The sequence below is a fragment of the Frateuria edaphi genome (assembly GCF_021117405.1).
Lineage (GTDB): Bacteria > Pseudomonadota > Gammaproteobacteria > Xanthomonadales > Rhodanobacteraceae > Frateuria_A > Frateuria_A edaphi.
In genome coordinates, this window is sequence record NZ_CP088251.1 from 2,260,491 (window position 1) to 2,373,661 (window position 113,171).

Genomic DNA, 113,171 nt, shown 5'->3' on the forward strand with positions numbered 1-113,171 from the left:
CAGTGCCTGCGATTGCTCCAGGCCCAGCGGCGACAGCGGCACGTCGGCGTCGCGGTGTTTCAGCTCGATCAGCGTCGCGCCGGAAGATTCCGCATGGTCGCGCGCGATATTCCCCGCGCTCTCGCCGTGGCGAATGACCCACAACCGCTGAGGCCAGCCCACATTGCCCTGCATGACCGCTGCTCCCACGCCGCTCTCCCGCTTTGCAACAGCGCGAGCTTTGGCACGCAGCGCGTGAATGGCCGGTCGACCGGCGGCGGGCAGGCGTCACGCCCGCCCTGGGCGCCCCGCGCCTGAGCTTTTTCCTAGCGTCAGTTAGACGATGGCCTCACGGTCCCTCGGCCAACATCACCCCACGAGTGGCGGTCTTTTGGCCGACCGCTCGCAACGCATGCCAGCCCACCCGCGCCTGACCGTCGAACGAGACCCAAGCCATGCGAAATCCCCTGCAACTGCGCTGCAACCAGTTGGAGCGCTCGATGCGCGCCCTGCACGACGAATGCGACCGCCTGATGCGCGAGAACGCGATGTTGCGCGAACGGATGCAGGGAGCTGGCCAGTCGGTGCAGCGTCTCGACGATGAACTGGCACGCATCGCCTCCGGCCCGGATGCGGAGCAGGCGCCGTTCGTGATCCGCGCTTCGTCGATGCGGATGTATTGACCGGACGTATTAACCGGGGAGCGCAGTTCCTTCCCGGCGGCCTGTTACGCCCGTCGATCGGATCGGCAGCCAATGCCCGGGTGACCTCTCAGACGCCGTTGGCCCACGCCTTCGAACAGGCATCCGCCGACGGCTGCCAACGACGCCTCAGACGAAAAAGCCCGCCGAGGCGGGCTTCTTCCGTCGAGCCGTGCGGGGCAATCGCTCAAGCGAACGGATCATCCAGCACGATGGTGTCGTCGCGGTCGGCGCCGGTGGCGACGATGGCCAGGCGGCAGCCGGACAGCTCCTCGACCGCACGCAGGTAGGCGCGGGCCGCGGCAGGCAGCTTGTTCCAGTCGCGGATGCCGGCGGTGGATTCCTCCCAACCGGGGAATTCCAGATACACCGGCTTGCACTCGGCCCAGCCGTCGGCGTCCAGCGGTGCCAGCTCGCGACGCTTGCCGCGGTATTCGTAGGCCACGCAGACCTTGATCGACGGCAGGCCGTCGAGCACGTCGAGCTTGGTGATGGCCAGGCCGCTGATGCCGTTGATCTGGACGGCGCGCTTCAACGCCACCAGGTCGATCCAGCCACAGCGGCGCGGCCGGCCGGTGCTGGCGCCGAACTCGTTGCCGACCTTGCGCAGGCGTTCGCCCATCTCGTCGTTGAGCTCGGTCGGGAACGGCCCGCCGCCCACGCGTGTCGCGTAGGCCTTGCAGATACCCAGCACGTAGTCGATGTCGCGGGCGCCCACGCCCGTGCCGGCCAGCGCGCCGCCAACGGTGGTGTTGGACGAGGTGACGTACGGATAGGTGCCGTGGTCGATGTCTAGCAGCGCGCCCTGCGCGCCTTCGTACAGGATGTTGCCGCCCTCGGCGCGCACGTCGTGCAGGATGGTGGCGACGTCGTCGACCATCGGGCGGATGTACTCGCCCCAGGCCAGCGCGTCGTCGAGCACCTTCTGGTAATCGACCGGCTCGGCCTTCAACCACTGGGTCAGGATGAAGTTGTGGTATTCGACCGCCGCCTTGATCTGCGCCGGGAGCTCGTGCGGGTACATCAGGTCGGCCACGCGGATCGAACGGCGGGCGACCTTGTCCTCGTAGGCCGGGCCGATGCCGCGGCCGGTGGTGCCGATCGCACCCTTGCCGGCGGCGGCCTCGCGCGCCTTATCCACGGCGATGTGGTACGGCATGATCAGCGGCGTCGCCGGGCTGATCTTGACGCGCGAACGCACGTCCACCCCATTGCCTTCGAGCTCGGCGATCTCTTCCATCAGCGCCGCCGGCGAAAGCACCACGCCGTTGCCGATCAGGCACAACGCGTCGTCGCGCAGGATGCCCGAGGGGATCAGGTGCAGTACGGTCTTCTTGCCCTTGATAACCAGCGTGTGGCCGGCATTGTGGCCGCCCTGGAAGCGCGCCACGGCACTGACCCGCTCGGTCAGCAGGTCGACGATCTTGCCCTTGCCTTCGTCGCCCCACTGGGCTCCAAGGATGACGACTGACTTGCCCATGAAAGTTCTCGCTCGTTGGGTGCTCCCGGGGGAGCCGTGAGTTTGGGAAACAGGAAAGCTTCAGCGCACCAGCTGCAGGACGGCCAGCCCCGCGATCACTGCCACCGCGCCGAACACGCGCAACGTGCGCGGCTTGAGTTCCAGCGCCTGGCGCACCATCGACTGCCAGTGGGCCGGGGCGGCGAACAGCATCAGGCCTTCGATCACCAGCACCAGGCACAGTGCGACGGACAATTCGTGCGGCATGGCTTCAGCGCTTGGCGCTGTCCTCGAAGTAACGCAGCAGTTCGGAGTCCGGCTTGAGCACCAGGGTGCCGTGACCATCGGCGAAACCGGTCTTGTACGCCGACAGGCTTCGATAGAACGCGAAGAACTCCGGATCCTGGCCGTAGGCGCCCGCATAGATGGCGGCAGCCTGGGCGTCGCCCTGGCCGCGCACGGTGGCGGCGTCGCGATCGGCGTCGGCGCGCAGCACCTGGCCCTGGCGGTCGGCATCGGCGCGGATCTTTTCGGCCTGTTCCTGGCCGGTGTAGCGCAGTTCGTTGGCCAGCTGCAGGCGCTCGGCGCGCATGCGCTTGTAGACCGATTCGCTGACCTCCTCGGGCAGGTCGATACGCTTGATGCGCACGTCGACCACGGCGATGCCGAGATTCTTTCGCGCGGCGGCGTCGGTCTGCTTGCGCACGCGCTCGGTGATGTCCTTGCGACCCCCGGCGATCAGGTCCTGCAGGCTGCGCGAATTGAATTCGAAGCGCAGCGCGTCCTTCACCACCGGGCTCAGCCGTTGCGCCGCCTGGTTGGCGTCACCGCTGGTGGCGCGGTAGTAGGCGGCGTTGTCGGCGATGCGCCACTTCACGTAGAAGTCGACGTTGACGCTCTTCTTCTCGGAGGTGAAGTAACGCTCCGGCGGCGCGTCCAGGCCCTGGATGCGGCTGTCGAAACGCATCACCTGCTGGATCACCGGCGCCTTGAAGTGCAGCCCGGGCGTGTAGTCGGTCTGCACGATGCGGCCGAACTGCAGCAGCAGCGCGCTCTGACCCTCGCGCACCACGAACGCGCTGTTGAGGCCCAGCAGCACCAGCAGCACCACGATCACGGTCCAGACGATCTTCATGGCTGGTTCCCCTTGTCGCTTGCGTCATCGGTGGTGACGGCGGCCGCGGTCGGCGGGCTCGCCGGCGCGGCCGGCGGCAGGTTGATGATGGTGCGTCCGCTGGAGCCGTCGATCACCTTGCGGTTGCCGGCCATCACCTGCTCCATCGTCTCCAGCCACAGGCGCTTGCGGGTCACTTCCGGTGCCGCCTTGTATTCCTTCAGCAGCAGGTCGAAGCGCGCGGCGTCGCCGTTTGCACGGGCGATGCGTTCGGCCTTGTAGCCCGCAGCCTCGGCGGCGATGCGCGAAGCATCGCCGCGCGCGACCGGCACCACCTTGTTGGCGTAGGCCAGCGCATTGTTCTCGATGCTCTGCTTGTCCTCGCGCGCCTTGTTGACGTCGTCGAAGGCGTCCTTCACCTCGGCCGGCGGCGAGACGTTCTGGAAGCTCACGGCGGTCACTTGCAGGCCGCAGTGGTAGCTGTCCAGCGTCTTCTGGAGGGCCTGGCCGGCCTCGCCGACCAGCGCGGCGCCTTCGCCGGAGAGGATCGTGTCCATGTCGCTGCGGCCGATCACCGAGCGCACGGCGGCCTCGGAGGCGGCGGCAATGGTGTCTTCCACGTCGTCCACCGCAAACAGGTAGGCACGCGCGTCGGACACCTGGTATTGCACGGTGAAATCGATGGTGATGATGTTTTCGTCGCGGGTCAGCATGCGCACGCTGTCCTGCAGCGAGCGCACGCGGGTGGTCTCGACCTTGGTGATGGTTTCGACCGGTTGCGGCAGCTTGAAATGGAAGCCTGGCGGCAGCGTGCGGCTGTACTGCCCGAAGCGCAGTACCACGCCGGCCTGGCGGGCATCGACGATGGTGTAGCTGCTCAGCAGCAGCCAGGCCAGCACCAATGCCAGCACGATGGTGATGATGCCGCCGGGGCCGCCGTGCTTGCCCAGACGCGCGCGCAGGCGCCGGAGGGCGTCGTCCAGACCGTTACCGTTGTTGCCGGGACGCTTGCTGTTCCAGGGATCGCGTTGGCCGTTGCCGGGTTCGTTCCAGGCCATGTCAGTCTCCTTGGGACAAGGGGCAGGCCGGCGGGACGAGCCGGTGGGTGCGTTGCGGAATGAGGGGCATGGGGCGCGGCGTCGAGGTCGGGGATGGGTGAACCGCGGCGCGCCGCGGTCGATCTCGGTGCGGGCGGGAAAACGCCGCACAAACGCCGCTTAGTCTAGCAGAGGTGAATTCGGGCGTGGCCTGGTTGGGGTGGCCCTGGGCGCTGTCGGTCCCCGGCGCGGAGACCTACAGGCCGTCCGTCGACCCGAGCACGCCCCGCAGCAGCGCCGCGTCCTGCGGATGGCCGCCGCCCAGCGGCGCGATCACGCTGCGCGGCGCATCGATCTGCAGCCGCCAGCCGTGTTCGTCGACCGATTCACCGGCAATGGCGCCGGCTGCACGCAGGCGCGCGTGCAGCCGGCCCGCAGAGAGCGGCAGTTGCAGTTCGGTCTGCACGCGTTCGCCGCCGAGCAGTTCGCCCAGCGCCTGGCGCAGCAGGTCCAGTCCCTCGCCGGTGTGGGCCGACAGCCAGACCTGGGTCGGCCGCCCCTCACCATCGCGCACGATGCGTGGTTCGGTACCGGCGCGCGGCTCGTCCTCGCCTTCGCGCAGCATGTCGATCTTGTTCATGACGTGCAGCTGCGGCACGTCACCGGCGCCGATCTCCTCCAGCACGCCGTCGACCACGCGGTGCAACCGCACGCGTTCGTCGTCGGCGGCGTCGCTGACGTGCAGCAGCAGGTCGGCGTCGCGCGCCTCGGCCAGGGTCGCGCGGAACGCGGCGACCAGGTCATGCGGCAGTTCGCGGATGAAGCCCACGGTATCGGCCAGCACGGCCGGACCGCAGGAAAGGTCCTCGATTTTGTGGACCGTCGGGTCGAGCGTGGCGAACAGCAGGTTCGCGGCAAACACCTCGCCTTCGGTCAGCGCATTGAACAGCGTCGACTTGCCGGCGTTGGTGTAGCCCACCAGCGCGACCCGCGGCACCGTGTTGCGCAGGCGCGCACGGCGCTGCTGCGTGCGCTGCACCTGCACCTTCTCCAGGCGCCGGGTGAGCATCTTGACCCGCTCGCCCAGCAGGCGGCGATCGGTTTCCAGCTGGGTTTCGCCGGGACCCCGCAATCCGATGGCACCGCCGCGCTGACGCTCAAGGTGGGTCCAGCCGCGCACCAGCCGCGTGGCCAGGTGCTTGAGCTGAGCCAGTTCCACTTCCAGCTTGCCCTCGTGCGACCGCGCGCGCTGGGCGAAAATGTCCAGGATCAGTCCGGCGCGGTCGACCACGCGCACGGCCAGCAGTTTTTCCAGGTTGCGTTCCTGCACCGGCGTGAGCAGGTGGTCGATCAGCACCACGTCGGCTTCGGTGGCGCGCACGGCCTCGGCCACCTCTTCAGCCTTGCCCGTACCGATGTAATAGCGAGGATTGGGATCTTCCACGCGCGCGGAAACGCTGGCGAGCACTTCGGCGCCGGCCGAGCGCACGAGCTCGGCGAACTCCTCCGCGCGGCGGGCGGTGTCGCCCTCGCCGCGGGCGTGCGGCAGCACCAGTACGGCGCGCTCGCCCTTCTTCTGTCTATCGAACACTGGGTTGGCGTGGCCTGAGGAAGCGGATTCGCGCCACCGGCAGCGCGCCGGTGGCATGGGGTGGGCATTGTATGCCCATCAGCAGGCGGTCGACGGCAAGGTCCATGGGCGACAACCGCCGGCGGACCGGGCGGCCCGCCAGCGGCACGTCAAACCATCCGTGAAATCAGTCTTCGCCTTCGGCGGGCGCGTGGGCGTCGACATGGCCTTCATGGCCATTGCCCATGCGCACGTTGCGGCTGGGCACGACGGTGGAGATGGCGTGCTTGTAGACCATCTGGCTCACCTGGTTGCGCAGCAGCACCACGAACTGGTCGAACGACTCGATCGTGCCCTGCAGTTTGATGCCGTTGACGAGATAGATGGCCACCGGAACGCGCTCACGGCGAAGTGCGTTGAGAAACGGATCCTGCAATGACTGCCCTTTGGACATGTTGTTGTACCCCCTCGCGAACCTGCGCGGGCCGGAGAAAAAACGCGCGCATGACGCGCCGGCCCAAGTCGAAGGGATATTAACCGCTTTTAAATGATGGGCGAAAGCACGGGAACCACGACATGCATCCCGGGATCGCCGCCTCGACGCAGGAGCCCAGTGGCGGGCAATGCGTTTGCTCCGAATGGGCAGCACCCACAAGTGGGTTCCGCAAGGGCGCGCTCGCATCAGCGGGCGCTACAGGAAGAGCTCCAGCGCGCCGCATGCACGATCGAACAGGCCGGCCCGGTCTGGATCAAGCGTCCTCGCGTCCAGCTCCGTGCGCAGCCAGGTCATCTGCCGCTTGGCCAACTGCCGGGTGGCGAAGATGCCTTTGTCGCGAAAGACGGCCGCATCGATGGCGCCGTCCAGGTGCTCCCACGCCTGCCGGTATCCGACGGCGCGCAACGCCGGCAGGTCCGGATCGAGGTCTTGGCGGTCACGCAAGGCGCGCACCTCGTCGAGGAAGCCGGCAGCCAGCATGGCGTCGAAACGCCGGGCGATGCGGGCGTGCAGCTCGGCGCGGTCGGCCGGAAGCAGCGCCAGCTTGAGCACGCGCCAGGGAAAGCGTTCGCCGCCGCCCCCGGTCTGTTGCTCGGAGAGCGGTCGTCCAGTCAGCTCGATGACCTCCAGCGCGCGCTGCAGGCGTTGGGCATCGTTGGCACCGATGCGACCGGCAGCGACCGGATCGCACGCGGCCAGCCGCGCGTGCAGCGCGGGCCAGCCAAGCGCCGCTGCCTCGTCGGCCAGCCGCGCGCGGATGGCGGGCGCCGCGTCGGGCAGCGCCGAAAGGCCGCGCTGCAGCGCACGGAAATACAGCCCGGTGCCCCCCACCAGCAGCGGCACCCGCCCCCGCGCATGGATGCGCGCCATGGCGGCCAGCGCATCGGCCCGGAAGTCGGCCGCGGAATACGGCTCGGACGGGTCGCGCAGGTCCAGTAGCGCGTGTGGATGCAGGGCCAGCGTGGCCGCATCGGGCTTGGCCGCGCCGATATCCAGTCCGCGGTAGACCAGCGCCGAATCCACGCTCACCAGGTCGAGGGCGAAGCGTTCGCTCAACGCACAGGCGAGCGCCGTCTTGCCCGAGGCAGTGGGGCCCATGAGGAACACGGCAAGCGGGCGCGCATCGGCGGGCATTCCGGCCATTGTAGGCGGCACAGGCGCCTGATCGGCACAGGGACAGACTGCGACCAGTTAGTGACGCCGGTCACATTCGCAGGCTCCTCGCGGCCCTTCGTGACTTGCCTATGAACCACCGCGGGCGCACCATGCTGGCAGGCGACCACATAGAATTCACGCCATGGTGCACTCGATCGACGCGGAACACGACCAGGACGGTGGGCACGGGGGCGTCGTGATGCTGCGACCCGCCTCCGCCACGTCTTTGCCGCGCGTTCGCCCGGCGGCCCAGCCTGCTCCTTCGCGTTCGCCGCAGGGAAAGCCTCCGGTAGCTCGCAAGCCGGTGTGGGACAAGGACAACTTCGGTTTCTGGCTGACAGTGTGCGTCCTCATCAGCCTCGTCTTCTCGATCGCCTGGCACGCCCTCGGCTGAGGCTCGGCCGCCCCTGCGGCGAGGCCCTATAATCGTCAGCTTCCCCGCCCGCCTATGCGGGCCAGACGATGGTGGTCCCATGCCGCAGACGATGAAAGCCCTGGTCAAGCGCAAGCCCGAACAGGGCATCTGGATGGAAGAGGTGCCGGTTCCCCAGATCGGCCCCAACGAGGTGCTGATCAAGGTCGAGAAGACCGCCATCTGCGGCACCGACCTGCACATCTACAAGTGGGACGAATGGTCCCAGCGCACGATTCCCCAGGGTCTGACCATCGGCCACGAGTTTGTCGGCCGTATCGCCGAGCTCGGTAGCGCGGTGACCGGTTACAAGGTGGGCGACCGCGTCTCGGCCGAAGGCCACATCGTCTGCGGGCATTGCCGCAACTGCCGCGCCGGGCGCCAGCACCTGTGTCCCAATACCGTGGGTATCGGCGTCAACCGCAACGGCGCCTTCGCCGAGTTCGTGGCGGTACCGGCGTCGAACCTGTGGCCTATCCCCGACCAGATTCCGTCCGAGCTGGCCGCTTTCTTCGACCCCTATGGCAACGCCGCACACTGCGCGCTTGAATTCGACCTGATCGGCGAGGACGTCCTGATCACCGGCGCCGGCCCGATCGGCATCATCGCCGCGGGCATCGCCAAGCACGTGGGCGCGCGAAACGTGGTGGTCACCGACGTCAACGACTACCGGTTGAAGCTCGCCGCCGACATGGGCGCGACCCGCGTGGTCAACGTGGCCAACCAGTCGCTGCGCGAGGTGGTCAAGGACCTGCACATGGAAGGCTTCGACGTCGGCCTGGAGATGAGCGGCAATCCGCGCGCCTTCAACGACATGCTCGACGTGATGTACCACGGCGGCAAGATCGCGTTGCTGGGCATCCAGCCGAAGGGTGCCGGCATCGACTGGGACAAGGTGATCTTCAAGGGCCTCACGCTGCAGGGCATCTACGGCCGGCGCATGTACGAGACCTGGTACAAGATGACCCAGATGGTGCTGACCGGCTTCCCGCTGCAGAAGGTGCTGACCCACCAGATCGCCATCGACGATTTCCAGCGGGGTTTCGACCTGATGGATGCGGGCACCTGCGGCAAGGTGGTTTGCAGCTGGACCTGAACCGGCGCGTCCGCTACCGGCGTTGTCAGCGTTGACGCTGGCGCCGGCACAGGACCCACACCGGCATCGGCCGCGCCCTCCCCTTCACACTTGTCACTCCCGCTTTCGCGGGAATGACGGCCAGGCGGCGTCGCAAGCCCAGGCCATTTACCTCAGATCGGAGACCACTCGTGACCTATACCGCCCGTGACCGCTACGCCGCCGAGCTGGACTCCATCCGTGACCAGGGCCTGTTCAAGGGCGAGCGCATCATCGTGTCACCGCAGTCCTCGGAGATCACGCTGGCCAACGGCCGCAAGGTCCTCAACTTCTGCGCCAACAACTACCTGGGGCTGGCCGACCATCCGGACGTGATCGCCGCCGCCAAGGAAGCGCTGGACACGCACGGTTTCGGCATGGCCTCGGTTCGCTTCATCTGCGGCACGCAGGACCTGCACAAGCAGTTGGAGGCGAAGATCGCCGAGTTCTTCGGCACCGAGGACACCATCCTCTACGCCGCCTGCTTCGACGCCAACGGCGGCCTGTACGAGCCGCTGCTGGGCGAGGAGGACGCGATCATCTCCGACGCGCTCAACCACGCCTCGATCATCGACGGCATCCGCCTGTGCAAGGCCAAGCGCTTCCGCTACGCCAACAGCGACATGGCTGACCTGGAGCAGCAGTTGCAGGCGGCCGACGCCGCCGGCGCGCGCACCAAGCTGATCACTTCCGACGGCTCGTTCTCGATGGACGGGTTCATCGCGCCGCTGGACAAGATCACGGCCCTGGCCGAGAAGTACGGTGCGATGGTGCACATCGACGAATGCCATGCCACCGGCTTCCTGGGCGCCACCGGCCGCGGCTCGGCCGAGGTGCACGGCGTGATGGACAGGATCGACATCTTCACCGGCACGCTGGGCAAGGCGTTGGGCGGCGCCTTGGGCGGTTTCACCACCGGACCGAAGGAAGTGATCGAGCTGCTGCGCCAGCGCTCGCGGCCCTACCTGTTCTCCAACTCGCTGCCACCGCATGTGGTCGCCGCCGCGGTCAAGGTGTTCGACATGCTGGTCTCGGCCGGCGAGCTGCGCACGCGCGTGCAGGAGAACACGGCCTACTTTCGCAAGGCGATGACCGACGCAGGCTTCGACATCAAGCCGGGCGTGCACCCGATCGTCCCGGTGATGATCTACGACGCGCCCAAGGCACAGGCGATGGCCGCGGCGTTGCTGGAGGAAGGCATTTACGTCACCGGCTTCTTCTACCCGGTGGTGCCGCAGGGCCAGGCCCGCATCCGCACGCAGATGAGCGCGGCGCACACCCGCGAGCACCTGGACCGGGCGATCGCGGCGTTCACCAAGATCGGCAAGCAGCTGGGCGTGATCTGAGCTTGCGAGTCCTCCCCTTCGGGGAGAGGGCTGGTGGGAGGGCGCTCTTGCGAAAGCGCCCGCGTACCATCTTCAGATCGGGCTACCCCGCGAGCCCGGCCCCGCAGCAAGCCCTCCCCTTGGGAGGGCTAGAGGGCTCAAGCGAGCCGCAGCGCCCGGACTTCCTCGGCTGAAAGGTGGCGCCACTGGCCCTTGGGCAGCTCGCCCAGGGCTAGGTTGCCGATCGCCACGCGCACCAACCGCAGCACGCCGATGCCGTGCGCCGCCAGCAGGCGCCGGATGTGCCGGTTGCGCCCCTCGTCCAGCACGACCTCCAGCCATGCGTTCTTCTCCCCGGTGCGCAGCAGGTCGACCCGTCGAGCGACAAGCCGCTCGCCCTGGTCGATCACGCCCTCGCCCAAGCGAGCCAGCAACGTCGCGTCGGGGACGCAGTCGACCTGCACGTGATAGGTCTTCTCGCGGTGCGTGGCCGGATCGGTGATGCCGGCCGCCCACACCGTGTCGTTGCTCAGCAACAGCAAGCCCTCGCTGGCCTTGTCCAGCCGCCCGACCGGCCCGAGCCAGGGCAATCCCGCCGCAGCCAGCGCGTCGTAGACAGTGGCGCGTCCACGCTCGTCCGCCGCACTGACGACCAACCCGCGCGGCTTGTTGAACATCACGTAGACCGGCGTCGTCTCGCCGATCGGCTGGCCATCGACGGTGATGCCGCCCTGCTCCGGCGCGGTCGGACATTCCGGATCGCGCACCACGCGGCCACCAATCGCCACCCTGCCCGCGCGCACCCACTGCTCGGCTTGGCTGCGCGAACACACGCCACGCTTGGACAGGACCCGCGCCAATCCGTAGCGGGGACCGGTGGAGACGGAGGCAGTCGAAGGGCGGCGCGGCGGGGGCATCGGCGAAGCGTATCGACCGCGCTGGAACCGCGGCAAGCCTGACGGTGCATCCGCCTGTGCGGCTCGTCCGTATTCACATGGGCAAGACGCATCGACAGGGCCACCCATGAACGAAACCGCTCAAGCTGCCGTACCCGGATTCGCCCGACGCCTGGCGACCGGCGTGCTCCGCTGGTTCGACACCCGTGCCGTCGAGGCGTCCGACGACGATCGCATCGACTGGGCGCGCGTATTGCCGTTCATCGGCATGCACGTGGCCTGCGTCGGCGTGCTCTGGGTGGGATTCTCGTGGTTCGCATTCTGGGTGGCGGTGGGGCTCTACGCGCTCAGGATGTTCGCGGTCACCGCCTTCTACCACCGCTATTTCTCGCACCATGCCTTCCGAACCTCGCGCCCGGTGCAGTTCGCTTTCGCGGTGATCGGCGCCAGTGCCGTCCAGCGCGGGCCGCTGTGGTGGGCCGCGCACCACCGCAACCACCATCGCCACGCCGATACCCCGGCGGACGTGCATTCCCCGGTGCAACACGGGTTCTTCCGCAGCCACGTCGGCTGGTTCCTGAGCCGCAGCGGCTTCCGCACCGACTGGAAAGCGATCCCGGACCTAGCGCGCTTCCCCGAACTGCGCCTGCTCGACCGCTTCGACCTGCTGGTACCGGTAGCGCTGGCCGTGTGGCTGTTCATGCTCGGGGACCGGCTGCGCACGACGCAACCTGAGCTCGGCACGGACGGCCCGCAATTGCTGGTGTGGGGCTTCTTCGTATCGACCATCGTGCTTTTCCACGTCACCGTGACGATCAACTCCCTGGCGCACCGCTTCGGCAGCCGGCGTTTCGTCACGCGCGACAACAGCCGCAACAACTGGCTGCTGGCATTGCTCACCTTTGGCGAAGGTTGGCACAACAACCATCATTTCTTCCCCGGCTCCGCGCGGCAGGGCTTCCGCTGGTGGGAGGTGGACCTGACCTTCTACCTGCTGCGGTTGCTCGCCCTCCTCGGCGTGGTGAGCCAACTGAAGGCGGTCCCGGCCGGCCTCAAGCGCCGCGGAGACTGATTCATGCGTATCGCGGTCATCGGGTCAGGCATCGCCGGAATGGCCAGTGCATGGCTGCTCTCGCGCCAGCACGAGGTCACCCTTTACGAGGCCAATGCCTATATCGGCGGCCATACGCACACCCATGACGTGGCGCTCGGCGGACGCCGCTACGCGGTGGATACCGGTTTCATCGTCTTCAACCGGCAGCACTACCCGCTGCTCGGCCGGCTGCTCGAGGAGCTGGACGTGCTGTCGCAGCCGACCACGATGAGCTTCGCCGTGCGCAACGAGCGCAGCGGACTTGAATACGGCGCCGCCTCGCTGCGTAGCCTGTTCTGTCAACGTCGCAACCTGGTCTCGCCCCGCTTCCTCGCCATGGTGCGCGACATCTACCGCTTTTACCGCGAGGCACCGGCCTTGCTCGATCAGGCAGGCGAAGGCCCGACGCTCGGCGACTACCTCGCCGGGCAAGGCTATGGCGCGGCGTTCCGCGACGATCACCTGGTGCCGATGGCCTCGGCGCTGTGGTCGTCGCCCTCCCGGCAGATCCTCGCCTTCCCTGCCAAATACCTGGTCGCCTTCATGGCCAACCATCACATGCTGCAGGTGGAAGGCCGGCCGCAATGGCGGGTGGTCAGTGGCGGCTCCCGCCGCTACGTCGACGCGCTGCGCATGCGCTGGCGGGTGCGCGAGCGGATCGCCTGCCCGGTGCTGGCCGTGCACCGGCCGGCGGTCGGCGGCGTGGAGGTGCAGAGCCTGGCCGGATCGGAACGCTTCGACCAAGCCGTGCTGGCCTGCCACAGCGACCAGGCCCTGGCTTTGCTGGCCCAGCCGAGCGCGGCCGAACGCGAGGTGCTCGGTGCAATCACCTACCAGTCCAATGACACGGTATTGCACACCGACACGCGCCTGCTGCCGCGCCGGCGCAGCGCGTGGTCGGCCTGGAATGCACTGGTGCCAGGCGACAGGGACGATGCCTGCACGGTCACCTACTGCATGAACCTCCTGCAGTCGATCCAGGCACCGGAAACCTTCTGCGTGTCGCTCAACTGCACTGACCGGATCGACCCGGCGAAGATCCTGCGCCGGCTCACGTATGCACACCCGGAATACACCCACGCCGCGGTCGCCGCCCAGCGGCGCAAGGCCGACATCCAGGGTATCGACCGGCTCTGGTACGCAGGCGCCTACTGGGGCTGGGGCTTCCACGAAGACGGCATGCGCAGCGCGGTCGCCGTGGCCGAAGCGCTTGGAGTGCGCTGGTGATGGATGCACCGCTCGCCAGCGCGGTCTACGAAGGGTGGGTGCGCCACCGCCGCTTCGCGCCGCGGCCGCATGCGTTCCGTTACCGCATTGCCATGCTTTACCTGGACCTGGCCGAATTGCCCCGGTTGTTCGAAGGTCGTTGGCTGTGGTCGTACGGTCGCGCCAACGTGGCCCAGTTCCGCCGCGGCGATTACCTCGGACCGACCGATCTCCCGCTGGACGAGGCGGTTCGCCGCCGCGTGGCAGAGCACACCGGACGCCGTCCCGAGGGACCGATCCGTCTGCTCACCCACCTGCGCTACGCCGGGCACTGCTTCAACCCGGTCAGCTTCTACTACTGCTACGGCGCCGATGGCCGCACGCTCGAAGCGATCCTCGCCGAGATCACCAACACGCCCTGGAAGGAGCGCCACGCCTACGTGCTGCCGCTGGGCGAGGGCGAGCGACACGGCAGCGTGCACGCCTGGCGCTTCGACAAGACCTTCCACGTGTCCCCGTTCATGCCGATGGAGCGCGCCTACGACTGGCGTTTCTCCGAGCCGGCGCAAGCGCTGCGCGTGCACATGAACGTGCTGCGCAGCGGCGCCCGCGACTTCGACGCCACGCTCGTCCTCCAGCGCCGCCCCTTCGACGGCACGCAGTTGGCCCGCGCGCTGTGGCGCTTCCCGCTGATGACCCTGAAGGTCGTCGCCGCCATCCACTGGGAGGCGCTCAGGCTCTGGCTCAAGCGCAATCCTGTTTACGACCATCCACGCCACCACGGGACCTGACATGGATCTGGAACTGAGCCCCTCCGACGAGCGCGCCGTCGCCGGCACCCTCGACCAGGCGCTCCACTATGCCGACCTGCCGACCGAGGCAACGGAAGCGGAGCGGATGCCGACCGCGACTTACGGCGCACTCGACCGCGCCTTGCGCTCCCGCCTGCTCGCGCAGATGGTGCAATTGCGCGGCTGCCGGCTCGTGCTGACCGATGCACTCGGCCGCGTCGAGCTGGGCCAGCCGGCCGAAGGCGAATCCCTGCTGCGCGTGCAACTGCAGGTCGACGATCCGCGTTTCTACCGCCTGGTCGCCGCCAACGGCAGCGTCGGCGCGGGCGAGGCCTATATCGAGGGCCTGTGGCGCTGCGACGATCCGGTGGCGCTGGTCCGCATCATGGTGCGCAACCGCGACCTGCTCGATGGCATGGAGAGCGGACTGGCGCGGCTTGGCGGGTTGGCGCTGAAGGCGTGGCACGCGCTCAACCGGAACACGAAAAACGGCAGCCGGCGCAACATCGCCGCGCATTACGACCTGGGCAACCGGCTGTTCGGCCTGTTCCTCTCCGAGGACCTGATGTACTCCTCGGCGATCTTCGCCCGGCCGGACGAATCGCTCGAATCGGCCTCGCGCCGCAAGCTCGAGCGCATCTGCCAGAAGCTCGCGCTTGGCCCCGATGATCACGTGCTGGAGATCGGCACCGGGTGGGGCGGCTTTGCGGTGCATGCAGCCACGCATCACGGCTGCCGCGTCACCACCACGACCATCTCGCAGGAACAGTACGACCTGGCACGCCAGCGCGTGCGGGACGCCGGGCTCGACGATCGCGTCACCGTGCTGCTCCAGGATTACCGCGATCTCTCGGGCAAGTACGACAAGCTCGTCTCGATCGAGATGATCGAGGCGATCGGCGCGGCGTACATGCCAGCGTACTTCGCCGCCATCACGCGCCTGCTGGAACACGACGGCCTGGCGCTGATCCAGGCGATCACCGTCGAGGACCACCGCTACGCGCAGGCGCTGAAGTCGGTCGATTACATCAAGCGCTACATCTTCCCGGGGAGCTTCATTCCGGCGGTGAGCGCGATGCTGGAGGCTGCGCGCCGCTCGAGCGACTTGCGCCTGTTCCACCTGGAGGACATCGGCCCGAGCTACGCCCTCACCCTGAAGGCGTGGCGCGAACGCTTCATGGCCCGCCGCGCCGACGTGCTGGCGGCCGGCTACGACGCGCGCTTCATCCGCATGTGGGAGTTCTACCTGGCCTATTGCGAAGGCGGTTTTCGCGAGCGTTCGATCGGCGATGTACAGATGCTGCTGACCCGGCCAGGTTGCCGGCGCGAGTCCTACCTGCCGGACCTGGGCCTGCGATGAACGTCTGGTTCAACATCGTCGGTTACCAACTTGTCTGGCTGGCCACCGTCTGGGGCGCCTCGCACGAACGGGCCTGGCTTGGTCCGCTGGCGCTCCTGCCGTTCGCGTCGATCCATCTGCGCCGTCGCGACGGGCGGCTGGACGCCTGGCTGCTGCTTGCCGCCGCGGGCTGCGGGACGGTGCTCGATTCGCTCTATGCGGCCACCGGGACGATTGAGTATGCCTCGCCCTTCCCGTCGGGGCACGCCGCCCCGGCGTGGATCATCACCCTGTGGGCCGCGTTCGCCCTGACGCTGCGGCACAGCCTGCGATTCCTGCAGGGACGCTGGCTACTGGCGATGGCGTTCGGCGCCGCAGGAGCGCCACTGGCCTACGTTGCAGCAGCCCGCAGCTGGCAGGCGGTCGGATTTCCGCAAGGCGTCGTGGTCGCGATAGGAGCGCTTGCCCTGGGCTGGGCCTTCGTACTTCCCTTGCTGCTGCGCCTGGCCATGACCATCGAACACCAAACACGCTCGCGGACGGCAAGGCATGTCCACGTCTGAACTCTGGCATCAGCCCGTCTGGGTCTGGGCGGCAAGCGCCCTCGCGATGACGCTGGGCTGGATGGTGCAGCGGCGAACGCGCAACGCGGGTGTCGTCGATGCGATCTGGACGGCGGGTCTGGGCGGCAGCGCGCTCTATTACGCCGCGTCGGGCGAGGGACTGCCCGACCGCCGTGTCGCCATGGCGCTACTCGGCAGTCTGTGGGCCGCCCGGCTGGGATGGCACCTTGGCCTGCGCATCCTTGGTGAAGCGGAGGACGGCCGCTATCGCCATCTGCGCAGACACTGGCACGACAACCAGGTGAAGTTCTTCCTGTTCTTCCAGGCGCAGGCCTGGCTGGTTGTGCTGTTCTCATTGCCATTGCTGGCGGCGGCCGCCAATCGCGCGCCCTGGTCGGGCTGGGACAGCGTGGGCACCGCCGTATGGCTCCTCGCCATCGGCGGCGAAAGCCTCGCCGATCGCCAATTGGCTCGCTTCCGCGCCGATCCTGCCCACCACGGCCTTACCTGCCGGGGGGGCCTGTGGCGCTATTCGCGCCATCCCAACTATTTCTTCGAGTGGCTGCAGTGGTTCGCCTACCTGTTGCTCGCGGTCGGCTCGATGCTCTGGTGGCTGGCGCTGCTGGGTCCGGTGCTGATGCTGGTGTCGCTGTACTGGGTCACCGGCATCCCGTTCACCGAAGCACAGGCTCTGCGCAGCCGCGGCGAGGACTACCGCGACTACCAGCGCCGCACCAGTCCGTTCTTCCCCTGGTTCCCCAAGGATCCCCGCCATGACCGATAGTCTCGTGCTCGACGCGCCCATCGCCGCCGTCCCGGAGCGCGGCCTGATCCAGCTCGCCGAGCGCGGGCTGGTTCCCGACGCCCTGCTGCGGCTGGGCATCCGCCGCCTGTGCGCCCACCGGTTGCGCGACGAGCGCCAGGGCAGCGTGGAGGCGAGCTGGGAGCGCTTCCGCGCCCTGCTGGATGAGCTGCGCCACAGCCCGCTGGCGGTGCATACCGACGCGGCCAACGCGCAGCACTACGAATTGCCCCCGGCGTTCTTCCAGCTCTGCCTGGGCAAGCGGCTGAAATACTCCAGTTGCTATTACCCGCTCGGCACCGAGAACCTGGACCAGGCCGAGGAAGCGATGCTCGCGCTCTACGGGCGTCGCGCGCAGCTGGCCGACGGCCAGGACATCCTGGAGCTGGGCTGCGGCTGGGGCTCGCTGACCTTGTGGATGGCCGAACGCTATCCTGGCGCGCGCATCACCGCCGTCTCCAACTCGCGCCTGCAGCGCGAGCACATCGAGGCGCGCTGTCGTGAGCGGGGACTGGCCAATGTCACGGTGATCACCTGCGACGTCAACCGCCTCGCGCTGCAAGGGGCGACGTTCGACCGCGTCGTGTCCGTGGAGATGTTCGAGCACGTGCGCAACTACCAGCGGCTGTTCGAGCAGATCGCGCAATGGCTGCGGCCGGATGGCAAGCTGTTCGTGCACATCTTCTGCCATCGCGAACTGATGTATCCGTTCGAAACGGCCGGTGGCGACAACTGGATGGGGCGACACTTCTTTACCGGCGGGCTCATGCCGGCGGCCGATACCTTCCTGCATTTCCAGCAGCACCTCGTCATCGAGGATCAATGGCGTCTTCCCGGCACCCACTACCAGCGCACCGCCAACGCCTGGCTGGAACGCCAGGATGCCAACCGCAGGCAGGTGCTGCGTGTGCTGGCCGATGCCTACGGCAAGTCCGCCGCCGCGTTGTGGCACCAGCGCTGGCGCATGTTCTGGATGGCCTGCGCGGAACTGTTCGGTTACGACAACGGCAACGAATGGCTGGTCGGCCATTACCGTTTCAGCCGGCGCGACTGACGCGTCCGCAAGGCGGACCGCGGCAAACCTTCCGGCTGAAGTCGCAGTGCGGGCCGCCACCACCCGGGGCCTATGCACTCATCCTCGGAGCGCCTTTGGGCGCGACCATGGGTTGCATGTGGCTTGGCGGTCGCGCCCTGGTGCGCTCCCGCAGAGAGAGGTCGCGACGCACGGATGCGTGGAGATGACTACGCTCCCTTATCCGGTAAGAACCAAAAAAAAGCCCGGCTTGCGCCGGGCTTTTCCTGTTGCATGGCAGTTCCGCTTACTGCTGGACCTGCAGCTCCGTGCGGCGGTTGCGCGCGCGGCCATCGTTGGTGTCGTTCGAATCGATCGGGTCGGCTTCGCCGTGGCCGATCGGGCCTTCCAGGCGGCTGGCATCGATGCCGTGCGAGGTCAGGTAGTCGTACACGATCTTCGCGCGACGCTCCGACAGCGACTGGTTGTAGGCGTCGGTACCGACCGAGTCGGTGTAGCCGGCGACAGTCACGTGCACCTGCGGGTAGCGCTGCAGGGTATCGACGGCCTGGTCGAGGATGGCCAGCGAGTCGGAGGTCGGCTCGGCGAGCGCCTTGCTGATGTCCGTTTCGCCCTTCGACGGACGGTCGAACTTGAAGTTGACGCCGCGCAGGTCGATCACGACCTTCTGCGGGCAACCGTCCGGACCGACGATCGTGCCGGCGGCGGTGGCCGGGCACTTGTCTTCGCAGTCGTTCACGCCGTCGTTGTCGCTGTCCTGGGTGGAGCAGTCATTGGCCGGCGGGGGCGGCGGCGGGGCAGCCTGTTCCGGAGCGGCAGCCGGCTCGCCGAAGCGCGACACGATGCTGAAGCCCAGGAACCAGTCGCCGTAACCGTCTTCCGTCGGCTGGCTCTTGTCGTCCCAGTCGTAGCGGTAACCGGTCTCGATGCGGATGTCCGAGCTGTCGGAGACAGTCTTGGACACGCCCACGCCCAGCTGGGCGGCAGGCGACCAGCCATCGTCGATCGCGTTCTGGTGGTAGCTGCCCATCACGCCGGCGAGAACATACGGACGCCAGGCATTCCAGTCGCCACCGTAGAAACGCGCAGTGACGCCGAAGTTGTTGTTGGACCAGTTGCCACCGCCCACGGCGGCATCGCGGTCACGCTGCGTGCGGTCGATGAACAGGTCGATCGAAGCGTTCGGAGCGATGAAACGGCCGATACCGAGCCCGTAGTAGAACTGGCGGCTGTTGGTGTTGCGATCGGTATCGTTGTAGTAGCCGCCAATGGTCGGGGCGATATACCAACGGCCGTCATAATCGCCCGTGGTGGTCATCGGGGCGGTATCGGCGGCGGCGTCAGCGGTATTGTCCTGCGCGTGAACGGCACCTACGCCGCCCAGGGCCAAGGCAATAAGGAAATACAAGCCCTTACGTTTCATCAGGTGTCTCCTTCAATTATTGGTGTTCGCAGCCGTTTCACCTCATACGGACCGCGCGTCAAACTCACTTTGACTTCCGGAAGCTTGAGCCGCCCCCTCGCTTTTAGTCCCTACGGGCAAGCGGCACGAGTGTAGCAAAACCGTTAAGCCGTTCTCACAACGGCGCAGGTCCCCCGGTGAGGCCTTGTTCAGCAAAGCCCCACGCCCATTGCCGCCCGAATGGCGTCGAAATGGCGTGAATACGAGAAAACCCGGCCGCTTGGACCGGGTTTTTCGTGGAAGGCATTCCAGGCGTTAGCCTGTTTTCATTGCCGCCCCAATGCCATTGGCGCGGCTAATTGTAGTTAAAGCGTGAAAAGCCCAAGGAAACGCTGGATCGGCATGGCGTCCAGCACCTTCGGATCGGCGGCAGCGTCCAGGATGGCCTTCACACGGTGCGCCGGCAGGTGGCCGCGCAGGGCCGCCTCGAACTTCTTCAGCAACACCGGGATGCCCTCGGCGCGACGCTTGCGGTGACCGATCGGATAGTCGATGGAGACTTTCTCGGTGGACGTGCCGTCCTTGAAGAACACCTGCACCGAGTTGCCGATGTAGCGCTTGTCCGGATCGAAATAATCCTTGGTGAACTGCGGGTTCTCGCGCACTTCCATCTTGTCGCGCAGCGCGTCGATGCGCGGGTCGGCGGCGACGTCGTCGTTGTAGTCCTCGGCGGTCAGGCGGCCGAAAATCAGCGGCACCGCCACCATGTACTGGATGCAGTGGTCGCGGTCGGCGTAATTGGCCAGCGGACCGGTCTTGTCGATGATGCGCACGCCCGCTTCCTGCGTCTCAAGCACGATCTTTTCGATCTGGTCGAGCTTGCCGGCCACCTGCGCGTGCAGCTGCATGGCGCATTCCACCGCGGTCTGCGCGTGGAATTCGGCCGGGAAGCTGATCTTGAACAGCACGTTTTCCATCACGTAGCTGCCGAAGGGACGCTCGAACTCGAATGCGTTGCCCTTGAAGGCCACGTCGTAATAGCCCCAGGTCTTGGCGCTGAGCGCCGACGGGTAACCGACTACACCGCGGTAGACCGCGTTGATCGCGTGGGTCACGGCGCGGCGGCAGGCGTCGCCCGCGGCCCAGCTCTTGCGCGGCCCGGTGTTGGGGGCGTGGCGATAGGTGCGCAGCGCGCCGTTGTCGATCCAGCTGTGCGACACGGCGGTGGTGATCTGCTCCTTGGAGCCGCCGAGCATTGCGGTGGAGACCGCGGTGGAGGCCAGGCGCACCAGGATCACGTGGTCTTGGCCGACGCGGTTGAAGCTGTTCTTGAGCGCGTAGCAGCCCTGGATCTCGTGTGCCTTGATGGCGTAGCCGAGGACGTCGCGCACGGTGAAGGGCTGGCCGCCCTCGCGCTCGGCCTTGCGGCTGAGATAATCGGCCACCGACAGGATCGCGCCCAGGTTGTCCGACGGATGGCCCCATTCGGCCGCCAGCCAGGTGTCGTTGAAGTCGAGCCAGCGGATCTGGGTGCCGATGGCGAAGGCGCCCTGCGCCGGATCGAGCTCATGGCTGGTGCCCGGCACGCGCGTGCCGCCCGGCAGGTTGGCGCCCGGCACCAGCGGCCCGAGGTGCTTGACGCACTCGGGGAACTTCATCGCCAGCATCGCGGTGCCCAGCGAATCGAGCAGCATGTAGCGGGCGGTGTCGTAGGCTTCCTTCGACTCGATCCGGTAGTCGGCCACGTAGTTGGCGATGTCGACCATCGGCTGGTCGGGATCGGGGCGAACGGCGGAACGGATGTCGTGGGCGCTCATGGAGGGCTTCTCGCGGGATGAAAAACGGCCATTGTATCCGGCCGACCGCATGGTTGCTCCATTCCCGGCATGCGCGGCTGCTGGATATGGCGGTCGCGCACAGGTGCCCGCCTGCAGGGCAATGCCGAGCTTGACCGTCGCCGGCGCCACCTCGACAATCGCGGCACACCCAAAGGGGAGTAGTTCCGGCACCGCGGTTTTCCACGCGGTGCCGTGCGGTGATCGTCATCACGGACGCCTTCGCGTCCCGGTCACCCCGGCGAGGTCTTTCGCGAACGAGACTTTTGCGGTGGCGACGGGCCTGTGCGCGTGTCCGCCGTCATCGCCATGAGTCACGCGCGGGAGCTTTGCATGGACATCAGCGGTACCGATTTCGTCTCCGGCCTCCTGGCCATCATCCTGCTCGACCTCGTGCTCGCCGGCGACAACGCGATCGTGATCGCGCTGGCCGCGCGCAACCTGCCCAAGGCGCTGCAGAGGAAAGCGGTGTTCTGGGGCACCTTCGGCGCGGTGGCCGTACGCGTGGCGTTGACCGCTGTCGTCGTCTACCTGCTCAAGTTGCCCGGCCTGATGCTGGCCGGCGGCGTGCTGCTGTTGCCGATCGCCTGGAAGCTGATCAAGCCCGAGGCGGAAAGCGGACACGAAGTCAGTGCGGCGGACAGCTTCTGGGCCGCGCTGCGCACGATCGTGGTGGCCGATGCGTTGATGGGCCTGGATAACGTGCTGGCGATCGCCGGCGCGTCGAAAGGCCATCTGGGACTGGTCGTGCTTGGCCTGCTGATCAGCGTGCCGCTGGTGGTGTGGGGTTCGACGCTGATCCTGAAACTCATCGAGCGCTTTCCTTTCATCGTCTACCTGGGCGCAGGCGCGATCGCCTGGACCGCCGGCCGCATGATCGCCCATGACCATCTGCTGCGCGGCTGGTTCGATGCGCATCCCTGGCAAGGCTACGCGCTGGACATCCTGCTGATCACGCTGGTGTGCGGCGGCGGCTGGCTGGCCCAGCGTCGCAGGGCCCGGCTGGGGTGAATGCGAGGGACCGCAACCGGAGCGGTTGCGGTCCTTCCGTTACCAGCGCAGCTTCGCGAACGCCGACGGTCCGCTAAGGGTCATGTCCAGGTCCGCGTCGTAGGCACTGCGGTTCCAGTGCAGCTTGATCTGGCTGTAGCCGTATTCGACACCGAAGCCCAGGTTCCGCCACGGCAACCATTCCACGCCGAGCGCGGCGTTGTAGATATGCCCGCTGATGCGGCCGCCGTTCTTGCGCACGCCCGACGCGTCCAGGTACATGCGCCACTGGTCGTTGAACATGTGGCGCCAACCCAGCTGCAGCATCGGTGCCCAGGCGCTGTCGTTGCTGGTGGTGGCGACCGATACCACCTGCTCGCCTCCCTGCCCCAGATCGTAGGCGCCATCGCCCGCCAGCGCGGTCTTCACCCGATACCAGCCCGCGCCCAGGCCGACGCCATAGGCGTCGTTGCCCTGTCCGAACCACCAGCGCCAGGCGACGCTGCCGAAGTTGAAATCGAGCTTGGCGCGGACGTCCGCGTTGGCGCTGTAGTTCACGCCGTCATAGGTGATGTCGCGCGCGAGCACCTGGTGGCTGGAGCGGTCGATGTTGTAGTAGTCGAGCGCCAGGCCCTGGTGTTCGCCGAACAGGAAGTCGGCGCGCACGCGCGGCACGGCCTTGTTCTTGTCGAAGCCAAGGTCGTCCTCGAGGTTGATGGTGCCGCTGAGCGTGTCGCTCGGGTCGGCGATCCTGACGTCCGTGTCCACGCCGGCGTAGTAGCCACCCAGCCGCACGCTGGCGCGGTCCAGGACGGGGGAGGAATCCTGTGCCATCGCGGCGGTGCTCCCCAATGCGAGCGGGACCAGGACAAGAAGCGGGGACCACGACGGACGCTTGGCGGGATGTCGCATGCGGAGGCTCTCTCGGAATGGCGGGCCATGGTAGCCAGCGTCCCCGTGGACAGGCCGTGGACAGCGCCGATCCATGACCATCGCATGCTTGTGCGGGAGTCCCCTTTGGGGCCATGCCTTCGGAGCATCGCCCACCAGGGGCGCATGCAAGGGATGCGCGCAGCGCGAGCCCTTTCCGCCGAAGTCCCTCCCGACGGGGAGGGACTTCCAGTCGGGCGCTCAGCGCTTCTCGATCGGCACGTAGGTCTGGTCTTCCGGACCGGTGTAGTTCGCGCTCGGACGGATGATCTTGCCGTCCTGGCGCTGCTCGATCACGTGCGCGCTCCAGCCGGAGGTGCGCGCGATGACGAACAGCGGCGTGAACATGGCGGTCGGCACGCCCATCATGTGGTAGGCGCTGGCCGAGTACCAGTCGAGGTTGGGGAACATCTTCTTGAGGTCTCCCATCAGTTTCTCGATGCGCTCGGAGACCTCGAACAGGGTCGGATTGCCGCCATCGGTGCAGAGCTTGCGCGAGATTTCCTTGATGATCTCGTTGCGCGGGTCGGACACCGTGTACACCGGATGGCCGAAACCGATGATGATTTCCTTCCTTTCCACGCGCGCGCGGATGTCCGCTTCCGCCTCGTCGGCGTTGCGGTAGCGCGCGATGATCTCCATCGCCACCTCGTTGGCGCCGCCGTGCTTGGGACCGCGCAGCGCGCCGATCGCGCCGGTGAGGGCCGAATACATGTCCGAACCGGTGCCGGCGATCACGCGGGCGGTGAACGTCGAGGCGTTGAACTCGTGCTCCGCGTAGAGCACCAGCGACTTGTCCAGCGCCTGCGCATGCAGTTCGCTCGGCGCCTTGCCATGCAGCACGTGCAGGAAGTGCGCGGCGATCGACTCGTCATCGGTCTCCGTCTCGACCCGCTTGCCGTTGTGGCTGAAGTGGTACCAGTACAGCAGCATCGAGCCGAAGCTCGCCATCAGGCGGTCGGCGATGTCGCGCGCGCCGGTGACGTTGTGGTCCTCCTTCTCCGGCAGCACCGTGCCCAGCACCGAGCAGCCCGTGCGCAGCACGTCCATCGGGTGGGTCGCGGCCGGCAACAGCTCCAGCGCGCACTTGACCGGCGCCGGCAGGCCGCGCAGGCGCTTGAGCTTGGCCTTGTAGTTCTGCAGCTCCGTCCAGCTCGGCAGCACGCCGTGCACCAGCAGGTAGGCCACTTCCTCGAAACTGCCCTTGGCCGCCAGGTCATGGATGTCGTAGCCGCGGTAGTGCAGGTCGTTGCCGCTGCGGCCGACCGTGCACAGCGCGGTATTGCCGGCCGGCACGCCGGACAGCGCAACGGATTTCTTGGCCTTGGGGAGGACTTGCTCGGTCATAGGGTATCTCCTGGATGCAAGGGTTGGGTGCCAGGCGGGGACTCTTGTAGGAGTGCACCCTGTGCGGCGACCGGATGTGCGGCAGAACGGTCGCGGACAGGGTCCGCTTTACAGGGAGCCTGATCAGCTCTCTTTGGAAAACAATGCGTCGAGCTTGTCCTCGTAGGCGTGGTAGCCCAGGAAGTCGTACAGCTCCTCGCGCGTCTGCAAGGTATCGATGATGCCCTTCTGCGTGCCTTCGCGGCGCACGGTTTCGTAGAAGTTCAATGCCGCCTTGTTCATCGCGCGATAGGCGCCGCAGCAGTAGAGCGCGATGTCCACGCCAGCCGAGCGCAGCTCGTCGGTAGTGAAGAACGGCGTGGAACCGAATTCGGTGAGGTTGGCCAGGATCGGTACCTTCACCGCCGCCTTGAACCGGCGGTAGTCGTCCAGCGTCTTCATCGCCTCGGGGAAGATCATGTCGGCGCCAGCCTCGACATAGGCGCAGGCGCGTTCGATCGCCGCGTCGATGCCTTCCACGGCCGCCGCGTCGGTGCGGGCCATGATCACGAAGCCCGCATCGGTACGCGCATCCACCGCCGCCTTGACCCGGTCGACCATCTCCGCCTTCGACACGACTTCCTTCCCGGGACGATGGCCGCAGCGTTTCTGGCCCACCTGGTCTTCCATGTGCACGGCGGCCACACCGACGTTGATGAAGGAGCGGATCGTGCGGGCGATGTTGAATGCCCCACCCCAGCCGGTATCGATGTCGACCAGCAACGGCAGCTGGGTGGCGTCCACGATGCGGCGCGCGTCGGTAAGCACGTCCTCCATCGTGCTGATGCCGAGATCCGGCATGCCCAGCGAATTGGCCGCCACGCCGCCGCCGGAAAGGTAAAGCGCCTTGTAGCCGACGCGCTTGGCCATCAAACCGGCGTAGGCGGTGATCGCGCCCATCACCTGCAGGGGCTGCTCTTCGGCCAGCGCGGCGCGGAAGCGGGCGCCGGGGGATGCGATGGGGGACATGGAAGGCTCCGCGGGAAAAGCGCCATTTTAGCGCACCGTCCGCCCTTGCCCCTGTCCCGGGACTTGACCCTCACGTAACGTGAGGCTGGAGCCTGCCGGCACGCACCGAGGAGACCCACCATGCCGCTGACCGTCGGCGAACTCGCCCGCCGCTGTGGACTGACCGTCCGCACGCTGCACCACTACGACGCCATCGGCCTGCTCAAGCCCTCGCTGCGCTCCGATGCGGGCTATCGCTTGTACGACCGGACCAACGTGGAACGCCTGCACCGTATCCAGGCGTTGCGACAGTTCGGCCTGCCGCTGGCCGACATCGGAACCGTCCTGTCCGGGCCCGAGCAACCGCTGGGCGAGCTGATCGATCGCCAGATCGCCCAGCTCGACCGCGAGCTCGACCGCGCTGCCCGCCTGCGCAGCCGCCTGGTTGCACTTGGCGGGCAGCTGGCCGCCGGACAGTCCCCCGACCTGGCCGAGTGGCTGGACACGCTGGAACTGATGACCATGTACGAAAAATATTTCTCCCCCGAGGAGCTGCAAAGCCTGCCCTTGCACAACGACCCGGATGTATTGGCGCATTGGAATGCGCTGATCGGCGAAGTACAGGCCGCCATGGATCGCGGAGTCACGCCCGAGGCGCCGTATGCGCATGCGTTGGCCTTGCAGTGGATGGAAGCGGTCCAACGGGGCACGGGCAACAACCCCGGCTTCATCACCCGCCTGAAGGCGATGCAGGACAACGAGCCGGGGATACGCGAACGCAACGGCATCACGCCTGCGCTGGAGCGTTTCATCGAGCGGGCACTGGTAGACGCGAGGCTGGTGATCTTCGAGCGTTACCTGGGTCCGTCGGACATGGAACGCATGCGCGCGAATTACGGTGCTCACATGTACGACTGGCCGCCGCTCATTGCGGAAGTGCGTGGCGCCATCAACGCGGGCGTGCCGCCGACCGATCCCCATGCCCAACGGTTGGCGCGGCGCTGGATGGAACTCTTCCGCGCCTATGCCGGCGACGATCCGGCCACGCACGCGCGCATCCGCGAGGCCTACGTGAACGAGCCGGATCTGCGCAGCGGCAGTTCGGTGGATCCGGCGATGCTTGCGTATGTGCGCTCGGCGATCGAGGCGATGGGATAGGCGCACCCGCACAACCGGCCATTCGCGACGGCGCAGGTGACGGGGAGGTTTCCCGCGTGACTGCCAAGAGCATGCGCCGAACTTCCATGCGCTGTCGCAAGCGTGGCCCCTCACCCCAACCCTCTCCGCGGAGGGCAGAGGGCGTGGCTCGCGGGCGCGCGAAGCATCCCGGTCGGCTACCGACGCGCGCCTCTTCCCTCCGGGGCGAGGGCTGAGTGAGCAGCCAGGGCTTGCGGGGAGTTCCGGCCTAGCAGTGGAAAGCTTCGTCGTTGCTCACTCCGGAAAAGAAAAAGGGCGGCCAAGGCCGCCCCTTTTTTGACCAGGCCCGGAAGCCTTACTTCTTCGCGAACAGGTGTTCGACGCCGCCACGCTCCTCGCGCAGCTCCTTGTCGGTCGCGTCCATGCGGGCGCGCGAGAAATCGCCGGTCTCCAGACCCTGCACGATGGCGTACTTGCCATCCTTCACGGTCACCGGATAGCCGTAGATCACGCCCGGCGCGATGCCGTACGAGCCGTCCGACGGAATGCCCATCGAGACCCAGTCACCCTCTTCCGTACCCAGCGCCCACGAGCGCATGTGGTCGATCGCGGCCGAAGCGGCCGAGGCGGCCGACGAGGCACCGCGGGCCTTGATGATGGCCGCGCCGCGCTGCTGCACGGTCGGGATGAAGTCGCTTTCGTACCAGGCCTGGTCGACCAGCGACAGCGCCGGCTTCCCGTCCACGGTGGCGTGGTGGATGTCCGGGTACTGCGTGGAGCTGTGGTTGCCCCAGATGGTCATCTTCTTGATGTCGGTCGAGTGCTTGCCGGTCTTCTCCGCGAGCTGCGACAGCGCGCGGTTGTGGTCCAGGCGCACCATCGCGGTGAAGCACTTCGGGTCCAGGTCCGGCGCGTTCTGCTGGGCGATCAGCGCGTTGGTGTTGGCCGGGTTGCCGACCACCAGCACCTTCACGTCGCGCTTGGCGTGGTCGTTCAGCGCCTTGCCCTGCGGGCCGAAGATGGCGCCGTTGGCTTCCAGCAGATCCTTGCGCTCCATGCCGGGGCCGCGCGGACGGGCGCCGACCAGCAGCGCGTAGTCGACGTCCTTGAAGGCGACGTTGAGGTCGTCGGTAGCCACCACGCCGGCGAGCGTCGGGAACGCGCAGTCGTTGAGCTCCATCACCACGCCCTGCAGCGCGGGCAGCGCCGGGGTGATCTCCAGCAGGTGCAGGATGACCGGCTGGTCCTTGCCCAGCATGTCACCTGCGGCGATGCGGAACAGCAGCGCGTAGCCGATCTGGCCAGCGGCGCCGGTGACGGCAACTCGGACGGGGGCTTTCATCACTTCACTCCTTAAGGTTCAAGAGGTGGACTGCGGCCCACCAAGGCTGGTAATCGAGAAGGTCAAGCCAGTTCGGCGAAGAATTCCTGGATGCGCTTCAAACCCGGCTCCAGCTGGGCGGTCGGGCAGGTGTAGGAAATGCGCAGCGAACGCGGTTCGCCGAAGGCCGAGCCGGGCACGCAGGCGACGCCCTTGGCTTCGAGCAGCGCCGCGCAGACGTCCACGTCGCTGTTGATGGGCATGCCGTTGTGCGACTTGCCGAAGGCGACGGAGATGTCCGGGAAGGCATAAAACGCACCCTGCGGGCGCGGGCAGACCACGCCGGGAATCGCGCGCAGCGCGGCGACCACGACGTCGCGCTTGGCGGCGAATTCGGCGCACTTGGCCTGCGGGACGTCCTGCGGACCGCTGAAGGCGGCCACCGCCGCGGCGGTGATCACTTCCGGCACGCTGGTGATGTGATTGGAATTGAGCGTAGTGACCGCCTTGGCCACCGACTCGGGGCCGGCCAGCATGCCCACGCGCCAACCGGGCATGCCGTAGGTCTTGGACACCGAATCGACGAACACCAGCCGCTCGCGCAGTTCGGGTCGGGCAAAGACGAAGTTGTGGTAGCCGATACCGTCGAACACCATCGAGTTGTAGATGTCGTCGGTGATGATCCACGTATCCGGATAGCGCACGAGCACGTCGGCCAGCGCGGCGATTTCCTCGGCCGTGTAGACCATGCCGGTCGGATTGGACGGATTGTTGAAGAGGAACACCTTCGGCTTGCGCTTGAGGGCTTCCTCGAGCTGCGCCGGTGCGAGCTTGTAGTTCTGCGTCGACGGGCACGGCAGCACGTTCATCTTCGCGCCGACGATGTCGGCGATGTCGCGGTAGGTCGTCCAGTACGGCGCGGCGAAGCAGATCTCGTCGCCCTCGTCGAGCAGCGCCTCGGCCAGGTTGTAGAGCACCTGCTTGGCGCCGATGCCGATGGAAAGGTTCATGCGGCCGTAGCCGGAGAAACCCAGCGCCTCGATGTGCTCGAGGAAGGCATCCAGCAGCGGCTCGGCGCCGCGGTTGCTGCCGTACTGGCCCGAGTCGTGGCTGAGCGACTCGCGCGCCGCGGCGTAGACGTGCTCGCCGGGCAGGAAGTTGGGCACGCCGATCGAGAAGCTGATGATGTCCCTGCCCTGCGCCTTCAACTGCCTGGCCTTTTCGGCGATGACCATGATCGCGCTGGGCTTGGCGCGACCGACACGCTGGGCGAGCTGGGGCATGGCTTCCTCGGGGGGTGTGGGTGAGGTAACCGGCGGATTTTAGCACGCGGCCGGAAAGCGCTTTCTTCCCCGGACGCAGCTCGGGGGAGAGGGTCGGAAAAGCCAGAGGGTTCGGTCGTCACGCTGGCCCGAAGCCCAACGGTACAGGGGATGGGACGGCCGAGCCGAGCTGAGTTGCACGGCGCGGTTGGCGCAACCCAGTCGCGCCCAGGGCGCTCCTATAACGCACGCGTGGTGTCGATCTCGTCCCGGAGAGCTGAGAGGGCTCGATCCAGGCGACGGGCCTCTCCCTCCCCGATCGCGTCGGGGAGGGAAACCAGATCACGCGACAAGGCTCAACCGCGCTGGTCGAGCTTTTCGTTCCATTCCTTGATGCGGTCGGCCTGCGCGGCCATCAGCGCATCGACGTCGCCTTCGACGGCCACACGCTCGATGGTGTCGCCTTGGCGGATCGCGTTGACCACCTTCTGGTCGTCACCGCCGACCACTTCGCCAAACACGCTGTGCTTGCCGTCCAGCCACGGGGTCGGGCCGTGGGTGATGAAGAACTGGCTGCCGTTGGTGCGCGGGCCGGCGTTGGCCATGGACAGCACGCCCGGCTTGTCGTGGCGCAGCGAGGGGTGGAACTCGTCCTCGAACTTGTAGCCGGGGCCGCCGGTGCCGGTGCCCAGCGGGCAACCGCCCTGGATCATGAAATCGTTGATGACGCGGTGGAACGACAGCCCGTCGTAATAGCCGCGGCGGGCCAGGTTGACGAAATTGGCGACGGTCACCGGCGCCTTGTCCTCGTGCAGGCGCAGGTGGATCGGGCCGCGATTGGTCTCGAACGTGACGTTGATGGTCATGGCAATCCCTTGGGACGTGGGCGAAAAGGCCGGCAAGGATAGCGCAGCAGCCGGCCGTCGCCCGTGAACCGCCTGATCAGTGCACCGCCGGCGCCTCGGCGCTGCGCGCGGTGGCAGGCACCCGTGCCGGCGCGCCTTGCAGCAGCTGATGCAGCTTGAGGTAGACCGCGTTGGTCCAGCCGAAACCGATCACGTTGGTGGTGTAGCCGGCGGTGATTTTGACGTCCGCGTTGCCGAGCGCCATGTTGTATTTCTCGCGGATCGTGCCGTCGTGGGCGAAGCCGGTCTCCACGGTGGCCATGAACTTGTGCGCCAGGCGTTGCGCATCGTCACGGAAGCCGTAGGCGTCCAGGCCCGAGATCGCCAGCCAGTTGGTGGGCGCCCAGCCGAACGGCTCGTCCCATTGCGCGCCGCTGCTCAGGTTGTCCATCGACAGGCCGCCCTTGCGCTCGAAAACGGCCAGGTGCTTATCCAGCGAGGCGGCCTGCTCCCTGGAGGCAAGCCCCGCCCACAGCGGCCAGTACGTGGTGACATAAGGCTGCGTCGATGGCTTGCCGGCGATGAAGTCGTAGTCCATGTACATGCCCTGCTGCGGCTGCCACAGGTATTTGTTCATCGCCGCCTTGCGCCGCGCAGCGGCCTCGGCCCATTGCTGCGCCTCGGCCACCTTGCCCAGTTGCAGGGCAAGGTCGTGCAGGTCGCGCTCGTAGCGGTAGAGCAGGCTGTTGAGGCCCACGCCGGCGTAGTGGTGCGTGGTGCCACCGTAGGGACCGAAGTGGAAGTTGGTGTCGAAGCCGGACTCGCGCATCGCGCGGTCACCCAGGTAGTAGTCGGCGCTCAGCCGGTAGCCCTGGGCCCAGGCGCCGGCGCAGACGTCGGACGCCCCGGTATCGCAGCTCGCGGTCTTGAGCTTCGCCGCTTCCGTGGCATCCGGATGTTCCGAGGCCTTCACCAGATAGCCGGGATCGGCCTTCCGATGGGCCAGCACCCACGCGATCACGCCGCGGTAGTACTCGCTGCCGTGCATCTCCGGCACCGGGCCGGCGCCCAGGTCGAAGTAGCGCGCCAGTCCGGTGTCGCCCGCGCGGTGCTCCGGTCGCGTCCAGATGCGGTAGTTCGACACCGCCAGCGGATAGGCGTGCACCAGCCAGGCGTGTCGCTCGGCCTCGTCCTTGAAGGCGCCGTGGGCGGCCAGCACGTCGGCGACCATGCGGCTGAGGAACGGCGGCTGCGAGCGGGTCAGGTAGTAGGTGCGGTTGGCGTTGAGCACGCCGCCGTAGTGCTCGACCTCGAACAGCATGTTGTCGGTCATGTCGCGCGCCAGGTCATCGCGGTGGTCGGCGAGCAGGCCCAGCTGAATGAAATAGCTGTCCCAGCCGTACATCTCGTTGAACTGCCCGCCCGGTACCACGTAGGGCCTGGGCAGGTAGAGCAGACCCTCGGCCGGAAGCTTCGAAGGCATCAGGTCGCCGAGCCGCTCGATGCGCCGGGGCAGCGTGCGTACTTCGACCTTGCAGCGCCTGGCGATGTCGTCGATCCCCGCGGGTTTGTCCAGGCCCGCCGGCAGGTAGAGCACCGGACGCGCGTCCATCTTCGGATCGTGCAGCGCCGAGCAATCGTCCAGCGAGCGCGTGAGGGTGTCCCAAGCCTTGTGGATGTAGGTCTCTGTCTTCGCCGGGCTGGGGCTGGCGGCGCTCGCCGCGTTGGAGAGCACGAGCGCCATGGCGCCGAGCAGGGAGACGATCCGCGGACGGGTCTTCATGGATGGGCTTCCTCTTGCGGTGGGGCGAGGTGGCGCTCGAAGAACGCCACGATGGTGCGGTAGGCCTGCCGCGACTCGGGCAGCTCGGGGTCGGAGAAGAACGAATGCCACATGCCTTCCCACACGTGCAGCTCGGCCTCGACGCCGGCCTCGGTCAGTAGCGTCTGGCTGTGCACCACCGAGCTCATCGCCATGTCGCGCGTGCCGGTGATCAGCAGGGTCGGCGGGAAATGTTTGAGCAATTCGGGCGAGAGGCCCGGCTGCACCCTCGGGTCGCTGGCGTCGATGCCGTGGAAATACGGCAACGTAGCGAGGTCCAGCGGCTCCGCCGGCACGCCCTGCCCGTTGAGCAACGGCCCGACGTAGGCCGAGTCGCCGGCGATGGTTACCAGCGAGCCGCAGAAGGTGCCGATCGCGCCGGGCACGGGCACCTTGTCGGCGATGAAGCGGGCCACCGCCTCGCCGGTCAGGATGCCGCCGGCCGAGCAGCCGTAGATGCCGATCTCGCTTGGCCGATGGGTTTGGAGCAGCTTGCGGTAGACGGCCTCGACGTCTTCGCTGGCGGCGGGGAAGGTGTGCTCGGGCCCCTGCCGGTAATCCAGCGTGATGACCTCGATCCGGCCCAGGCTGGCGACCGGAATCGCTTCGACGAGACCGCCACTGCCGGCGCCCCAAAGGAAAGCGCCACCGTGCAGGTTGACCAGCACGCGATGACGATTGGCCGCGCTGACGCCTTGTTCGGGCAGCACCACGTCGGCGCCGACGCCGGCGATGGTTTCGTGCCGGACGGTGACCGGATAGAGCTTGCGCATACGCGCGGCGCGGTCGCTGTTGAGGCGATCGTAGAAGCGCCGGCTCTGCTCGATCGGCGCGCTGAGAGGCGGCGACTGGGCACCCGCCGCCAGCATCCGGGGGAAGAACGCGCGCGCCTGCGGCGAAGCGAACTGCGAATACGGGATCGCCACCGAAGCGGCGGTCACCGTGCCGTCGGGCCTTACCCCGGCCTGCTCATCGGCCCAGGCCGCGACCGCGAACAGGCAAGCCAGAACCGTGAACAAGGCGCGGGCGTTCATGGCCGGTCCTCCGCGGGTCGGCGCGTGAGCGCGACGCGTCCGTTCCGATCGCGGCTCACGGTGATGTCGTAGTACGCACCACGCAACGCTACGTGGGTCAGCGTGAAGGCGTGCCACGTCGGCGGCAGCACCGGCGGATAGGCTGCGACCAGGCCGCCGGGTTGCAGGCGCAGGCCGGTGAAGCCGTACTCGATGGTCTGCAGCAGCCCCCCGGCGGCGGTGATGAAGTATCCCGTGTTGTTGTTCGGCGTCTCGGTGCGCACGTTGAACGGCGGCTGCATCACGCCGGCATGGAGGTTGCGCTGGAACCACGCATTGGCCCCGGCGGCATCGCCCAGCGTGGCCGCGTAGATCGCCAGCGGCGCCAGACCCATGCTGTTCGGATCGCGGTGCGACTGCGTGATCGGCGCCAGCGAGTAGTCGTAGTCGCGCCGCCGCACGCCCGGCTCCATCGGCAGGTCCAGCGAAGGCAGGACCAGCATCGGCAACGAGCTGCCGCCCCAGGAATCGATGTCGTGCGGCACCGACGGATCGAAGTCCAGGTGATGCCCGGTCTTCGCGTCGAATGGGATGTACAGCTTGCCCGCGACCTCCGCCCAGCGCGGATCGGCCTTCTCGCCCAGCACTGCGGCGGCCTGCGCCGCCAGCCGCAGCGCCTTGCGCGCCGAGACGTTGGTGAAAGTGTCGTTGGGCACGTCATTGTAGTCCTCGTCCACCGAGGTGACGTGCGGGATTTCATAGCGCTTGCGCTCAGGCACCCAGGTCGCGCGGCTGGCCCAGAAGTCGGCGACCGCGCGGATCACCGGCCAGCCATGGTCGCGCAGCCAGCCCTTGTCGCCGCTGGCCAGCCAGTACTGCCACTGCGCGATGGCCACGTCGGCATTGACGTGGATCTCGCGCTCGCCCAGCACGTAGGCCGGGTGCGGCGTCTGCTCGGTGCCGTGCTGCGGGTCGGACTCCCACGGATACATCGCGCCGCGCAGCCCACGCTCACGGGCGCGCGCTTGGGCAGCGGGCAGCGTGCGGCTGCGGAAGTCGACCAGCGATCGCGCGCGCTCCGGATGCAACAGCAGCAGCGCCGGGAACACCCAGGTGTCGTTGTCCCAGAACACGTGCCCGGCATAGCCCGGCGTCAGGCCGCAGGCGCCACTGGGCCATGCGGTGCCGGGCGTGACGTTCGACAGCAGGTAGTACAAGTCCGAGTGCACCATGCGCTGGGATTCCGGATCGCCCTCGATCCGGATGTCGGAGCGCCACAGGTCGTGCCAAGCGGCGACGTGGCCTTCGCGCAGGCGCGCGAAGCCGTTCGCGCGCGCCTGCCGCACCAGCGCCAGGTCTGCCTTGGCGTCGCCACCCCAGCCCTCGCGCGACAGCGCCACGAACTTGCCAAAGGCGTAGGTGTGGCCCTTGCGCACCTTCGCCTTCAGTTCGAGGGAAAGCCGCCACGGGCTTCGGTAGACGCGGGCACTGCTCGGTGCGAGGCCTTCGGGTAGCGCCACGGCGACCGCCTCGGCCATCGACAATCCCTGTTCGGCGCGACCGTCCAGCGAGAGGGTCAGCCCCTTGGCATCGCCGTGCGCGTCGAGCACGTGGGTGTCGCCGTGGTACCACAGCGGGGCGCGGTCGGGCGTGGCCGGCGGGATAGGCTCGAGCTTGAGGTTGTTCGCCGCCACCGCCTCCTGCATCTGCTCGCCGGTGAGGCGGGCCAGGTCGAAGCGCGGCTGGTGCGGCGCCCACAACGCGAGCGGAAAGGACAGCTCCACCTCGCCGTCGAACTCGGGCGTGATCGACAGCTGTGTTGCCGCCAGGTGCGGCGAGGCCTGGCTGACCAGCGAGACCACCTCGATGCGCGTGGCGCGGCCGTGGTCGTCGTAGCGGTAGCGCGTGGTCAGCGTGCCGTCGTGCAGGTCCAGAACCTGTCGGTAGTCACCGAACACGGTTGGATCGAGCGCGACCTGGTTGAGCCAGAAATGCCCGGAAGACGAAGTGCCGGTGCTGTAGTCGATGCCGCTCCATCCGGGTATCGCCGCGGGACGGGAGACATCGCCCTCGGCGTAGTCCATGAAGGCGGCCATGTAGGACAGGTTGTCCTCGGTGCCGCGCGGGGCACTAAGTGTGGCCACATAGCCATTGCCGAGCTGGGTCGGAAAGTACGTGGGGAAGTCGCGGGCGGTGGCGGTGAGCAGGAAGCTCGGGTCGGTGGCGGCGGCCGGCGCGGAAAGTGCGAGGGCGGCGCAGGCGATCAGCCACAGCATCCAGAGGGCGATGCCCTCGAGCGATCCCTTGCCGAACAGCGTGGTTGCAGGAGCGCCCCCGGGCGCGACCCGGGCATGGCGGTCGCGCCCAAGGGCGCTCCTGCAGGGATCGCGGTTCATGGCGCCGCCTTGCGTACCAGCTGCACCTTGCCGTCGGCGCCGCGCCCGACGTGGATGTCGAAGCGCTTCCCGCGGAAATGCACGCCCTTGAGCGTCAGGCCGTTCCAGCCCGGCGGCAGCACCGGCGCGTATCTCTCGCTGAGGCCGTCATCGTCGATGCGCAGGCCGGTGAGGCCGTACAGCATGCTCTGCAGGAAGCCGGACGAGGTCGCGAGGATGTACCCGGCGTTGTTGGCGGCGGTCTCGGTGCGCACGTTGAACGGGGCCTTGAGGAAGCCGACCAGGTTGCGCTCGATCCATGCACCGGCGGCGGCCGCATCGCCCAGTTCCGCGGCGCCGACGGCCATCATCACCATCATCATCTCGTTCGGGTCGTCACCGTGGCTCTTCAGTTCCTGCAACTGGAACTGGAAGTCGTTGCGGCGCACCTGCGGCGACATCGGAAGGTCCAGGTTCGGATACATCAGCCAGACCAGCGAGGAGCCCATCCAGGTGATCTTGTCGTGCGGCACCGACTTGTCGAAGTCCAGGTGGCGCTGCTCGGCCTCGTCGAAGGGGATGTACATCTTCGAGGCGATCTCGCTCCAGCGCGGGTCGGCCTCGGCGCCGACCACGCGCGCCGCCTTCACCGCGATCTGCAGCGCCTTGCGCGCGGCGGCATTGGTGAACGAGTCGTTCGGCACGTCGTTGTAGGCCTCGTCGGGCGAGGTGACGTGGTGGATCTCGTAGCGGTCGTGCGCCTTGTCATAGGTGACGCGGCTGGTCCAGAAGGTGGCGATGCCCTCCAGCACCGGCCAGGCCTGCGTCTTCAGCCACGCCTCGTCGCCGGTGGCGAGGTAGTACTGCCACTGCGCGATGGCGATGTCGGCGTTGACGTGTACCTCGCGGTAGACCTCCCACGCGAAGTGCGGCGTGACGTCCACGCCGGTCTGCGGATCGGCCTCCCACGGGTACATGGTGCCTTTGACGCCGTACTGGCGGGCGCGCGCCCGCGCCGGTTCGGTGGTGCGGTCGCGGAACATCACGATCGGCTTGGCGCGCTCCGGATGCAGCAGCAACAGCGCCGGGAACACCCACGAGTCGCTGTCCCAGAACGCATGGCCCGCGTAGTTGGGCGTCAGCGCGCAGGCGCCCATCGGCCAGGCGGTGTCGACGGTACTGTTGGACAAGAGGTAGTAGAGGTCCGAATGCACCGCCTTCTGCACCGCCGGGTTGCCGTCGATCACGATGTCGGACTGCCACAGCGCGTGCCAGGCGGCCTGGTGGTCGGCGAGCAGGCGATCGAAACCGGTCGTGCGCGCGGCGCTCGCCAGGGCAAGCACGTCCTTGTCGTCGCCCCAGCCGTCGCGCGAGAGCGCCAGGTATTTGGTGAAGACGTAGCGCTGGCCCTTGTGCAACGTCGCGGTGATCTCGATCGAGAGTTTGGTCGGCGTCCGTTCCAGCTTCACCGTATCGGGCGAAAGGCCCTCGGGCAGGCCGATCGCGGCGGCCTCCGCCATGCCAAGCCCATGCTGCGCCCTGCCCTTCAGCGCGAGCGTCAGCGCCCTGGCATCGCCATCGGCGGAAAGCACCTGCGTGTAGCCCGGATACCAGACCGGTGCACGGTCGGGCGTGGGCACCGGTTTGTTGTCCAGGCTCTGTCCGCTGGCGATCACCGCCGCGATCATCTCCTCCCCGCCCATGCTGGCGATCGGGAAGCGCGGCTGGTGTTCGGACCACAGCCGCAGCGGGAAGCTCAGCTGCACCGGGCCGTCGAACCGCGGGGTGATGGCGATCTGCGTGGCCGCCAGGTGCGGCGAGGCCTGGCTGACGAAGGAGGTGACCTGGATGTCGCTGGCCTTGTTCGCATAGGCGAAGCGGTAGCGCGTGGTCAGCGTGGCGCCCTGCATGTCCAGCGTCTGCGCGTAGTGCTGGAAGATGCCCGCGTCCAGCCGCGTGCGGTTGAGCCAGCCGCCGCCGGGGTTGTAGTCGATCTCGCTCCAGCCGGGAATCGCCGCCGGGCGCGAGATATCGCCCGGCTTGTAGTCCATGAACGCGACCATGTACGCGGCGCTGGGCTCGGTGCCGCGCGGCGAGGTCATGGTGGAGAAGTAGCCGTTGGCCAGGTAGCTCGGAAAGTAGTTGCCGAAGTCCTTGGCTGTCGCCGTGAACTGGAAGCTCGGATCAGTGGCGGCGAAGGCCGGCGTGGCAACCAACGCAACGACGAGCGGGAACACCGCGAGTCCGACGGGAAAGCGCTTCATGGGCACTCCTCTTTGCTGCCGGGCTTGTGCAAGGGCGGCACCGCCTGGCCGTCATTCCCGCGGAAGCGGGAGGCGCCTTTCAACTGCGACTGCTGGTCTTCGATGCCACGCTCGTCGAGGGCGGCCATGGATTTCCCGCTTTCGCGGGAATGACGCCCGGGCCGTTCCGGGTTCCATCCCGGGAACCCGAAAAAGGCGCCTGCGCCCGCCACCGGCAGGGCGCAGGCAATCCGGGGTGCTTCAGAACATGTACTTCACTTGCAGGTTGACCTCGCGCCCTTCCAGCGGACGGGCCAGGATCACGCCGGTGGTGCCGGCAGCCGAACCGAAGATGCGCGAGTTGCTTTCGGTCAGGCCCAGCTCGTTGGTCATGTTGGTGCCCTGCAGGCGCACCTGCCAGCTCTGCTGGATATTGGCGACGATGCCGAAGTCCCAGGTGTGGTAGCTGCCCAGTTGCTGCAGCCCGGAGATGTCCTGGGTATGCGGGCCGACATGCGTGAAGGTCACGAAGGCCAGCACGTCGCCCCAGCCGAACGGCATGTCGTAGCTGGGCGTGAACATGTAGCGCACCTTCGGCTGACGCTGCAGCTGTACGCCGTTGATGTTCGCGCAACCGTCGCCGGCGACCGGGTTGGTGTAGGGCAGGCACGAGCGGTTGTGCGAGTACACGCCGTCCAGGTAGTTGCCGACCAGCTGGAACTTCAGGTGCTCGATCGGGCTCCAGGCGGTGTTGATGTTCACGCCCTTCGAATCGGAACCATAGGTGCTCTGCGGCCCGTTCGGCACGCCCGCCGCGTCGGTCGGCTGGTACAGCAGGCCGTTGAACTGGCGGTGGTACACGGTGATGTCAGCGTAGAACTGCTCGCTCTGGTACTTGAAGCCACCTTCGAAGTTCTGGATCTTCTGGATCGGCGCGGTGTTGCCCGTGACGTTGCCGCGGATGCCGTTGTCGAAGTCGTCGAAGTGCGCACCGCGGTTGGCGCGGAAGTACACGCTCATGTTGTCGGCGAGCTCATAGTTGACGCCGAAGGTCCACGACGGATGGGTCTTGTCGTAACGCGTGTGGTCGAAGGTGCCGTCGCACACAGGCACCGCGTTATCATAGATCGTCCGAGGGTTGCCATCGAGGTCAATGACGCCGGTGACCGGATTACCGTCCGCATCCACGCGCCCGTCGCTCTGGAAATTGCACACGTCGTTGTAGGCGTCCTGGTTCTCGATGCGCCCGGACAGATCGATCAGCCACTTGCCCACGCGCCAGATGTCGGACAGGTAGAACGCCTTGTTGTTGGCGACACCGTGCTGGGCGATGTTGTAGCCGCCGTAGTCCAGGAAGCCCTGGTTGTCGGTGAGCTGGTTGACGCCATTGGCATCGACGTAGCTGACCGTGATTGGCCGCGCGTTGGGCGTGTTGGTCATGAGCATCTGGTTGCCCAGCGCCCATTCGTCGTCCATCGTGTAGTGCGCCAGGTACAGGCCGGCGGTGAGCGTATTGCCCTCGAAGATTTCCTTGCTCAGGCGGAAGTCGTTGTTGATGTTCTTCAGGTGCTTGTGGATGAACCACCAGCCCTGGTGGATCACGCTCTGGTTGGGATCGACCGCGCCGCCGCCGACATAGGTCGCGGTGGCCGAGCCGGGCGCCAGGTTGAACGCGCCGATCTGGCTCTGGTCGGTGTAGAGCATGTCGTTGAGGCTGCCCGGGTTGGTGCCGGAGAACAGCGCGTTGGTGTCGACATCGCCGCCGTCGATGAGGAACTTGTCAGACAGGTTCCAGCCGTTGCCCAGGTCGTAGTCGAAGTTGCCGCCGAAGAAGCCGAACTTCGCGCCGCGGCCGTTGGCCAGGTTGGCGTCGCGACCGCCGCCCGGGTAGCCGCGCAGGAACACGTGCTGGATGGCCGGGCCGTTGTAGGTGTCGGTGAGCGGATCGAAGCCCGGGTAGGCGCTGAAGTTGTCCGTGCCGCTCTGGATCAGCGGGATCGGCGTGATGAACTGGTTGCGGTCGTTGAGGTAGCGCGCGTACAGCGTCATCGAGCCGTTGTCGCTGTCGTGGGTGAACGTGCCGGTGAGCTGGCCGCCCTTGTCCGCCGCGAACTTCGGATCGCGCACACCGTCGGAGTCGCGGTAGAAGCCGCCGATGCTGCCGTAGGTGTTCTTGGCGATCGGGAAGCCGAAGAAGCCGTCGACGCGCTTGAGGTTCTCGTTGCCGTAGGTCACGCCGATGCTGCCCGAAGGCACCTCGGTACCCTGCTTGAGGATGAAGTTGGCGGTCGCGCCGATCTGGCCGTCGCCGAATACGACCGACGGGCCACCCTGCACGATCTCGGCGCGGTCGACCGTGTCGTCGAGGCGGAAGATCGAGGTGGTCTCGAAGAACGACAGCGTGGGCATGCCGTACAGCGGCGAGCCCATCATCTGGGTGCTGAAGTACGGCGCATCGCCGCCGCCGGGGAAGCCCGCGATTTCGATGTTGGCGCCGGTCTGGCCGCCGGTGGACTCGGGCCACAGGCCGGGGGAGATCTTCAACAGGTCGGCCGTGCTCTTGGGATTGGCCAGCCGGATCTGTTCGGCGGTGGCCGTGGTGACCGAGTAGCTGGTGTCGATCTTGCGCAGGCCGCCGGTGGCGGTATTGCCCGTCACCACGACCTGCTCGAGGTTCTTGGCGCTCGCCTTGCTGGGCGGCTGTTGCTGCGCCTGGGCATTGGCCGGTTGGGTGGCGTCGGTTTGCGGCGCCGTGTTCTGCGCCTGATCATCGTTCTGCGCCAGCGCGATGCTGGGCATCAGGCAGGCGGCTATTGCCGCGGATAAGGCCAGTCGCACGTGCTTGTTCATCAGCTTCGCTCCCCGCATAAGTGATGTTCAGACGGCATGGACCGCGCGCGCGGCCTGCCGCTTCGCCCTTGTTGCGCCCCACTTGTGTGCCTTGCACCCGCGGGCATCTTGCCGCAAGCGGGGCACATGTTTGCCTTGCTTTGACAGCGCTGTCAATTTGCCTTGCAACAAATTTCTTACACGTTCTTTCCCTTACGCCGCCTGGGCGGTGGACTCGCGCACTTCCAGCGAGAACGTGGCCTGCACCATCGCGCCGGGCCGCCCGCGCAGGGTGTCGAGCAACTGCAGCGCGGCGATGCGGCCCATTTCGCGGCTGGGCTGGTGGATGGTGGTGAGCGTGGGCCAGATCTGGCGCGCGATCGGGGTGTCGTCGAAGCCGCAGACCGAAACGTCCCGGGGCACCAACAGGCCGTGCTCGCCGGCCGCCCAGATCACGCCGGCGGCCATGTCGTCGTTGGCCGCGAACACCGCCGTCGGCCCGCGTCCGCGTGGCAGCGAGAACAGCCGCCGCGCCGCCGCCACGCCGCTGCCGAAGGAGAAGTCGCCCGGCACTTCCAGTTCCGGGTCGCGCTGCAGTCCGGCCTCGGCGAGCGCCGCGCGATAGCCGGCCAGACGCCACTGGCTGGCGCCGTGGTCCGGATGCCCGATGACGTGCGCGATGCGCCGGTGGCCCAGCGCCAGCAGCGTCGCCATCATCTGGCGCGCCGCTTCCGGTTCGTCGATGAAGGCGCCGATGGTGCCGCCGCGCTCGATCGGCGAAACGCTGGCATAGAGCACGCGCCGCTCGAGCAGGCGCTGCAGCAGCGCGGGGTTGTCGGTGATCGGCGGCGTCAGCAGCAGGCCGTCGGGGCGGTGGTGCGAGAGCAGCCGGTCGACGCGGTCGACGAAGCCGGTTTCCTCCACGTGAAGCGGCCGCACCATCATGCTGTAGTGGTGCAGGTCGCAGGCCTCCAGCACGCCGGCCTGGATCTCGGTGAGGTAGTTCGACGAAGGGTTGTCGTAGAGCATCGCGATCAGGAACGAGCGGTTGCTCGCCAGGCTGCGCGCCGGCTGGTGCGGGCGATAGTCCATCGCCGCCATCGCGGCAAGCACCTTCTCGCGCGTGGGGCCACGCACGTTCGCTTCGTCGTTGAGCACGCGGGAGACGGTCTTGGGCGACACCCCCGCGGCGCGTGCCACATCTTCCAGGCGAACCCGCATGGCGCGTCCTGCATCGACAGCTGGTGGCGGTCGACTATGCGTGCTGCGCCGGCCGGGCACAAGCGGAAGTTGGACGGCTACTTCAGGTCGAGCGCCGCGCGCGTAAGAACCTGCTCGCCCCGCGGGTGTCCCGATGGCGTGCGTATGTCGACCGGCCATGGCGCGTTTTCGAACAGGTGCGCCCACAGACGGTCCAGCGCGGCGTAGCCGTAGGGCAGCAGCGGCAGGTGCCGTTCGCCGAAGCCGGGCAACGGCAGGAACGCATCGAAGTGCTGCGCGTGCGGCACCTTCCAGTACAGCGGCCGGCGCCCTGCGGCGCGCAGCCAGGCGATGTACGGTTCGGAGGTGAAGGCGGTCGGCAGCAGGCCGTCGTCGGCTCCGTGCACCACCCACAGCGGCAGGTCCTCGCGCGGTAGCCGCGCCACGGTCGCCTCGATGCCCGCGTGCAGCGCCTGCGCGGAGGCGTCGTCGCCGTCCCAGAGCGCGCGCAGGCATTGTTCGCCGGCGAGCGTGGGATCGGCCGAACCGTCGGTGCCACCGAACAGGCCGATGCCGTTGCCAGGCGGAATGCCCGCGCTGTCCGACCACCACGCCGCACGGCTGGCCGCGTCTGCGATGCCGGGCGTGCCCTCCGGCGTGGCCGCGGCGTAGTGGAAGCCGCAAGGCATGTTGGCCGTGCCGCGGCGCAGGTAGGCCGAGGCGTAGCCGGCGGTGATCGCGCGCCACAGGTCGAACGCGGTCGATGTGGCCGCCACCTGCATGGCCGCCTCGGTCCAGCCCGATGCGCGGAGATATTCGTACGCCTCGGCCGCCTGCGTCGCGGGCGTGGCGGACTCGAGCAGGCCCTGAGCGTGCAGGCTGGCGCAGCGTTGTGGCCACCCCCCGGTCATCGGCGCGCGCGCGAACGGCACCGCATCGAAGCGCGCGCTGGTCAGCGCGCAAGGCAGCCAGATCGCCGCCTCGGTGGCGTAGTCGTAGAGCTTGCGACCCTGCCCGGCCAGTTGCACGTTGGGCTCCAGCGCGACCACGCCGTCGAGCAGTTGCTCGTCGTCCAGGCCCGCGGCCTGCAGCACCGCGCCGCCGCCGTTGGAAAGCCCTGTCGCGATGATGCGCGTGTTCGTCGCCGTGAACGGCGCAAGCTCCGGATAGGCGCGATCGAGCATGGCCAGCCCGAAGCGCGCCGCCTGCAACACGTGGCGACCCCAGTCGGCCTCCGGGTTGTCGCCCGAGTGCAGATGCTTGACCGCGATGCCCGCGCCGGCCGGCAGCGGTGGCGGGGTGAACTCCAGTGGCGCCTCGCCGCGTTTCGCGCGGCGGCCATCGAGCGCCACGCCGCTGTCGTCGGTGTAATCGAAGAAGCCGCTGCCGGCACCCTTGTCGGTATAGGCCACCGCGCAGCCCTTCGGCAGGCCCCAGGCACCGGCCAGTGCGATCGCGCCGTAGATCCCGCGCGAGCCGGACGATGCAGTGACCACAAGGCAACGCTTGTCCTTGTCGAAGCCGTCCGGCGCCTGCAGCAGCACGCGATGGGGTTGATGCGCGCCCGGTATCCAGGCGAAGGCCTGGTATTCGCGCCCCGGCACCGACGGGACGCCTCCGTAGACCTGGCCGTAACCACCGAGGGGTCCGAGGTCGGCGATGCCCTTCCAGTTCATCTGGATCGCGCGGCGACGCAGTTCCTGCGGCGTGGGGCGAGCTGGATCGGCGAAAGGAACCGGTGCGCCGGCCAGGCCTGCGAGGCCCAGTCCGGCGCTGAGCAGGTCGTCATGGTCGCGGTGGGTGGTGACCCGCACCTCACCCGGAACGAAATCGATCGATGGCATGGCAGGCTCCGCGGCCGCGGCGTGGACGGCGCCGCCAGCCAGGGCGGGCACCAGCATCAGGGTCAGCCGCTTCAGGAACGCGTTCATTCCGGCACCTTAGCAAGCACGCGCGCGGACGCCATCGTACGAAGGTCCATGCCGGTACCGTTTTCCAGGAAAGCACCCTGTGCGCGACCGCCCGGTCCCCGACCATCCGTCGCCCCGCTTGCGTCACGTCCGCGTCGCGCACGGATGCGCTCCGGCAGGGGGTGGAACTCGACGCCACGGCGCGCACCCGCTAGTTTGCATGGCATGCCTTCCCTGCTGATCGCCGACGACCATCCGCTGTTCCGCGCCGCGTTGCGCCAGGCGGCCATCGCCTGTGTCGCAGACTGCCAGGTCAGCGAAGCGGCCGACCTCGCCGATGCCCTCGCCGCGCTGACGGCCGCCCCCGACACCGACCTGGTGCTGTTGGACCTGCACATGCCCGGCAGCCAGGGCCTGTCCGGCCTGGCCGCGCTGCGCGGCCAGCATCCGGGCGTGGCAGTTCTGGTGGTATCCGCGCATGACGAGCCGCGCACCGTGCGCCGCGTGCTCGACCACGGTGCGGCAGGTTTCATCCCCAAGAGCGCCACTCCCGCCCAGATCGGCGAAGCGATCCGCACCGTGCTCGACTGCGGCAGCTGGGTCCCTCCGGGCCTGGCCAGCGCAGTCGGCGCGCTCGCGCCCGACCCGAGAGACGCCGACCTCGCCGCCCGCCTCGCGCGCCTGACCGAACAGCAGTACCGCGTGCTGGCGCTGATCGGCGAAGGCCTGCTCAACAAGCAGATTGCCGATCGACTGGCCATCCAGGAACGCACCGTCAAGGCGCACGTGACGGCGATCTTCGAAAAGCTCGGCGTGCGCAACCGCACGCAGGCCGGCTTGCTGCTGCGTTCGCTGGACCTGGGCGAGCCGGCGCGGGTCCTGTAGGAGCGCACCCTGTGCGCGACCGCGGCGGACCGGCACCGCGGACTGACGCTGCATTTCTACAAGGCTTCGAGCGACAACCTGCTGCGGAATTCCCGCGCCTGCCCGCTCAACGGATCGACGAACGCCAACCCGCGCGCCAGCAACTGCAGCGGCCGGCTGAAATCATCTTCCAGCCGTTCCTGCAGCTGCGGATAAAAGCGGTCGTTGCGGATGGGTGCGCCCAGCGCCGCCATGTGCACGCGCAACTGGTGCTTGCGCCCGGTATGCGGCTCCAACGCGTAGCGCCAAAGCTGCGCGCCACGTTCGATCACACCCACGCGCGTCTCGCTGTTCGCTTCGCCCTCCACTTCGCGCATGCGGAAGAACGGCTCGCCCGCCTCCAGCCGCGAGCGGTGCACGTGCGGTAGCGCAAGTTGCGGCAAGGGCGCGGCCAGTGCCTCGTAACGCTTGACGATGCGCCGCTCGCGGAACAGCGACAGATACGCATCCCGCGTAGCCGGCTGCGCCGAAAACAGCACCAGCCCGGCAGTCTCGCGATCGAGCCGGTGCAACGGCACCAGTGCCGGATTGCCGAGCCGGCGCACGAGGCGCGCCAGCAAGGTCTGCTGCACGTAGCCGCCGGCCGGCACCACCGGCAGGAAGTGGGGTTTGTCGACCACCACCAGGTGATCGTCGACATGCAGCACGACCTCGTCGCCGGGGATCGCCGGTTCGCTCTCGACCTCGCGGAAATATTTCAGCTTCATGCCGGCGCGGCCGGGCGTGTGCTCGTCGATCGGCATGTCGCTGGCATCCAGCACCCGGCCACGGCGGATCCTGTCCAGCCACTGCGCGCGGCCGATGCGCGGAAAACAGGCGCACAGCCCGTCGAGCGCGGTCGCCCAATCGCCTTCGGGCAGGTGCACGGTGCTCGGCGCGGTCGCATGGATCATCCGGCCAGCTTAGCGCCGGCCGCGGCGTACAATGGCCGATTACCCGCAGCAGGCACGACCATGGCCCTCAACGCCACCATCCACAAAGCCGAGCTGTCGATCAGCGACATGGATCGGCACTACTACGCGACCCACGCGTTGACGCTGGCCCGCCATCCCTCCGAAACCGAGGAGCGGCTGATGGTGCGGTTGCTCGCCTTCGCGCTGCACGCGGACGATCGGCTGGAGTTCGGCAAGGGCCTGAGCGACGAGGACGAACCAGCACTCTGGCGACGCGCGTACACCGACGAGGTGGAGCAGTGGATTGAACTCGGCCAGCCGGACGAGGCGCGCATCCGCAAGGCCTGCGGGCGCTCGCGGCAGGTCGTGGTGGTCAACTACGGTGGACGCGTCGCCGACATCTGGTGGGACAAGGTCGGCGCCTCGCTCTCGCGCAACGACAACCTGACCGTGCTCGACATCGACGACGCGACCGTGCGCCAGCTCACCGCACTATGCGAGCGCGGCATGCGGTTGCAGTGCCTGATCCAGGATGGCGAGCTGCAGCTGATCAGCGGCGACACCACCGTCGCGATCCGTCCCCGCGCACGCATGGGCGAATACGCCGCCGCCTGACGGACAAGGCTTCCCCGCGCAGGAGCGGGGTTGTCCGGGACTGCCATGCGCAACCGTTTCCCGCGGTCGCGCACAGGTGCACTCCTACACTCGCACCGCCGCCGCCACGCGCTGCAGCAACTGGCGCAACGCCAGCGGCTTGAGCGGCTTGTAGAGCACGCCGATCCCCGCATCGAGCAGGCGCTGGCGCAATTCGCCGTCACGGTCGGCGGTCAGCATCACCGTCGGCACGTCCGGGTGGCGCCCGCTCAGTTCGCGCCAGACGTCCCAGCCGGTACGCCCCGCGTCGAGGTGATAGTCGAGGATGTGCAGGTCCGCCTGCCACGGCGCCGCGAGCGCCTGGGCCGCATCGCGGGCGGCATGCACCTGCCAGCCCCAACCGGTAAGCAGCGTGCTCAGCGCGGCCAGCGCCGCCGGTTCGTTGTCCAGCACCAGCGCTCGCCCGGCCGACAGCGGCTGGAGCGTAGCCGCGGCTGCCGGCACGCTCGCCGGCATCCGTGCCAGCGGCACGCCCAGGTCGAACACGCTGCCCTGGCCCGGCCATGAGCGCAGGCCCAGCGGATGCCCCAGCAGACCAGCCATGCGCCGGGCGATCGACAGGCCCAGGCCCAGCCCCTGCCCGCCCGCGGCACTGCCGCGACGGAACTCCTGGAAGATCATCGCGCGCTCCTGCGGCGCGATGCCCGGGCCGGTGTCCCACACCTCCACGCGCAGCTGCGCGCCGCAACGGCGCACGCCCAGCAGTACGCGGCCGCGTTCGGCGTAGCGCAACGCGTTGGAGAGGAAGTTCTGCAGCACCCGGCGCAGCAGTTGCGGATCCGAATGCACCCAGGCGCGCGTGCCGACCACGTCCAACCGCACGCCGCGGTCCTGGGCGATGGCGCCGAACTCGGCGGCCAGCGGATCGAGTACCTCGGCCAGCGCGAAAATGCGCGACTGCGGCTGCAGGCGGCCGCCCTCCAGACGCGCGATGTCGAGCAGGCCGGCGAGCAGGCCTTCGGTCGCGGTGAGCGCGCCATTGAGGTTGCCAGCGATGGCCGCGTCGGCTCCGTGTTCGGTCAGCGTATGCGCGAACAACTGCGCCGCGTGCAACGGCTGCATCAGGTCGTGGGTGACGGCGGCCAGGAAGCGGCTTTTGGCCTCGTTGGCGCGCTGGGCCTCGGCGCTGGCGGCGGCCAGCGCACGGGTGCGCTCTTCCACGCGCAATTCGAGCGTCTCGTTGACCTTCTTCAGGGCGTCCTCGGCGCGGCGGAATGCGGTGACGTCGGTGAAGGTGGCGACGAAGCCGCCGCCGGGCATGGGATTGCCGCGGATCTCCACGATCGTGCCATCGGGAAAACGCCGCTCGGACAGGTGCCGCGTGCCGGCCTGCATGTGGGTCAGCCGGCGCTGCACGCGCGTCTCCACGTCGCCTTCGCCGATCAGGCCCTCGCCAATGATGAAGCGCGTGAGGTCGGCGACCGGACGGCCGATCTGCAGCATGTCGTCGGGGTACTGGAACAGCCGCGCGTAGCAGCGGTTCCAGGCCACCACGCGCAGCTCCGCGTCGACCACGCAGATGCCCTGGCTCATGTTCTCCAGCGCCGCCTCCAGCACGCGCTGGTTGAAGCGCAGGTCCTGCGTGGCTTCGCCGACGATCGCCGCGACGGTGTCCAGTTGCGCGCGGCCCTGCTTGTGCACCACTTCCAGCAGCAGCCGCGCCGACGCCGCGCCGATCACCGCGGCCAGTTCGTGCTCGACCGCGTCGACCCGCGCATGGCCGGCGGCACCCTGCTCCGGCGCGGTGGCGAACAGGTGCGCCACGCGCTCTGGCGGCAGGAAACGCTCGGCCAATGCGCGCAGCTCCACCACGCCAACGTCGCCGACGCCCGCCACGCGCGTGGCCTGGCCGAAGCGCGACTGGGCCACCAGCCACGTCACCGCCACGTTCGCCGCCAGGCTCAACACCACGGCGCGGCCCAACTGGCTCCAGTCGCCCAGCCCGAGCAGCCCGGCGGGCGACAGCCAGCCGAGCCCGAACGGGCCGTGCAGCAATCCCGCCGGCATCGCCGGCCACAGCGAGGGCAGCACCACGTAGAGCCACACGAACGTGCCGCAGGCCAGCCCCGCGGTCACCGCACGCGGCCCGACCTGCGGCCGGTACACGGCGGCGAGCAAGGCCGGCGCCAGCCCCGCCAGCGCGGAGAACGAGATCGCGCCGATGTCGGCCAGCGCCTCGTGGCTGGCCAGGACGCGGCTGTAGCCCCAGGCCAGCAGGATCACCACCACGATCGCCACGCGGCGCTGGTTGATGACCTCGCCACGCAGGTCGCCACGCTCGTCGCGGCCCCAGCCGGCGCGCACGCGCAGCGGAGCGATGAAGTGGTTGACGATCATCAGGCTGAGCGCCAGCGTGGCGACCACCACCATGCTGGTGGCGGCGCTCAAGCCCCCGAGGAACGCCACCAGCGCCAGAGTGTGCTGCCCGCGCGCCAGCGGCAGCGCAAGCACGTAGAGGTCCGACGGTACGCCGCTGGGCCCGAGCCACGCGTCGCCGAGCTTCGCCAGCGGCAGGATCGGCAGCGCGATCAGCAGCATGTACAGCGGGAACAACCATCGCGCGGTGCGCAGGTGGCCGCCGTCGCGACACTCGACCACGCCGGCATGGAACTGGTGCGGCAGGGTGAACATCGCCAGCGCGCCGAGCAGGATCAGGGCCGGGAAGCCGGTGCTCTCGTGCGGCGGCACCGGCACCGGCGGCAGGCCGGCGGGCAGTGGGGTGAACAGCAGCGTGCCCAGCGCCAGCATCGCGCCCAGCTTGAACAGCGATTCGAACGCCATCGCCAGCACCAGCCCGCGGTTGTGGGCCGTGGTGGACGCGCGGCGGGTGCCGAACAGCATCGCGAACAGCGCCATCAGCAGCGCGATGTAGAGCGCACTGTCCTGCCATGGCTCGGACTCGGCGAGCTGGCCGTGGCTGAGCAGCATGTAGCTCATCGCCACGGCCTTCAGCTGCAGCGCGATGTAGGGAACGATGCCCAGCACCACCACCGCGGTGACCAGCGCCGCCAGTCCCGAGTGGCGTCCCAGCCGCACCGCGATCAGGTCGGCCAGCGAGCCGGCGTTGTACTCGCGCGCCAGCTCCACCAGCCGCCGCAGCACGGCGATCGCCAGCAGGTACATCAGGATCGCGCCGACGAAAGTCGGCGGCAGCCACCAGCCCGAGCGGCTGGCCTGGGTCACCGTGCCGTAGAAGGTCCACGAGGTGCAGTGGATCGCCAGCGACAGCGCATAGACGATCGCCCAGCGCTTCTCGAACAGCCGCGGGCGCCGCTCGCCGAGCAGCGCGACGCCGAACAGCAGGCCGAGCCAGCAGGCGGCGGCGAGGGCGATCAGCGTGGGGCTGGGCATGACGCGCTGAGCTCCCTATCCATTGCGGGACAGGGCAGAACGAAAGTCATCGCTTGGCGGGCAGCCCCAGCGCGCGCACGGCGTCGACCAGCCAGCGCAGTTGCACGCCCTGGCGGGTGTCGTAGTCGGCTCCGGAGTATCCCCACCAGTCCCAGCATGCTTGCGGATTCAATGGCGCGAAGCTCGCGCGTGCCTGAGGGTACAGCACGGCCACGTCGTAGGCGTCCGCCCAGCGGTTGAAGCCGGCGTCGCGCACGAACGCCTCGCCCACCGCCTCGGCGTTCTGCTTGCATCCGTGCAGCGCGACCAGCAGGCCGCAGGGTTTGCCGGCGGCGCAGGAGGGCGGCAGGTAGACATAGCCCTCGGCGGCGAGGAAAGCATCCTTGCCGTCCGGGCGCAGCGCATCCTGGCCGAATGTGCGCAGCTCGCCGCGTGGCGCGGTCACGGCGTGGGCCGGTTTGCCAAACAGCTCGGCGAAGATCGTCCCTGCCGCATCGAAACCGCAGTGACCGAGGAACGGCGACACCGACGTGCCGCAATCGTCGCCCTTCCCAGCCACCGGCAGGTTGTGCGCGAAGGCGCGCGCGCCGTCGTCGCGTACCCGCATGCCCTCGAGGCCCGGCACGCTGTCACGCAGGCTTTCGTAGAAGCGCGCGCCCGCCTCGGCCACCGACGGCGCGACCATGGCGTCGTCCTTGCCGTGCAGCAGATAGACATGCGAACCCGCCAACTGCGCGAGCGGTCCGATACGCCCGTCGGCCGACAGCTTCCGTGCGCGTGCGACCAGCGCGCCCACGTCGGGCGCCGGCGCGCGTTTCATGCAGCTTCCGATCGCCGTGGCGAGCTGGCCGCCGGCGCAACCGTACGGGCCGCCGGCGACGATGGCGGCGCCATGGAAGATTTCCGGATAGGCGATCTGCGCCTGGGCGGCCATGAAGGCGCCGGAGGAGAGACCGGCCACGGCGACGCGCGCGGGGTCGAGCTGGAGTTTTGGCAGCGACGGGGCATCGCCGGCATGGGCGAGCGCGCTGGCGAAAAGGAGGGCCAGCAGGCTGAGGATCTTGCGCATATCGATCTCCGGCGCGGTCTTTTTTTAAGGAGCGCACCCTGCGCGACCAGTAGATGGCGGTCGCGCGCAGGGTGCGCTCTTACAGGATGGCATCCCCCGCAGGCAGGAAAGGAGCCGGGCGGCGGGGAGGTGGCATCCCGGCGCCTTTCCTGCTGCAGAAGGAAAGGTGCGACGTCAGAACCGGTATTTCGCGCTCAGCGTGACCATTCGCGGCGCACCGTAGAAGCCGGTGTAGATGCCCAGCGCGCCGACGTTGTAGCCGGTGGTGCGGTAGGACTTGTTGGCCAGGTTGGTGCCCTGCAGGCTGAGCGACCAGGGATCGTTGATCTGCCAGATCACGCCGGCATTCCACAGGCCGTAGGCCGGCTGTGCGATCAGCGGCGAGAGCGTGGTCTCCGGATAGACCATGGTCTGGTAGGTGTAGTTGACCCGCGCCGAGATGCTGCCGCCATTGGCCAGTGGCGTGGTGTTTTCCAGCGACAGGCCGCCGGACCACTTCGGTGCATTGGTGAACCTCTGCTGGTCGGCGATGTTGACGCCGCCGGTCATGTACTGGGTGTATTTGGTATGCAAATAAGCAACGTTGCCGCGTAGCGTCCAGTTCTCCGACGGCTTCCAGGCGAACTCTTCCTCGATGCCGTCGATGTGCCCCTTGCCGGCGTTGGTGAAGTCGCCGAAGAAGCCCTGGCTGCCGTTGGGCAGCGTGTAGGAGCTGAACACCGACAGCTGGATGTTGGAGTAGACGTTGCGGAACAGCGCCGTGTTCATCATCAGCGCGTCGTCGAAGAACGTCATCTTGCTGCCGACCTCGTAAGACTGCACCTTCTCGTCGTCGATCGGACGGCACGAGGTCGGCACCGCCACGCAGTTGGCGCGGATGTTGTAGCCGCCGGAGTGGAAACCCTCCGAATAGCTGGCGTACAGCTTGACGTGGTCGCTCGCGCTCCAGTCCAGCGAGACCTTGGGCGAGAAGTTGCTGGTGGCGTGCGAGCCGCTGAAGTCGGCCAGCGTGGCGATCGGCGTGGTGAAGGTGTCGTCCGAGTAGCCGTAGTTCTGGATCAGCGCGGTCTTGGTCTCATGGGTGTAGCGCAGGCCGACGTCCAGGCTCCAGTCGGGCGTCAGGTCCCAGGTGAAGTCGCCGTAGCCGGCCCAGCTCTTGGTGCCCATGCTGCCGCCGGTGCCGCCGAACTGGGTCAGGCCCAGCGTCGAGTACGGCGGCGAGCCCAGGAAGATGTTGTGGATGTGGCCGTTGGCAGTGCCGTCGAAGTAGTACACGCCGAACACGCCGTGCACGGTGCCGCCGGCGTCGTAGTTGGCCTGCAATTCCTGGCTGAACTGGTGGTCGGTGTAGACCGCGTTCACGTCCGCGATCTTTTCGGGCAGCGTGTCGAAGTCGATGTTGGTGTCGGTCGAAGAGCCGCGCACCGCAGTGACCGACTTGAGCGACCAGTCCTGGCTGGCGATCCAGTTCATCGTCAGCGCGGTGCCGTAGAGCTTGGTGTGGTTGAGCTGGGCGAAGCCGCTGCGGGTGTCGAAGTCGCTCCCCAGCGGCGGGTAGGCCGGGTCCAGCGCGTTGACGGTGAGCATCTTGGCGCCGCGCGGATTGGAGTTGTCGCGCACGCCGTCCACCGACAGCTGCATGTTGAACGTGCTGGTCGGGAAGAAACCGATCGTCGCGCGCGCGGCGTTGGTGTTCTTGTTGCCGTTGCGGCTGCCGGTGAGGATGTCCTCCCCGAAACCGTCATTGTGGCCGCTGGCGTAGGCGATGCGGCCGCGCCACATCTGGTCGGCGCTGGCGCCGCCGATGCTTGCCTTGATGTCCTTCTCGCCGTGCGTGCCCGCGGTCACTTCCACCGAGCCTTCGGTCTTCACCGGCAACGGGTTGGAGACGTACTTGATCGCGCCGCCGATGGTGTTCTTGCCGTACAGCGTGCCCTGCGGGCCGCGCAGCACCTCGATGCGACTGACGTCGAACACGTCCAGCACCGCGCCCTGCGGACGGGCGAGGTACACGTCGTCGAGATAGATGCCCACGCCCGGATCGAAGCCCCAGGTCGGATCGGCCTGGCCGACGCCGCGGATGTAGGCGGTGAGCGTGGTGTTGGAGCCGCGCGCGGCGTAGATCTGCAGCGAAGGCACCTTGCCCTGCAGGTCGGACAGGTTCTGCACGTTCTGCTTTTCCAGCGCCTGGGCGGTGAAGGCGCTGACCGCGATCGGCACGTCCTGCAGGGTTTCCTCGCGCTTGCGGGCGGTGACCGTCACCTGTTCCAGCTGTTTGGCGTTGACCGGTTTGCCGCTGTCCTGCGGCGATGCGCCGCCGGATTGCTGCGCCAGCGCCGGCATGGCGAACGCCAGGCCGATCACCATGCCGATGGCCAGACTCAGATGCGTGCGTTGCATGACTCCCCTCCCCTTTGGACGCAACCGTCGAGGGTTGCCTGTGGACGCAGCCATCGACGATGGGTGCCTTGATGCACCGATCCTAGGCATGGGCACGCAACGGGGCACTTGTACCTTCGTACAGTGCCCGGCCGGCGGCGCGCTGCCGATACTCGTCGGGCACTGTCATTGCGGCGCGGCTGCGCGCCGCCGGGGAAAAAAGGTCGATGGCATTCCTGATCGTTCTGGTCGCGCTGGCGTTCCTGATGGTGGCGGCGTACCGCGGCTACAGCGTCATCCTGTTCGCGCCGATCGCGGCGCTGGGCGCGGTGCTGCTGACCGATCCGGCGCTGGTGGCGCCGATGTTCACCGGCCTGTTCATGGACAGGATGGTGGGCTTCCTCAAGCTCTACTTCCCGGTGTTCATGCTCGGCGCGGTGTTCGGCAAGCTGATCGAGCTGTCGGGTTTCTCCAAGGCGATCGTGGCGGCGACCATCGGGCTGGTCGGGCGCGGCCGCGCGATCCTTTCCATCGTGCTGGTGTGCGCGCTGCTGACCTACGGCGGGGTGTCGCTGTTCGTGGTGGTGTTCGCGGTCTACCCGTTCGCGGCCGAACTGTTCCGCGCCAGCGGCATCCCCAAGCGGCTGATCCCCGGCACCATCGCACTGGGCGCGTTTACCTTCACCATGGACTCGCTGCCCGGCACGCCGCAGATCCAGAACATCATCCCGACGTCGTTCTTCGGCACCACCGCCTGGGCGGCGCCGTGGCTGGGCACGATCGGCTCGGTGTTCATCCTGGTCGTGGGCCTGGCCTATCTGGAATCGCGCCGGCGCAAGGCCGCCGCCGCGGGCGAGGGCTACGGGAGCGACCTGGTCAACGAGCCGGCGCCGTTCGAGCACGGCAAGCTCGCCCATCCGCTGGTCGCGCTGCTGCCGCTGGTGCTGGTGGGCCTGGCCAACAAGCTGTTCACCGACTGGATACCGCGCGCCTACGGCGAAACCGCTTCATTCGCGCCCAGCGTGGTCGGCAAGGCCGAGCCCGTGGTCCAGGAAGTCTCCAAGCTCGCCGCCATCTGGGCGGTGGAGGGAGCGTTGCTCGTAGGCATCGTATGCGTGCTCGCGTCCGCCTGGCGGCCGGTGGTCGAACGCTTCGCCGAGGGCAGCCGCAGCGCCGTGGGCGGCGCGTTGCTAGCCTCGATGAACACCGCGTCCGAATACGGCTTCGGCGCAGTGATTGCCGCCCTGCCCGGCTTCAGGCTGGTGGCCGACGCGCTGCACGGGATCCCCAACCCGCTGGTCAACGAAGCGGTGACGGTCACCGCGCTGGCCGGCATCACCGGTTCGGCGTCGGGCGGGATGGGCATCGCGCTGGCGGCGATGGCGCATACGTTCATCGCAAATGCCGAGGCCGCCGGCATTCCGATGGAAGTGCTGCACCGCGTGGCCGCGATGGCGTCCGGCGGCATGGACACCCTGCCGCACAACGGCGCGGTGATCACCCTGCTGGCGGTGACCGGGCTGACGCACCGGCAGTCCTACCGCGACATCTTCGCCATCACGGTGATCAAGACGCTCGCAGTCTTCGTGGTGATCGCGCTGTTTGCGCTGACCGGCCTGACCTGACGCCGGATGGGCTTGGGGCCCCGCCGCCCCTTTCCCGGCAGGCGGCCGGTGGCTGACGCCCCGCCCAACGGGATGCTCCCCACCTGCGAACGGGCCTGGCGCGGGGCGTTCATGCGCGGCACGGGCAAAAACCCCCGCAAATCCGTATAATTGCGGAGTTTACCCCTCCGAAACTTACGTGGCGGCTGACCAAGCGCCGCCCGGGCCTGTGCCATGTCCATCGAAAAACTGCGCAATATCGCCATCGTCGCCCACGTCGACCACGGCAAGACCACCCTCGTCGATCAGCTGCTCAAACAGTCGGGCACGCTCAACGAGCGTACCGTGCTGGCCGAGCGCGTGATGGACTCCAACGACCAGGAAAAGGAACGCGGCATCACCATCCTGGCCAAGAACACGGCCATCACCTGGCAGGGCAACCGGATCAACATCGTCGACACGCCCGGACACGCCGACTTCGGCGGCGAGGTCGAGCGCGTGCTGTCGATGGTCGACACCGTGCTGATCCTGGTCGACGCGATGGACGGCCCGATGCCGCAGACGCGCTTCGTGACCCAGAAGGCCTTCGCGATGGGCTTCAAGCCGATCGTGGTGATCAACAAGATCGACCGCCCCGGTTCGCGCCCCGAATGGGTCGTCGAGCAGGTGTGGGACCTGTTCGACCGCCTGGGCGCCACGCCCGAGCAGATGGACTTCCCGATCGTCTACGCCTCGGCCCTGAACGGCTACGCCTCGCTGGACGAGAACGCCCGCGAAGGCGACATGACCCCGCTGTACGAAGCGATCATGCAGCACGCGCCCAAGCCGGAAGTCGATCCGGAAGGCCCGTTCCAGATGCGCATCAGCCAGCTGGACTACAACAACTTCGTGGGCGTGATCGGCATCGGCCGCATCCAGCGCGGCACGCTGAAGAAGAACATGCCCGTCGCGGTGATCGATCGCCACGGCAAGAAGCGCCAGGGCAAGGTGCTGCAGGTGCTCGGCTTCATGGGTCTGGAGCGCATCGAGCAGGACAGCGCCGAGGCCGGTGACATCGTCGCCATCTCGGGCATTGCGGAACTCACCATTTCCGACACCGTCTGCGCGCTCGACACCCCCGAGGCGCTGCCGGCGCTGACCGTCGACGAGCCGACCATCAGCATGACCTTCCAGGTGAACAACTCGCCGTTCGCCGGCAACAAGGACCTCTCCGGCGGCAAGTTCCTGACTAGCCGCCAGCTCAAGGACCGACTGGACCGCGAGCAGGTGCACAACGTCGCGCTGAAGGTCGAGCAGGGTTCGGACGCGGACAAGTTCCTGGTCTCCGGCCGCGGCGAGCTGCACCTGTCGGTGCTGATCGAGAACATGCGCCGCGAGGGCTATGAGCTCGCCGTGTCGCGTCCGGAAGTGATCATCAAGGAGATCGACGGCCAGAAGATGGAGCCGATCGAGCAGTTGGTGGTCGACGTGGAGGAAATCCACCAGGGCCCTGTGATGGAGCGTCTGGGCATCCGCAAGGGCCAGCTCAAGAACATGGAGCCCGACGGCAAGGGCCGCGTGCGCCTGGAGTACATGATCCCGGCGCGGGGCCTGATCGGCTTCCAGAACCAGTTCAAGACCCTGACCCAGGGTTCGGGCCTGCTGTTCCACGTGTTCGACCATTACGGTCCGAAGGAAGAAGGCCAGATCGCCAAGCGCCAGAACGGCGTGATGATCGCCAACGCCGGCGGCACCACCCCCGCCTACTCGCTGGGGCCGCTGCAGGAGCGCGGCAAGCTGTTCGCCGCCGAAGGCGACCAGGTGTACGAAGGCCAGCTGGTCGGCATCCATGCCAAGGACAATGACCTGACCGTCAACGCGATCAAGCCCAAGCCGCTGACCAACATGCGCGCCTCCGGCAAGGACGATGCGATCCAGCTCACCCCGGCGATCAAGTTCTCGCTGGAGCAGGCGCTGGACTTCATCGACGACGACGAGCTGGTCGAGGTCACGCCGAAGGAAATCCGCCTGCGCAAGAAGCACCTGACCGAGAACGACCGCAAGCGCGCCTCGCGCGCAGCCTGACCGCGTTCGATCCCGGTTGAAAAAAAGAGCCGCCGCAAGGCGGCTTTTTTTCTCCCGCTTTTGCAGGAGCCAGGTTGTGGGCGATTCCCTCTCGCACCATCAAAACGAGACATCGCTCACAAGTGTTCTGCGAGAGAGAGGGAGTGGCCGGCGAGCGGTATGCCATGCACGCGGCGACCACGACGATGCGCGCAACGTCGATCCGAGCCTGGCGCGGGGGCGCCAGCGATGCGAGGGAGAGTCATGGAGATTTCGAGCAGCCGCCCGGTGTCCTTCACCCAGGTCGGCAACGAGCTGGATGGCTTGAAGAACGAAGTGGAAGCGATGTCGCTGGTGCTGCGGGCGCTGGTCGAATCGCATCCGGCGCCGGCCGAACTGGTCAAGCGCTGGCGCGAACTCAGTCGCGAGCCGATCGAGCAGACCCGCCCCAAGGGTTGCCACCAGGGCGTACTGACCCGGCGGGAGCGCCTGTACCAGACGCTGCAGCGCTGGTCGCACACGGTACACAGCGCCGAGATATCAGGCTCCCTCTCCCCGCCGGGAAGAGGGCTGGGGTAGGGATCCGCGCCGGCCGCGGCCCACGGCGGCCTAGCGGTTGTCGCCCTTGGGAAACTTCACCCGCTCCGGCTCGGCGTTGAGCCGCGAGAGCATGGTGCCGATCAGCCGCGTCTTGACGCTGCCCGCCTGGCGCGGGTCGACCACGTAGCGAACGATCGCGTCCACCCAGGTGTTGGCGTCGATGCGGAACAGCACCGATGGCCGTTCGTTGACCTGCAGCTCGTCCACGGGCGTCTTGGCGAGCACCTCGCGGAAGGTCCGCACGCGCTCGATCATGGCCTCGCCAAGCTCGTCCTCCGCCGCCTCGCGCATCACCTGCGCCACGAACGCGAAGTCGCTGTCGTAGGCCACCTGGAACTTGATCTCGTTCCAGACATACGGGAACACGGGCCAGGAATAGTTGTAGACCGGGCTGGTCAGCACGTTGGCGTTGGGAAACTTGATGATCCGTCCGCTCGGGTGGTCCGAGGAAAGGTACGGCCCGCCGACTTCCCACAGCGTGGTGTCCAGGTAGGTCACGTCGATCACGTCGCCGGTCGCGTCGCCGATCTGGATGCGGTCGCCCACGCGATAGGGCTCGCGCACCAGGATGTACACCCAGCCGATGAAGCTGGTGATCGGCGTCTGCAATGCGAAACCCAGCACCAGCGAGATCAGTCCCAGCGAAGCGACCGCGGCGTACCAGTTGGCGAACAGCACCGACACCACGATCAGCGCCAGGATCACGTACATCACCAGCCGCAGGATGCGCTTGAGGTTGTAGCGCGTGACCGCGGTCTGTGCGCGCTCGATGGCGAACGCCCGCACCATCCGCGAAGCCACCAGCGTCAGCACGATCGCCATGGCGCCCACGGTCGCGCGCCGTGCCATCGGGAGGTAGCGACCGAGGATGCCGAAGAACTCCAGCCGCAAGAGGTAGAACAGCACACCCAGCGCCGCCAGCACCAATGCGTAGACGACCAGCCATAGCTTGTGACCCGAGCGCACCGCGCGCTGGTGCTTGTGGTGCGTCGCTGTGCTGGTGGCCAGCGCGCGACGCACGTCGGCGCGGCGTTCGACCTTGCGTACGGCCTTGTCGGTCATGCGTTCTCCCGGGGCGGTCCACCCACAGCAGACAACCGCGGCGGTGCCGGCCAAGTGAAGGCGTTGACCCCGGCTGCACGCCCGCGCCGGATGATGAGCCTGGTTTTCGCACGAGCGTCATGGGCGCGACCCGGAGCCCCCGGTCGCGCCGAGGGGCGCTCGTGCAACCACCAGCCAGGAGACGCGATGCCCGCCGGACCCGCCCGCCCTACCCGCGACAACGGCAAGGCCTCCCCGCCCCGGCCGCACTGGAAGCGGCGCCTGTTGTGGGCAAGCCTGGGCGCGTTCGCGGCGCTGGTGCTCGGTGTGCTGGTGCTCAACCTGGTCCCGCAGACCCAGCAGCTGGTCCATCCGCTGGGTCCGTTGAGCCCGGTCGAGAGCCCGCAGTTCCGCCGCGAAATCGGCAACCTGCTCGGGCCGACGATCGTCGACGGCAACGCGGTCGCGGATTTCCAGAACGGCGCGGAGATCTTCCCCGCGATGCTCGAATCGATCCGCTCGGCCAAGGTCAGCGTGGACATGGAGACCTACATCTACTGGTCCGGCCACGTCGCCGACGAGTTCGTGCAGGCGCTCACCGAACGCGCCCGTGCCGGCGTTCGCGTGCACGTGATCGCCGACTGGGTCGGCTCTTCCAAGATGAAGGAGGACGTCGTCGACGCGTTGCGCGCCGGCGGCGTGCATTTCGAATACTTCCACCCACTGCGCTGGTACGACATCGATCGCTTCAACAACCGGACCCACCGCAAGCTGCTGATCGTCGACGGACGCGTGGCCTACACCGGCGGCGTGGGCATCGCCGACGAGTGGAACGGGCATGGCGACAAGCCCGATATCTGGCGCGACATGCAGATCCGCGTGACCGGCCCCGGTGCGTTGCAGATGCAGGCGGTGTTCGAGGACAACTGGATCACCACCACGGGCCAGGCGCTGCTCGGCTCGGAGTACTACCCCGACGTGGCGCCGGCCGGCGACGTCGCGGTGCAGACCGTCGCCAGCTCGCCCGAAGGCGGCAGCGAGAACCTGCAGCTGATGTACCTGATGGCGATCGACGGCGCGCGCAAGGCGATCGACCTGGAGGCCGCCTATTTCGTGCCGGACGACCTCACCATGGCCGCGCTCAAGCGCGCGCTCGCGCGCGGCGTGCGCATCCGGCTGGTGGTGCCCGGTCCGTACACCGACAGCGAGATCATCAACAGCGCTTCGCAGACGCGCTGGGGTGAAATGCTCCAGGCAGGCGCGCACATCTACCGCTTCCAGCCGGCGCTGTTCCACAACAAGCTGATGATCGTGGACGGCTACCTCACCATCGCCGGCAGCGCCAACTTCGACAATCGCTCCTTCAGCCTCAACGACGAGTCGAACGTGCTGGTGTTCGACCACGCTTTTGCGGCGCACATGACCGAGGTCGTCGATCGCGACATCGGGCGCTCGAAGGAGCTGTCGCTCGAACAGTGGCAACACCGGCCGTGGACGCGCCGCGTGCTGGACTGGCTCTCCGCGCTGGGCGCGGCGCAGTACTAGGACAGGCTCCCGATGGCCGCGCGAAAACCGCTCAAGGTCGCCACCTTCAACATCAACGGCGTGCGCACGCGCCTGGCCTCGCTGCTGGCCTGGCTGGAGCGCGAGGCGCCGGACGTCGTCTGCCTGCAGGAGCTCAAGGCGCCCGACGAGGCCTTTCCCGTCGAGCCGATCCGCGATGCCGGCTACGGTGCCATCTGGCACGGCCAGCGTTCGTGGAACGGGGTGGCGATCCTGGCCCGCGGCGCCGATCCGCTGGAAAGCCGCCGCGGCGTGCCGGGCGATCCGTCAGATGTGCAGAGCCGTTACCTGGAAGCGGCGGCGCATGGCCTGATCGTCGGCTGCCTGTACCTGCCCAACGGCAACCCCCAGCCCGGTCCCAAGTTCGACTACAAGCTCGCCTGGTTCGATCGCTTCATCGACTATGCGCAAAGCCTGGTCGAGAGCGAACACCCGGTGGTGCTGGCTGGCGACTACAACGTGGTCCCCACCGACGAGGACATCTACAACCCGCGCTCCTGGCGCAAGGACGCGCTGCTGCAGCCGGAGAGTCGCGAGCGCTACGCCGACCTGCTGTCGCAGGGCTGGACCGACTCGCTGCGCGAGCAGTTCGGCGAGGAACGGGTGTACACGTTCTGGGACTATTTCCGGCAGCACTGGGAACACAACTCGGGGTTGAGGATCGACCACCTGCTGCTCAACCGCAAGCTGGCGCCGCGGTTGAAGGATGCCGGGGTGGACCGGTGGGTGCGCGCCTTGCCGCATCCGAGCGATCACGCGCCCACGTGGATTTCGTTGCGGCGGTAGGTGGCCTGCGCCAGGGGAGAACCGTTCCCGCCCAACGCTTGAGGAAGGGAGCGGCTCGGGACGTTCCGACACCCGCCCTTCCAGGGCAGCGTCGGGCAGGGATCGGCTTTCCCCGATGCCACAAATGCAACGCGCCCCATTTCTGGCAAAGTGGCCCGGCCGTCCGCCCAACCCGGGGAATCCATGCGCCTCCTGCCCTGCCTCGCCGGCCTCGCGCTGGCCGCCACCTGCCTCGCCACCCAGGCCGCCGACACCCTCGCCGCCAGCGCCTTCGCGCGCGACCCGGCCCAGCCGGTCGACCAGGCCTACACCGCGCAGATCGCGCGGTTCACCACCGATCCGAAGTTCAACACGCCGCTGACCGACTACCTCCCTGCCTCGCCCGGCGTGCCGACACCCCTGCAGGTGCTCGGCCACATTGCCGGCGCGGCGGACTGGCTACCCTACTCGGACGACGTGTATCGCTACTTTCGCGCGCTGGACACCGCCAGCCCACGGGTGAAGGTGTTCAGCATCGGCAAGACCGAGGAAGGCCGCGAGATGATCGCGGTGGCCATCGCCGACGAAGCATTGCTGGCCAACCTGCAGGCCAATGACGCACGCCTGGCGCAACTGGCCGATCCGCGCACGATCGGCATGGACGACGCCAGGGCCGATGCGCTCATCAGGGAAACCACCCCGGTCTACTACGTCACCGGCTCGATCCACTCCGACGAAACCGGCGCGCCCACCGCGCTGATGGAGCTGGCCTACCGGCTGGCGGTGGACGATGCGCCGTACATCAGGAACATCCGCTCGCACGTGATCACCCTGATCACGCCAATCGTCGAGGTGGACGGCCGCGACCGCATGGTCGATCTCTACAACTGGCACAAGGCGCACCCGGGCCAGGACTATCCGGACCTGCTCTACTGGGGCCACTACGTCGCGCACGACAACAACCGCGATGCGATGGGCATGACCCTCGCGCTCACCCGCAACGTCGCCGACACCTACCTCGGCTGGCACGCGCAGGTGCTGCACGACCTGCACGAGTCGGTGCCCTTCCTCTACGACAACACCGTCGGCGATGGCCCCTACAACGCCTGGATCGACCCGATCCTCACCAGCGAGTGGCAACAGCTGGGCTGGGACAACGTGCAGAAAATGACCCAGCTCGGGTTGCCCGGCGTATTCACGCACGGCGACTTCGACACCTGGAGTCCCGGGTACCTGATGTTCATCGCGGCCATGCACAACGGCATCAGCCGCCTGTACGAGACCTTCGGCAACGGCGGCGCCGACACGCGCAAGCGCATCCTCGATCCGTCCGAATACGCGCGCACCTGGTACCGGCCCAACCCGCCGATGCCGGAGGTGACCTGGTCGCAGCGCAACAACAACAACTACGAGCAGACCGGCGTGCTTACCGCGCTGGACTACTTCGCGCACAACGGCCAGGCGTTCCTCAAGAATTTCTACCTGAAGGGCAAGCGCTCGATCGAGAAGCCCACCGAAGCCGGCCCCGCCGCGTACGTGCTGCCGGGCGACGACAAGCGATCCGGCACCCAGGCCCAGTTGCTGCGCGTGCTCGAGCGCCAGCACGTGGAGATCAGCCGCGCCAGCGCGCCCTTCAGCGTGACCCTGCCGGCCACCGATGACGGCAAGAAGCACACGCGCCGCTTCCCCGCCGGCAGCTACGTCGTGCGCATGGACCAGCCCTACTCGCGCATCGCCGACACCCTGCTCGACCGCCAGTACTGGTCGCCCAAGGACCCGCAGCAGCATCCCTACGACGACACCGGCTGGTCGATGGGCGACCTGTTCGATGTCGAGGTGGTGCGCGTCACCGATCCGGACGTGCTGAAGGCATCGATGGCGCGGCTGGACAAGCCGGTCAGCGTCCCGCCCGGCCTGGCCGGCGTCGACGCGACGGACGCGAAGCTGCCCCGCGTCGCGCTCATGCACACCTGGCTCAGCACGCAGACCGAGGGCTGGTGGCGCATGGCGCTGGACCAGCTGGGCGTGCACTACGACTACATCAGCACGCAGGACGTGGCGCGTATCCCGGATCTGCACGCGAAGTACGACGCGATCCTGTTCGCTCCCGTCGGCGGCGCCAGCCTGCGCCATATTGTCGACGGCCTGCCGATGTGGGGCCCGCCGCTGCCCTGGCAGACCGGCCCGCTGACGCCGAACCTGGGCCACATCGACAGCACGCCCGACATCCGCCCGGGCCTTGGCGAGGCCGGCCTCGCCAACCTCAAGCGCTTCGTGCGCGAGGGTGGATTGCTGGTCACCGCCGAAGACACCGCGCGGTTCGCGATCGATGCCGGCCTGGCGCCTGGCGTGTTCGTTACGCCCAAGACCAAATTGAAGGTGGTCGGCAGCGTGTTGCAGGCCGACTTCGTCGACCACGACAGCCCGGTCGCCGCCGGCTATGGCGACCACCTGGCGCTGTACAGCTCGGAGGGCCAGTCCTTCACCGTCGCCAACCTGCTCACCGGCGACCGTGGCCTGCCCAACGCCCGCGATGCCGAACGCCCCACCGGCCGCGGTGGCCCGCAGGACGAGGACATGCCCGAAGGCCGCCCGTTCGCCCAGCCGCCCGCCCTGCCCGACGCCAAGCCCTGGCAGGCCTTGCCGCTCAACGAGGACCAGGCCTACAACAACCCGTGGGTGATTCCGCACGACCAGCGCCCGCGCGTAATCCTGCGCTTTGCCGATGCCAGGCGGCTGCTGGTTTCCGGCTTGCTCGACGGCGGCGGCGAAATGGCCGAGCGCGCGGCGGTGGTGGATGCCCGCTACGGCAAGGGGCATGTGTTGCTGTTTGCCGGCAATCCGATCTGGCGCGGCGAGACCATGGGGAGCTATCCGCTGGTGCTCAACGCGCTGACGCATTTCGATCGGCTTGACCAGGGGCGCTGAGCCCCGAGACAGCATCGACCTGCTTCACGGGGTAAGCCAAAAGGCGGGGGTGGGGGATTCGGGCGAGGCGGAAGGTCGAGGCCTTGCCGAACCCTTCCCCTACCGGGGCGGGCGGGACTTTCGAACACCCGCCTGCCTGAACAAATCCGCCGCGTCTCACAGCCTTTTCATCACCCATTGCCGTCTGCGCCTGAAGACTCGGGCGCACCATCCCACGGAAAACGGCCATGAAAAAGCTCGCTTCGATGACCCTCGCGCTGGCCCTGGGCGCCTCCGGTGCAGTGATGGCGCAGCAGGCGATGACCGAGGCCCAGGTGCGCGAATCGTTGATCCACCAGGGCTACACCGACATCGACGACCTGAAGTTCGACGGCGGCATGTGGCGTGCCGATGCCGAGAGCGCCGACGGCAACGATGTGTCGCTGCGCATCGACCCCAAGAGCGGCAAGGTCTATCCGGACGAGAAGGTCTCGCGCCTGAGCGAGGACGACGTGCGCGCATCGCTCGCCACGCAGGGCTACACCAACGTGCATGACGTGGACTTCGACGATGGCGTGTGGCACGCCAAGGCCGACGACAAGGCCGATCACCGCGTCAAGCTCATCATCGATCCGGCAAGCGGCCGCGTGGTCGACAGCGACGATTGAGCTCAGCGCATCGGCGCGCTCGCGGCCGGGCTGAGCCCCGGGTCCGCGGGCGCGGGCTGGAACTGCTGGCGCCAGCGCAGCGCACCCAGCACCAGCAGCACGAGCGTTGCCACCAGCAGAAGAATCAATCCGAGTCGACGTTTGCCCTTCATGGCATTCCCCCAGAGTTCGACTGCTCCACGCTATCCGCGCCGTTGTCGTGGCCGCGTGCGCATGCCTACGCGCCGGCGGCCAGCGGCCAGCGGCCCAGCACGCGATATTCGGTGCGCCCCAGCAGGCTGTGGATGAGCACGAACTCCCGCACTGTCCATTCGAACGGCTCGACCGGCTGCGGTGCGATGGTGAGGGCGTCATAGAGCAGCGTGACATGCGGCACGAACGCCGGCTCGCGCCGCGCCAGACCAGCGGCCGCAAGTCTCATCCCAAGACTCCCGTACAACCCGGCCAGGCCCGACGCCCGCTCGGCGCCGAGCAGCACGAACGGGTGCTTGCCGACGCGTCCGCGGAAACTGCCGACGCGATCAAAACGCGCCTCGAACGATGGCAGCGCCACGCTGGCCGCGGCCGCGCACGCCCCATCCACCAGCTGCTGCGGCAGGCCGGCAAAGTCGCCCAGGTGATGCAGCGTCACGTGCAGGTGCCCGGTAGGCCGCGGTCGGCCGCGCAACCGGAGCTGTTCGCGCAACTGGCCCGCAAGCGAGGCGACCCGCTCGGCCACGTCTGGCGGCGGCATGACGGCAAAGAACAGCCGATCGGTAGGATGCGGCTCGGCAAAGCCGCCGAAGGAGCTCTGATGCATGGTGTCGTCGGGAGGAAAAGCACCATTGTAGGAGCCGGTGCAGAATGGAGCGCCTTCCATGACGAGCGTCCCCATGCCCAAGATCGATGTCCCGAAGGTACCCGAACGCCGCGGCTCGGGCTATCCGGCTCCCTACGCGGCGGCGGCGCGGGATCGCGTCAAGCAGGCGCTGGGCGATGCCGGTGGCCTGTCCGACTTCGGCGTCAACCTCACGCGGCTGCCGCCGGGCGGGTGGTCCAGCCAGCGCCACTGGCATGCGCGCGAGGACGAATTCGTCTACGTGCTGTCGGGCGAACTGGTGCTGGTAACCGACGCGGGCGAGCAGCCGTTGCGCGCGGGCGAATGCGCCGCCTTTCCGAAGAACGTGGCCGACGGCCACCATCTGATCAACCGCGGCAGCGAAGTGGCCGTCTATCTCGAGGTCGGCACGCGATCAGCCGACGACGCCTGCCACTATCCGGACATCGACCTGTACGTCGAAGGCGACCGGGGGTACGTCCACAAGGACGGTACGCCCTACTAGCCCGCTGGCGCGCCTTGCGATTCGTGGAAACAATGCGGCGCATCGCGCTTCCTTGCCCTGGCTCCGCCATGGGCCACCGCAAGGGGGCGGGAGCCGGGGTGCCACCCGGCAAAGGACGCGCGATGCGCCAGCGGACGCGAGCTTGCCCACCCGCGCGTGAAGACGCCGGCGAGGAAGCGCGCAGCGTGCGTCACTTGTCGCGCAACGCCTCGACCTGGATGCGCAACGCGACCTGCATGTCGAAGCCGTAGTCCTTGCCCGCATCCAGGCCGAACGCGCTGCGGTCGAAGCTGCCCAGCGCGTCGGCGCCGCAGTAGTCGCGCTTGAACAGCGGGTGCGGGATGCACTTGAAGTGGTCGATGCGCAACGCCATCGGCCGGGTCACTCCATGCAGCGTCAGGCTGCCTTCGACCCGCGTCGGCGCCCCATCGACGAAGCCCGCCAGATGGCCCTTGAACACCGCGCGCGGATGGTGCGCGGTGTCGAGGAAATCCTTGCCGCGCGCCCAGGTGTTGAGCGCCTCCTGGCCGAAATCGATGCTGTCCAGCGCGATGCTTACCTCGACGCTGCCGCTGCCGGCGGCCTTGTCCAGTTCCACCCAACCCTCGCTGTGGTTGAACTTGCCGCGCCAGGTGGAGATGCCCATGTGGTCGGCGTCGAAGCTCGGGTAGGTGTGGTCCTTGTCGAGCGTGTAGCGCACCGGCGCGGCGCTGGCGGCGCCGGCCAACAACAGCGCGGCGGGCAGCAGTCGGCGAGCAAGGCGGAATGGAATGCGCATGGGGTCTCCTTCGATGGATGGCGCCCTCGGCGCCGGCATGGAGACCGACGCGCGACCCGGCCTGGAATCGACAAACGGGACCGCCCCAAAGGCAGCTGGGCAACCACGAAAATCGCCGCGGGAACTACCTACCGCGTCAGCTTTTTGCCGGGAAAGCTTGCTGCCATGATGCCTGCGCGGTCGACACCTCGGAGCCTTCCATGGTCCAGAGCACGCGGCACTCCTCCACGTGGCCGGTGGGCCAAGGCGAGATGGCCGAGTGCATCCGTCGGCACGACTGGGCCACCACCGCGCTGGGGCCGATTGCCGGCTGGCCGCCGCATCTGCGCACCGCGGTCGACATCTGCCTGGCCTCGCCATTGCCCATTGCGATCCTCTGGGGCGAACAGCGTCTGCAGATCTACAACGATGCCTACTGCGCCATCGCGCGGCATCGGCATCCTTCGATCCTGGGCCGGCCGGTGCTGGAGAACTGGACCGAGGCGCGCGAACTGATCGGCCCCATGCTGGACCGGGTGTTCGCCCATGGCGAGCCGAGCGAGGCGGAGAACTGGCCGGTCCTGCTGAAAAACGAGTCCGGGGCCGCGACCGAGCGGTTCTTCACCTTCACCTTCTCGGCCATCCGCGACCGCTACGGCCGGGTGACCGGCGCCTTCCACACCGCCGTGGAAAACACCTCGCGGCTGAGTGCCGAAGACCGCCTGCGCGACGTGATGGGCGAAGCCGGCCTGAGCGCGGGCTTTCGTGCGCTGTTCCAGGCAGCGCCAGCGCCATTGCTGATGCTCGCCCCGCCGGACTTCCGCGTGGTCGCCGCCAACGATGCCATGCTGCGCGCCAGCGGCCAGTCGAGCGAGAACCTGCTGGGCCGTCCGGGTTTCGACCTGCTCGCATCCTGGCCCAATCACGCCGAGGTCGAGGAACAGCTGCGCCTTTCGCTGGGACGGGTGCTCCTTCACCGCGTTCCGGACACCCTGCCGATGGTGGTCCAGCGAAGGCGCTCGGGCCAGCGCAGCCCGCGCTTCTGGACCATCATGAACACCCCGGTGATGGACACGCACGGCCAGGTCGCGCTGGTGCTCCACCGCTGCGAGGACGTGACCGAACTTGTGCGCCTGCGCAGTGCCAGCGAAGCACAGGCGCAACTGGACCGCGACCAGCAGGCTTTGATGGCGCGCCTGCGCGACGCCGGCGTGGCCGGGCACGAAGGGACCGCGCCGGGACCGTCGCGCCTGTTCACCGCGATGCTCGACTCGATTCCCGACTACATCTACGCGTTCGATCGCGAACACCGCTTCGCCTACGCCAATCGCGCCATGCACCAGTTGTTCGGGGCCGCCGACAACCCCGTCGGCAAGACGTTCCAGGAACTCGGTTACCCGCCCGCGCTCGCGGAACGGCTGGACGGCCACCTGCGGCATATCTTCGAGACCGGCGAAACGGTCGAGGACGAGGTCTTCTTCACCGGCCCGACCGGACCGCGGGCCTACTTCCAGTTCGTGTGGGGGCCGGTACGCGCCGACAGCGGCCGCATCGAGCAGGTAGTGGGCGTCTCGCGCGATACCAGCGAGCGCCGTCGCATGGAGGAGCGCCTGCGCCTGGGCGAGGCACGGCAGTCGTTCCTGCTGCAGTTGGGCGATCGCATCCGCGGGCTCACCGACGCCGCGCAGATCACCAGCACCGTCGGCGAAATGGTCGGTCGCCACCTGGACGTGGGCCGTTGCGGCTACGGCGAGGTGACCGATTGCGGGCAGTTCTTCATGGTCGAGCGCGACTGGACCGACGGCCGGATGCCGAGCCTGGCCGGACGCGTGCGGCTGATGGATTTCGGTGCCGCGGTGGTGGAGCAGTACCGCGCCGGCCAGACCGTCGTGCTCGACGACACGCTGGAAGACGCCCGCACGCGTGGTGCCGAACAAAAATATGCAGAGACGGGCCGCGTGCGTGCCGGCGTGGGCGTGCCGCTGTTCAAGGGGGGCCGCTTCGTGGCTGCGTTCTACGTGCACCAGAGCCGCCCGCGCCACTGGCGCGACGAAGAGGTCGCGTTGCTGGGCGAAGTGGCCGAACGCATCTGGGCGGCGGTGGCAAGGGCCCGCGCCGAGCGCGCGCTGCGCGAAAGCGAGCGGCGCTATCGCACCCTGTTCGACGCGCTCGACGAGGGGTTCTGCCTGCTCGAAAGGGTCGACACCGCGCCGGACCAGCCGTCCGACTATCGCTACCTGGTCACCAACCCCGCGTTCGTGACGCACACCGGCATCGGCGGGGTGGTCGGCAGGACGATGCGCGAGGTGTTCCCGGATGCTTCGGCATTCTGGTACGACACCTTCGACAGCGTCATCGGCAGCGGCGATGCCTTCCGCTTCGAGCACGGCATGGTCAGCCGCGGGCGGGTGTTCGACGTCTATGCCTGTCGCCTGGACGACGGCACGCATCGGCGCGTCGCGGTGCTCTTCCACGACATCACCGAACGCAAACGCCATGAGCAGCACCAGCGGCTGTTGCTGCACGAGCTCAACCACCGGGTCAAGAACACGCTGGTGACGGTGCAGTCCATGGCGATGCAGAGCTACCGACCCGGCGTCGATCCGGAACTGGCGCGGCTCCAGTTCGAGGGACGCCTGATGGCGCTGTCGCGCGCGCACGACATCCTCACCCGCGAAAGCTGGGGGCGCGCGCCGCTGGCGGAGATCGTGCGCGAGGCGATCGCGCCCTACCGCGACCAGCACCACGACCGCCTGCGGGCGACCGGGCCGCCGGTCTGGCTTCCTCCGCGCCACGCGTTGGCCTTTGCCATGGTGCTGCACGAACTTGGCACCAACGCGGTCAAGTACGGGGCGCTTTCCAACCAGGAAGGCCGGATCGACATCGACTGGCAGGCCAACGGAACGTTGCGCCTCACATGGACCGAATCCGGCGGCCCACCGGTCGAACCGCCGACGGGACGCGGCTTTGGCTCGCGACTGATCGAGCGCGGCCTGCGGCACGAAATCGGCGGACGCGTGGCGCTGGGTTTCGCACCCGAGGGCGTCATCTGCACCATCGAGGTGCCGCTGGACGGCCTGGAACCGCTGGATCGCTTCTGACCCGCCGGCCGCGCCTGCTGTGCGCGTGGACACAGTTCGGTTATCGTGCGCGGGCAGCCCTTAGGCGCAGGGGAGCATGGTGGTTGACGCAAGCCCGATCACGTTCGGCTACTACACCGCCGCGCTGGTAGCGACCGCCGGCATCGCGCTCGCCTCGGGCACGCAGTTCGCCGTCGTCGGACTTTGGCGCCGGCGCGAGGCGATGTATCTCTCCTACGCGTCGCTGTGCCTGTGCATCGCGACCCTCGCCTTCGCCAATGCCCTGCTGCACACTGCGACCAGCCTGGCCATGGCCACCGGCGCGTTGCGTACCATGATCGGCTCGGCGGCGATTTCCTTCCTGCCTTTCGTGATCTTCATCCGCGCCTACACCGGCGGACCGCCGCAGCCACGGCTGCAAGTGGCGGTGGGCGTGATGGCCAGCCTCTTCGTCTGGCTCAACCTGGCCCAGCCCGGCACTCTTTTCTTCACCCGGCTGGCGCCCGGCACGGGCATCGCCCTGCCCTGGGGCGAACGGCTGTACGACGTGGCCGGCACCGCCTCGCCGTGGGGTCTGCTGTTCCACGCGCTGACCTATGTCGCCTTCCTCTGGGCGCTGGCGCGCGCGGTGAAACAGATGCGCGGAGGCGAGGGCCTGCGCGGCGCGCTGCTGGCGATCTGCCTGCTGGCGCAATTCGCCGCGCTGCTCTGGGGCGACGTCGTGGTGGACGCGCTCGACCATCACTATCCCTACCTGGACGCCTTCTCGTTCCTGCCCTTCGTGTTGCTGATGGGCCTGTCGCTGGCCGCCCAATTGCACCAGCGCACGGTGCAGCTGGAACAGACCACGCGCCGGCTGGAAGCGGAAGCGCACACCCGTCGCGAGGCCGAGTTCAACCTGCGCCACGTTGCCTACCACGACAGCCTCACCGGGCTGCCCAACCGCCTGCGCGCGCTCGACCACCTGGCCGAGCTGCATGCCGACACGCTGGCGCGGGGCCAGCACGGCGCCGTGCTGCTGATCGACCTGGACAACTTCAAGACCATCAACGACGCGCTCGGACATCCGATCGGCGACCGCATGCTGGAGGCCATCGCCGACCGTCTGCTCGCCGCCGCGCCACCGGACGCGATGCTCGCGCGACTGGGCGGCGACGAGTTCGTGCTGGTGCTGGGCCCGTTGGCGGGCGCGCCCGCGGCGGTGCAGGCGCAGGCCGAGCAGGCGGCCGAACGCATGGTCGCGCGCCTGGCCGAGCCGGTGACGGTGGACAGCCGCATCCTGGCGGTCGGGGCCAGCGTGGGCGTGGCCTTGTTCCCCGCCGGCGAAGAGGGCGTGGCCGACCTGTTGCGCCGCGCCGACATCGCGCTCTATCGCGCCAAGGCCGCCGGGCGCAATACGGTGCGCCTGTTCCTGGAGCCGATGCAGCAGGAGGCGGACACCCGGCTGACGCTGGAACGCGGCCTGCGTACCGCGCTCGAACAGGACCGCATGCCCACGCAATTCGCCCTGCACTTCCAGCCGCAGGTCAACCGCCGTGGCGAACTGCTGGGCGCCGAGGCGTTGCTGCGCTGGCAGCATCCGCAACTGGGCGAGCTTTCGCCGTCGGTGTTCATTCCGCTGGCCGAGGAAACCGGGCTGATCCACGCGCTCGGCACCTGGGTGATCGGCCAGGCCTGCGCGCATATCCGCGCCTGGGACCGCGACGGCGTGGCCTTCGGTGGCCGCCTGGCGGTGAACGTGAGCGCCTGGCAGCTCAACCATCCGCATTTCGCCGCGCAGCTGGAGGCACAGGTACGCGCGGCCGGCATCGAGCCATCGCGGCTGACCCTGGAACTGACCGAGAGCGCGCTGCTGCAGGACTTCGACAGCGCGCTGGACACCCTCAACCAATTGTCCGAAACCGGCTTCCGGCTCGCGCTGGACGACTTCGGCACCGGGTATTCCTCGCTGAGTTACCTGCAGCGCCTTCCGCTGGACGTGCTCAAGGTGGACCGGGCCTTCGTCAGCGGACTGAGCCCGAACGCGGCCAACCCGCTGGCCAGCTTCATCATCGACGTGGCGCACCGCCTGGGCATCGCCGCCGTGGCCGAGGGCGTGGAAACCGTGCCGCAGCGCCTCGCCCTGGAACGGATCGGCTGCGATGGCCTGCAGGGTTTCCTGATCTGCCGGCCGGTGGACGAACCCGGCTTCCGCCGCTGGCTCGCCGAGCACCAGCAGGCGCGCACGCTGCCGCAGGCGCAACGCAACGTGCCCGATGCGCCGGAAGCGCGCGACCTGGCTTCGCGCGACAGGAATTCGTCGGGAGAGTAGGCGGTTGCCGGGGGCGCGGGCCACAGGGGCCCGGACATCCGTGGTTACGCCGGCTCCGGATCCACGTCCCCCTGTCCGCCGCGCTCGGCCAGCTTGCTGGCGTACATCGCGCGATCGGCCGCGGCATACAGGCGCGTTTCGTCCTGGCCGTCGTCGGGGTACAGCGCCAGCCCGATGCTCGCGCCGATCGACAGCTGCTGGCCCTGGAACTCGGTGCTCGCATCGAAGGCGCGCGCCAGGCGTTCGGCACGCACCTGCGCGGCGGCACGATCGGCCACCTCGGGCAGGATCGCGGCGAACTCGTCGCCGCCCAGCCGGGCGAGCGTATCGCCCGCGCGGATGCCCTGCTGCAGGCGCTGCGCCACGAAGTGCAGCAGCGCGTCGCCCGCCGCGTGGCCGAGCGTGTCGTTGATGCGCTTGAAGTCGTTGAGGTCGATGACCAGCATCGCGGTGCGCCCGCCGCTCTCGCGCGCACGCCGCAGCGCCTGCTCCAGCCGGTTCGCGAAGACGCGCCGGTTCGGCAGGCCGGTCAGCGCGTCGTGCTGGGATGCATGCTCGGCATGGCCGATCTGCTCCTCCAGCAGCGTGAAGATCATGCCGGTAGCAACCAGGAACTTGGGCAGGTTCCATGCCTCGTTCTCGATGCCCCAGCCGGCCAGCCACGGAGCGAGCGCGGCGGCCACCGGAAATACCGCAGCCCAGGCGACGAAGCTCACCGTGGTGAACACCACACCCACCGACGGTCCGACCGCGCCACGGTAGAAGCAGAACGCCACCGCCAGGTAGTGCCAGAACAGCATCCAGTCGAGCGCCCGGTCGATCGCGCCGTGCCAGGCGAACATGCCCTGCAGCGCATAGATTCCGACCACCACCGGCACGCACCAGGACGGCTTGCGCCGATCGCGCCGGAACACCCAGGCGGTCGAGGCCAGGCCCAATACAGTGCACAGGAGATAAGGGAAGCGCACTTCCGATCCGTAGGCAGCCAGCACGAAGAACGCCACGTCGGGCGTCGCCGCCAGCAACGTGACGCCCAGGTCCCGCCACCACGCCAGGCGGGCGTCGGAACCGGCCCAGACGAAGGCGACGCTGGCCAGCAGCAGCATCGACAGCGAGACGGCCAGCGCGGCGTCCGCCGCGGGTCCCGGCGCGAGATTGCGTTCGACGAACTGGGCCACGATGTGCACCAGGATCATCGCCCAGCCGACCAGCCAGAGGCGCGGGCGCGTCTGCCGTGTCCGCCTGAGCAGTCCGGCGAAAACCAGCACCAGGCCGCCAATGGCGAGGAAGTCGGGGACGACAGACAGGTTCAAGCGTGTTTCTCCGCGCCGTGGGCAGGCGCGTTCGGCAAAAAGACTCCTGATCGCTTATCGGCCATGCGTGCGCAAGCTTGAATCGGCCCGCGGCAGGGCGCAACTGCACGCACGAGCCTGCTCAAGCGCCCGTCGGGCCCGGCCGATACAGGGCGATGAAGAGTCTCCTGCTGTTGTGCCTGTTCCTGTTGCTGCCGCTCCGCGCGGTCGCGGGCGAGCATCTGGAGGATGTCTTGCGCGACCAGCGGCTGCACGGGTTCCGTTCGGTGGCTGCTGCGATGGAGCGCCTGCGCAATGTCGATGACGCGCCGGGGCCGGACGCGCCGCTGGACCGGCGCTGGCGCTACCAGAGCGCGATGCTCGATCTCGCTCTGGGGGGCGATCGGGCTGCGTCGGTGAAGGCGAGCATGGCCGCCCTGGAAACCATGGCGACCGACGAGGGCTGCGTCCGCTGCCGCTTCGACGTGCTGCTGGCCAGAGCCCTGCTTGCCGTACGCGCCTCCACGCCGGCTGCGGGCCGGACCTATCTGGACCAGGCTGCCGCCCTGCTGGCGCGATTGCATGACGATGGCGCACGCGAGGCCCTGTTGACCGCCCAAGCCTGGAACGGCGCGGTGGACGGGCGCTTCAACCAGTCCATCGAACTGGCCCTGGAGGCCTACGCGCTGGCAGCTCACCGCCACGACGAGGCGGCGCAGATCCGCCTGCTTGCCAGCATGATCGGCACGAATGCCGATCTGGGCGATCCCCGTCGTGCCATTCAGGTGGGCGAGGAGGCCTATGCACGCGCGGACGCGGTGAACTACCGGGCGCTCATGGGCACCATCGCCCTGGATCTTGGCCACGCCTATTCGCTGCTGGACGATCGTCCGCACCAGCGGGTCGCACTGGAACGTGCCCTGGCCCTCTCCGAACACGACCCCGACCAGCTCGACACCCGGATCCTCGCGCTCAACAACCTTTCCGACTACTACCTCAGCCAGCCCGGGCAGGACCAGCGCGTGCTCGACTATGCGCACGGCGCGGATGACCTTGCCCGCGCCGCCGGCAGCGAGATCGACCGCGCCGCACCACTGGCCAACATCGGCATCGCGCTCGGCCGGCAAGGCAAGCTCGATGAAAGCGTGGCCACGCTGCGGCAGGCCATCGACATCGCCGAGCGCCACGGCAACACGACCTACGTCATCGGCATCACGCAGGAGCTGGTGCGGATCCTGGAAGGTGCCGGTCGCGACCGTGAAGCGCTGGCGCAATTGCACAAGGCCGACGCGCTGGAGGCCGATCTCACCCGCCAACAGCGTGAAAAGGCAGTGCTGGACCTGCAGGAGAAATATGCGGCCGAGCGCAAGAGCCAGCAGATCGCCCAGCTGTCGGCGCAGAACCAGCTCAAGCAGGCCCAGCTGGCTGCCGAGGGCTGGCGCAATCGCCTGTGGATTGCGCTGGCCGTCATGCTCGCGCTGGGTTCGGTATGGCTGATGCATTCGATACGGCGTGCCCGCCAGGCCAATCGCCGTCTGGCCCGGCAGTCCTCGATCGATCCATTGACCGGCGCGTACAACCGGCGGCATACGCAAGGGCTCCTCGATCGCCTGCAGCAGCCGGTGCGCCGGCGCGCGGACGACAGCGCATGGAATGACGGCACCGGCCTGATGATCCTGGACCTCGATTTCTTCAAGCACATCAACGATGGCTGGGGACACGCCGCCGGCGATGCCGTGCTCGTCGCGGTCGCGCAACGCCTGCGCGGCCTGCTGCGCCAGGGCGACGCGATCGCGCGCTGGGGTGGCGAGGAGTTCGTGCTGGTGCTGCCCGACACGCCCGCCGGCGCGTTGCCGGCGCTCGCCCGTCACGTGCTGCACGCGATCGGCGACGCCCCGGTGATAGTCGCCGGCCAGGCGTTGATCGTCACCGCCTCGATCGGCGCGGTGAGCTTTCCGGCAAGCCCGGGCCAGGGTTGGGAGGCCGCCCTGGGCCTGGCCGATCTGGCGCTGTACCAGGCCAAGGCCAGCGGCCGCAATCGCGCCTTCTGCGTGACTCGCGTCTCGGCCGATGCCGAGTCCTCGCGGCTGGCCCGCGACCTGGCCAAGGCGCGCGATGCCGGCGAGGTGGATCTGGAAATGGTGCCCGGCCCGCCCGCCCGTGAAGTTCCGGTCGCGGCCAGGGAACGCGTGGCGGTGTCGGCCTGAGGAGCGCGCGACGCTCATGCGCGGCGAGCCGGGGCATCCCGGCGGTCCGCACCGAGCATGTTCCGCACCTTGGCCAGCAGGTCCTCGTCGCGGAACGGCTTGCTCACGATGCGGTCGTCGCCGATGTCCTTGAAGGCACCGAAGTCCGCAAAGCCGGTAAGGAACAGGACAGGCAGCGACGGCCGCTTGGCGTGCGCCTCGCGCGCCACCTCCGAGCCGTTCATGCCGGGCATGGCGTAGTCCATCAGCATCAGGTCGACCTCGCCTCCTTCGCGGTCGAGCACGTCCAGCGCCGAGCCGCCACTGCCGGCCTCGATCACTTCGTAGCCGCGCTCGGCGAGGATCGCCGCGGTGACCTCGCGCACGCCGGTATCGTCGTCGACCAGCAGGATGCACTGTCGCACCGCGCCCCCGGCCGGGTGCACCGGCGCGTGCGGCAGGTCCTCCGCCTGGACGATGGCACCGGTCGCGCGCGGCAGGTAAACCTTGACCGAGGTGCCTTCGCCGAGCCGCGTGGCGATCCGCACGCCGCCGCCGGACTGCTTGGCGAAGCCGTACACCTGCGCCAGGCCGAGCCCGGAACCCTTGCCGACCTCCTTGGTGGTGAAGAACGGCTCGAACGCCCGCGCGAGCACGTCCGGCGCCATGCCGCTGCCGTGATCGGTCACCGCGACCATCACGTAATCGCCCGGCGCGGGCTCCTCCGGCCGCGAAGCCAGGTCGTGCAAGGAGACGTTCGCCGTTTCGACGATCAGCTCGCTGCCCACGGCCGACGCATCGCGCGCGTTGATCGCCAGGTTGAGGATCACCAGTTCGATCTGCGTCGGATCGACCAGCGCCGACCACAAGCCGGATTGCAGCTTCATGGTCAGCTGCACCGAGCCTCCCATCGAGCTCTGCAACAGGTCGCGCATGCTGGCGACGATGCCATTGAGGTCCACCGCCTTGGCCTCCAGCCGCTGCCGCCGCGAGAACGCCAGCAACTGCGCGGTCAGCTTGGCGCCGCGCGAGGCGGCGTCCTTCATGTAGGTCAGCCGTTGGCCAATCCGCGGGTCGTCTTCGAGCTTTTCGGCGCATACCCGCTCGAGCATGCTGATGTTGCCGGTGATGACCGTCAGCAGGTTGTTGAAGTCGTGCGCCACGCCCGAGGTGAGCTGGCCGACCGCCTCGAGCCGCTGCATCTGGCGCAGCGTGGCCTCCACCCGCTCTCGCTCCTCGATCTGGGCCAGCAGCTGGCGATTGGTCGCGGCCAGTTCGGCGGTGCGCTCGGCCACGCCACGCTCGAGCGCCTCCTGCGCATGGTGTTCGAGCGTGCGGTCGCGCAACACCTTGAGGTAGCCGAGCAGCCGGCCGCCACCATTGCGCAGCGGCATCATCAACGCGCTGGAGAAGAAGCGCGAGCCGTCCTTGCGCACGCGCTGGCGATCGGTCTGCGCGCGCCCGGTCTCGGCGGCGCACTTCATTTCCTCTTCCAGCACACCCTGGTTGCGATCCTCGGGCGTGAAAATGATATCGATCCGTTTGCCCAGTACCTCGTCCTCCCGCCACCCCAGGAGCCGTTGCGCGCCGGGGTTCCAGAGCGTGATCCGCCCTTCCAGGTCGAGTGTCAGGATGCCGTAGCCGGTGGTGCTTTCGAGAATCAGCTTGAGCCGGTTGCTGGTCGCGCGCAGCGCGGACTCGGCGCGCGCGCGCTCGACGTTGGCCCAGGTGCGCTCGGCCACCTCGCGCACGACCGCCTCGTCCTCGTCGGTCCATCGCCGCGGCTCGCGTTGCTGTACCGAAAGAAAGGCGGCCAGCCGGCCGCCCTTGACCAGCGGCACGGTCAGGCTCGCACGCAGGCCGCCGAGCGCGTTGTGCACCTTGGCCGCCTCCGGATCGACCCGCGGGTCGTCGAAGGGGTCGTCGACGCGGATGGCGACGCCGGTCAGCGCTTCGGCGATCAGCCGCGGCCCGAACTCGGACAGGCGGTGCCGGCCCACGCCAGTGGGCATGCCGCCACGGGTCCAGTCACGCTCGACGGTGAAATATTCGCCGGTCTCGTCCACTTCGCAGTAACCCACGCGATCGGCCCGCAGGTGCCAGCCCAGCCTGCGCGCGGCAGCGGCCATCACGTCCCGCGGGTCGGTCAGGTCGCGCAGGGTGTCGCCCAGCCGCGTGCGGAAGCGCAGGCGCCGGTCGGCCAGCACGCGCTGGGTGGTCTCGATCGCTTCATTGATCAGTCCCTGCACCTGCCCGCCTTCGTCGCGGACCGGGCCGATCCAGTAGTCGAAATAGGCGACCTCGCGAAAACCGTCCCGTTCCAGCAGGAAACGCGCATCGCGGAAACATCTGGGCCGGCCGTCGAGGACGTGTTGGATCACCGGCTCGGTGATGTCGGGCGCTTCCGGCCAGACTTCGCGGAAGGGCCACCCCAACGCCTCCGGCTTGCTGCCCAGCAGCGGTCGGTACGCATCGTTGTAGAGGCAGGTCAGCTCCGGGCCCCAGCCAAGTGCGATCGGCAGTTCGCTCTCCAGCATCATCGATACGAGCGTGCGCAGCGAACCCGGCCATCGCTCGAACGGGCCCAGCGGGGTGGTGGACCAGTCGAAAGAGCGGATGCTCGCCGCCATCTCGCCGCTACCGGCTATGAAATCGCCCCCTGTTGATGCTGGCGTGGAGGATCCTGGCAAGCGCACTCCTCGCGAGCCTCCCTGCGCGCCGGGCTGGTGAGTGGAAGTGTCGGTTTCCGGCGGTTCGTGCGATCCGTGTCGACTCCCCGCGCGCCGCCCGCGCGACCCACCAAGGCAGTCGGGGGCCCGCCGCAGGCCGCAACCTGTGACGCAAGTCACACTATCGGTCTCCCACTGTCGCCGCGTTGGCAAGGGTCCGTGAGGGCGCTGTCTCGTCGTGCCCGCTGCAGCCGGATAGGGCTTCACGCGCCGGCCACCCATGCTGGCGCCCCATGGCGCACCCGCATGTCCGAACAAATGCTCGATTGCCTGATCGTGGGGGCCGGCCCGGCCGGCCTCACCGCGGCTACCTATCTGGCCCGCTTCCGACGCCGCATCCTGGTGGCCGACGCGGGAGCCAGCCGTGCGCGATGGATCCCGGCAAGCCACAACTGCCCGGGGTTTCCGTTCGGCGTGGCCGGCAACGAGTTGCTGGCGCGCTTCCGGCTGCAGGCACAGGCCTACAACGTGCCGGAAGTACGCACGCGCATCACCCAGCTCGACCGCCACCCGGACGGCTTTACCGCCAGCGACGGCCAGCGCCACTGGCACGCGCGCACGGTGATGCTGGCCACCGGCGTGGTCGACCGGCTGCCGTCGCTGGAGGGCGTGGAGGACGCGATCGCCGCCGGCACCGTGCGCCTGTGCGCGGTCTGCGACGCCTACGAGGCGCGCGACGACGTGATCGGCGTGTTGGGGCCGGCCGACACGGCGATCGGACACGCGGCGTTCCTGCGCACCTTCTCCCGCCACGTCTGTGCAATAGTCGCGGACGACTCATCGCTGGACGAGCCGATGCAGCGGCGCGCGACCGACTGCGGCGTGCAGCTGTGGCCTGGCCCGCAACGCCTGGAACTGATCGACGGAGCCTGCCAGGCTTTCTTTGCCGACGGCCGCCGGCTGCGGCTGGAAACGCTCTATCCGGTGCTCGGCGCCGACGCGCAGTCGGAGCTCGCATCGGCGCTGGGTGCCCGGTTGGACGACGAGGGCGCGCTTGTGGTGGACGATCACCTCGAGACCAGCGTGCCGGGCATCTATGCCATCGGCGACGTGGTCAGCGCGCTGAACCAGATCAGCGTTGCGGTGGGCCATGCGGCTATCGCCGCAACCACCGTCCACCGGCGCCTTCCGCCCAACCACTGCTAGGAAACCACGTAGGGTGGGCTGGAGCCACCCTACCCTTCATCGTGCCGACGCGGTGCCGGCCGGCAGCGTGGCGCCGGTGAGCAGATCGCGGATCTGCCGCAACTTCGCCTTCACCTTCGCCTCGTCGTCCGCGCCCAGGCGCATCAGCAGTTTCTGTCCCGCCGAGCGCGCCTCCAGGCCTGGGTCGGCATAGCGGTAGAACACCTTTGGCTGCACCAGCGTCAACGGCGCATCCGGCACCGGCGCGGCCAGCATGTCGTCGATGGCCACCACCAGGCGGTCGTTGAAATAGCCCTTCGGGTAGCCCAGGTCGCGGTAGGCCTGCTGGAACAGCGGATAGTGCGCGACGTACCAGGCCACCAGCGCCTTGGGGTCGGCGCCCTCGAGCACCTGCATGTACGGCGCATAGCGCTCGGCATTGCGCGGGCTCAGCGTGACCGCGCCATTGGCCTGCTCGACCAGGAAAGCGCCCTTGGGCGTCTTCAGCGGCAGGATGTTGGTGCCCACGCTCTGGCGCGGCAATGCGTCCACCGTGGCCACCACGCGACGGACGATCTGGTCACGCTGCAGCAGCCCGTCGAGCGAGTGGCCGCCCAGCGACAGCAGCGCGCTGGCGACGTCGGTATCGCTGGCATCCAGCGCCGGCAGCGGCGCGGTCGTGGCCGGCGCCGGGCCGGCCTGTGCAATGGGATGCTGGATCGCGGTGGACGCGGCGGCCGGGCCCGTACCGGCACTGCCGGGCATCGTCGACGTCGCCACCGGCGTGGGCTCGCCGCCGGCCTGGGTGGCCTTGCGCCAGATGACCACGGCTACCGCAATGGCCACGATCACCACCACGCCCGAAACCAGCCACGTACCGATCGAAGACTGCTTCTTTTTCAATTGCGCATCCCGCCGTGTGATTTGCCTTCTCCCTGCATAACGCCCGTGGGCGCGATGTGCAACCCGCGCGACGGTGGCCGGCGCTCAGGGAGCCGCGCCGAACAGCATGCCCGCGCCGGTCGTCACGCCCATCGCCAGCGCGCCCCAGAAGGCGATGCGCATCGCCCCGACGCCGGTCGCGGCGCCACCCATCCGCGCAGCCGCGGCACCGAGCAGCGCCAGGCAGGCGAGCGATATGACGAACACAAGGGCCAGCTGCATCGACGCCGGCACCAGCGCCGCCACCAGCAGGGGGACCATGGCGCCGATCGCGAAACTCGCCGCCGAGGCTGCGGCCGCCTGCAGCGGGCGGGCGCGGAATACCTCGGTGATGCCCAGTTCGTCACGTGCGTGGGCATCGAGCGCGTCATGCGCCATCAATTGTTCGGCAACCTGCCGCGCCAGCGCAGGTTCGAGTCCGCGGCCCACGTAGATGTTCGCCAGTTCTCGGTGCTCGGCATCCGTGTCGGTGGCCAGTTCCTCGCGTTCGCGGGCGAGCTCGGCCTGTTCGCTGTCGGCCTGCGAATGCACGGAGACATACTCGCCCGCCGCCATCGACATCGCTCCGGCCACCAGTGCGGCGACCCCGGCAAGCAGCACCGCGTGACGGTCGGCGTGCGCGGCCGCCACACCCATCAGGAGGCTGGCGGTGGAGACGACGCCGTCATTGGCGCCCAGCACGGCGGCGCGTAGCCAACCCATGTGGCCGGTCCGGTGGCGTTCGGGGTGATGATGGCGGCGCATAGGCGCTCCTCGGAGGCGGGTGACGCGAGCATACCGTTGCCAGCCTTCGCCCAACCGCTGGTGGCGAGTGCCGCCCCGACCCGGGCGGCAGGCACACCGCTGCGGCCGGTTCCACGACGTGATCACTGCCCGATGGGCAGCATGGGGCCAGTTTCGCGGAGGCGTCCCCATGTCCCGATCGACCCCACCGACCGGCCCCGGCCAAGGCAAGACAACCAGCAATCCCGCCATCAGCGGTGCCGGCACCGGCATGGGCGCGGGCAATGCGTCTGGCCACGATGTCGTTGGCGGCGTGCAGGCCGGCACTGTCAACGATGCCGCGCAGGGTGCCAGCACTGGCGACGCGGCCGACCCAAGCCTGGGCAGCGGCATGGTGGTGCCCGAGCGGGGCAACCGGATGGGTGACGCCGCCACGGCGGGTGCCCCCGGCATGGATGAAAAGCCGCTGGGTATCGGCGGTGCGCCGATCGAACCGGACGACCCTTCCTACAAGCGATCACGCGCGGGGCGCTGACGTCCGGAGTCCCGCAGCACGTGCCCGCGCACTTGCAGGAGCGCCCTGGAGCGCGACCGCCTAGCCACATCGACAACCACGGTCGCGGCTACGGGCGCGCCTGAACAGACCGCACCACCAGCTGGCATGCGATCTTTCCCGCACGCTGGTGAAGAACTCAAAACAAGACGGGCGCCCAAAGGCGCCCGTCCGTTTACCGCGGTGACGAATCGGCTTACTTCTCGCCGACCACGATCACCTTGACCTGCGTCTGCACGTCGGCGTGCAGGCTGATCACGACGTCATACTCGCCGGTGTTGCGGATCGGGCCTTCGCCCTGGATCACTTCGCCCTTGCCGACCTTGTGGCCGGCCGCTTCCAGCGCCTCGGCGATCTCGCGCGGGCCGACCGAGCCGTACAGCTTGCCTTCCGGGCTGGCGTGCGCGGTGATGGTCACCTCGGCGCCTTCCAGCTTCGCCTTGCGCGACTCGGCCTCGGACAGCAGGTTGTTGGCCTTGGCCTCGTACTCGGCGCGGCGCTTCTCGAAGGCTTCGAGGTTGGCGGCGGTGACCGGCACGGCCTTGCCCTGCGGCAGCAGGTAGTTGCGGCCGTAACCGGGCTTGACCTTGACCTTGTCGCCCAGGTTGCCGAGGTTGCGGACTTTCTCGAGAAGAATCAGTTCCATGGGTCTTTCCTTTCGTTAGCGCCGGTGAGGCCGGCGCAGCCGTGGACGGTTGTCCGAAGTTGCGTCTGCCCTCTCCCCCGGAAGGGAGAAGGATCAAGCTCAGACGTCGTGGTTGTCGGTGTACGGCAGCAGGGCCAGGAAGCGGGCACGCTTGATGGCGGTGGCCAGCTGGCGCTGGTAGCGCGCCTTGGTGCCGGTGATGCGGCTGGGCACGATCTTGCCGTTCTCGGTGACGTACTGGCGCAGCGTGTTGAGATCCTTGTAGTCGATCTCCTTCACGTCTTCGGCAGTGAAGCGGCAGAACTTGCGGCGGCGGAAGAACTTGGACATGGCTGTGTGCTCCTGGATCAGTCGCTGTCGCGATCGTTGTCGCGGTCTTCGCGCTCGCGGCGCGCCGGACGCTCGTCACCGTCGCCATCGTCGTCGCGGCGGCGCGAGGACTTGGCGTCATCCTTCTCCTTCGACTTCAGGATGAAGGACGGCTCGGTGTCGGCTTCGTCGCGACGGACGACCAGGTGGCGCAGCACCGCGTCGTTGAAGCGGAAACCGGACTCGAGCTCGTTCAGCGCGTTCTGGCCCACTTCGATGTTGAGCATGACGTAGTGCGCCTTGGCCAGGTTCTCGATCGGGTAGGCCAGCTGGCGGCGACCCCAATCTTCCAGACGGTGGACCTTGCCGCCGTCGGCCTCGATCAGCGCCTTGTAGCGGTCGATCATGGCCGGGACCTGCTCGCTCTGGTCAGGGTGGACCAGGAACACGATTTCGTAATGACGCATGGTCATTGTGGTGTTGGCTCCTTGTGGATGCGGCCCCGAGGGGCCTCGCAGCCTCCCGCGCGCGGCGGTGAGGCAAGTACCCGTCCGCGCCGATCGGGCATGGACAGAAGCGGAAGTGTATCGCGACGCGCCGGGTGGCGTAAAGCGGACGTGATTCCGCGGGCCGTTGGGCGCGGCCAACGACGCATGACGATCGAGGGCGCCCCTATGGGGAAACCGTGCCGTTCAGCCGACGGTGAAGCTTTCCCCGCACCCGCACTCCCCCGTGGCATTGGGATTGTGGAACACGAATGCAGCGTTGAGACCCTGGCGGCGGAAATCGATCACCGTGCCCTCCACCATGGGCAGGCTCTTGGCATCGATGATCAGGCGGATCCCATCCACCTCCATCGCCTGGTCGTCCGGGCGCGCGTCCTGGGCCAGGTCCACCACATAAGCGAAGCCGGAACAGCCAGTGCGCTTGACGCCAAAGCGAACGCCCACGGCGTTGGGCGTCTGGGCGAGGAACTGGCGGATGCGCTCGCGGGCGGGGGGAGTGATCGAGATGCTCATGGGCGCCTGAAGGTGAAGTAGGTCGCGGGCCTACATTATCATGTGGGTTTGCCCCGGCGCGCCGAGTACGGCGCGCGAATCGAACACGACAGCGTCCAGATGCGGCGCGCGCGCAGGAGTTTCAACCCATGGCGGTAGTCAGCCCGACCTTGTCTAGCGTGAAGCAGGCCCTTTCGGGCGCCATCGAAGCCGGCAGCACCGTGACCGTTCGCGGCTGGGTGCGCACGCGGCGCGATTCCAAGGCGGGCCTGTCCTTCGTCAACGTCAGCGACGGCTCCTGCTTCGATCCGATCCAGGCGGTGGCGCCGGCCACGCTGGCCAACTACGAGAGCGAGATCCGGCACCTGACCGCCGGCGCCGGCGTGATCATCACCGGCACGCTGGTGCCCTCGCAGGGCAAGGGCCAGGCGTTCGAGATCCAGGCGACCGACGTGGACGTCACCGGCCTGGTGGACGACCCGGAAACCTACCCGATCCAGCCCAAGCAGCACTCCATGGAGTTCCTGCGCGAAGTCGCCCACCTGCGCCCGCGCACGAACCTGTTCGGTGCGGTCACCCGCGTGCGCCACACGATGATGACGGCGATCCACCGCCACCTGACGTCCGAAGGCTTCTTCTGGATCAACACGCCGATCATCACGACGTCCGATGCCGAAGGCGCGGGCGACATGTTCCGCCTGTCCACGCTGGACCTGGCCAACCTGCCGCGCACGCCCGAGGGCAAGATCGACTTCCGCAAGGATTTCTTCGGGCGCGAGGCGTTCCTGACCGTCTCCGGCCAGCTCAACGTCGAGGCCTATTGCCTGGCGATGAGCAAGGTCTACACCTTCGGCCCGACCTTCCGCGCGGAGAACTCCAACACGCCGCGCCACCTGGCCGAATTCTGGATGATCGAGCCGGAGATCGCCTTCGCCGACCTCGCCGCCGACGCCGATTGTGCCGAGCGTTTCCTCAAGGCGATCTTCAAGGCGGTACTGGACGAGCGCGCCGACGACATGGCGTTCTTCGCCGAGCGCGTGACGCCGGACGCCATCGCGCGCCTGGAGAACTTCATCGCCCAGCCGTTCGAGCGCATCGACTACACCGACGCGATCGAGATCCTCAAGAACTCGGGCCAGAAGTTCGAATACCCGGTCGCCTGGGGCGTGGACCTGCAGACCGAGCACGAGCGTTACCTCGCCGAGAAGCACGTCGGCCGTCCGGTGGTGGTGATGAACTATCCCGAGGCGATCAAGGCCTTCTACATGCGCTTGAACGACGACGAGAAGACCGTCGCGGCGATGGACGTGCTGGCCCCGGGCATCGGCGAGATCATCGGCGGCAGCCAGCGCGAGGAGCGGCTGGACTACCTCGACCGGCGCATGACCAAGTTCGGCCTGGATCTGGACACCTACAGCTGGTACCGCGACCTGCGCCGCTACGGCACCGTCCCGCACGCCGGCTTCGGACTGGGCTTCGAGCGCCTGCTGTGCTATGTGTGCGGCCTCTCCAACATCCGCGACGCCATCCCCTACCCGCGCGCCGCCGGATCTGCTGATTTCTGATCGCCATGCTCCGTCGCCTTCCGCTGACTCTCCTGCTGGTCGCCCTCACCCTGCTGCTTGGCGCATGCCACAGCGTCAAGGTGCTGGTGCCGCCGAACCTGCGCGCGCCGACCGACTCCGGCAATGCGCTGGCGCAGGCCAAGCTGCAGTTGCAGCAGGCCACGCCCTGCTGCGGCAGCTTCGCGGACTTTTCCTACCTGACGCCGCTGCCGTGGCGCCCGAAGAAGTTCGAACTGGGCCCCGGCAGCATGGTGGCCAGCTTGAATGGCGTGCGCAGCTACTTCCTCGCCTTCCGCCTGCCCACCGACGTCAAGCTGCCCTACCGGGTCGCGCTGAAATCCGAATTGAACGGCCGCTGGCTGCACTCGAGCTATCTGTTCGCGCCGACCACCGTGCTGCTGGATGCCGCGTTCCAGCCGGTCGACTCGCAGGACATCCCGCTGTGCGAGTACATGGGCTGGAGCAGCGCCACCACCGGTGCCTTCGGCCAGCTCAAGGTGACCAGCGACAAGGCCCGTTACCTGGTGGTCTACAGCTCGGCCGACCAACAGGCCAGCGATACCTACTGGGAGCAGTCACCGGCCACGTTCTCGGCCGAGGCGCCGGTGCGCATGACCTCCAACGGCAGCTTCCGCATCCCGCACGGGCCTGACGGCACGGTCTGGATCGGCATGATGAACGAGACCTACGCCAAGGCGGTGGAGAACGGGATCTGCGACAAGGCGCCCGAAGGCAAGGGCCTGCTCAACACGCTGCGCACCGCCCTGCCCACGCACTGGAGCAAGAGCGGCACGTGAATCCCCTCGTCGAACTTTACCTGTTGCTCCTGACCGGTGGCATCGCCTGCTTCGTGCTGTATTACCTGGCGCAGTACCGCATCGCCCGGCTGTTGCGCGAGCGTCACCCGCAGCAGTGGAAGATCATTGCCGAGCCCGAGCAGGGGCGACCCAGCGGCATGCGCACCTGGATGCGCATGCAGCACGTGCTGCGCTCCTCGCAACCGCGCCTGCCGGAGCTGCTGCAGGACGATGCGATCACCCGCTGGTTCGGCCTGTGGCGGGTCTCGCCGTGGCTGGCCTGGGGCTGCTGGTTCGCCGCGATGTTCCTGCAGTGGAAGGCGCGCTGACCCCGTCCCGACCCTCATAGGTACGGTTGCGGGCGGCACTTTCAGGTGCAGGGCCAGAAAGACTTCTCTCCCTCGGCGGCATTCTCGCAACATCACGTCCAATCCAAGGAGGCATGCGATGCAACTGGATCTCACGGGCCGTCATGCACTGGTCTGTGGCGCCTCGCAGGGCATCGGCCGCGCCAGCGCCATCGAGCTGGCCGAATTGGGCGCGACCGTCACCCTGCTCTCGCGCTCGCCTGGTCCGCTGGAAGAGCTGGCCGGCCAACTGCCGCGTCCGCGCGAACAGGACCACCGCTGGCAGGCGGTCGACATGCTCGACACCACGCGCCTGCAGGGCGTGGTCACCGACATCGCCGCGATCGGCCCGGTGCACATTCTGGTCAACAACAGCGGAGGCCCGCCCGGCGGCCCGGCGAACACCGCCGACCCGGCCGCGTTCGAGGCCGCCTTCCGCCAGCACCTGATCGCCGGCCAGGCAATGGTGCAGGCCCTGCTGCCGGGCATGCGCGAGGCCGGCTACGGCCGGATCGTCAATGTCATCTCGACCTCGGTGAAGGAACCGATCTCGAACCTGGGCGTGTCCAACACCGTGCGCGCGGCGGTCGCCGCCTGGGCCAAGACGCTCTCCGGCGAACTGGCCGCCGATGGCATCACTGTCAACAACGTGCTGCCCGGCTACACCCGCACCGGCCGGCTGGACAGCTTGCTGGGCACGCAGGCGAAGAACAGCGGCCGCAGCGAGAACGACATCGCGCACGACCTGATGTCCACCGTTCCCGCACGCCGCTTCGGTGAACCCGCCGAGGTCGCCGCGGTGATCGCTTTTCTCTGCACGCCGGCCGCCGCCTACGTCAACGGCGTCAGCATCGCTGTCGACGGCGGTCGCACGCGCGCGCTGAGCTAGCTCGCAGGGTGGGCTTCGGCCCACCAGCTCTCCGCACGGCGGGTTGATGCCCATCCCACGAAGGCGTGTGCATACGCCTCCGTCCGGTGCAATCCCTCGTCCCAGGTCGTAAGCTTGTCCGGATGCCTTCCTTGCGCCTCGCCAACCTGATCGACGGCCGCCTCGTGGCTCCCAGGGCCGACCGCTGGCTCGACGTGTACGAACCGGCCACCGGCGAAGTCTTCGCGCACTGCCCCGATTCCGACGCCGACGACGTCGCCGATGCCGTAGCCGCCGCACATCGCGCCGCACCCGCCTGGGCGCACACGCCGGTCGAACAGCGCGCCCGGCTGATGAATTGCCTGGCCGACCTGATCGAGCAGGACCTGGATGCCTTCGCCGCGCTCGAATCGCGCGACAGCGGCAAGCCGCTCACGCTGGCACGCAACCTCGACATTCCGCGCGCGGTCAGCAACCTGCGCTACTTCGCCGCCGCGATCCAGGGCTGGGACAGCCAGTCGCACGCCATGGCGCTCGGCCAGCCGGGCATCGGCGCGGTCAACTACACGTTGCGCCAGCCGCTGGGCGTGGTCGGCTGCATCAGCCCGTGGAACCTGCCGCTGTACCTGTTCACCTGGAAGATCGCGCCCGCGCTCGCCGCCGGCAACACTGTGGTGGCCAAACCCTCGGAAATCACGCCCTGCACCGCCGCACGCCTGGCCGAGCTCAGCATCGAGGCGGGCTTCCCGCCCGGCGTGCTCAACATCGTGCAGGGTCGTGGCCCGAGCGTGGGACAGCCGCTGGTCGAACACCCGCAGGTCAAGGCAATCTCTTTCACCGGCAGCACCGCGACCGGCGCGACGATCGCCGCCGCCGCGGCGTCGCGCTTCAAGAAAGTGTCGCTGGAGATGGGCGGCAAGAATCCGGCCCTCGTGTTCGCCGACGCGGACCTTTCCGACGCCAACCTCGACACGATCGTGCGCTCGGGCTTCGCCAACCAGGGCGAGATCTGCCTGTGCGGATCGCGCCTGCTGGTGCAGCGCTCGATCTACGAGCGTTTCCGGGAACGCTATCTGGAACGCGTGCGGCAACTGGTGGTGGGCGATCCGGACGAACCCTCCACGCACCTCGGCGCGCTGGTGTCCCAGCCGCACTTCGACAAGGTGATGGGCTGCATCGCCCAAGCTCGAGCCGATGGCGCTACCGTTCTGTGCGGCGGTGAAGCGGTGTCCATGCCGGGCCGCTGCGCCAACGGTTGGTTCGTCGCTCCCACCGTGATCGAGGGGTTGTCCAACGCCTCGGCGACCAACCAGACCGAGATCTTCGGCCCGGTGGTGAGCCTCATCCCGTTCGAGGACGAAGCCGAGGCGGTCGCACTCGCCAACGACAGCCGCTATGGCCTGGCCGCGTCGCTGTGGACGCAGGACCTTTCCCGCGCCCATCGCGTCGCCGCCGCGCTCGACTTCGGCATCGTCTGGACCAACTGCTGGCTGCTGCGCGACCTGCGCACGCCGTTCGGCGGCGTGAAGCAGTCAGGCCTTGGCCGCGAAGGCGGCACCGAGGCGCTGGCCTTCTTCACCGAGCCAAAGAACATCTGCATCCGCTACTGATCGGGAAAAACCATGCCGCACACCCTCAAGGACCTGCTCGCCAACAACCGCCGCTGGGCCGCCAGCGTCACCGCCGCGGATCCGCACTTCTTCGAGCAGCTTTCGCAGCAGCAGGCGCCCAAGTATTTGTGGATCGGCTGCTCCGACTCGCGCGTGCCCGCCACGCAGATCGTCGACCTGCCACCGGGCGAGATCTTCGTCCACCGCAACGTGGCCAACGTCGTCGTGCACACCGACCTCAACGCGCTGAGCACCATCCAGTTCGCGGTGGACGTGCTCAAGGTGGAACACATCCTGGTGGTGGGCCATTACGGCTGCGGCGGCGTGGGCGCGGTGCTGCGCAAGGACAAGCTTGGCCTGATCGACAACTGGCTGCGCCACGTCAAGGACGTCGCCTTCAAGCATGAGGCCTCGCTGCAGCCGCAGGTTCCGTTCACGGAACGACACGAGCGTCTGTGCGAACTCAACGCCATCGAGCAGGCGCTCAACGTCTGCGGCACCAGCATCGTGCAGGACGCCTGGGAGCGCGGCCAGAAACTCACCGTGCACGCCTGGGTCTACGGCCTCACCGACGGCCACATGCACGATCTTGGGCTGATCGTCACCGGCCGCGAAGGCATGGCCGAGGCCTATCGCACCGCGCTGGACGGCATGGCAGAGCGCTGGCAGCAGAAAGCATGAGCGGGGGCATCCGCACCGAGGCGGCACCGGCGCCGGTGGGCGCCTATCCGCACGCCCGCAGGGTGGGCAACCTGCTGTTCCTCTCCGGGGTCGGCCCGCGCGAACCGGGCACGAACCGGGTGCCGGGAAACGTCCATGAGCACGACGGCAGCCTCGCCGCCTACGACATCGAGGCGCAATGCCGGCAGGTGTTCGCCAACGTACGCGCCGTGCTGGAAGCGAGCGGCGCGCGCTGGGAAGACCTGGTCGACGTGACCGTGTTCCTCACCGACATGGCGCGCGACTTCCCTGTCTACAACAAGCTTTACGCCGAGTACTTCGCCGGCGTCGACGCCTGCCGCACCACCGTGGGCATCGACGCCCTGCCGACGCCGATCGCGATCGAACTCAAGTGCATCGCGGCACTGCCCGCCGAGCACTGAAACAAAAGGCCCCGCCGGCAACGCCGACGGGGCCAACGACGGCATCGACCGGATTACTTGCCGGCAGCCGGCTTCTCCGCCGACTTCTTCATCGCCTTGTGGGCGTGATGATGATGGGTCATCGTCTTCTTCGGGGCCGCGGCCGCCTGCTCGGTCTTGGTCGCCGCCTTCGGGGCAGCGTCCTGGGCCAGCACAACACCGGAAAGAGCCACGCCCGCCACGAGCAGGGAAGCGATCACGAGCTTACGCATAAGGAAACCTCGGAACTGGAATGAGCCGCGGACCCGGCCGGAACCCGGCATCGCGGGCGGCGCGGCGGATGCACGATGCGGCGGCCGCCGGATACGGCGACTGAACATCCAGCGCCCGGACATGCACGCCGCGCGCATCGGCCCCTTGACTTGCGACGCGCCGTTTTTTTTGCGAAAAAACTTGCGTCAGACGAGGCAGGCGCGCAGCAGCGGCTCGATCGCGTTACGCAGGACCGCGGCCTTGCTTTCGTCCCAGTCGAAGCTGTCCTCGTCCATGTAGTTGCGCTGGGTCATCTCCAGCTGCACTGCATCGACGCCGTCGTCTGGACGTCCATACTGCCGCGTGATGTAGCCGCCCTTGAAGCGGCCATTCACCGCGTAATCGAAGCGGTCCTGCGCACCCAACACGCCCTCCAGCCGCTGCTGCAGCGACGGCGAACAACTCGCACCGTCGGCGGTACCGAGGTTCAAGTCGGGCAAGCGCCCGTCGAACAGCATCGGCACGCGGCTGCGGATCGAATGGCCTTCCCACAGCACCACGCGCCCGTGCAACGAGCGCAACCTCGCAAGTTCCTGCTGGAGCGCGGCGTGATAGGGACGCCAGTAATCGTTCACGCGGCGTTGAACTTCCGCCGCCTCCGGCTCGCCCTCCAGGTACAACGGCTCGCCATCGAAGCCGATGGTCGAAACAAGGCCGGTTTCGCGTTTGCCCGGATAGAGCGCGTGGCCGTCGGCCGGCCGGTTGAGGTCGACCACGTAGCGCGAGGCGAGCGGGCGCAGCAGGCTCGCGCCGAGCACCTGCGCCAGCGGTGCGTACAGGCGCGCGACGTGCCAGTCCGTATCGGGCGAACGACGCGCCGCCGGATGCATGCGCGCGGCGATGTCGTCGGGAATGTGGCTGCCATCGTGGGGCAGGCTGATCAGCAGCGGGACGCTGCCCTGGTCGAGGCGGAAGATGTCCATCGGAGCAGTGTAACGCCGGCACCGCGACCCTCAGTGCATCAGCAGCAGTTCCTCCGACGAGGTCGGGTGGATCGCCACCGCGCTGCGCAACTCGCGCCGGGTGAGGCCCTGGCGCATCGCCACGGCGAAGCCCTGCAGCATTTCGTCCACGCCCGGTCCCAGGACGTGCAGGCCCAGCACGCGCTCGTCGTCCCCCGTGCAGACGAGCTTCATGACGGTCGGTTCGCGCTGGCCCGCCACCGCGAACTGAAGCGGCACGAAGCGCTTGCTGTAGACCCGCACCGTATCGCCGTGGCGCGTCCTCGCCTCTTCCTCGGTCAGGCCGATCTTGCCTAGCGGCGGATCGGTGAAGACCACGGACGGGATCGCCTGATAGTCGAAAGAGGCTTCCGGCTGGCCGCCGAACAGCCGCTCGACGAGCGCATACCCTGCCGAAACCGCCACCGGCGTCAGCGCGGGACAGGCGGTGACGTCGCCGATGGCGGTGATGCCCGCGACCGTGGTGTTCTGGTGTGCATCGACCTGGACGAAACCCTTTTCGTCGCGCGCCACGCCGACCTCCTCCAGTCCGAGCGCATCGCTATTGGGCTCCCGTCCGACCGCCCACAGCACCGCCTCGTACGGTCCGTGCGCGGCGCCGCGGGCATCATCCAGCAGCAGCGCGCCTGTTTCGCCGCGGGCGCCGTTGACGTTGCTCTGCGGCGTGATGCGGATGCCCTGTGCGCGCATCTGCGCGGCGAGCGCCTGCACCACCTCGGCATCGAAGCCGTCGAGCAGCTGCTTGCGGATCAACAGCTCGACCTCGCAGCCGAGCGCGCGCAGCAGGCAGGCAAATTCGGTCGCGACGTAGCCGCCGCCGACGATGCCGATCGAACGCGGCAGGGTCCGCATCGAGAAAATGTCGTCCGACACCATGCCCAGCTCGAAGCCCGGCAGGGGCAGCCTCCGCGGTCGTGCCCCGGTGGCGATGGTGATCTGCGACGCGCGGTACTGCTTGTCGCCGGCCTGCACGGTGTCGCGTGCCAGCAGGCGACCCGCCGCGCCGATCCAGGTCACGCCGGCTTCCTGCAATCGCGCGGTGTAGCGTTCGCGGATGCCTGCGATGTAGCGATCGCGCAGCAGGCGGAAGTGGTTCCAGTCCAGCTGGCCGGGCGTGAGGTCGAAACCGTAGTCGACCGCCAGCGCTTGCGCATGCGCAAGTTGCGAGGCAAACCAGAGCGCCTTTTTCGGTACGCAACCCAGGTTCGCACAGGTGCCCCCCGGCGGGCCCGGTTCCATCAGCGCCACCCTGGCGCCGTACCGTGCCGCGCGCTGGGCCACCGTCAGTCCGCCGGACCCGGCGCCCAGCACGATCAGGTCGAAATCGCTAGTCATGCCGCCTCCGTTGGCTTGCGTTTTCCAGCATGCCTTCCTGACGGTGACGGACGTGAGCAGGCACGTCCGCGTGCCCCTTGCCTGAAGGCCTGGTGAAATCTAGTCTGGCCCTGACCCTTCGAGGGAAAGCCGAATGCCCTTTCGCTTCTTCACCGTCCTTGCCCTCGTGCTTGTTGCTGCGTCGATCCACGCCATGCAGGCGCGCGCCAGCGAGGTCTCCTCGCGGCAGCTGCTGGAGGCGATGCGCGGCACCAACGAACTGGGTCGCTACGGCTATCTGCTGCTGGCCATCCCGCGGCTCGATGCGCAGGACAAGCCGACGGCGCAACAATACTTCGCCTTCAGCGAAAGCGAGCTTGGGCTCTATGGAGAGGCGGTACGCGATTTCCCGCTGAAGGCGCGCCTGCCCGCAGATACCGTGCTGCCTTCGCCCCTCGAATGGCAGGCCGCCGATGCGGTGGACACCATCGTCAACCTGGCCGCGCGGCGGCGCGTGGTGATGGTCAACGAGGCGCACCACGACGCCCATACACGACTGCTCACGCTCGCGCTGCTGCCGCGGCTGCGCGCGCTCGGCTTCACCCATCTGGCCATCGAGGCACTGCTGGAAGACGGCGATGCGCTGCGCCAGCGCGGCTACCCGACCGGTCATAGCGGCACCGAATACGTGCGCGAGCCCGTGTACGGCGAAATCGTGCGCGAGGCGCTGCGCCTGGGCTACGTGCTGGTGCCCTACGAGTCGACCACGCTCGGCGGGCAGGACCGCGAAGCGGAACAAGCACGCGCGCTCTACCGGAAAGTGTTGGCGGGGAACCCGAAAGCAAAGCTGTTCGTCCACGCCGGTTATGCGCACATCGACAAGGCGAAGGGGCGACTGGGTGACGTGCTGCCGATGGCGGCACGCTTGCAGGCACTGACCGGCCTGGACATCCTCAATATCGACCAGACCGAGCTCCGCGAGGAGGAACCCTTCAACGAGCTCGAGGCGTACCGGATTGTCAAGAACGCGGTGCGTACCGGCGATTCCCTGCGTGGCGTGCCGCAGAACGGCCTGACGCCCCAGCTGGACACGCGTGTCGCCCTGCGCGAGCCCTACCACCAGCTTGTCGCAGCCTTCCACCCGCAGCGGGCCATCGTGCTGCGCCACGTGGGGGATGGACGGCTGTGGAGCGCGCGCCCGCGGCTCTACGACATGAACGTGATCCTGCCGCCGGCCAACGAGCATGTCAGTTCCTACGTGCGCGACCGCGTGATCTCGTTGCAGATCGGCGGCAAGGCCACCATCGCACTTCCTCCGGCCGCCGACGGGCATCGTCCGGACTGGCTCTCGCTGAATGGCAAGCGCGTGGCGGTGGCGGTCAGTCCCGGCCTTTGCGAAGGGGCTTTTCCCTGCCTGGTGGAAGCCCACTACGCCGACGAGGCAGACGACGCCGTGGCCGCCGACCGTTACGTGTTCCTGGAAGGCGGCAGCGACAACACGCTCTGGCTGCGTCCCGGGCGCTACCGCCTGCGCACCATGAATGCCGCGGGCAAGGTGCTGGCCGAACGCCCAATACAGGTCGACGCGACGCATTGAAACTTGCAACCTGGCCTCACGAGCTTGACGCAAACCCTTGATTGGCTAAGCTCGGGTAAAACACTGCCGAGGTTGCCATGACTGCGTCCGGATGCCGTACCGCCGCCGCGCGACTGCGCCTGGCCATGGTCGGGACGGCAGTGCTGCTGCTGGCCGCCTGCGCCGGCACCCCGCATCGGCGCGAGCCTACGTTCAAGAGCTCGCATTCGTCGCTGGCGGACCTGCCCGCGAAGGCGCCATCGGCGGCGAGCGCCGGAACCGCCAACGATGTGTTGTTCCGCGCGATCGCGCTGGTCGGCACGCCCTACCACTGGGGCGGCAATACTCCCGAGGGCGGTTTCGACTGCAGCGGGCTGGTCGACTACATCTATCGCAACGCGGCGGACATCCTGCTGCCGCACAGCTCGCGCGCCATGTCCGACGTGGACGGCCGCAAGGTCAGGCGCATGACCGACCTGGCCAGCGGCGACCTGGTGTTCTTCGACATCGGCGGGGACATCAGCCACGTGGGCGTGTATGTCGGCAAGGGACGCTTCGTGCACGCGCCCAACAGCGGCGGCACGGTGCGGCTGGATGACATCGACGGGCCGTATTGGCGGGACCACTTCGCGTTCGGGAAGCGGTTGCTGGATTGAGGTGAATCCAGCCTTCTCCGGCAGGAGGGAGCAAAGAGAACGGCGGGGACAGGAGCGTTCCTCATCCCGATGCTCCGGCGGAAGAACGGCAAAGAAAACGGCGCCCGAGGGCGCCGCTTCGGTCATCGTTTGAAGCGCAGCCCGGCGCGCTTCAGTGCGCTTCCTGCCCCGGCGGATGCGCGTGACCGTGCTTGATCTCGTCCTCGGTAGCGTCGCGCACTTCCTCGATCGCCACGTCGAAATGCAGCGTCTTGCCGGCCATCGGATGGTTGAGGTCCACGTCGATCGTGCTCATGCCCACCTTGTGCACGGTCACGGCGCGATGGCCACCCTCCTTCAGCGACAGCACCGTGGCCATCCCCGGCTTGAGCTTGTTCGCCTGCTGGAAGTACTTCTTGGGCACGCGCTGGATGCGTCCGTCCTCGCGTTCGCCATAACCCTCGGCCGGGGCGATGTCCGCTGCAAGCGTCTCGCCCGCCTCGTGGCCTTCCAGCGCCTTTTCCAGACCGGGAATGAGTTGGCCGTGGCCAAGCAGGATCCACAGCGCCTCGCCGTTGTCGTGCGAACTCTCCACCTTGTCGCCATCCACCGTGAGCGTGTAGTGGAACGCGATGACCTTGTCCTTGCCTGCCTTCATTGCCTGTCTCGTTGGGGTGCAAAGACCGCGATTCTATCAGTCCGGCGCCCGGACGAAGCCCACCCCACGCGCCTCCGGGCCCAGCCAGGCGAGCAGCGCCAGCACCACTGCCACCACCGCGATCCACGCCGCCATGGCGAGGGCGTAATCGCCACCGTGCGCCTTGGCGATCCAGGCCTGCGCCGTGGCGGTGACCGCAGCCAGCAGGTTGCCGGTCTGATAGGCGAAGCCTGGCAGTGTGCCGCGCACGTGGCCCGGCGAGAGCTCGTTCAAATGCGTGGGCACCACGCCCCAGGCGCCCTGCACCATCACCTGGATAAGGAACGCGCCCGCGCCGTAGAGCACCAGCGTGCCGCCGTACATCCACAACGGGATCACCGGGATCGAAAGCAGTGCGGCGATCACGATCGCGCGCCGCCGCCCGATCCGCTCCGACAACGCGCCGAAGAACAGCCCGCCCACGAGCGCACCCAGATTCAGCAGCGCCACCAGCACGAACGCAGCGGTGGAACCCGTCGGCAAGTGCAGGTTGACCTCCTCGAACGTGTGGTAGAGGTCCTGCGATCCATGGCTGAACATGTTGAACGCGGTCATCAGCAGCATCAGGTACAGCGCCAGCTTCCAGTGCCCGCGCATGGCCTCGCGCAGACCACGCCGTGGTGCGGCACGCTGCTGCTTCCATACCGGCGACTCGGGCACCTTGCGACGGATGTACAGCACCAGCAACGCCGGCGCGGCGCCCACGACGAACAGCCCGCGCCAGCCGATGTGGTCGATCAGCAGCCAGTTGGCCAGCGCGCCGAGGAAGAAGCCGCAGGGATAGCCGCTCTGCAGCAGGCCCGAAACGATGCCGCGCGCCTTCGGCGGAATCGCTTCCATCGCCAGCGACGCGCCGATGCCCCACTCGCCACCCATGGCGATGCCGAACAGGAAGCGCAGCACCAGCAGCATCGTCAGCGAGGTGGAAAACGCGGTGGCCAGCTCGAACAGCGAGAACAGCACCACATCCAGCATCAGGATCGGCCGCCGGCCGTAGCGGTCGGCCAATCGCCCGAAGATCAGCGCGCCGAGGGGCCGTGCGGCCAGCGTGAGCAGCAGAGCCAGCGTGACGTCGGTCTTGTCCACCCCGAACTCGTTGGCCACGCCGACGATCACGAAAGTCAGCAGGAAGTAGTCGAAGGCGTCCAGCGTCCAGCCCAGGAAGCTGGCCAGCACGGTGTGACGCTGGTCATGGTCCAGCTCACGCAACGTGGACAGAACACTCATGCGGCCGCTCCCAGCATCGAGACCGGTCATCAGGCTAGCACGCGGTCCCAGGGGGGCCGCCGCCAGGATGCTGCGCGGCAGGATGACATGCTTCCCGGAACGGCGTAGGTTGCCCTGTCGGCACGTTCGCTTCCTGGGGAGGGTCGGCGAGTGCCGATGTGACGGCGCGACGAGGCAGGACGCCCCCGACCGCCCATCCATTTCCTTGGGAGGGAAACACCAATGATGCAAAAACCGCTTGCCGGCGCTCTGCTGGGCGCCCTCGGCCTGCTCGTGGCCACCGCTGCCCAGGCTGCCACGCCGAGCCACATCCATGCGCCCGCGCTGGGCCACCTGAGTTCCAGCGCGCTGAACCAGCGTCTGGGCATGGACCCGCAGGCCTCGCTGGCCCCGGGCCTTCAGCTGCGCACCACCCACGGCACGATCAAGACCCGTGAGCACCAGATGTTCCGCGGCGTGCCGGTGTACGGCCGCAGCGTGGTGGTCGAACGCGATGCCGCCGGCAACGTGCGCAGCGTCGATGGCCACCTGTCCAATGGCCTGGGCTTCGACCTGGCCTCGGTCACGCCGCGCCTGAGCGGCGCCCAGGCGCTGGCCGCGCTGCGCCAGCATGCCGGCTTCCTGCCCTACGGCATCGGCGCCCACGCGATCTCCGATGCCAGCCTGCAGAACGTCAAGCACGAGCTCTACGTCTACGCCGAAGGCAAGAAGGCGCGGCTGGTCTACCTGACCTCGTTCTTCGACGACCACAACGGCCGCCCGACCCGTCCGACCGCGATCATCGACGCCAACACGGGCGCGGTGGTGAAGAGCTGGGAAGGCCTGACCACCAAGGGCAAGCCCGGTGGCGGCGGTGGTGGCGGCACCGGGACGGCGGCCAGCGCCAATGGCCCGGGCGGCAACCAGAAGACCGGCCAGTACTTCTACGGCACCGACTATCCGGCGCTGGCGGTTACCCAGTCGGGCAGTACCTGCTCGATGGTCAACCCGAACGTGAAGACCAACAACATGAACCAGAGTCGCACCCGCGCGACCCTGTGGACCTTCACCTGCCCGACCAGCAGTGGCGACGGCATCAATGGTGCCTACTCGCCGATCAACGACGCGCACCACTTCGGCGCCGTCGTGCACGACATGTACAACGCCTGGTTCGGCGCGCCGCCGCTGAACATGCAGCTGGTGATGAACGTGCACTACAGCCGCAACTACGAGAACGCGTTCTGGAACGGCTCGTCGATGAACTTCGGCGACGGCGCGAGCTACTTCTACCCGCTCACCGCGCTGGACGTGACCAGCCACGAGATCAGCCACGGCTTCACCGAGCAGCACTCGAACCTGCAGTACTCCGGCCAGTCCGGCGGCATGAACGAGGCCTTCTCGGACATGGCCGGCGAAGCGGCCGAGTACTACGACCGCGGTGCCAACGACTGGCTGGTCGGCGCCGACATCACCAAGACCGACCCGGCGCTGCGCTGGATGTGCACGCCGAGCAAGGATGGAGGCTCGATCGACAACGCCTCGCAGTACTACAGCGGGCTTGACGTGCATTACTCCAGTGGCGTCTACAACAAGGCGTTCTGCACGCTGGCCAAGACCTCGACCTGGAACACGCGCAAGGCGTTCGAGGTGTTCGAGCGTGCCAACGCGATGTACTGGACCGCCACCGCCACGTTCAACTCCGGCGCCTGTGGCGTGGAGAACGCGGCGGACGACTACGGCTACTCGCGCAGCGACGTGGTGGCCGCGTTCAATGCGGTGGGCGTGACCTGCCAGTAAAGCTGTCATCCATGGTTGTACCCACGAGCCCGGCCCTGCGCCGGGCTCGTTCTTTTCACCCGTCGCGCGTCCGCCCGCCCGCACATGCGCCGTTTGCACATCCGGCGATTGCAGCCTGCCTATACTGGCTTCCCGCCCCCGGAGCCCGGCCATGCCACGATCGTCCCGACACGCGTTCCGCCACCCGGCCATGCCGCCGGAGCGCCAGCCTTGACGGTGCGCCCGCGGCATCACCTCGACCGGTCGATGCGCGCCACGTTGTCGGCGCGCTTCACCGGGTTCAACCAGCGACAATACGTGCGCGGCAAACTGGCGAGCGACCCGGTGTACGGGGCCGTCGCCCGGTTGCTGCAGGAAGCCCCGCCCTTCCCGCTGCTCGACGTCGGTTGCGGCATCGGCCTGCTCGGGCACTACCTGTATGGCTGCGGCGCGCTGCGGAGCTATGTCGGGATCGATCACGACGAGCGCAAGATCGCCACCGGCCGCCGCGCCGCGGCGGCGATCGGCGACGCGCTGGATCTGCGCTGCGCCGACGTTGCCGACCTTCCGGATTTCCGCGGCCACGTCAGCCTGCTCGACGTCCTGCATTACCTGCCGGCGGCGCGCCAGTCCCCGCTGCTCGAACAGCTGGCCACCCACGTGGCTCCCGGAGCGCAGTTGATGATCCGCAACGTGTTGCGGGCGAAGCACTGGCGCTTCCACGCCACCGTGCTGGAGGAGCACGTGCTGCATGCCACCGGCTGGATGCGCGTGGGCGCGGACCATTACCCTTCCGCACAAGAGGTGACCGCGCCGCTCGAACGCGCGGGCCTCGTCACCACGCTCACCCCGCTGTGGGGACGCACCCCCTTCAACAGCTACCTGATCGTGGCCCGGCGGCCGGCTGCCGCGTCTTCGCCGTAGGCGTGCCCCCGGGGACGACCGCCTCCAGTTCAGGCCAGCGGCCCCACAGGCAGGCTCGTGCCGCTTGCGCTATACTGCGCGGACGGCTTAGCAGCCGTTGCGGTCTTCAACCGCCCCTTCCCCATATCGCAACGCGGTTCTGAAAGAACGCTCCGGGTTGCACAGGAGTGTTTTCATGTCTTTCGAATCGCTGGGCCTTGCGCCCGCGTTGTTGCGCGCGCTTGCCGACCAGGGCTATACCCAGCCCACCCCGATCCAGGCCGGCGCCATCCCGTTGGTGCTGGAAGGTCACGACTTGCTCGCTGCCGCGCAGACCGGCACCGGCAAGACCGCCGCCTTCGCGCTGCCCTTGCTGCAGCACCTTTCCACCGCCGGCGCCACGCAGACCCGCCGTCCGCGCGCACTGGTGCTGACCCCGACCCGCGAGCTGGCCGCCCAGGTGCACGACAACCTGCGCGACTACGGCAAGCACCTGCGCGTCTCCAGCACCACCATCTTCGGCGGTGTCGGCATGGGCCCGCAGATGCAGGCGCTGCGCCGCGGCGTGGACGTGGTGATCGCCACGCCCGGCCGCCTGATCGACCACATGCAGCAGCGCTCGGTCGACCTCTCCGGCGTCGAAGTGCTGATCCTGGACGAGGCCGACCGCATGCTCGACATGGGCTTCCTGCCCGCGATCAAGCGCATCCTCCAGTCCGTGCCGAAGCAGCGCCAGACGCTGCTGTTCTCGGCCACCTTCGCCGAGCCGATCAAGGCGCTGGCGATGCAGTTCATGCGCTCGCCGCGCGAGGTGTCGGTCACGCCGCCCAATACCGTGGCGCCGACCGTCACCCATCACGTGCATCCGGTCGATGCCTCCCGCAAGCGCGACCTGCTGCTGCACGTGCTCTCGCAGGACAGCCGCCGCCAGAGCCTGGTGTTCAGCCGCACCAAGCACGGCGCGGACAAGCTGGTGAAGTTCCTGGAAACCTCCGGCCTGCGTGCCGCCGCGATCCACGGCAACAAGAGCCAGAACGCGCGCACCAAGGCGCTGGGCGACTTCAAGAGCGGCCGCATCACGGTGCTTGTCGCCACCGACATCGCCGCCCGCGGCATCGACATCGACCAGCTGCCGATGGTGATCAACCACGATCTGCCGATGGTCGCCGAGGATTACGTGCACCGCATCGGGCGCACCGGCCGTGCCGGCTCCGAGGGCATGGCCGTGTCGCTGGTCAGCCACGATGAATCGGGTCTGCTGCGCGACATCCGCAAGCTGCTCAAGCAGGAAATCGGGATCAGCGACGTGGCGGGCTTCGAACCCTCCACCCCGCTGCGCCTCGACGCCGGTGCGCCGCGTCCGGTGCAGGGCCAGCGCCAGCCGCGCCCCGCGCGCAACGGTCATGCGAGCCATGGCGGCAACCATGGTCAGGGCCGTGCGCCTGCCAACGCCGGCCGCAACAACCGTCGCCGCAGCCGCCCCGCCGGCGGCGCCACACGGCCGGAAACGCGCGGCTGACCGAAAGCGTTCGACGCGCTCGCTTCGAGCCTTCAACCGCAAGGCGGGGGAAGGCTCCGACAGGCGCACCGGGACCGACTGCTACACCAGCGCTTGTGCGTGATGGCGCAGGTGATCCTCGATGAACGTGCTGATGAACCAGTAGCTGTGGTCATAGCCCGGCTGCCGGCGCAGGACCAGTGACTGCCCGGCCGCGGCGCATGCCTTCTCGAACAGCTCCGGACGCAACTGCTCGGCGAGAAAGCGGTCGGCCTCGCCTTGGTCGATCAGGATCGTGCCGGGAAAGGTTCGTCGTTCCACCAGCGCGCAGGCGTCGTAGTCGGACCAGGACTGCCGGTCGTCGCCCAGGTACCGGGCGAACGCCTTCTGTCCCCATGGCACCCGGGATGGCGCCACGATGGGCGCGAAGGCCGACACCGAACGGTAACGCTGCGGGTATGCCAAGGCCAGGGTGAGCGCGCCATGGCCGCCCATCGAATGGCCGCACACGCCCGCGCGGGCGACGTCCAGAGGAAACCGCTTCGCAAGGAGCGCAGGCAGTTCGTCGACAATGTAGTTCCGCATGGCAAAGCGCGACGCCCATGGCGCCTGGGTGGCATCGAGGTAGAACCCCGCACCTTCGCCGAACTCCCAGTCGCCCGTGGCGCCGGCAAAACCGGTATCGCGCGGGCTGGTGTCGGGCATTACCAACGCCAGGCCCAGCTCGGCCGCGAACCGCTGCGCGCCGGCCTTGATGGTGGCGGTCTCTTCGGTGCAGGTCAGCCCGGCGAGGAAATACAGCACCGGACAGGCCTGGCGCTCCGCCTGCGGCGGCAGGAAGACCGCGAACCGCATCGGGCCACACGCCTCGGACACGTGCCGGTAGAAACCCTGCACGCCGCCGTGGCAACGCTGCTCCGACAGCGTTTCGACCATTGTCATCGCTTCGCTCTCCAACCACACAAGCGCCCGATCATAACCACGGCCCGCCCACGCCACGTGTACCCGACGCCGACGCCACTGCGGCGAGGCTGCTAGAATGCCGCGCTGCGCGGCGCCGCCCTTGCTCGCCGCTGCCCATATCCGAGGTTCCCATGTCATCCCCCGTTCCAGGTCCCACGCCGGCCGACCACGACCCGGCGCCGGCCGGTTTTGCCGCGCTCGCGCTGCGTCCCGAAATCCAGCAGGCGCTCGCCGACGTCGGCTACGAGTCGCCCTCCCCGATCCAGGCCGCCACGATCCCGCCGCTGCTCGAAGGCCGCGACGTGCTCGGGCAGGCGCAGACCGGCACCGGCAAGACCGCCGCGTTCGCGCTGCCGATCCTCTCGCGCATCGAGGCCAGGCCCGGCAAGCCGCAGGCGCTGGTGCTGGCGCCCACGCGCGAATTGGCCATCCAGGTGGCCGAAGCGTTCCAGCGCTACGCCGCGCACATTCCCGGCTTCCAGGTGCTGCCGATCTATGGCGGCCAGAGCTACGGCCCGCAGTTGCACGCGCTTCGCCGCGGCGTGCACATCGTGGTCGGCACGCCCGGCCGCGTGATCGACCACCTGGACAAGGGCACGCTGGATCTTTCCGACCTCAAGTACCTGGTGCTCGACGAAGCCGACGAGATGCTCCGCATGGGCTTCATCGACGATGTCGAGAAAGTCCTCGAGGCGACGCCGCCGACGCGCCAGGTCGCGCTGTTCTCCGCGACCATGCCGGCGCCGATCCGCAAGATCGCGCAGCGCCACCTGAAGGAGCCGGTCGAGGTCACCATCAAGTCCTCGACCACCACCGCGGCGAACATCCGCCAGCGCTACTGGTTCGTCTCGGGCATGCACAAGCTCGATGCGTTGACCCGCATCCTGGAAGCCGAGCCGTTCGACGCGATGATCATCTTCGCGCGCACCAAGCAGGCGACCGAGGAACTGGCCGAGAAGCTCACCGCCCGCGGACTGGCCGCCGCCGCGATCAATGGCGACATCGCCCAGCCGCAGCGCGAGCGCGTGATCCAGCAGCTCAAGGAAGGCAAGCTGGACATCCTGGTCGCCACCGACGTGGCCGCGCGCGGTCTGGACGTCGAGCGCATCAGCCACGTGTTCAATTACGACATCCCCTACGACACCGAAAGCTACGTGCACCGCATCGGCCGGACCGGCCGCGCGGGTCGCAGCGGCGAGGCGATCCTGTTCGTCACGCCGCGCGAGAAGGGCATGCTGCGCGCGATCGAGCGAGCCACGCGCCAGCCGATCGAAGAGATGAAGCTGCCCACCGTCGAGGCGGTCAACGATGTGCGCATCGCCCGCTTCAAGCAGCGCATCACCGACACCATGGCGCAGGGCGAACTGGGCCAGTTCCAGCAGTTGATCGAGCAGTACGAGCAGGAGCACAACGTGCCGGCGCTCGAGATCGCCGCCGCGCTGGCGCGGATCGCACAGGGCGACCGCCCGCTGCTGCTGGCGCCGCCACCCAAGCGCGAGTACGAGCGCCGCGAGCCGGCGCCGCATGAAGCGCGCGAGCGCGATGGCGAACGCCGCCCGCCGCACGAGCGCAAGCCGCGCGAGGCCCGCGAAGGCGCCCCGCCGCGGAACTTCGACAGCCGCCCGCCGCGCCCGCACAGCGCACCGGAGCCGGGCAAGCGCACCTATCGCATCGAGGTCGGCCACGAACATGGCGTCAAGCCCGGCAACATCGTCGGTGCCATTGCCAATGAAGCCGGCCTGGAAAGCGGATTCATCGGCCGCGTCAGCATCCGCGGCGACTACAGCCTGATCGACCTGCCCGACGGCATGCCCAAGGAGGTGTTCGATCACCTCAAGAAGGTCTGGGTAAGCCAGCAGCAGCTGCGCATCAGCGAATGGGACGGCACGGAAGAGCCGGCCGGCGCCACGCCACCGCGCCGGCCACGGCCGGGCGGATTCAAGCCCCGCCCGGGTGGGAAGCCGCCGCGGCACAAATGAAGCTTCGGGCGGACCTCTCGTCCGCCTGAGCAGCCAGCTGGCGGGCCCTTCGACTCCGGCCTGCGGCCTGCGCTCAGGGTGAGTGGCTTAGGGAAAGGTGGGTTTGCTTACCGAGCCCGCCACCCCTTACGCATCGAGCGCTTGCGCAGCAAGCGAAGCTAGCCGGGTACCATCGCCCTTCCACCCGGCGAGATTCCCGATGTCTGCTTCCTGGCCCCGTCCCGAGCGTCCGACCGACATGGCCACGCGTGTTGCCGGCCTGTCGCCGGGGCAGCGCCAGCAGCTCGAGGCGGCGGCGCGGGCGATCCGCGATGGCGCGCTGGCGCCCGCGCAACAGATGCTCGGCGCCGTGCTGGCGGGCGCACCGGAACATCCCGAGGCCCTGCGCATGCTCGGCATCCTGCATACCCGTGCCCGGCAATACGACGCCGCGCGCGAGGTGCTTGGCGCGGTGCTGCGGCAGTGGCCGGACGATCCCCTGGCGCTCACCGACCTTGGCAACGCCGAGCAGGCGGCCGGCGACGTCGAGGCGGCGCTCGCGCACTGGCGGCAGGTCTGCGCACTGGCGCCTGACTATCCGATGGGCTGGTTCAACCTGGGCCGTAACCTGCAGGTGCTGGGCTACACCGAGCCGGCGGTGGAGGCGCTGGAGCGCGCCTGCTCGCTGGAGGCGACTCTGCTCCCCGCCCACGTGCTGCTTGGCGATGCGCTCGTGCACCTGGGCCGTTTCGGGGAAGCCGACCAGCGCTACCGGGCGGCGCTCGCGCTGCACCCTTCCTGCGGGGATGCCTGGCGAGGGCTCGCCAACATCAAGACGCAGCCGCTTTCGGACGACGACCGGGCCCGGCTCGCCGCAATGCTCGAACGCACCGACGTGGCCGAACCCGATCGCATCGCCATGGGTTTTGCACTCGGCAAGGCCAACGAAGACCAGGGTCGATACGAGGAGGCGTTCGCCGCCCTGGGCGACGCCAACGCGCGCCAGCGTCGACTGGCCCCGTGGCAGGCCGGCGGTTTCCATGCGTTCGTGGAATCGGTGGTCGCCGCCGGCGCGAAGCTGCCGGCGCCGGTCGACTCGGTGCAGGGCAAAGAGGCGATCTTCATCGTCGGCCTGCCGCGCTCGGGCTCCACGCTTTTCGAACAGATCCTCGCCGCGCACCCGATGGTGGAGGGCGCCAGCGAACTGCCGGACCTGGGCGAGGTGTTGGTGGAAGAGTCCAGCCGCCGCGGCCAGCCGTTTCCGCGGTGGGTACCATCCGCCACGGCACAGGACTGGCAGCGCTTGGGCCAGCGCTACCTCGAGCGCACCGCACGATGGCGCCGGCAGCGTCCTCGCTTCACCGACAAGCTGCCGGAGAACTGGCTTTACGCCGGCGTGCTCGGCGCGATGCTGCCGGGCGCACGCATCGTCGACGTGCGACGCGACGCGCTGGAGGCCGGCTGGTCGTGCTTCAAGCAGCAGTTCTACCGGTTGCCGCACTTCGCGTGCACGTTGACCGACATCGCCGCTTACGTGCGGGACTACGAGGCGGCGCTGGATCGGTGGCAGGCCACGGCGCCGGAGCGCATCCGCACCCAGCGCTACGAGGCGTTGCTGGCCGATCCGGAGGGCGAGATCCGCGCCTTGCTCGACTTCTGCGGCCTGCCGTTCGACGCGGCATGCCTGGACTTCCACCGCGCCATGCGCGCCATCCGCACGCCCAGCGCCGCGCAGGTCCGCCAGCCGCTCAACCGCGACACCGCACGCGCCGGGCACTATGGCCGCCTGCTCGATCCGCTGCGCCTGGGGTTGGGCCGACCGCTGGCGTAACGGCCGCTTGCGGGCGCAGGTTTCGCCCCGATTATCCGAAGGACATCGCCCGCGAATGGGCCCAAAAGGTTCCGGGAACATGACCACCCTGCCCAGCCTCTACATCTCCCACGGCTCGCCGATGACCGCGCTGCAGCCGGGGCCGGTGCGCGAGCGCCTGGCCGAATTGGCCGCCGAGCTGCCGCGCCCGCAGGCGATCGTGATCGCTACCGCCCACTGGCTGAGCGACGGCCCTCAGGTGGGTGGCGCGGCGCAGCCCGAAACGGTGCACGACTTCTTCGGCTTTCCCGCCGAGCTCTATCAGATCCACTACCCCGCTCCGGGCGCCCCGGCACTGGCCGATCGGGTCCTGGAGATGCTCTCGCAGGCCGGCCTTGACGCCCGCCTCGACCCGCAACATGGGCTGGACCACGGCGCCTGGGTGCCATTGCGCCTGCTCTATCCCGCCGCCGACATACCGGTCGTGCCGATCTCGATCCAGCCCGGACGCGATCCGGCCCACCACCTTGCGGTCGGCCGCGCACTGGCATCGTTGCGCGACGAAGGCGTGCTGGTGATCGGCTCGGGCAGCATTACCCACAACCTGGGCGACCTGCGCATGGGCTACGGCGCGGAGCGCGAGGCGCCGTACGTGCGCCCGTTCATCGCCTGGGTGGAAGAGCGCCTGGCCGCCGGCGACGTCGATGCACTGCTCGATTACCGCCGCCAGGCGCCCTTCGCCCAGCGCGCCCATCCGACCGACGAACACCTGCTGCCGCTGTTCGTGGCACTCGGCGCCGCGGGCGCGCAACCGCGCGCGCAGCGCATCGAGGCCGGTATCGACTACGGCATCCTGGCGATGGACATCTACCGCTTCGGCTGAGGCGCTACTGCACCACCACCGTGCCGACCATCATCGGATGGATGGCGCAGTAGTAGGTGTAGGTGCCGGCCCTGGCGAAGGTGACCGCGTAGCTGTCGTCCGTGTCCAGCGCCGCGGAGGATTTGAACGCTCCGCCTGCGCTGGTGACGGTGTGCGGTTCCTCGTCCAGGTTGGTCCACACCACGCGCGTGCCCGCGTGGATGGTGAGCGCTTTCGGGCCGAACGCGAAATTTCGTATCTCCACTTTCACGGTCGTCGACTGCGTTGCACCGGCGGACGCCGGCAGAAAGCCCGACGCCAGGGCGACGGCGAACGCACCGAGCAGAGGCCACCGACCGCTCACGGCAACACCTCCTCGGTAACGGCAAGCGCCTGGCGCCCGCGCACGTGCCGCACCTCGCGCACACCGATGTAGCTGTGCAACCGGCCGGGCGGCACGTCCTTCAATGGGCCGGGCCCCGCTCCCACGCCGGGCGGCGGCTGCGGGTACGCCGTGGAGCGCGCGGTGTGGAACGTGATCGTGCCCTCGACCTTCTGCTGGATCTGGTGGATGTGCCCGTTGAGCACGCTGACCGAGCCGAACCGGCGCAGGTAGCCCATCGCCTGCGCACTGTCGTCGGTGCCCCAGCCCCACTGCGGGTACAGCGGCCACATCGGCATGTGCGCGAACACGACCACCGGTGTCTCCGCTGACAGCGGCGCCAGATCCTTCTTCAGCCAGGCCAGCTGGTCAGGTCCCAGGTACCCGAGCCCGCCCGCCTTCAGGTTGAGCACGTTGACCAGGCCGACGAAGTGCACGCCCCGATGGTCGAAGCTGTACCAGCCACCGGGCTGCTGGTGCTGGCCGAAACGGCGGAAGAACTCCGCGCCGTTGTCGCCGATCACGTCGTGCTCGCCCGGCGCGTAGAACACCTGGCGCGCACGGCGCTCGCCCATCACGCCGGCCAGCGTCTCGAACTCCTCGGGGCGGGACAGGTGGGTGAGATCGCCGGTATGGATCAGGAAATCCGGCCGCCGCGGCTGCGCATCGACCAGCGCCAGCGAGGCGCGCAGCGAGCCCACCACGTCGGGGTTGGGCGCCTTGTGGAAGCCGATGTGGGAGTCGCTGACCTGGACGAAACTGAAGCTGGCATCCGGATCCGGCCGGGCGCCGGCGTCGAGCGTGCGCGCCTGCAGCACGCCGCCCTTCATCAGCCACAGGGTGCCGGTACCGGCCCAGGCCATGCACTTGAGGAAATGGCGCCGGTCGATCGGCGCGTCGTCGCGGGGGTCATTCATGTCGGGGGCTCCGGTGGAGCGCATGCCGGATGGCGCGCGCAGGACGCGAGGGCAATCCGCGCGTTCCTTCCTGCGTTACCGCGTGGACAGGCCGCCTATTCCGGCCCTCGCGCGACGGGAATAAAGTCGCCGCGAGCGAGGTAACTACCTTATGTCCGCCGATTCGTTCGCCGCCGCGCCCACCGATGCCGTCACCATGGCGCGCTTCGAAGCCGTGGTATTGCCGTGGTTCGACGCGGCGTACAACCTGGCCCGCTGGCTGGTGCGCAACGACGCCGACGCCCAGGACGTCGTGCAGGAATCGCTGCTGCGCGCGTTGCGTTATTTCGGCAGCTTTCGCGGCGGCGACGCGCGCGTCTGGCTGCTCGCGATCGTGCGCAACACCTGCTACACGCTGCATGCCAGGCACGCACCCGAAAGCCAGCGCGAGAGTCTGGACGACGAGGTCCTGGCGCTGCCCGACGAGGGACCTTCGCCGGAGGCACGCACTCTGCTGGCGGTGGACATCGGGTCGCTGCAGCAGGCGCTCGAACGCCTGCCGCCACCGCTGCGCGAGGTGATCGTGCTGCGCGAACTGGAGGAGTGTTCCTACAAGGAGATCGCGGCGGTCACCGGACAGAAGATCGGCACCGTGATGTCCCGGCTGGCGCGGGCGCGCGAACGGCTCCGCGCCGACCTCTCCCCACCCTCGACGGAGGCAGGCCGCCATGACGTGCGATGAAACCCGGCTGCTGCTGCATGCCTACCTGGACGACGAACTGGACGCGGCGCAAAGCGCGTCGTTGCTGGCACACCTGGGTGCCTGCAACGCCTGCGCCGCCCGTTATGCGGACCACGCCCAGCTGCGCACGGCACTGGCGCAGCCGGCCCTGTACCGTCGCGCGCCGGATGCGCTGCGCGCACGGTGGCGAGCGACTGCTCCTGTCGCCGCACCGGCCTCGACCACGGCCAGGCCGCGACGGGGCCCGCTCGCGTTTGCACTGGCCGCGGGCTTTGCCGGCGCGCTGCTGCTCACCAGCCCTGCCTGGATCGGCAGCCTGCGCGCTCCCGGCACGGCGGACGACGCCCTGGTCGCGCAGGCCGTTTCCGGCCACCTGCGTTCCCTGCAGCCACAGCATCTGATGGACGTGGCATCCACCGACCGGCATACGGTCAAGCCATGGTTCGAGGGCCGCCTGGATTTCTCGCCCGAAGTGAAGGACCTGGCCGGCCAGGGCTTCCCGCTGGCGGGCGGCCGCCTGGACGTGGTCGGCGGACGCACGGTCGCGGCCCTGGTCTACCGGCGGCACCTGCACGTCATCAACGTTTTCCAGTGGCCGGGCGAGGCCGCTGCCGACCCGCAGCCGTATCGCCAGCACGGCTACACGGCCATCGAGTGGAGCGGCGGCGGTATGCGGTACGTGGCCGTGTCGGACCTCAACGAGGCGGAACTGCGGCAGTTCGTGCGCGAGTACCGCGAGGGTGCGCCGCTGCGCTGAGGCCTTCAGGCGCTCTGCGGCAACGGCGGCGCGCTGTCGCCACCGGAATCCAGCCAGTCTTCCGGCGTCAGCGGGCGCAGGCCGTGGGCGATGCGGCCCTTGTCGCACTGCAGGCTGTGCCGGCCGAACTCCCACGATGGCTCGACCTCCCGGCACACCGACGGCTTGATCGGATGGATGCCGCAATAGGCCGCCTCGCCGATGGTTCCCTTCAGCGCCACGCAGCGCGGCTGTTTGGACTGCGTACCCCGCATCACGACGCGGTGCGGATCCAGCTTTTCGGTGAGTTCGACCGGCACCGTGCCGCCCAGGAAGGGATCGGTTTCGGACCAGTGGAAAGCGATGCGGAAGAAGGCGCAGCAGGCGCCGCAACTCAGGCAGGGATGGGCCATGGACCGAACGGGAAGGCGCACCCCCTGGCGCGCAGCGCGCGGATTCTAGGGCGTGGCGAGGTCCGGCGAAAGATGCGGATGCCGGCAAAAAACGCTTTGCCGGCAGCCGTTTAGCGCGGGTTGGGTTTCGGCGGGGAGGCCCTTCGACTTCTACGATCAGGGTGAACCGCAATTCCGAACCGTTCCCCAGATGCCGAAAGAGCCGAAGTCAGAGGGCCGACATGCCGCGGCAACCCGAATCAGATATCTCCGGAGAACGTGTCGCAACGGGAGACCTGCCCGCTCTCCAGTCCCGCCTTGAACCACTTCACCCGCTGCGCCGAAGTGCCGTGGGTGAACGAGTCGGGCACCACCGTCCCCTGGGTCTCGCGCTGCAAGGTGTCGTCGCCGATCTTGCTGGCGGCGTTCAACGCCTCCTCGACATCCCCTGCCTGCAGCCAGTGCAACCGCTGTTCGCTGCGGTTGGCCCACACCCCCGCAAAGCAGTCGGCCTGCAGCTCCTGGCGCACCGAAAGACCGTTGGCGCCCTCCATCGGCGCGCCCCGTTCGCGCGCCTGTTGCACTTGATCGAACACGCCCAGCAGCTTCTGGACATGGTGGCCGACCTCGTGCGCGATCACGTATGCGCGTGCGAAGTCGCCGGCCGCGCCAAAGCGATCCTGCAGTTCCCGGAAAAACGACAGATCGAGGTAGACCTTCTGATCACCCGGGCAGTAGAACGGACCCACCGCGGTGGAAGCCAGGCCACAGGCGGTGCGCACGCCGCCGCTGAACAGGTCCAGTGTCGGATCCACGTACTGGCGCCCGTTGGCGGCAAAGATGTCGCCCCAGGTCTTCTCGGTCGACCCCAGGATCGCGCTGACGAAGTCGCGTTGCTGCGGGTCGACCTGGGCCGGCTCGCTGACCTGGCTCGTGGCCGGGCCGGCCTGACCGCCTTGATCGAGCAGCGCCGTCGGGTCCTTGAAGAACACCCAGCCCAGGATGGCCAGCACGATCAGGCCGCCGATGCCCATCCCGCGGCCGCCACCGAAGCCGAAACCACCGCCGCCACCCCGCCCGCTGTCGACTTCCACGTTCCGGCTACGCTCGCCCTTCTGCCAGTCCATGCCGTCCGCCTCGCCATGCGCCGCAGCGCGGTCAGGGTACACTACCCGCCGGCACGTCTCCCGCGCGTGGACGTTGCCGCTACAGTAGGCCACCGTTCAACTGCGCAGCCCTCCATGAAAGAAAACCTGCCCGCCCTGGTCACCCTGCTCGCCGTCCTGCTGATGTTCGGCACCGCCTTCGCGGTGGGCCGTGCACGCGGCCGTTACCAGGTCCACGCGCCGGCGACTAGCGGCCACCCAGCCTTCGAGCGGGCGTTCCGCGTGCAGATGAACACGCTCGAGGCCGCGCTGCTGTTCCTGCCCACGCTGTGGCTGGCTGCGCACTACGGCTTCGCATTCTGGGCGGGAGTCGCTGGCCTAGTCTGGCTGGCCGCGCGGACCTGGTACGCGCTGGCCTACCTGCAGGAGGCAGCCAGGCGTGGCGGCGGCTTCGTACTCGGCATGGCCGCATGGGCGGCGACGCTGCTCATGGCGTTGAGCGGCCTGGGTCGCGCGTTGCTGGCCGGTTGAACGGTCCGCAGGATTGCGCCGTGCCCCGCCCCACGGCTAGCGTGGGCGACCGGGCCGCGTCCGTCCGTCCATTTCCCGCAGGTTGTTTCCGGCCGATGCCCTCCCGCCCGCTCCACCCCTCGCTGCACGATGCGCGATTGCCTCACCTGGGCAGCGCGATCGGCATGATCGTTCTCTATTTCGCGCTGCAGTTCCTCGCCAGCGGCCTGGTCGGGGTCGGACTGGGTTTCGCGCTGGGCGTCTCCGGCGCGCCGGCGGCCGGCATGGCCGCGCGCATCAAGGCGGTGCTGGCTCAGCCGGATACCAATGCGTTGATGGTGATCCTGACGCTGCTGCTGGCTGCCAGCGTGACCATCGTGCTGGTGCGAAGGCTTTGGCCCGCGGCCTGGTCGCATGGCGCGCCGCCCGGCCTTGGCCTGACGCGCCCGGGTCGTCCGCTGTTCTACCTGGCGGCGGTGCTGCTAGGCCTCGCCCTGCCGATCGCCGGTGGCTGGCTGACCCGCTGGGTGGCGCACGGCCACCAGGTCACCCAGGACGTCAAGCAGATCGGCGGCGCCGCCTCGCTGTTGCTGCGCCTGCCGCTGGCGCTGGTGGTGGTCAGCCTCGGCCCGCTGGTCGAGGAACTGCTCTTCCGCGGCGCCCTGCTCTCGGCGCTGTTGCGGCGGATGCATGCCGGCTGGGCGATCGCGATCAGCTCCCTGCTGTTCGCCTGCGTGCACCTGCCGGACCTGGGCTTCCTCTGGTACGCCGTTCCCAACTTGGCCCTGCTGGCCGCGGCGCTGGCCTGGCTGCGGCTGCGATCGGGCTCGTTATGGCCCGCGGTGGTCGCGCATGGCGTGAACAACCTGCTGGCGGTGGTCGCCTGGTTCGTGGCGTCCTCGGGCATCCACTAGGGAATCGGCGATCCCCGTCCCGCTTGTAGGGGATCGTCCATTGCGGTCTCGCGCCGGCATCGCCTAGATTCGACCTTCCCTTTCCCGCATCGAGCAGGACGCCCGATCATGCGACACGCCCGCCTTGCCTTCCGCGCCTTGCTGATTCTTATCGCACTGACAGGATGTCTATCTGCCATGGCACTTCCTTCCGATACCTCGATCAAGCACTTGGGATCCAATCGTTTCCCGTTGACGTTCAAACGGCACGATTTCGCCGCCTATTGCTACAACACCGTCGGATGCGAAGTGATTTACGCCAACAACAATTTCACTCGACTTTATTCAGGGGAAGTGGTCGCGTCACCACCGCCCTCCCCCGACTATCGAAAGAAATGGAGCCCGGCCGGTTACTTGGCAATACAAAACTTTCCGCCACCGGCCCAAGTCCGCTGGAAATCGCTGGATGGAACCCTTCATGAAACCGTGGTCGATATCGGCTTTATCTTCAAAGACGAACTAGTCCGCTATTCGGTCCCAAACGACGAGATTGCGGACGGCGCCTTCCCGCAGCCTGGGCCAGCTCTCGAGCCAAGCATCTATCTTGAGGTCAATGACCGGACTGTGAGCGTCTTCATGAGAGCCTTCATTCCAACTAAGGCACAGCAGATCCCGGGAAACAAGTACAGCGACGCGAGAACGGATCTGATCTTGGTTTGGTCACGCACGTTCTAAACAACCGATCAGAGGCCAAGGATGGGCGACGAGCAAATTTTGGACGCCGATGGCGGGCCAAAAGAAAATGTGACCTTCTACGTTCCTTGTGACAGCGACATGCAGCTGTATCGGGATGCAAGCCAAAAACTATCCCGTTTCAAGGCGCCGGTACTGCTTCATGAAGTCAACGTCCATGAGCATCTATATGTAGCAGCATTTGACGGCACTGGAAACGACAAGTTTAAAGATCCCGAACACGCAACTAACGTGGCGGAGATAGATAGGCAGATCAGAGCTTTGGAGCGCGGCAGCCAAGGCCGAGTTTCGAGCGGCTATTTGCCCGGCCCAGGCACGCAGGACCGTTGGACATCGCGCATTCTCGACGGCGCTATCGGCTACACCCATGAGGCGCGCGTCGAGGCCATGTACCAACAGTTCATCTGGCGCGCATGGCAGTGGCTTCAGGAAGATCCTAAGGCCGAAATTCGCGTAGCTGACGTTGGCTTCAGCCGTGGCGCAGAAGAAACCGCGAGCTTCGCCCGCCTCGTACAGGAACGAGGCATCCAGAACCCGAGCGGGGCCGTCTACACCTACGACTCCCACGGCAACATCACCCACGTCGAATACACCAAACCGCCCTTGGTCGAGCCAGGCAAGGTGGCCCAGGTCGTCGGGTTGTTCGACGCGGTGGGCACGGGGGCTCCGGTGAACGACTACGACCGGCGGTTGCCGCCGTCGGTGATCTCGGGCGTGCAGATCTTTTCCAAGGACGAACACCGCGGCCTGTTCAAGTCCGACCACATCATCGATCCGGGCCTGACGCCCGACGGGCGCTTTCTCGGCGTCCTGGTGCCGGGCGCGCACTCGGACGTCGGTGGAGGCTACCTGCGCAATGGCCTGTCCATCCGCAGCGGCAACCTGATGGTCGATTACCTCAATGCGCTGAGCGACCGTCCGTTCCTCGAAAAGTCGCCCGAGCCGATCGACCCCCGCCTCAACGTCGTGCACCGCTCGACCGAGGGCCTGTGGCTTTACCGGGTGTGGGACAAGATCGACCGGCTCAAGCCGGAGGGGTACAACACTCTGGAA

100 protein-coding genes (2 of these 100 cut by a window edge) are annotated in these 113,171 nt (G+C 68.1%); 49 read left to right on the forward strand and 51 right to left on the reverse strand.

The window, feature by feature from the left end; genetic code table 11:
* A protein-coding gene (locus LQ772_RS10610; RefSeq protein WP_231320725.1) for a histidine phosphatase family protein crosses the window boundary here: on the reverse strand, positions 1 to 174 show its 5' portion. The gene continues 582 nt to the left of window position 1, outside the view; 174 of the gene's 756 nt are visible here — the first part of the coding sequence; it begins with the start codon at positions 172 to 174; its stop codon lies beyond the left edge, outside the window.
* 260 nt (positions 175 to 434) lie between these two features.
* On the opposite strand from LQ772_RS10610, the gene LQ772_RS10615 reads away from it, so the two are divergent.
* A complete protein-coding gene (locus LQ772_RS10615) occupies positions 435 to 662 on the forward strand; it encodes a hypothetical protein (RefSeq protein WP_231320726.1) in 228 nt (75 codons plus the stop codon).
* A gap of 205 nt (positions 663 to 867) precedes the next feature.
* Here the strand turns inward: LQ772_RS10615 and LQ772_RS10620 are convergent, their stop codons facing one another.
* The 7 genes from LQ772_RS10620 to miaA form a co-directional block, all read right to left on the reverse strand.
* The gene (locus LQ772_RS10620) at positions 868 to 2,160 is read right to left on the reverse strand and encodes an adenylosuccinate synthase (protein WP_231320727.1); all 1,293 of its coding nucleotides are present in this window, start codon (positions 2,158 to 2,160) and stop codon (positions 868 to 870) included.
* 60 nt (positions 2,161 to 2,220) lie between these two features.
* Positions 2,221 to 2,406 carry a DUF2065 domain-containing protein gene (locus LQ772_RS10625; protein ID WP_231320728.1) on the reverse strand — a complete coding sequence of 62 codons (186 nt, stop codon included), beginning with the start codon at positions 2,404 to 2,406 and terminating at the stop codon, positions 2,221 to 2,223.
* Positions 2,407 to 2,410: 4 nt separating this feature from the next.
* A complete protein-coding gene (gene hflC, locus LQ772_RS10630) occupies positions 2,411 to 3,274 on the reverse strand; it encodes a protease modulator HflC (protein ID WP_231320729.1) in 864 nt (287 codons plus the stop codon).
* Complete coding sequence (hflK, locus tag LQ772_RS10635; protein WP_231320731.1) at positions 3,271 to 4,311, reverse strand: FtsH protease activity modulator HflK; 1,041 nt, start codon at positions 4,309 to 4,311, stop codon at positions 3,271 to 3,273. Before hflK ends, hflC begins: the two co-directional genes overlap by 4 nt.
* Before the next feature lie 235 nt (positions 4,312 to 4,546).
* Positions 4,547 to 5,881, reverse strand: coding sequence for a ribosome rescue GTPase HflX (hflX, locus tag LQ772_RS10640; RefSeq protein ID WP_231320733.1), 1,335 nt, complete (start codon positions 5,879 to 5,881; stop codon positions 4,547 to 4,549).
* A gap of 166 nt (positions 5,882 to 6,047) precedes the next feature.
* Positions 6,048 to 6,314, reverse strand: a complete 267-nt coding sequence (gene hfq, locus LQ772_RS10645) for an RNA chaperone Hfq (RefSeq protein WP_231320735.1) — start codon at positions 6,312 to 6,314, stop codon at positions 6,048 to 6,050.
* Positions 6,315 to 6,551: 237 nt separating this feature from the next.
* On the reverse strand, positions 6,552 to 7,490 hold the full coding sequence (gene miaA / locus LQ772_RS10650) for a tRNA (adenosine(37)-N6)-dimethylallyltransferase MiaA (RefSeq protein ID WP_231320736.1): 939 nt from the start codon (positions 7,488 to 7,490) through the stop codon (positions 6,552 to 6,554).
* 163 nt (positions 7,491 to 7,653) lie between these two features.
* Between miaA and LQ772_RS10655 the strand changes: the two genes are divergently transcribed.
* From LQ772_RS10655 to kbl, 3 genes are all read left to right on the forward strand, one after another.
* Positions 7,654 to 7,905 carry a hypothetical protein gene (locus tag LQ772_RS10655; RefSeq protein ID WP_231320737.1) on the forward strand — a complete coding sequence of 84 codons (252 nt, stop codon included), beginning with the start codon at positions 7,654 to 7,656 and terminating at the stop codon, positions 7,903 to 7,905.
* 79 nt (positions 7,906 to 7,984) lie between these two features.
* Entirely contained in the window at positions 7,985 to 9,019 is a 1,035-nt protein-coding gene (gene tdh / locus LQ772_RS10660; protein ID WP_231320738.1) for an L-threonine 3-dehydrogenase, read from the forward strand.
* Between the two features lie 170 nt (positions 9,020 to 9,189).
* Positions 9,190 to 10,383, forward strand: a complete 1,194-nt coding sequence (gene kbl, locus LQ772_RS10665) for a glycine C-acetyltransferase (protein ID WP_231320739.1) — start codon at positions 9,190 to 9,192, stop codon at positions 10,381 to 10,383.
* 137 nt (positions 10,384 to 10,520) lie between these two features.
* Here kbl and LQ772_RS10670 read toward each other — a convergent pair whose 3' ends face one another.
* Positions 10,521 to 11,279, reverse strand: coding sequence for a pseudouridine synthase (locus tag LQ772_RS10670; protein ID WP_231320740.1), 759 nt, complete (start codon positions 11,277 to 11,279; stop codon positions 10,521 to 10,523).
* Between the two features lie 106 nt (positions 11,280 to 11,385).
* Between LQ772_RS10670 and LQ772_RS10675 the strand changes: the two genes are divergently transcribed.
* From LQ772_RS10675 to LQ772_RS10705, 7 genes are all read left to right on the forward strand, one after another.
* Positions 11,386 to 12,330 carry an acyl-CoA desaturase gene (locus LQ772_RS10675; protein WP_231320741.1) on the forward strand — a complete coding sequence of 315 codons (945 nt, stop codon included), beginning with the start codon at positions 11,386 to 11,388 and terminating at the stop codon, positions 12,328 to 12,330.
* Positions 12,331 to 12,333: 3 nt separating this feature from the next.
* Positions 12,334 to 13,578, forward strand: a complete 1,245-nt coding sequence (locus tag LQ772_RS10680; RefSeq protein WP_231320742.1) for an NAD(P)/FAD-dependent oxidoreductase — start codon at positions 12,334 to 12,336, stop codon at positions 13,576 to 13,578.
* Positions 13,578 to 14,348 (forward strand): DUF1365 domain-containing protein, encoded by a 771-nt coding sequence (locus LQ772_RS10685; RefSeq protein ID WP_231320743.1) that lies wholly within the window; start codon positions 13,578 to 13,580, stop codon positions 14,346 to 14,348. The genes LQ772_RS10680 and LQ772_RS10685 overlap by 1 nt, the downstream gene beginning before the upstream one ends.
* 106 nt (positions 14,349 to 14,454) lie before the next feature.
* Entirely contained in the window at positions 14,455 to 15,708 is a 1,254-nt protein-coding gene (locus LQ772_RS10690) for an SAM-dependent methyltransferase (protein WP_231326023.1), read from the forward strand.
* Positions 15,705 to 16,250: a DUF2878 domain-containing protein gene (locus LQ772_RS10695; RefSeq protein ID WP_231320745.1), complete on the forward strand. Its 546-nt coding sequence runs from the start codon at positions 15,705 to 15,707 to the stop codon at positions 16,248 to 16,250. The genes LQ772_RS10690 and LQ772_RS10695 overlap by 4 nt, the downstream gene beginning before the upstream one ends.
* Positions 16,237 to 17,034 carry a DUF1295 domain-containing protein gene (locus tag LQ772_RS10700; RefSeq protein ID WP_231320746.1) on the forward strand — a complete coding sequence of 266 codons (798 nt, stop codon included), beginning with the start codon at positions 16,237 to 16,239 and terminating at the stop codon, positions 17,032 to 17,034. Before LQ772_RS10695 ends, LQ772_RS10700 begins: the two co-directional genes overlap by 14 nt.
* On the forward strand, positions 17,024 to 18,106 hold the full coding sequence (locus LQ772_RS10705) for an SAM-dependent methyltransferase (RefSeq protein ID WP_231320747.1): 1,083 nt from the start codon (positions 17,024 to 17,026) through the stop codon (positions 18,104 to 18,106). Before LQ772_RS10700 ends, LQ772_RS10705 begins: the two co-directional genes overlap by 11 nt.
* Before the next feature lie 265 nt (positions 18,107 to 18,371).
* Here LQ772_RS10705 and LQ772_RS10710 read toward each other — a convergent pair whose 3' ends face one another.
* Both LQ772_RS10710 and LQ772_RS10715 read right to left on the reverse strand, forming a co-directional pair.
* Positions 18,372 to 19,508, reverse strand: a complete 1,137-nt coding sequence (locus LQ772_RS10710; RefSeq protein WP_231320748.1) for an OmpA family protein — start codon at positions 19,506 to 19,508, stop codon at positions 18,372 to 18,374.
* Between the two features lie 344 nt (positions 19,509 to 19,852).
* The gene (locus tag LQ772_RS10715) at positions 19,853 to 21,304 is read right to left on the reverse strand and encodes a bifunctional 2-methylcitrate dehydratase/aconitate hydratase (RefSeq protein WP_231320749.1); all 1,452 of its coding nucleotides are present in this window, start codon (positions 21,302 to 21,304) and stop codon (positions 19,853 to 19,855) included.
* Between the two features lie 351 nt (positions 21,305 to 21,655).
* Here LQ772_RS10715 and LQ772_RS10720 point away from each other — a divergent pair, with 351 nt between their 5' ends.
* On the forward strand, positions 21,656 to 22,333 hold the full coding sequence (locus tag LQ772_RS10720; RefSeq protein ID WP_231320750.1) for a TerC family protein: 678 nt from the start codon (positions 21,656 to 21,658) through the stop codon (positions 22,331 to 22,333).
* 39 nt (positions 22,334 to 22,372) lie between these two features.
* Here LQ772_RS10720 and LQ772_RS10725 read toward each other — a convergent pair whose 3' ends face one another.
* From LQ772_RS10725 to prpB, 3 genes are all read right to left on the reverse strand, one after another.
* Positions 22,373 to 23,146 carry a porin family protein gene (locus LQ772_RS10725; RefSeq protein WP_231320751.1) on the reverse strand — a complete coding sequence of 258 codons (774 nt, stop codon included), beginning with the start codon at positions 23,144 to 23,146 and terminating at the stop codon, positions 22,373 to 22,375.
* A gap of 297 nt (positions 23,147 to 23,443) precedes the next feature.
* Positions 23,444 to 24,589 (reverse strand): bifunctional 2-methylcitrate synthase/citrate synthase, encoded by a 1,146-nt coding sequence (gene prpC, locus LQ772_RS10730; protein WP_231320752.1) that lies wholly within the window; start codon positions 24,587 to 24,589, stop codon positions 23,444 to 23,446.
* Positions 24,590 to 24,712: 123 nt separating this feature from the next.
* Positions 24,713 to 25,597, reverse strand: coding sequence for a methylisocitrate lyase (gene prpB / locus LQ772_RS10735; RefSeq protein WP_231320754.1), 885 nt, complete (start codon positions 25,595 to 25,597; stop codon positions 24,713 to 24,715).
* A gap of 120 nt (positions 25,598 to 25,717) precedes the next feature.
* Here prpB and LQ772_RS10740 point away from each other — a divergent pair, with 120 nt between their 5' ends.
* Positions 25,718 to 26,734, forward strand: a complete 1,017-nt coding sequence (locus tag LQ772_RS10740) for a MerR family transcriptional regulator (protein WP_231320756.1) — start codon at positions 25,718 to 25,720, stop codon at positions 26,732 to 26,734.
* 334 nt (positions 26,735 to 27,068) lie between these two features.
* Here LQ772_RS10740 and LQ772_RS10745 read toward each other — a convergent pair whose 3' ends face one another.
* The 11 genes from LQ772_RS10745 to LQ772_RS10790 form a co-directional block, all read right to left on the reverse strand.
* The gene (locus tag LQ772_RS10745; RefSeq protein WP_231320758.1) at positions 27,069 to 28,055 is read right to left on the reverse strand and encodes a malate dehydrogenase; all 987 of its coding nucleotides are present in this window, start codon (positions 28,053 to 28,055) and stop codon (positions 27,069 to 27,071) included.
* Between the two features lie 62 nt (positions 28,056 to 28,117).
* Positions 28,118 to 29,317, reverse strand: coding sequence for a pyridoxal phosphate-dependent aminotransferase (locus LQ772_RS10750; protein ID WP_231320760.1), 1,200 nt, complete (start codon positions 29,315 to 29,317; stop codon positions 28,118 to 28,120).
* 335 nt (positions 29,318 to 29,652) lie between these two features.
* Positions 29,653 to 30,162 carry a peptidylprolyl isomerase gene (locus LQ772_RS10755; RefSeq protein ID WP_231320762.1) on the reverse strand — a complete coding sequence of 170 codons (510 nt, stop codon included), beginning with the start codon at positions 30,160 to 30,162 and terminating at the stop codon, positions 29,653 to 29,655.
* Positions 30,163 to 30,238: 76 nt separating this feature from the next.
* Complete coding sequence (locus LQ772_RS10760; protein WP_231320763.1) at positions 30,239 to 31,924, reverse strand: trehalase family glycosidase; 1,686 nt, start codon at positions 31,922 to 31,924, stop codon at positions 30,239 to 30,241.
* Positions 31,921 to 32,997: an alpha/beta hydrolase gene (locus LQ772_RS10765; protein ID WP_231320765.1), complete on the reverse strand. Its 1,077-nt coding sequence runs from the start codon at positions 32,995 to 32,997 to the stop codon at positions 31,921 to 31,923. Before LQ772_RS10765 ends, LQ772_RS10760 begins: the two co-directional genes overlap by 4 nt.
* Positions 32,994 to 35,372, reverse strand: coding sequence for a glycoside hydrolase family 65 protein (locus tag LQ772_RS10770; protein WP_231320767.1), 2,379 nt, complete (start codon positions 35,370 to 35,372; stop codon positions 32,994 to 32,996). The genes LQ772_RS10765 and LQ772_RS10770 overlap by 4 nt, the downstream gene beginning before the upstream one ends.
* Entirely contained in the window at positions 35,369 to 37,615 is a 2,247-nt protein-coding gene (locus LQ772_RS10775; RefSeq protein ID WP_231320769.1) for a glycosyl hydrolase family 95 catalytic domain-containing protein, read from the reverse strand. The genes LQ772_RS10770 and LQ772_RS10775 overlap by 4 nt, the downstream gene beginning before the upstream one ends.
* Positions 37,612 to 37,743 carry a hypothetical protein gene (locus LQ772_RS17345; protein WP_256445224.1) on the reverse strand — a complete coding sequence of 44 codons (132 nt, stop codon included), beginning with the start codon at positions 37,741 to 37,743 and terminating at the stop codon, positions 37,612 to 37,614. Before LQ772_RS17345 ends, LQ772_RS10775 begins: the two co-directional genes overlap by 4 nt.
* Positions 37,744 to 37,855: 112 nt before the next feature.
* Positions 37,856 to 40,444, reverse strand: a complete 2,589-nt coding sequence (locus LQ772_RS10780) for a TonB-dependent receptor (protein WP_231320771.1) — start codon at positions 40,442 to 40,444, stop codon at positions 37,856 to 37,858.
* A gap of 192 nt (positions 40,445 to 40,636) precedes the next feature.
* A complete protein-coding gene (locus LQ772_RS10785; protein ID WP_231320773.1) occupies positions 40,637 to 41,644 on the reverse strand; it encodes a LacI family DNA-binding transcriptional regulator in 1,008 nt (335 codons plus the stop codon).
* 77 nt (positions 41,645 to 41,721) lie between these two features.
* Positions 41,722 to 43,554, reverse strand: a complete 1,833-nt coding sequence (locus LQ772_RS10790; RefSeq protein ID WP_231320775.1) for a 3-hydroxybutyrate oligomer hydrolase family protein — start codon at positions 43,552 to 43,554, stop codon at positions 41,722 to 41,724.
* Positions 43,555 to 43,758: 204 nt separating this feature from the next.
* Between LQ772_RS10790 and LQ772_RS10795 the strand changes: the two genes are divergently transcribed.
* Complete coding sequence (locus tag LQ772_RS10795; protein ID WP_231320777.1) at positions 43,759 to 44,418, forward strand: response regulator transcription factor; 660 nt, start codon at positions 43,759 to 43,761, stop codon at positions 44,416 to 44,418.
* Positions 44,419 to 44,474: 56 nt separating this feature from the next.
* Here the strand turns inward: LQ772_RS10795 and LQ772_RS10800 are convergent, their stop codons facing one another.
* Positions 44,475 to 45,350 (reverse strand): pseudouridine synthase, encoded by an 876-nt coding sequence (locus tag LQ772_RS10800; RefSeq protein WP_231320778.1) that lies wholly within the window; start codon positions 45,348 to 45,350, stop codon positions 44,475 to 44,477.
* A gap of 60 nt (positions 45,351 to 45,410) precedes the next feature.
* Here LQ772_RS10800 and LQ772_RS10805 point away from each other — a divergent pair, with 60 nt between their 5' ends.
* On the forward strand, positions 45,411 to 45,965 hold the full coding sequence (locus tag LQ772_RS10805) for a YaeQ family protein (RefSeq protein WP_231320779.1): 555 nt from the start codon (positions 45,411 to 45,413) through the stop codon (positions 45,963 to 45,965).
* A gap of 84 nt (positions 45,966 to 46,049) precedes the next feature.
* On the opposite strand, the gene LQ772_RS10810 is transcribed toward LQ772_RS10805, so the two are convergent.
* The 3 genes from LQ772_RS10810 to LQ772_RS10820 all read right to left on the reverse strand — a co-directional run bounded on the left by LQ772_RS10810 (position 46,050) and on the right by LQ772_RS10820 (position 52,824).
* Positions 46,050 to 49,355: a PAS-domain containing protein gene (locus tag LQ772_RS10810; protein ID WP_231320780.1), complete on the reverse strand. Its 3,306-nt coding sequence runs from the start codon at positions 49,353 to 49,355 to the stop codon at positions 46,050 to 46,052.
* A 46-nt stretch (positions 49,356 to 49,401) separates the two neighbouring features.
* Positions 49,402 to 50,424, reverse strand: a complete 1,023-nt coding sequence (locus tag LQ772_RS10815; protein WP_231320781.1) for an extracellular catalytic domain type 2 short-chain-length polyhydroxyalkanoate depolymerase — start codon at positions 50,422 to 50,424, stop codon at positions 49,402 to 49,404.
* 174 nt (positions 50,425 to 50,598) lie between these two features.
* On the reverse strand, positions 50,599 to 52,824 hold the full coding sequence (locus tag LQ772_RS10820) for a TonB-dependent receptor (protein ID WP_231320782.1): 2,226 nt from the start codon (positions 52,822 to 52,824) through the stop codon (positions 50,599 to 50,601).
* 206 nt (positions 52,825 to 53,030) lie between these two features.
* Between LQ772_RS10820 and LQ772_RS10825 the strand changes: the two genes are divergently transcribed.
* The 3 genes from LQ772_RS10825 (at position 53,031) to LQ772_RS10835 (ending at position 57,029) form a co-directional block, all read left to right on the forward strand.
* Entirely contained in the window at positions 53,031 to 54,428 is a 1,398-nt protein-coding gene (locus LQ772_RS10825; RefSeq protein WP_231320783.1) for a GntP family permease, read from the forward strand.
* Between the two features lie 213 nt (positions 54,429 to 54,641).
* Complete coding sequence (gene typA / locus LQ772_RS10830) at positions 54,642 to 56,471, forward strand: translational GTPase TypA (protein ID WP_231320785.1); 1,830 nt, start codon at positions 54,642 to 54,644, stop codon at positions 56,469 to 56,471.
* Positions 56,472 to 56,714: 243 nt separating this feature from the next.
* A complete protein-coding gene (locus tag LQ772_RS10835; RefSeq protein WP_231320787.1) occupies positions 56,715 to 57,029 on the forward strand; it encodes a hypothetical protein in 315 nt (104 codons plus the stop codon).
* A 30-nt stretch (positions 57,030 to 57,059) separates the two neighbouring features.
* Here LQ772_RS10835 and LQ772_RS10840 read toward each other — a convergent pair whose 3' ends face one another.
* Positions 57,060 to 58,112, reverse strand: coding sequence for a mechanosensitive ion channel family protein (locus tag LQ772_RS10840; RefSeq protein WP_231320788.1), 1,053 nt, complete (start codon positions 58,110 to 58,112; stop codon positions 57,060 to 57,062).
* 186 nt (positions 58,113 to 58,298) lie between these two features.
* Here LQ772_RS10840 and LQ772_RS10845 point away from each other — a divergent pair, with 186 nt between their 5' ends.
* The 4 genes from LQ772_RS10845 to LQ772_RS10860 all read left to right on the forward strand — a co-directional run bounded on the left by LQ772_RS10845 (position 58,299) and on the right by LQ772_RS10860 (position 63,994).
* Complete coding sequence (locus LQ772_RS10845; RefSeq protein WP_231320789.1) at positions 58,299 to 59,636, forward strand: phospholipase D-like domain-containing protein; 1,338 nt, start codon at positions 58,299 to 58,301, stop codon at positions 59,634 to 59,636.
* A 12-nt stretch (positions 59,637 to 59,648) separates the two neighbouring features.
* The gene (xth, locus tag LQ772_RS10850; RefSeq protein WP_231320790.1) at positions 59,649 to 60,440 is read left to right on the forward strand and encodes an exodeoxyribonuclease III; all 792 of its coding nucleotides are present in this window, start codon (positions 59,649 to 59,651) and stop codon (positions 60,438 to 60,440) included.
* Between the two features lie 183 nt (positions 60,441 to 60,623).
* Positions 60,624 to 63,347, forward strand: a complete 2,724-nt coding sequence (locus LQ772_RS10855) for a M14 family zinc carboxypeptidase (protein WP_231320791.1) — start codon at positions 60,624 to 60,626, stop codon at positions 63,345 to 63,347.
* A gap of 227 nt (positions 63,348 to 63,574) precedes the next feature.
* The gene (locus tag LQ772_RS10860) at positions 63,575 to 63,994 is read left to right on the forward strand and encodes a PepSY domain-containing protein (RefSeq protein WP_231320792.1); all 420 of its coding nucleotides are present in this window, start codon (positions 63,575 to 63,577) and stop codon (positions 63,992 to 63,994) included.
* A gap of 2 nt (positions 63,995 to 63,996) precedes the next feature.
* Here LQ772_RS10860 and LQ772_RS10865 read toward each other — a convergent pair whose 3' ends face one another.
* Together LQ772_RS10865 and thpR are read right to left on the reverse strand one after the other, a co-directional pair.
* On the reverse strand, positions 63,997 to 64,146 hold the full coding sequence (locus LQ772_RS10865) for a hypothetical protein (protein ID WP_231320793.1): 150 nt from the start codon (positions 64,144 to 64,146) through the stop codon (positions 63,997 to 63,999).
* A 65-nt stretch (positions 64,147 to 64,211) separates the two neighbouring features.
* Complete coding sequence (gene thpR, locus LQ772_RS10870) at positions 64,212 to 64,793, reverse strand: RNA 2',3'-cyclic phosphodiesterase (protein WP_231320794.1); 582 nt, start codon at positions 64,791 to 64,793, stop codon at positions 64,212 to 64,214.
* Between the two features lie 73 nt (positions 64,794 to 64,866).
* On the opposite strand from thpR, the gene LQ772_RS10875 reads away from it, so the two are divergent.
* Positions 64,867 to 65,316 carry a cupin domain-containing protein gene (locus tag LQ772_RS10875; RefSeq protein ID WP_231320796.1) on the forward strand — a complete coding sequence of 150 codons (450 nt, stop codon included), beginning with the start codon at positions 64,867 to 64,869 and terminating at the stop codon, positions 65,314 to 65,316.
* Between the two features lie 190 nt (positions 65,317 to 65,506).
* Here LQ772_RS10875 and LQ772_RS10880 read toward each other — a convergent pair whose 3' ends face one another.
* Positions 65,507 to 66,094: a YceI family protein gene (locus LQ772_RS10880; protein WP_231320797.1), complete on the reverse strand. Its 588-nt coding sequence runs from the start codon at positions 66,092 to 66,094 to the stop codon at positions 65,507 to 65,509.
* Between the two features lie 200 nt (positions 66,095 to 66,294).
* On the opposite strand from LQ772_RS10880, the gene LQ772_RS10885 reads away from it, so the two are divergent.
* A complete protein-coding gene (locus LQ772_RS10885; protein WP_231320798.1) occupies positions 66,295 to 69,174 on the forward strand; it encodes a PAS domain-containing protein in 2,880 nt (959 codons plus the stop codon).
* A 76-nt stretch (positions 69,175 to 69,250) separates the two neighbouring features.
* Positions 69,251 to 71,464 carry a putative bifunctional diguanylate cyclase/phosphodiesterase gene (locus LQ772_RS10890; RefSeq protein WP_231320799.1) on the forward strand — a complete coding sequence of 738 codons (2,214 nt, stop codon included), beginning with the start codon at positions 69,251 to 69,253 and terminating at the stop codon, positions 71,462 to 71,464.
* Positions 71,465 to 71,508: 44 nt separating this feature from the next.
* Here the strand turns inward: LQ772_RS10890 and LQ772_RS10895 are convergent, their stop codons facing one another.
* Complete coding sequence (locus LQ772_RS10895; protein WP_231320800.1) at positions 71,509 to 72,777, reverse strand: GGDEF domain-containing protein; 1,269 nt, start codon at positions 72,775 to 72,777, stop codon at positions 71,509 to 71,511.
* Positions 72,778 to 72,932: 155 nt separating this feature from the next.
* Between LQ772_RS10895 and LQ772_RS10900 the strand changes: the two genes are divergently transcribed.
* The gene (locus LQ772_RS10900) at positions 72,933 to 74,963 is read left to right on the forward strand and encodes a GGDEF domain-containing protein (RefSeq protein WP_231320801.1); all 2,031 of its coding nucleotides are present in this window, start codon (positions 72,933 to 72,935) and stop codon (positions 74,961 to 74,963) included.
* Between the two features lie 14 nt (positions 74,964 to 74,977).
* Here the strand turns inward: LQ772_RS10900 and LQ772_RS10905 are convergent, their stop codons facing one another.
* Positions 74,978 to 77,572, reverse strand: coding sequence for a response regulator (locus LQ772_RS10905; protein WP_231320802.1), 2,595 nt, complete (start codon positions 77,570 to 77,572; stop codon positions 74,978 to 74,980).
* 345 nt (positions 77,573 to 77,917) lie between these two features.
* Between LQ772_RS10905 and LQ772_RS10910 the strand changes: the two genes are divergently transcribed.
* Positions 77,918 to 78,817, forward strand: coding sequence for an NAD(P)/FAD-dependent oxidoreductase (locus tag LQ772_RS10910; RefSeq protein ID WP_231320804.1), 900 nt, complete (start codon positions 77,918 to 77,920; stop codon positions 78,815 to 78,817).
* A 36-nt stretch (positions 78,818 to 78,853) separates the two neighbouring features.
* Here the strand turns inward: LQ772_RS10910 and LQ772_RS10915 are convergent, their stop codons facing one another.
* Entirely contained in the window at positions 78,854 to 79,699 is an 846-nt protein-coding gene (locus LQ772_RS10915; RefSeq protein ID WP_231320806.1) for a DUF3014 domain-containing protein, read from the reverse strand.
* 84 nt (positions 79,700 to 79,783) lie between these two features.
* Positions 79,784 to 80,482, reverse strand: coding sequence for a VIT1/CCC1 transporter family protein (locus tag LQ772_RS10920; RefSeq protein WP_231320808.1), 699 nt, complete (start codon positions 80,480 to 80,482; stop codon positions 79,784 to 79,786).
* 169 nt (positions 80,483 to 80,651) lie between these two features.
* On the opposite strand from LQ772_RS10920, the gene LQ772_RS10925 reads away from it, so the two are divergent.
* On the forward strand, positions 80,652 to 80,996 hold the full coding sequence (locus LQ772_RS10925) for a hypothetical protein (RefSeq protein ID WP_231320810.1): 345 nt from the start codon (positions 80,652 to 80,654) through the stop codon (positions 80,994 to 80,996).
* Positions 80,997 to 81,210: 214 nt separating this feature from the next.
* On the opposite strand, the gene rplI is transcribed toward LQ772_RS10925, so the two are convergent.
* The 4 genes from rplI to LQ772_RS10945 form a co-directional block, all read right to left on the reverse strand.
* Complete coding sequence (gene rplI, locus LQ772_RS10930; protein WP_231320812.1) at positions 81,211 to 81,660, reverse strand: 50S ribosomal protein L9; 450 nt, start codon at positions 81,658 to 81,660, stop codon at positions 81,211 to 81,213.
* 99 nt (positions 81,661 to 81,759) lie between these two features.
* Complete coding sequence (rpsR, locus tag LQ772_RS10935) at positions 81,760 to 81,990, reverse strand: 30S ribosomal protein S18 (protein WP_209619137.1); 231 nt, start codon at positions 81,988 to 81,990, stop codon at positions 81,760 to 81,762.
* 17 nt (positions 81,991 to 82,007) lie between these two features.
* Positions 82,008 to 82,442 (reverse strand): 30S ribosomal protein S6, encoded by a 435-nt coding sequence (gene rpsF, locus LQ772_RS10940; protein WP_231320814.1) that lies wholly within the window; start codon positions 82,440 to 82,442, stop codon positions 82,008 to 82,010.
* A gap of 219 nt (positions 82,443 to 82,661) precedes the next feature.
* Positions 82,662 to 82,988 carry a HesB/IscA family protein gene (locus LQ772_RS10945; protein ID WP_231320815.1) on the reverse strand — a complete coding sequence of 109 codons (327 nt, stop codon included), beginning with the start codon at positions 82,986 to 82,988 and terminating at the stop codon, positions 82,662 to 82,664.
* Between the two features lie 128 nt (positions 82,989 to 83,116).
* Between LQ772_RS10945 and asnS the strand changes: the two genes are divergently transcribed.
* The 7 genes from asnS to LQ772_RS10980 all read left to right on the forward strand — a co-directional run bounded on the left by asnS (position 83,117) and on the right by LQ772_RS10980 (position 89,257).
* On the forward strand, positions 83,117 to 84,532 hold the full coding sequence (gene asnS, locus LQ772_RS10950) for an asparagine--tRNA ligase (protein ID WP_231320816.1): 1,416 nt from the start codon (positions 83,117 to 83,119) through the stop codon (positions 84,530 to 84,532).
* Positions 84,533 to 84,537: 5 nt separating this feature from the next.
* Positions 84,538 to 85,329, forward strand: coding sequence for a MalM family protein (locus LQ772_RS10955; RefSeq protein ID WP_231320817.1), 792 nt, complete (start codon positions 84,538 to 84,540; stop codon positions 85,327 to 85,329).
* Positions 85,326 to 85,658, forward strand: coding sequence for a hypothetical protein (locus LQ772_RS10960; RefSeq protein ID WP_231320818.1), 333 nt, complete (start codon positions 85,326 to 85,328; stop codon positions 85,656 to 85,658). Before LQ772_RS10955 ends, LQ772_RS10960 begins: the two co-directional genes overlap by 4 nt.
* A gap of 118 nt (positions 85,659 to 85,776) precedes the next feature.
* Positions 85,777 to 86,565 carry an SDR family oxidoreductase gene (locus LQ772_RS10965; RefSeq protein WP_231320819.1) on the forward strand — a complete coding sequence of 263 codons (789 nt, stop codon included), beginning with the start codon at positions 85,777 to 85,779 and terminating at the stop codon, positions 86,563 to 86,565.
* 122 nt (positions 86,566 to 86,687) lie between these two features.
* On the forward strand, positions 86,688 to 88,154 hold the full coding sequence (locus LQ772_RS10970) for an aldehyde dehydrogenase (RefSeq protein WP_231320820.1): 1,467 nt from the start codon (positions 86,688 to 86,690) through the stop codon (positions 88,152 to 88,154).
* A 12-nt stretch (positions 88,155 to 88,166) separates the two neighbouring features.
* A complete protein-coding gene (can, locus tag LQ772_RS10975) occupies positions 88,167 to 88,835 on the forward strand; it encodes a carbonate dehydratase (RefSeq protein WP_231320821.1) in 669 nt (222 codons plus the stop codon).
* Entirely contained in the window at positions 88,832 to 89,257 is a 426-nt protein-coding gene (locus tag LQ772_RS10980) for a RidA family protein (protein WP_231320823.1), read from the forward strand. Before can ends, LQ772_RS10980 begins: the two co-directional genes overlap by 4 nt.
* 53 nt (positions 89,258 to 89,310) lie before the next feature.
* Here the strand turns inward: LQ772_RS10980 and LQ772_RS10985 are convergent, their stop codons facing one another.
* From LQ772_RS10985 to gorA, 3 genes are all read right to left on the reverse strand, one after another.
* Positions 89,311 to 89,508, reverse strand: a complete 198-nt coding sequence (locus LQ772_RS10985) for a hypothetical protein (protein ID WP_231320825.1) — start codon at positions 89,506 to 89,508, stop codon at positions 89,311 to 89,313.
* Between the two features lie 186 nt (positions 89,509 to 89,694).
* Positions 89,695 to 90,471: an N-formylglutamate deformylase gene (gene hutG / locus LQ772_RS10990; protein ID WP_231320826.1), complete on the reverse strand. Its 777-nt coding sequence runs from the start codon at positions 90,469 to 90,471 to the stop codon at positions 89,695 to 89,697.
* A 30-nt stretch (positions 90,472 to 90,501) separates the two neighbouring features.
* Positions 90,502 to 91,845 carry a glutathione-disulfide reductase gene (gene gorA / locus LQ772_RS10995; RefSeq protein ID WP_231320828.1) on the reverse strand — a complete coding sequence of 448 codons (1,344 nt, stop codon included), beginning with the start codon at positions 91,843 to 91,845 and terminating at the stop codon, positions 90,502 to 90,504.
* 133 nt (positions 91,846 to 91,978) lie between these two features.
* On the opposite strand from gorA, the gene LQ772_RS11000 reads away from it, so the two are divergent.
* Both LQ772_RS11000 and LQ772_RS11005 read left to right on the forward strand, forming a co-directional pair.
* Positions 91,979 to 93,421 (forward strand): hypothetical protein, encoded by a 1,443-nt coding sequence (locus LQ772_RS11000; RefSeq protein ID WP_231320829.1) that lies wholly within the window; start codon positions 91,979 to 91,981, stop codon positions 93,419 to 93,421.
* Between the two features lie 77 nt (positions 93,422 to 93,498).
* Positions 93,499 to 94,056 carry a C40 family peptidase gene (locus LQ772_RS11005; protein ID WP_231320830.1) on the forward strand — a complete coding sequence of 186 codons (558 nt, stop codon included), beginning with the start codon at positions 93,499 to 93,501 and terminating at the stop codon, positions 94,054 to 94,056.
* 151 nt (positions 94,057 to 94,207) lie between these two features.
* On the opposite strand, the gene LQ772_RS11010 is transcribed toward LQ772_RS11005, so the two are convergent.
* Together LQ772_RS11010 and LQ772_RS11015 are read right to left on the reverse strand one after the other, a co-directional pair.
* The gene (locus tag LQ772_RS11010) at positions 94,208 to 94,693 is read right to left on the reverse strand and encodes an FKBP-type peptidyl-prolyl cis-trans isomerase (protein ID WP_231320831.1); all 486 of its coding nucleotides are present in this window, start codon (positions 94,691 to 94,693) and stop codon (positions 94,208 to 94,210) included.
* Between the two features lie 36 nt (positions 94,694 to 94,729).
* Entirely contained in the window at positions 94,730 to 95,959 is a 1,230-nt protein-coding gene (locus tag LQ772_RS11015) for an MFS transporter (protein WP_231320832.1), read from the reverse strand.
* A gap of 222 nt (positions 95,960 to 96,181) precedes the next feature.
* On the opposite strand from LQ772_RS11015, the gene LQ772_RS11020 reads away from it, so the two are divergent.
* From LQ772_RS11020 to LQ772_RS11030, 3 genes are all read left to right on the forward strand, one after another.
* On the forward strand, positions 96,182 to 97,735 hold the full coding sequence (locus LQ772_RS11020; RefSeq protein ID WP_231320833.1) for a M4 family metallopeptidase: 1,554 nt from the start codon (positions 96,182 to 96,184) through the stop codon (positions 97,733 to 97,735).
* Positions 97,736 to 97,951: 216 nt separating this feature from the next.
* On the forward strand, positions 97,952 to 98,638 hold the full coding sequence (locus LQ772_RS11025; RefSeq protein WP_338029244.1) for a class I SAM-dependent methyltransferase: 687 nt from the start codon (positions 97,952 to 97,954) through the stop codon (positions 98,636 to 98,638).
* Positions 98,639 to 98,813: 175 nt separating this feature from the next.
* Positions 98,814 to 100,136 carry a DEAD/DEAH box helicase gene (locus LQ772_RS11030; protein ID WP_338029228.1) on the forward strand — a complete coding sequence of 441 codons (1,323 nt, stop codon included), beginning with the start codon at positions 98,814 to 98,816 and terminating at the stop codon, positions 100,134 to 100,136.
* A gap of 81 nt (positions 100,137 to 100,217) precedes the next feature.
* Here the strand turns inward: LQ772_RS11030 and fghA are convergent, their stop codons facing one another.
* Positions 100,218 to 101,057 carry an S-formylglutathione hydrolase gene (fghA, locus tag LQ772_RS11035; RefSeq protein ID WP_231320835.1) on the reverse strand — a complete coding sequence of 280 codons (840 nt, stop codon included), beginning with the start codon at positions 101,055 to 101,057 and terminating at the stop codon, positions 100,218 to 100,220.
* A gap of 152 nt (positions 101,058 to 101,209) precedes the next feature.
* Here fghA and LQ772_RS11040 point away from each other — a divergent pair, with 152 nt between their 5' ends.
* The 3 genes from LQ772_RS11040 (at position 101,210) to LQ772_RS11050 (ending at position 105,729) form a co-directional block, all read left to right on the forward strand.
* A complete protein-coding gene (locus tag LQ772_RS11040) occupies positions 101,210 to 103,057 on the forward strand; it encodes a DEAD/DEAH box helicase (RefSeq protein WP_231320837.1) in 1,848 nt (615 codons plus the stop codon).
* 199 nt (positions 103,058 to 103,256) lie between these two features.
* Positions 103,257 to 104,867 (forward strand): tetratricopeptide repeat-containing sulfotransferase family protein, encoded by a 1,611-nt coding sequence (locus LQ772_RS11045; protein WP_231320839.1) that lies wholly within the window; start codon positions 103,257 to 103,259, stop codon positions 104,865 to 104,867.
* A 79-nt stretch (positions 104,868 to 104,946) separates the two neighbouring features.
* Positions 104,947 to 105,729 carry a dioxygenase family protein gene (locus tag LQ772_RS11050; RefSeq protein ID WP_231320841.1) on the forward strand — a complete coding sequence of 261 codons (783 nt, stop codon included), beginning with the start codon at positions 104,947 to 104,949 and terminating at the stop codon, positions 105,727 to 105,729.
* A gap of 4 nt (positions 105,730 to 105,733) precedes the next feature.
* Here the strand turns inward: LQ772_RS11050 and LQ772_RS11055 are convergent, their stop codons facing one another.
* Positions 105,734 to 106,072, reverse strand: a complete 339-nt coding sequence (locus LQ772_RS11055; protein ID WP_231320843.1) for a cupredoxin domain-containing protein — start codon at positions 106,070 to 106,072, stop codon at positions 105,734 to 105,736.
* On the reverse strand, positions 106,069 to 107,007 hold the full coding sequence (locus tag LQ772_RS11060; RefSeq protein ID WP_231320845.1) for a metallophosphoesterase family protein: 939 nt from the start codon (positions 107,005 to 107,007) through the stop codon (positions 106,069 to 106,071). The genes LQ772_RS11055 and LQ772_RS11060 overlap by 4 nt, the downstream gene beginning before the upstream one ends.
* A 151-nt stretch (positions 107,008 to 107,158) precedes the next feature.
* Between LQ772_RS11060 and LQ772_RS11065 the strand changes: the two genes are divergently transcribed.
* Positions 107,159 to 107,728: a sigma-70 family RNA polymerase sigma factor gene (locus LQ772_RS11065; protein ID WP_231320847.1), complete on the forward strand. Its 570-nt coding sequence runs from the start codon at positions 107,159 to 107,161 to the stop codon at positions 107,726 to 107,728.
* Complete coding sequence (locus LQ772_RS11070) at positions 107,715 to 108,485, forward strand: anti-sigma factor family protein (RefSeq protein WP_231320848.1); 771 nt, start codon at positions 107,715 to 107,717, stop codon at positions 108,483 to 108,485. Before LQ772_RS11065 ends, LQ772_RS11070 begins: the two co-directional genes overlap by 14 nt.
* 5 nt (positions 108,486 to 108,490) lie before the next feature.
* On the opposite strand, the gene LQ772_RS11075 is transcribed toward LQ772_RS11070, so the two are convergent.
* Complete coding sequence (locus tag LQ772_RS11075) at positions 108,491 to 108,877, reverse strand: YkgJ family cysteine cluster protein (RefSeq protein ID WP_231320849.1); 387 nt, start codon at positions 108,875 to 108,877, stop codon at positions 108,491 to 108,493.
* Positions 108,878 to 109,116: 239 nt separating this feature from the next.
* On the reverse strand, positions 109,117 to 109,983 hold the full coding sequence (ypfJ, locus tag LQ772_RS11080; protein ID WP_231320850.1) for a KPN_02809 family neutral zinc metallopeptidase: 867 nt from the start codon (positions 109,981 to 109,983) through the stop codon (positions 109,117 to 109,119).
* A 114-nt stretch (positions 109,984 to 110,097) separates the two neighbouring features.
* Between ypfJ and LQ772_RS11085 the strand changes: the two genes are divergently transcribed.
* From LQ772_RS11085 to LQ772_RS11100, 4 genes are all read left to right on the forward strand, one after another.
* Complete coding sequence (locus tag LQ772_RS11085) at positions 110,098 to 110,493, forward strand: MAPEG family protein (protein WP_231320851.1); 396 nt, start codon at positions 110,098 to 110,100, stop codon at positions 110,491 to 110,493.
* Positions 110,494 to 110,588: 95 nt separating this feature from the next.
* The gene (locus tag LQ772_RS11090) at positions 110,589 to 111,386 is read left to right on the forward strand and encodes a CPBP family intramembrane glutamic endopeptidase (RefSeq protein WP_231320852.1); all 798 of its coding nucleotides are present in this window, start codon (positions 110,589 to 110,591) and stop codon (positions 111,384 to 111,386) included.
* Between the two features lie 108 nt (positions 111,387 to 111,494).
* Positions 111,495 to 112,100 carry a hypothetical protein gene (locus LQ772_RS11095; RefSeq protein ID WP_231320853.1) on the forward strand — a complete coding sequence of 202 codons (606 nt, stop codon included), beginning with the start codon at positions 111,495 to 111,497 and terminating at the stop codon, positions 112,098 to 112,100.
* A gap of 21 nt (positions 112,101 to 112,121) precedes the next feature.
* On the forward strand, positions 112,122 to 113,171 hold the 5' portion of the coding sequence (locus LQ772_RS11100) for a phospholipase effector Tle1 domain-containing protein (RefSeq protein WP_231320854.1). Its footprint extends 390 nt past the window's final position; only the first 1,050 of its 1,440 coding nucleotides appear in the window; the start codon lies at positions 112,122 to 112,124; its stop codon lies off the right edge, out of view.

Coding starts and splice junctions, on each gene's coding strand:
- LQ772_RS10615 (WP_231320726.1), top strand. CDS start 435: ATGCGAAATCCCCTGCAACTGCGCTGCAACCAGTTGGAGCGCTCGATG.
- LQ772_RS10620 (WP_231320727.1), bottom strand. CDS start 2,160: ATGGGCAAGTCAGTCGTCATCCTTGGAGCCCAGTGGGGCGACGAAGGC.
- LQ772_RS10625 (WP_231320728.1), bottom strand. CDS start 2,406: ATGCCGCACGAATTGTCCGTCGCACTGTGCCTGGTGCTGGTGATCGAA.
- hflC (WP_231320729.1), bottom strand. CDS start 3,274: ATGAAGATCGTCTGGACCGTGATCGTGGTGCTGCTGGTGCTGCTGGGC.
- hflK (WP_231320731.1), bottom strand. CDS start 4,311: ATGGCCTGGAACGAACCCGGCAACGGCCAACGCGATCCCTGGAACAGC.
- hfq (WP_231320735.1), bottom strand. CDS start 6,314: ATGTCCAAAGGGCAGTCATTGCAGGATCCGTTTCTCAACGCACTTCGC.
- miaA (WP_231320736.1), bottom strand. CDS start 7,490: ATGCCCGCCGATGCGCGCCCGCTTGCCGTGTTCCTCATGGGCCCCACT.
- LQ772_RS10655 (WP_231320737.1), top strand. CDS start 7,654: ATGGTGCACTCGATCGACGCGGAACACGACCAGGACGGTGGGCACGGG.
- tdh (WP_231320738.1), top strand. CDS start 7,985: ATGCCGCAGACGATGAAAGCCCTGGTCAAGCGCAAGCCCGAACAGGGC.
- LQ772_RS10670 (WP_231320740.1), bottom strand. CDS start 11,279: ATGCCCCCGCCGCGCCGCCCTTCGACTGCCTCCGTCTCCACCGGTCCC.
- LQ772_RS10675 (WP_231320741.1), top strand. CDS start 11,386: ATGAACGAAACCGCTCAAGCTGCCGTACCCGGATTCGCCCGACGCCTG.
- LQ772_RS10680 (WP_231320742.1), top strand. CDS start 12,334: ATGCGTATCGCGGTCATCGGGTCAGGCATCGCCGGAATGGCCAGTGCA.
- LQ772_RS10685 (WP_231320743.1), top strand. CDS start 13,578: ATGGATGCACCGCTCGCCAGCGCGGTCTACGAAGGGTGGGTGCGCCAC.
- LQ772_RS10690 (WP_231326023.1), top strand. CDS start 14,455: ATGCCGACCGCGACTTACGGCGCACTCGACCGCGCCTTGCGCTCCCGC.
- LQ772_RS10695 (WP_231320745.1), top strand. CDS start 15,705: ATGAACGTCTGGTTCAACATCGTCGGTTACCAACTTGTCTGGCTGGCC.
- LQ772_RS10700 (WP_231320746.1), top strand. CDS start 16,237: ATGTCCACGTCTGAACTCTGGCATCAGCCCGTCTGGGTCTGGGCGGCA.
- LQ772_RS10705 (WP_231320747.1), top strand. CDS start 17,024: ATGACCGATAGTCTCGTGCTCGACGCGCCCATCGCCGCCGTCCCGGAG.
- LQ772_RS10710 (WP_231320748.1), bottom strand. CDS start 19,508: ATGAAACGTAAGGGCTTGTATTTCCTTATTGCCTTGGCCCTGGGCGGC.
- LQ772_RS10715 (WP_231320749.1), bottom strand. CDS start 21,304: ATGAGCGCCCACGACATCCGTTCCGCCGTTCGCCCCGATCCCGACCAG.
- LQ772_RS10720 (WP_231320750.1), top strand. CDS start 21,656: ATGGACATCAGCGGTACCGATTTCGTCTCCGGCCTCCTGGCCATCATC.
- LQ772_RS10725 (WP_231320751.1), bottom strand. CDS start 23,146: ATGGCACAGGATTCCTCCCCCGTCCTGGACCGCGCCAGCGTGCGGCTG.
- prpC (WP_231320752.1), bottom strand. CDS start 24,589: ATGACCGAGCAAGTCCTCCCCAAGGCCAAGAAATCCGTTGCGCTGTCC.
- prpB (WP_231320754.1), bottom strand. CDS start 25,597: ATGTCCCCCATCGCATCCCCCGGCGCCCGCTTCCGCGCCGCGCTGGCC.
- LQ772_RS10740 (WP_231320756.1), top strand. CDS start 25,718: ATGCCGCTGACCGTCGGCGAACTCGCCCGCCGCTGTGGACTGACCGTC.
- LQ772_RS10745 (WP_231320758.1), bottom strand. CDS start 28,055: ATGAAAGCCCCCGTCCGAGTTGCCGTCACCGGCGCCGCTGGCCAGATC.
- LQ772_RS10750 (WP_231320760.1), bottom strand. CDS start 29,317: ATGCCCCAGCTCGCCCAGCGTGTCGGTCGCGCCAAGCCCAGCGCGATC.
- LQ772_RS10755 (WP_231320762.1), bottom strand. CDS start 30,162: ATGACCATCAACGTCACGTTCGAGACCAATCGCGGCCCGATCCACCTG.
- LQ772_RS10760 (WP_231320763.1), bottom strand. CDS start 31,924: ATGAAGACCCGTCCGCGGATCGTCTCCCTGCTCGGCGCCATGGCGCTC.
- LQ772_RS10765 (WP_231320765.1), bottom strand. CDS start 32,997: ATGAACGCCCGCGCCTTGTTCACGGTTCTGGCTTGCCTGTTCGCGGTC.
- LQ772_RS10770 (WP_231320767.1), bottom strand. CDS start 35,372: ATGAACCGCGATCCCTGCAGGAGCGCCCTTGGGCGCGACCGCCATGCC.
- LQ772_RS10775 (WP_231320769.1), bottom strand. CDS start 37,615: ATGAAGCGCTTTCCCGTCGGACTCGCGGTGTTCCCGCTCGTCGTTGCG.
- LQ772_RS17345 (WP_256445224.1), bottom strand. CDS start 37,743: ATGGCCGCCCTCGACGAGCGTGGCATCGAAGACCAGCAGTCGCAGTTG.
- LQ772_RS10780 (WP_231320771.1), bottom strand. CDS start 40,444: ATGAACAAGCACGTGCGACTGGCCTTATCCGCGGCAATAGCCGCCTGC.
- LQ772_RS10785 (WP_231320773.1), bottom strand. CDS start 41,644: ATGCGGGTTCGCCTGGAAGATGTGGCACGCGCCGCGGGGGTGTCGCCC.
- LQ772_RS10790 (WP_231320775.1), bottom strand. CDS start 43,554: ATGAACGCGTTCCTGAAGCGGCTGACCCTGATGCTGGTGCCCGCCCTG.
- LQ772_RS10795 (WP_231320777.1), top strand. CDS start 43,759: ATGCCTTCCCTGCTGATCGCCGACGACCATCCGCTGTTCCGCGCCGCG.
- LQ772_RS10800 (WP_231320778.1), bottom strand. CDS start 45,350: ATGATCCATGCGACCGCGCCGAGCACCGTGCACCTGCCCGAAGGCGAT.
- LQ772_RS10805 (WP_231320779.1), top strand. CDS start 45,411: ATGGCCCTCAACGCCACCATCCACAAAGCCGAGCTGTCGATCAGCGAC.
- LQ772_RS10810 (WP_231320780.1), bottom strand. CDS start 49,355: ATGCCCAGCCCCACGCTGATCGCCCTCGCCGCCGCCTGCTGGCTCGGC.
- LQ772_RS10815 (WP_231320781.1), bottom strand. CDS start 50,424: ATGCGCAAGATCCTCAGCCTGCTGGCCCTCCTTTTCGCCAGCGCGCTC.
- LQ772_RS10820 (WP_231320782.1), bottom strand. CDS start 52,824: ATGCAACGCACGCATCTGAGTCTGGCCATCGGCATGGTGATCGGCCTG.
- LQ772_RS10825 (WP_231320783.1), top strand. CDS start 53,031: ATGGCATTCCTGATCGTTCTGGTCGCGCTGGCGTTCCTGATGGTGGCG.
- typA (WP_231320785.1), top strand. CDS start 54,642: ATGTCCATCGAAAAACTGCGCAATATCGCCATCGTCGCCCACGTCGAC.
- LQ772_RS10835 (WP_231320787.1), top strand. CDS start 56,715: ATGGAGATTTCGAGCAGCCGCCCGGTGTCCTTCACCCAGGTCGGCAAC.
- LQ772_RS10840 (WP_231320788.1), bottom strand. CDS start 58,112: ATGACCGACAAGGCCGTACGCAAGGTCGAACGCCGCGCCGACGTGCGT.
- LQ772_RS10845 (WP_231320789.1), top strand. CDS start 58,299: ATGCCCGCCGGACCCGCCCGCCCTACCCGCGACAACGGCAAGGCCTCC.
- xth (WP_231320790.1), top strand. CDS start 59,649: ATGGCCGCGCGAAAACCGCTCAAGGTCGCCACCTTCAACATCAACGGC.
- LQ772_RS10855 (WP_231320791.1), top strand. CDS start 60,624: ATGCGCCTCCTGCCCTGCCTCGCCGGCCTCGCGCTGGCCGCCACCTGC.
- LQ772_RS10860 (WP_231320792.1), top strand. CDS start 63,575: ATGAAAAAGCTCGCTTCGATGACCCTCGCGCTGGCCCTGGGCGCCTCC.
- LQ772_RS10865 (WP_231320793.1), bottom strand. CDS start 64,146: ATGAAGGGCAAACGTCGACTCGGATTGATTCTTCTGCTGGTGGCAACG.
- thpR (WP_231320794.1), bottom strand. CDS start 64,793: ATGCATCAGAGCTCCTTCGGCGGCTTTGCCGAGCCGCATCCTACCGAT.
- LQ772_RS10875 (WP_231320796.1), top strand. CDS start 64,867: ATGCCCAAGATCGATGTCCCGAAGGTACCCGAACGCCGCGGCTCGGGC.
- LQ772_RS10880 (WP_231320797.1), bottom strand. CDS start 66,094: ATGCGCATTCCATTCCGCCTTGCTCGCCGACTGCTGCCCGCCGCGCTG.
- LQ772_RS10885 (WP_231320798.1), top strand. CDS start 66,295: ATGGTCCAGAGCACGCGGCACTCCTCCACGTGGCCGGTGGGCCAAGGC.
- LQ772_RS10890 (WP_231320799.1), top strand. CDS start 69,251: ATGGTGGTTGACGCAAGCCCGATCACGTTCGGCTACTACACCGCCGCG.
- LQ772_RS10900 (WP_231320801.1), top strand. CDS start 72,933: ATGAAGAGTCTCCTGCTGTTGTGCCTGTTCCTGTTGCTGCCGCTCCGC.
- LQ772_RS10905 (WP_231320802.1), bottom strand. CDS start 77,572: ATGGCGGCGAGCATCCGCTCTTTCGACTGGTCCACCACCCCGCTGGGC.
- LQ772_RS10910 (WP_231320804.1), top strand. CDS start 77,918: ATGTCCGAACAAATGCTCGATTGCCTGATCGTGGGGGCCGGCCCGGCC.
- LQ772_RS10920 (WP_231320808.1), bottom strand. CDS start 80,482: ATGCGCCGCCATCATCACCCCGAACGCCACCGGACCGGCCACATGGGT.
- LQ772_RS10925 (WP_231320810.1), top strand. CDS start 80,652: ATGTCCCGATCGACCCCACCGACCGGCCCCGGCCAAGGCAAGACAACC.
- rplI (WP_231320812.1), bottom strand. CDS start 81,660: ATGGAACTGATTCTTCTCGAGAAAGTCCGCAACCTCGGCAACCTGGGC.
- rpsR (WP_209619137.1), bottom strand. CDS start 81,990: ATGTCCAAGTTCTTCCGCCGCCGCAAGTTCTGCCGCTTCACTGCCGAA.
- rpsF (WP_231320814.1), bottom strand. CDS start 82,442: ATGACCATGCGTCATTACGAAATCGTGTTCCTGGTCCACCCTGACCAG.
- LQ772_RS10945 (WP_231320815.1), bottom strand. CDS start 82,988: ATGAGCATCTCGATCACTCCCCCCGCCCGCGAGCGCATCCGCCAGTTC.
- asnS (WP_231320816.1), top strand. CDS start 83,117: ATGGCGGTAGTCAGCCCGACCTTGTCTAGCGTGAAGCAGGCCCTTTCG.
- LQ772_RS10955 (WP_231320817.1), top strand. CDS start 84,538: ATGCTCCGTCGCCTTCCGCTGACTCTCCTGCTGGTCGCCCTCACCCTG.
- LQ772_RS10965 (WP_231320819.1), top strand. CDS start 85,777: ATGCAACTGGATCTCACGGGCCGTCATGCACTGGTCTGTGGCGCCTCG.
- LQ772_RS10970 (WP_231320820.1), top strand. CDS start 86,688: ATGCCTTCCTTGCGCCTCGCCAACCTGATCGACGGCCGCCTCGTGGCT.
- can (WP_231320821.1), top strand. CDS start 88,167: ATGCCGCACACCCTCAAGGACCTGCTCGCCAACAACCGCCGCTGGGCC.
- LQ772_RS10980 (WP_231320823.1), top strand. CDS start 88,832: ATGAGCGGGGGCATCCGCACCGAGGCGGCACCGGCGCCGGTGGGCGCC.
- LQ772_RS10985 (WP_231320825.1), bottom strand. CDS start 89,508: ATGCGTAAGCTCGTGATCGCTTCCCTGCTCGTGGCGGGCGTGGCTCTT.
- hutG (WP_231320826.1), bottom strand. CDS start 90,471: ATGGACATCTTCCGCCTCGACCAGGGCAGCGTCCCGCTGCTGATCAGC.
- gorA (WP_231320828.1), bottom strand. CDS start 91,845: ATGACTAGCGATTTCGACCTGATCGTGCTGGGCGCCGGGTCCGGCGGA.
- LQ772_RS11000 (WP_231320829.1), top strand. CDS start 91,979: ATGCCCTTTCGCTTCTTCACCGTCCTTGCCCTCGTGCTTGTTGCTGCG.
- LQ772_RS11005 (WP_231320830.1), top strand. CDS start 93,499: ATGACTGCGTCCGGATGCCGTACCGCCGCCGCGCGACTGCGCCTGGCC.
- LQ772_RS11010 (WP_231320831.1), bottom strand. CDS start 94,693: ATGAAGGCAGGCAAGGACAAGGTCATCGCGTTCCACTACACGCTCACG.
- LQ772_RS11015 (WP_231320832.1), bottom strand. CDS start 95,959: ATGAGTGTTCTGTCCACGTTGCGTGAGCTGGACCATGACCAGCGTCAC.
- LQ772_RS11020 (WP_231320833.1), top strand. CDS start 96,182: ATGATGCAAAAACCGCTTGCCGGCGCTCTGCTGGGCGCCCTCGGCCTG.
- LQ772_RS11030 (WP_338029228.1), top strand. CDS start 98,814: ATGTCTTTCGAATCGCTGGGCCTTGCGCCCGCGTTGTTGCGCGCGCTT.
- fghA (WP_231320835.1), bottom strand. CDS start 101,057: ATGACAATGGTCGAAACGCTGTCGGAGCAGCGTTGCCACGGCGGCGTG.
- LQ772_RS11040 (WP_231320837.1), top strand. CDS start 101,210: ATGTCATCCCCCGTTCCAGGTCCCACGCCGGCCGACCACGACCCGGCG.
- LQ772_RS11045 (WP_231320839.1), top strand. CDS start 103,257: ATGTCTGCTTCCTGGCCCCGTCCCGAGCGTCCGACCGACATGGCCACG.
- LQ772_RS11050 (WP_231320841.1), top strand. CDS start 104,947: ATGACCACCCTGCCCAGCCTCTACATCTCCCACGGCTCGCCGATGACC.
- LQ772_RS11060 (WP_231320845.1), bottom strand. CDS start 107,007: ATGAATGACCCCCGCGACGACGCGCCGATCGACCGGCGCCATTTCCTC.
- LQ772_RS11065 (WP_231320847.1), top strand. CDS start 107,159: ATGTCCGCCGATTCGTTCGCCGCCGCGCCCACCGATGCCGTCACCATG.
- LQ772_RS11070 (WP_231320848.1), top strand. CDS start 107,715: ATGACGTGCGATGAAACCCGGCTGCTGCTGCATGCCTACCTGGACGAC.
- LQ772_RS11075 (WP_231320849.1), bottom strand. CDS start 108,877: ATGGCCCATCCCTGCCTGAGTTGCGGCGCCTGCTGCGCCTTCTTCCGC.
- ypfJ (WP_231320850.1), bottom strand. CDS start 109,983: ATGGACTGGCAGAAGGGCGAGCGTAGCCGGAACGTGGAAGTCGACAGC.
- LQ772_RS11085 (WP_231320851.1), top strand. CDS start 110,098: ATGAAAGAAAACCTGCCCGCCCTGGTCACCCTGCTCGCCGTCCTGCTG.
- LQ772_RS11090 (WP_231320852.1), top strand. CDS start 110,589: ATGCCCTCCCGCCCGCTCCACCCCTCGCTGCACGATGCGCGATTGCCT.
- LQ772_RS11095 (WP_231320853.1), top strand. CDS start 111,495: ATGCGACACGCCCGCCTTGCCTTCCGCGCCTTGCTGATTCTTATCGCA.